The organism is Sphingomonas phyllosphaerae (genome assembly GCF_036946485.1).
Taxonomy (GTDB): domain Bacteria; phylum Pseudomonadota; class Alphaproteobacteria; order Sphingomonadales; family Sphingomonadaceae; genus Sphingomonas; species Sphingomonas phyllosphaerae_E.
This window is the reverse complement of record NZ_JAQIJA010000002.1, coordinates 175,001-290,343: the sequence shown is the minus strand read 5'-3', so window position 1 is coordinate 290,343 and position 115,343 is coordinate 175,001. Positions and strand designations below refer to the sequence as shown.

Here is a 115,343-nt window from a genome sequence, read left to right as displayed (position 1 = left end):
GCCGCCTGACCCTTCTCAACTTTCTGTGTGCGTAGCCATCGAACCACGGAGACCGACCATGCCCTTCATCACCACCGCCGACGGCACCGAGATCTTCTACAAGGACTGGGGTCCGCGCGACGCTCAGGTCATCCACTTCCATCACGGCTGGCCGCTCAGCGCAGACGACTGGGATGCGCAGATGATGTTCTTCCTCGACAAGGGCTATCGCGTGGTGGCGCACGACCGGCGCGGACATGGTCGCTCGTCGCAGTCGGCGACCGGGCACGACATGGACAGCTATGTCGCCGACGTGATCGCGCTGACCGATGCGCTCGATCATCGCGACGCGATCCATGTCGGTCACTCCACCGGCGGCGGCGAGGTCGCCCGTTATGTCGGAGGCGCCGCGCCTGGGCGCGTCGCCAAGGCGGTGCTGGTCAGCGCGGTCGCGCCGATCATGGTCCGCACCGACTCCAACCCCGACGGCGTGCCGATCGAGGTGTTCGACGACGTCCGCCATCAGACCGCGACCAACCGCGCGCAATTCTTCTACGACTTCACCCTCCCCTTCTTCGGCTACAGCCGCGACGGCGCCGAGGTGAAGGAAGGCGTGCGCCGCAACTGGTGGCGACAGGGGATGCAGGGCAGCGTGCTCGCGCACACGCTGGGCATCAAGGCGTTCTCGGAGACCGACTTCACCGACGATCTGAAGGCAATTACCGTCCCGACTTTGGTCATGCACGGTGAGGACGATCAGGTCGTGCCGTTCGCGACGACCGGCAAGCTGTCCGCCGACATCGTCGCAGGCGCGGTGCTGAAATCCTACCCCGGCTATCCGCACGGGATGCCGACCACGAACGCCGATCAGATCAACGCCGATCTGCTCGCCTTCATTCAGGGTTGAGCGACGATCCGGGCGGGCCGATGGTCCGCCCGTTTCTACAGGGAAGTGGGCGATGGCCGACCGTATTTTGATCCTTTATGGCTCCTACCGCTCGGACCGGCAGGGCATCCGTCTCGCCGACTATCTGGTGCGGGCGTTCGCGGAGCGCGGCGCGGCGCCCGAACTGATCGACGCGAAGGCGATCGGGCTGCCGATGCTGGACCGCATGTACAAGGAATATCCGGCGGGGACGGCACCGGCCGCGCTGGAGGCGCTTGCGGGCAAGATCCGCGCCGCCGATGCCTTCGTCTTCGTCACCGGTGAATATAATTGGGGCCAGCAGCCCGGCCTCAAGAACCTGACCGATCACCTTTTGGAGGAATGGTTCTGGCGACCCGCGGCGATCGCCAGCTATTCGGCCGGTCGGCTTGCGGGCGCGCACGCCAGCGTCGCGTGGCACGGCACGCTGACCGAAATGGGGATGGTCGTGGTCTCCAGCACGCTGACCGTCGGCAGCATCGGCCACACACTCGACGCGGACGGCGATCCGATCGGGGACGGTGGTGCGTCGCTGACGCGCAGCTTCCCGCGCTTCGCCGACAACCTCGCCTGGTGGACCGAGGCCGCGCGGGCGCAGCGCGCACGCGTAACGCCGCCTTATTGAAGAGGCGTCCCCGATAGCCGCAGCACCTTCAGTTCAACACGGGGCTATGCAGGACTATTTCTCCGCAGCGTAAGATTAGCGAACCGCTAAATACGCGAAGTCTTGTAGCCCTAAGGATTGCCGCGCCAACACGGATAGATGATCCCCAAGAGTGGCCGAGGCCTCCTCGATCCGAACTTCTATCCCGCCGCAGCGTCGGAACGCGCACCCAGTTTCGCGCGGGCCACCTTGCCGATGCGTCGCAGGTGCTGAAAGTGATGATGAGTCGTCACCGTTGAGCGGGTACGGGAGCGGCTGGTGAGGTCGGCGTTCCGCCACCTCGGGCGAAGAGATGCGGACCGCTCTTGTCGTAACGGCGTTGGCTCGCCTGGACACAACAAAACCCGCGAAGTCTTGCGACTTGGCGGGCTTTTTGTTGGTTGCGGGGACGTGCCGCCACTTTGATTTGCTTAGCCGATGGCGGTGCTGATTAACGCTTTTATGTTTTGTCAGGCGACCCTACCATGATGGACTCGTTGCATGGAACGACCCATTTACAGTGCACATTGCTTTAGCACCTCAGCAACGCTGCAACCCGGCTCCAGATTATCACTGATGACGTCGGGCTTAGCGAGCACCCGTGGCGCGCATGAAGACGGCGCCGTGCGGCGGGACATCGAACGTGAGCGCAGACGGCTCGACGTCAACATGGCGCCATATATCACGGAGCGTCCCTATTCGCTGCAAACCGGTATCCGCCGGTGTCAGCGCCATGGTTACCAACCGCTCGCCCCGATTGAACAGCGCGATTGCGGCCCCGCCATCGGCAAGCCGCTTCAACCAGACTTCCTGCTGCCCTGAAACACGCACTGCCTTGCCCTGCATGCCGGCAGGATCCTGATCGATCGCGATTGCCTCGCGGTTCACAAGCAGCGCACGTGCCGCAGGGCTCGTTTCGCGCAGGTCGTGCCCCATCATCAGCGGTGCTGCCGACATGGCCCACAGCGTCATATGGGTGCGATATTCGTCCTCGCTCATCCCGCCGTTGCCGATCTCCAGCATGTCTGGATCGTTCCAGCCGCCCGGACCGGCATAGCCGAAGCGCGGATTGCGCTCGAAGCCGATCTCGCTCATCTTCGCATAATCGTCGGTAATATCGCCGGTCGTGCGCCACAGATGCCCGCCGACGGATCGGCCCCACGCCGCGACATCGAACCGCCCGTACTCGCACAGCGAGTAGACGATCGGACGGCCGGTCGCCTTCAGCGCCGCTCCCATCTGATGGTAGGCACGCCGCACCGTGTCGGCTTCGGCATACTGCCACTCGCCCGAACAGAGATCGTACTTCAGATAGTCGACGCCCCAGCGCGCGAAGGTACGCGCATCCTGTTCAACGTGGCCGTAGCTGCCCTCGTAGCCGGCGCAGGTTCTTAAACCCGGCGAACTGTAGATGCCCAGCTTCAGCCCGCGCGCATGGACGTAATCGGCCAACGCCTTCATGTCCGGGAACTTGGCGTTCGGGCGCAGTTCGCCGTCACTGCCCCGATCTCCCTGCCAGCCGTCATCGATGTTGACGTAACGGTAGCCGGCGTCGCGCAGCCCGCTCGAGACCAGCGCGTCGGCCATCGCGCGGATCGTTCGATCGTCAATCTTGTCGGCGAACCTGTTCCAGCTGCTCCACCCCATCGGCGGCGTCGCCGCCAGTCCGTCGGGTGCGACCGTGCCGAGCGGCGGCAGCGGCACCTCGCGGTGCGCCAGTGCGGCCGCCTGCGCGGCGGTCGCCCGTCGTCCGGTCTGGCGAACGTCCTGGTCCCAGATCCCACCCGCCAGAACGATGCCTGCGGGCGTGACTGTCGCAGACCAGCGTCGGACGGGAACGCCCGGCGTGTTGATGTTGCGGATGTCGAAGCTGATCGTCCCGCCGGATCGCACGATGCGGCTCATCGGCATCGTGCCGTACCAGTCGGAGGTCAGCTGCCCGCGCCAACCGGTCCGGGTGCGGGCCAGCTCGAGCAGCCGCACGCCGGGACGCGGCTCCCGATGGTCAAAGGCGACTCGGAGCGTGCCGCCCTCCGCGACCGGGAGGATCGGTGACGTCCGCGCCTCGACCTCCAGTGGTCCAAGGCCGATCATTGCTAGGACGAGCGCAGCGGTGAAGCGATGGTTCATGCTCATCACTCCGGCCAGCGGTAAGCGGGAGGAGCGGTAACCTCGGGAACGGGCGCGCGCAGGTCGGCGCCGTGCTTCGGATCGGCCACAACGCCGGGATCGACGAAGCCATAGAAGACCCCGCGCGCCGCCGATGCGCCGCGCTGCTCGACGTCACCGATGTTCTGCGCCGTTCCCGAGAGGACGATGCCGCGCTCGAAGTCGCCGAGCGCCTGGAAGGTCGTGGCGACGCGCGCGTCGTCCCGGACGACCGTGTCGGCGCGGATCACCGACAGGGCGCCGACGCGGGCGTTGCCGAGCAACTGCCCGCCGTCGAGCACCGCATGATCCTCCAGCCGTGCCGCTCCGCGCATCGTGCCGGCAAGGACGCGCGCGTACGGACCGACGTAGGCGCCCGCCTCCACCGTCGCGCCCTCGGCCACCCAACCGCCACCGTTCGGATGTCGCCGCCCGCCCGCGCTGGGTGGGGGAGCGTCCGGCTGGTAGCGTTCGGGCATCGCTCCGCTGAACTGCGCCATCCATGGATAGCGGTAGATCGAGTAATAGGGCTGGTCCCAGCGGATGTGTTGAAAGGCCTCGGGCGCGCCGGCCACGATCATGTAAAGCGCCGCGTCGCCCGGCTGGAGCGCGAGCGTCGCGGTCGATCGCGCGCCGCGGCCCAGCACCGAATAGCGGCTGCGCCCATCGGCGCCCACCGCGACCAGCCCCCAGCGCCAGCCGCTCGACGGCGCGGGAACGGCGCCCGGTTCGTCCGCCAGTCCGGGCAGCGTCGTGGTGGCGGCCGCCGACTGCACGACGCCGCGGAAGTCGACGGTGACGCTGGCCGCACCGGCATCGGGATGCAGGCGGACGATGTTGTAGCCCCAGCGCTGCGGCGCCCAGGCGGCGGGCACCGCGAAGCGGCGGCGCGCTACATCGACCGGATCCAGCACCGTGCTGCGCAGCAGGCGGTCTCCGGTCTGCTGCGTGTAATCGCCATACGCACGGCGGTAGACAGCCCCCTGATCACTGCCGTCGGGATTGGTGTAGTCCCAGTTGGCGTTATGCATCGCCCACTCGCCGAAGGCATCGTTGAGCTGCGTCAACGTCCAGCCCTGGTTGCGCATCAGCACCTCGACCGGATCGGCGGTCGCCGCAGCGGGATCCCCCTTGCGCGGCGAGCGCGCCCAAAGGTCGTTCACCGCCTGGTAGCCGTAGCGATCCTTGATGAACTCGAGGAACTGCCAGTTGCAGTAACGGACGCGCGTCGACCCGTAGTAGAGATGCGGGAAGTTGACCGACAGCACCGAGCAGTGCGTCTCGCCGCGGAATTCCGGCAGCTGGTGCGTCATCCAGTTGGCGTGGCTCTCGAACAGCCATCCCGAGAAGGGCGAGTCCTGGAGCCCTCCCGAGCCGACCTGCAGGGCGTGCGTCAGCTCGTGCGCGAGCCCGAAGCGATCGCGGATGCCGCCCGGCCCGATCCACATGCCGAGCTGCCCGATCCCGTCGGCACCACCGGTCAGCCCGTAGTCGGCACCGATGAACACGTTGACCTTTCGCTTGGCCGCGATGCCGCAGTCAGGCTCGGGGAAGCCGATCCGACCGACGAACTGCTGCCAGACGTATTCGAGATGCCTTCCCGCCGCCTCGGCGTCCGCCTGCGAGACAAGGTCACCGATCCAGTGGAACGCGACGTGCTCGGTCTCGTAGCGCAACGGCATCGATGCATTCGCGCGGTCCTTCGGATCAGTCGCGACCGCGCGCCACGTACCGCTTAGGCAGGGCGTCGCACCGCCCCCGGCACCTGAGTTCGGAGATGGTGACGTGGCGATCGGCGGCGACCCGCCCGCAGGCGCGGAACCTCCGGTTGCCGCGCCCCCCTCGCCGCAGCCGAGCAGAACCAAGGTGGCCGTCAAGCATCCGAACATGCGCCGGATTGGACCGCGACGTCGCGTCATGAACTCTCTCCTACGCAACGCTAGATTGCATCAATCTGCATATCGTATACTTATTGTATGTCCGAGTAATACGGAACGATCAAGAGGAGGATTCGATGGCGGCCTTGTCCCGTCGCGCGCTGATGACCGGAACCACCTCAATGGCGTTCGCCCTCGCGATGCCGAACGCGCTTCACGCCGCTGCAAAGGGCCGCCTACCCGTCCGCGCCGTGCCGCTGCCACTTTCGGACGTCCGGCTGGCACCCTCCGACTTCGCGACCGCGGTCGAGGCAGACCGCAGCTATCTGCTCGCACTCAGCGCCGACCGGCTACTGCATAACTTCCGAAAGTACGCCGGGCTGGAGCCGAAGGGCGAGATCTACGGCGGCTGGGAAAGCGATTCGCTCGCCGGCCACACGCTCGGCCATTATCTGACCGCGCTGGTGCTGATGCACCAGCAGACCGGTGACACCGAATGCCGCACTCGCGCCGACTATATCGTCGCCGAACTCGCCGAAGCTCAGGCGAAGCGCGGCACCGGCTACGTCGGTGCGCTTGGCCGCAAGCGGAAGGGCGAGAGCGCGATCGTCGATGGCGAGGAGATCTTCCCCGAGCTGATGCGCGGCGAGATCCGATCGGGCGGCTTCGACCTCAACGGCTCGTGGTCGCCACTCTATACCGTGCACAAGCTGTTCGCCGGACTGCTGGACGTCCATGCCGGCTGGGGCAATGCGCAGGCGCTGGCGGTTCTGATAGAGCTCGCAACCTACTTCGAGCGCGTGTTCGCCGCCCTGGATGATGCGCAGATGCAGGAGGTGCTGAGCTGCGAGTACGGCGGGCTGAACGAAAGCTATGCCGAACTCCATGCGCGCACCAAGGACCCGCGCTGGTTGGCGGTAGCGCGACGCATCTACGATCGCCGTGTTCTCGATCCGCTGGCGAACCAGGAGGACAAGCTAGCCGGCTTCCACGCCAACACTCAGGTGCCCAAGCTGGTGGGATTGGCGCGGCTCTACGAGCTGACCGGCGACCAGCGTTATCGCACCGCCGCGCAATTCTTCTGGGATCGGGTGACGAAGCACCACAGCTACGTCATCGGGGGCAATGCCGATCGCGAATATTTCTTCGGACCGGACCGCATCGCACGCAATCTGAGCGAGGCGACCTGCGAGCATTGCAACACCTACAACATGCTCAAACTGTCGCGGCAATTGTTCGCCCAAACGCCCGATGGCGCCTATTTCGACTATTACGAGCGCGCGCACCTCAACCACACGCTGTCGCAGATCGACCCGCGCGTGCGTGGCTTCACCTATTTCACCCCGATGCTGTCGGGTGCGGCACGCGACCATGCGCCGGCCGGTCAGGAAGGTTTTGTCTGCTGCGGCGGCAGCGGGATGGAGGCGCACGCCAAGCACGGCGACTCGATCTTCTGGGAGGGCGACGGCATGTTGCTGGTCAACCTCTACATCCCCGCGCAGGCGCAATGGCGCGCGCGCGCCGCGACGCTGACGCTGGCGACCGGCTACCCCTATGAGCCCGAGGCGCGGCTGACCTTCGCGACGCTCGGCAAGCGCGGGCGCTTCCCGGTCGCGTTGCGCGTCCCCGCATGGGCGGCGGGGGCCGAGCGCGTGACCGTCAACGGCGAACCGGTCACTACCGAACATGCCGGCGGCTATGCCATCGTGGAGCGCCGCTGGAAGGCGGGCGATACGCTGGCCATCACGCTGCCGCTCGAGCTGCGCACCGAGGTAGCGCAGGGCGGTGGGCCGGTTGCGATCCTGCGCGGCCCGTTGGTGCTCGCCGCCGACATGGGCCCGGCGGAGACGCCGTGGCAAGGGGCGGAGCCGGCGCTGGTTGGCGACAACGTCCTCGCCGCCTTCACGCCGGCCGCGGGTGCAGCAGGAACCTTTACCACGAAAGGCGTGGGTCGCCCCGGCGATCTGACCTTCGTGCCTTTCTATCGCCAATACGAACGGCGCAGCGCGGTTTACTTCCGACAGTTCAGTGAGGGCGAGTGGCGCAAGGAGAAAGCCGCCTTCCGTGCCGAGCAGGCCCGCCAGCAGGATGTCGCGGCGCGCTCAATCGACGTCATGCACTTCGGCGAGATGCAGCCGGAGCGCGACCACAATCTCGAAAGCGAGCTATCGTGGCCGGTCAGCTATCGCGGCCGCAACGGTCGCGACGTTCGTTCCGGCGGCTACATGGCGTTCACGCTGAAGGCACGACCCGGCCCGCTGATCCTCCAAGCGACCTACTGGGGCGAGGACGGCAAGCGGGGCTTCGACATCCTCGTCGACGACGTGAAGGTCGCCAGCGAGATGCTGAAGGGCGACGCACCGGGCCGGTTCGTCGACGTCGACTATCCTCTGCCGCAGGCTCTGACTCGCGGCAAGTCGTCGGTGCGCATCCGCGTGGTGCCGCACGAGGGGCAGACGGCGGGACCGATGTTCGGCGCGCGGCTGCTCGCCGCGAAGGAAGAGGTAAAGTGAACCGTATCGTGATGGCGCTCTCGCTTGCCGGGCTGCCCGCCGCCCTGCTCGCGCAGGAGAGCGTGCCGGTCAGCGCGCCGGGCAATCCGATCCTCGCGGACGGCCGCTATTACTCGACCGACCCCGCACCGGTAGTCGATGGCGACACGCTGTGGATCCTCGCGGGCCGCGACGAGGCACCGCCGAACGTCAACGACTTCATCATGAACGAATGGCAGTTGCTGTCGACGTCCGATCCGACCTCGGGCAAGTGGCGGCACTATCCCGCGATCCTGCGGCCCGAGGCGGTGTTCGCCTGGGCAGAGCCCGGCCGTGCCTATGCCGGGCAGATCGTCAAGGGCACCGACGACCGCTTCTATCTCTACGCGCCGGTGCTCCAGCGCGACGGCGACGCCGCGGACCGGTTCGCGATCGGCGTCGCGGTCGCTGATCGCGTCACCGGCCCGTGGCGCGATGCGCACCCGAGCGGGCCGATCGTGTCGCAGCGCGTGCCGGTGCACAACGACATCCAGAACATCGACCCGACCGTGCTCGTCGACGACGATGGCCGCGTCTATATGTATTGGGGCACGTTCGGGCAGTTGCGCGGCATTGAGCTCGCGCGCGACATGCTGACGCCGGTCGGCACGCCGATCGCCGTCCGCTCGCTTACCGGCTTCTTCGAGGCACCGTGGCTGATGAAGCGCAACGGCACCTATTACATGCTTTATGCCGGCAACAACGCCGGGCCGGACTCGCCATGCACGCCGGCGGTCTATCACGCCTGCATCGCCTACGGCACCGCGCCCTCCCCGCTCGGGCCGTGGACTTGGCGCGGGACGGTGCTGAAACCGGTCAGTTCCACCACCAGCCATCCGGGCGCGGTGGCGTTCAAGGGGCAATGGTATCTCGCCTATCACACCGCCGATGCGGCGGGCGGCGGGCATTTCCGGCGCAGCGTGGCGATCGACCGGCTTGAGTGGGACGACAGCGTCACCCCCGCCGCGATCCGCCCCGTTGTTCCGACGCGCCGGGCGCAACCACCCGCCGCGCCGACGCGCAACGTCGCCCTCGCGGCGCAGGGCGCCGCCTCGAACGAGCCGGTCCCGGTGCAATATTGGCTCAAGGCGCTCAACGACGGCGTCGTGAAGGACGCGCCTTTGCCTCCCGATATGTGGGGGAGTTGGTCGCCGAGGAACCCGCCCCGGCAATGGATCGAATATCGCTGGCCACGGCCGGTGACGCTGAACGCCAGCCGCATTCGCTTCTGGGCGGACCATCCCGCCGGCGCCAACGAGGGCGTGGCGCCGCCGCGCGCCTGGCATCTGGAATATTGGGATCGCGGGTGGAGGCCAGCGCCGGGGGCGAGCAGCTATGGCACCGCGCCGGATGTCTGGCAGACGGTGCGCTTCCCGGCGATCACCACGCGCTGCCTGCGCGCGGTGTTCGACGCGTCGGGAAGCGCCGGCCGTTTCTCCGGGCTTGCAGTGCAGGAATGGGAGGCGCTGGCGCCGCATGCCGCTCTTCCGGCGACGTCCACACCCCCTGTCACAACGCCATGTGAGCAACCGGCCAAGTAAGACGGAGAAACATCGTTGTGAGCGTAGCGAAGCATCCGGAGCCGAATCACGACGTTCCGAATCGCCTCGCTACACTCGGAACGAAATCTCTCTTATCAACACACTTCGGCGGTCGACACCGGCGGCGGACCGGGCGGGACACGCGCCGGATGCATGTAGAACACGTCACCCGGCAAGCGGTGCCGTTCGCCGTAGACTTCCGACAGCACGTTGAAGAGCGCGACATCGTAACCCGACAAATCCACGTCGTTCAGGATCCGTCGCCCGTCCACCACCGCCAACCGATTGGAATTGAACCAAGTCTGCGTACCCTCTGCCCAATATTCGTCGACAGTGGTCGCGCCATATTCACCCTTCCACATGCCTCGCGCCATCGCCCAGGCATAAGCCCGCTCGACCCGGGCGTAGAGCGCCGGATCGGCGGTGCGGACGGCCTCCAGGATGCCGTGCGAAAATTCATGGACGAAGATGTTTTCGCCGTAATAGCGCGTATCTGGCACACCCAGCAGATTCTCGGTCGCGGCACTGGTCAGGTCGCCGCCCATGCCGCGCGCACGTTCATTCCAATATTGTGCATCGCTCAGCCGCCCGATCCGCTGGTCGTACAGCTTGCGCTCGCACACCGTTAGACGTGGATCGTCGCGCGCTGGTTTCTTCCAGTCGCGCTGTTCGGGCAGGTCGACCGTCCCCTCCTTCTCCGCCATGATCGCGACACGAAAGCCGCGCGCGATCATCGCATGGCGCAGGTCGGGACGGTCGGCCAGCATCGCGAGCGCGCTGTCACGCGCCGCCAGCAACGCCGCATCCGGCACCGCCGCCGAGGAGACGATCGGCAAACCCGCCGCATCCACGTACCGCTTGTAGAATGCGTCGAGCTTCAATGCCGCCGGGGGCGCGCCGATTACCTGTGCGGCGTAGCGATCACCAGTCGCCGGCGCGGCGGCAAGCATGCACGGCGCCAGCGCCAGCGCCAAGGCGCGAAGCACCCGCTGCGTCGGGCGACGCATCCGTCCGTCAGCCCGTCGCCGTGGCGTCGCGGGCGATCCAAACCCGCGATACGGGTCCTCGACCGTTGCGCGGCACCACTGCCACCGTCTGCTGTTCACCGCCCGCCGTCACGCTACCCGGCGCATATTCGACCGCTGATCGGCCGGGGAACTCATGGATAGGCCCACCGATCCGGTTCATCCTGGCGAAGTTCGGCACCGCCGTAAGCGTCGACCCGTCCGCCCAGCGACCACGGATCGCGACCACCCCACCGAGCAGGTCACCGCGCCACTCCGGCACCAGCGCGTCGCTGCCGATCGCCAGATCGATTCGGCGCTGGTCCGCGCGCTCGACATTATAGACCAGCGGACCGTAGCGGAGCGCGACCTTGCCGCGCGTCGCCTCGACCCGTTCGTCGGCCGTCACGCGCTGCACCGCCATCGGCAGTTCGAGCTCGACCTTGTCGCCCTTGCGCCATTCGCGTGTGATGACCGCATAGCCCTTCTCGATCCGCGGCGTCACCGCTTCGCCGTTGATCGCCAGCCGCACCAGCCCTTCGACCGCCGGCTCGGCGCGATAGAGCGCGCTGGTCGTGCGGTTCGGCACGCGCACGCGCAGCGCAAAGCGGCGTGGCGCCTGCGGGTTGACGGTGATCGCGACCGCCCCCTTCCAGGGATAATCGGTCTCCTGCACCATCTCGACGCGCGTGCCGGCAACCTCTCCCACGTCGATGCGACTGCCGACGAACAGGTTGACGTACAGCCCGTCGTCGCCCTTCACATAGGCCCATGTCGGCATCATCAGCAGCGTGCGCGGGATGTTGCCGACGCAACATGGGCAGGTGTGCCATTTCGCCCGCTCGGTATCGACCAGCGGGTTGGTGTAGCAGAAGCTGGTGCCGGCCAGATCGGTCGCGCCGAGCAGCGCATTGTACATCGTCTCTTCGTAGAGATCGGCGTATTTCGCGTCGTGATAAGACAGGTTCATTTTATATTGAAAGAAGATCAGCCCGCAGCTCGAACACGATTCGCAATAGGAATCGTTGCGTAGCGCGTAATTGCCGCCGAAGCCTTCGGACGTGTCGCCGCTGCCGACGCCGCCGGTGACGTAGTATTTGCGATTGACCATGTTGTCCCACAGCGACATGACCGCGCTCTGGTAATCGCGGTCGCCGGTTTCCGCCGCGATGTCGGCCATCCCCGAATAGAAATAGACCGCGCGCACGGCATGGCCGACCGCCTCATATTGCTGCTCGGGCGGCAGGTGGCTCTGGTCGTACTCCGCCCCGCCCTCACGCGAGTCCAACAGGAAGCGTGCGAGACGGATGTACGGGTCGCCGCGGCCCTGCCCCTCCATGTCGTTGACGAAGCGCCCGAAGCGCACCAGCGCCTGCTCCATCTCCTGGTGCCCGTCAAACCACGCCTTCTTGCCGGGGCCGATATGCGCGACCCAGCAATCGGCCAGCTTCTTGGCGGCATCGTACAGCCGCAGGTCGCGCCCGCCGGTCAGCGTGTGATGGTTGATCGCGGATTCGATGAAATAGCCCGCGACATAACCTTCGTGATCGGCGCGATGCTCGGGCGACCAGCGCGCGGGCCAGTTGCGGCGATCGGCCAGCGTGTAGGCGGTGTGCAGGTATCCATCGCGCTCCTGCGCGGCCAGGATGATCGGAATCCAGCGCTCCAGCGTCGTGCGCATCTTCGCCTGTGCCTGCGCGATCTCGGCATCGCCCTGCGGATCGACCATCAGCGCGATGCACATCGATTCCACGGTCTGGTGCACCCAGGCATTGGAGAAGACATAGCCCTTGTGCGGAGCATGCGCCTCGCCGCGCAGCGCCTTGCCCGCCTCGACGAAATTGTCGATCCCGCCCTGCCCGTCGGTCAGGTCGGTGCGCTCGCAATAGGCGATGCAATGCGGGATCCAGTTGACGATCAACGCCTTGGCACGCGCGTTCCACAATGGACTGTGGATCGCGTAGGGGGTGGTGTAGACGACGTCGAGCCGCTTGGCGGGCGGCGGCGCCTTGGCGCGCAATGCCAGCGTTGATACGGCCTGCTTCCCCTGCCCGGTCGCCACCAGCCGCAGCACGTAATCGCCCGGCTGCGTGACCATCGCGCGGGTCGTCGGCTCACCGGCGTCCGCGAATACGACCTTGCCTGGCCCGCTCACTTGCGACCAGCGGACGGTGTCGCCCGGCTGCCGCTGGAGCCAGTCGGCCTTACCGGCAAGGAACGTCTGCCCGCCCACCACCACGGACCGGTCGATCCCCGCGCCGACCACCGGCGCAAAGGCGGGTAACGGGCCAGCGTTGTAGACCTTCCATTGCAGGATGCCGACCGACTTGCTGCCGTCCCCGACAAATTCCAGCTTCAGCCGGTTGGTCGTAACGCGGTCGAAGACGGTGCGGTTGTAGCGATCGCCTGCGACGCCCCCGCCGCGTGCGTTGCGGACCGGGACATAGGCCCCGCCGTCCCAATAGGACAATTGCGCGGCCACCGGCAGCGCGATTCCCTGCCCGTCCTGCCACCAATAGACGTCGATGCTGTCGGTCGACACCGGCTGGCTCCACCCATATTCCACCCATTGGCGGTCCGTGCGGGGCCAGGTGCCATAGGCACCACGCGCGGTGTCGGACGAGGCGGTCGGCTCGGCGCCATTGTTCAGCGCGGCGAAGCTCGTGTCACCGGACACGAACCCACCATTTGGTCGCGCCACCTTCGCCAGATTGACCGGCGCGCGCGTTGCCGCCACCGCAGCCGGCAGGCCCTGTGTCAGCGGCAGCCCAAGACTACCCGCCAGCCCAAACAGAACATGGCGGCGCTCGACCGAGTCGCGCATGCGGCGCTCGCCCAAGGCACTATCGCCACAAACACGTTTTAGGACGTTCTTCATACTCTTCTTTCAAGCAACTTTGGAAAACGTGATTTATGCTCGCAGCATCGAGCCAGCCGAACAGACACTATTCCGGGATTTGCACCGTCACGGACAACGCCCCACTATTTCCAGAAAACTCCGTATCGTTAAAGCCCAAGGATAATCCCGCGGCCCCCTCGGGAATCGTTACACGCACTCCCGTGCCAACCATGAAGGGCCGTCCGACAACTACGCCCTTACCATCCACAAAGATCGCAGCTAGCGCGTGACGGTTCGCCGGGTAGAGAATTTTTGCCGTATAAAAACTCGGAAAGCGAGACTTGCCCGGCCCCAGTGTATCATCAACGGCATCGTCGTCGACACCAAGCGGACCGATCCCCGTCTTGTCGGGAGTTGCTGTCGTGCCTTCGCCGAACACACCAATCTTGCCCCCTCCGAGATCAAAGGGCACGATCGTCGGTGGCGCAGAGTCGCCCCGTCCAAACCGCATCTTCTCAGCATTTGGAGCAAGCGGCCATGGTCCCGACCGTGCATTAACTTGCACCACCACATCGCGCGCGCTCACAACGGCCGGCATCGCAGTGGCGACAAGGGCGAAAACTAGGAAACGGGTTCGCAACATCTCGGCTACTCCACAATGACCTTGGCTTCAGGAATGACGATCGTCACCGTCAACGATCCCGAATTGTCTGAATACCGATCGTCATTGATCCCCAAGGATAGACCTGCGGCGCCATCCGGCACCGGTACGTTCGCCGCCGACCCGATCAAGAACGGCTTACCTACAACCTTGCCGTCAGCGTCAACGAACGCACCAACTAGCTCGTTTAAATGCGCAACGCGGCCCTTCGCCTCGATATAGTAGCTCGGAAAGAGGGCCATACCGCGATCGGCAATCCAGTCGCTCTGCCCCTCGGGGCCATAGGACCCGCCGCCTGTCACCGTCGTCGTCAAACCTGTGGCTGTGACATGCAACGTTATTCCGGGTAGTAGTGCTGTATCGACCAGCAAAGCCGGCGATCTCGCATCCGCGAGCCCGAATGCCAGCTTAGGGTTGCTGCCAGTTCTCCAAGGCGCAGCCTGTGCATCGACCCGGAGGGTAACCGTTTTTGCCTCCGCCGTCGCGGCAAGAAATGCCATAGCAATGATTGGCAGAATGTACCGCTTCATGGTCATGCACTCCCATCGTTTTCGCGAAAACGGACCTTTTTTAAGAAAGACTCGCCCTTTCCTACATCCGAAAGCGTGCACTCAGTTGAATTGTCCGGCCCATCTGGCGAAAGCCCTGCTGAAGGTCAGGGAAGATCGTGTAATAATAGGTGTCCGTCTTGTTGGTCAGGTTGGTACCCTCGACGCTAAGCGTGATAAACGGCACCGGAGTGATATTGAGCGCAGCGTCGAGACGCGAATTACCAGGGGAACTTGTGATGTATGTCCTGTCGACCGCGTCCACACCGGTCACGAAGCGTGACCTCCAATTATATGCGACGCGCGCGCTGAACTTCGAGGTCTCGTAATAGCCGATCAGGTTGTAGCTCAGCTTCGACGTATAGGGCGCGAACTGCTTCACCAGCGAGATCACGCCCGGGTTGTTTTCGGCGTCAGCCTCGAAAGGAAGGCTAAGGCTTGCGTCCGGGATCCACGTGCCGTTCACTGTAGCACCAAAATTTCTTAACGCTCCCGGGAGGAATGAGAAGAAGCTCGTCGCCTGGAACTCGACGCCCTTCGTCTCGCCCGGTCCGGCGTTGCGCGGTTTTCGCACGTAGCGCAGCGTGTTGCCCAGTTCCGGAACCGGCTCAAGCTGACGCGTTTCGTATATAAAACCCTTTTGTTTCTTCAGGAACCCGGTGACCGAGATGATGCCGCCGCGCCCGAAGTAATGTTCGAGCGAAATATTGAAGTCGTTCGACGTGGTGGGCTTCAGATCGGGGTTGCCGCCGTAAATCGTTCCAAACGGGTTATTGGCCTCGAGTAGCTGGCGATAGGCGCGAAGCGCCTGCAACGGTGGACGCTGGACGTTGTGATTGTAGCTTGCGCGCAACTGCAATTGCGACGTGAAATGCACGATCCCGAACACGCTGGGCAGCAGGTCGACGTAATTGGCCCGCGCGTTATCGCGAATGACGGTGTTCGGCAGGAACGACCCCGGGTTTGCCGGATCGGCGGCACCCAGTCTCAGGCTGTTGCCGCCGAAGGAGCCGAACGTATTCACGTAGCGAAGGCCTGCCTGACCATCGATCGGGAAGCCGGCCTTGAACGCATAGTTTAGCGTACCATAGGCTGAAAACACGTTCTCCTTGACTGACCCGGTATAGGTAGGGTCTGCGGCCGACGGTCGCGCCGTTGCGAACAGGCTCGCAACGCCCTCGTCACGCCCCGGCCCATCAAGGAAGCCGGGGTTGTTGGCGACGATGAACTGGGTCACCGCCGGCCAATTGTTGTACAGGTCGGCCGAATTCAGCTGTATCCAATTGATTGCCTGTGCGCCGTTGACGCCCGGCGTCACGGTGCGAAGTCCCACGCCCGGCAACGCGGTCAGCAATGGGCGCGTCTCGGGATCGCCCCAGTTCGCATAGCGATAACTCGACTGGTCCTGATTGGACGACTGACGATATCGCGTGCCGATCTGGATGTTGCGCAGCAGGCCCGTCGGGGAAACATCGAGTGACATGTCGGCCTGCGCTGCGAATTGCGAGCTTTTGGACGACCCGATATTGTCGCTTAGCGAAAAGATGCGTTGCGACTCGGCCTTGGTGATGTCGGTGCCGCTGAAATCGAACGCCGCGCCGGACGTTAGATCTACACCAACCCGGCTGAGTCCGTTCAATTGCCCTTCATAGCCGACCGAGAAGAACCTGGAATTGCTCCAGTCATATTGTGCCGATGCATCGATCCGGACACCGGGTGCGTTCCAGTGCGTCTCGAAGTTGGTGTGGTACGTGTCCTCGCGATATTTATTCTGACCGCCGACGATGCCGACAAAATTCGCGACGGGATTGTCATTTACGACAGTGACCGTCTTCAGGGCTCCCGACGGGCTGAAGACAGGATTCTCGTACGTGAAACCATCTTCACGCATTTTGACATAGAGCGCGTTGTACTGGTTGGTCGAACGATTCCCTAGATACGACCCTTCGAGAACGAAATTCAGCCGATCGCTTGGTTTCCATTGCAGCACGCCATTGAGCGACGGCAGTTTGCGACGGCCTTCGTCGAGACCATAAGTCGCGCGATACGGCGCGACTGCCGTGTCACGCACTGCGGCTGGCAGGCTGTTGTACAGACGGCTGCGGAACGTGTCCTGCGAATTGTTCCTATTGTAGAAGTAGAAGGGCGACTCGCTCGTGATATAGGGCTCGTTATAGGCGACGTTCTGATACCCGCCGTTCACCAGGAAGCCGATCTCACCGATCCCGGTGTCAAAACGTTCGCCGACCAGTACGCTGGCAAACGGGCTCCACGTCGAACCCTGCGAATTATAGGATTCGCGAAAGCTGCCTGCGAGTGTCAGACCCTTTTTAAGGTCGAGCGGACGGCGCAGTTCAACGTTGACGGTTCCCCCGATGCCGCCTTCGACCTGATCTGCGGTCCGCGTCTTGTACACGTCAATCGACTTCACAAGCTCCGCCGGAATGTCCGATAGGGACAGAGTACGCGATCCGGCAGATCCGACTTCCGCGCCATTTACCGTCGTCTGTACACCGTCGAGGCCACGGATCGTGAGACCATTGCCACCACCTTGGGCACGGGTGATATTGACGCCGGTGACGCGCGCCAATGCTTCGACGACGTTGTTGTCGGGCAGTTTGCCGGCATCTTCCGAAACAACCGAGTCGACGATCTGCTTCGCTTTTTTCTTTTTTTTGGTTGCCGTTTCTACTGCCCCCCTGATGCCGACGACTACGACGTCCTTATCACTTGCAACCCCGGTTGAACTTTCCGAAGCAGTGCTCGACATGGCTTGTGCGGACGATTGTGCGGCATGCGCCAGTCCGATCGCGGTGGCTGTTGCCAAAGAAAGAACCCGACGCATCTCCTATACCTCCCAGCTTCTTATATCGTATACACTACGCCGCGGCTCTTCGCTTTTGTCAAACAAATTTTTAGCGGCCGCCAGAGTTCGAAGATTGGCGTAGATAGTTGCCAGCGTTGGGCACCCGTCCTGTCTCTCCTTTCGCACGATAGGGATGTAGAAAAAAACAGGCCAAGCTGGGACAGCTAGGTACCGCAGCTGGCTCGGCGACAAACGAAAAAATTGATGTTTTCCGCACCTCATTTTTTAAATCAGATTGCGGAATAGCAACCTGATCGTTCGCTCGTTCATCAACGGATAGCGGAGTCGATCATGTGACTGTGATCTCTGAACTGGCAGCATCATCACAAATGCAATCACGTCATTTTTTTACTTGACCTCTCAAGCGCATTGCATAACGTATACGGAGTTGCTGGAGCAGCCCGATACCAGTCAAATGTTAGGGCATGTCACCTTTGGAGCAGCGATGCGTAAGTCTCGCCGGAGCCTGATACTGCCGAGCGTGTGCCGATGATGCGTCTTTAATCGTCGAGTGTCGACGTTAGCCAAAGTACTTTACTGCTAAGCCATTTATGATCGCGAATGAAAATCTAGTTTGATTGCGTGAATCGGGCTGATCCAAAGAAGATCGCAGGCACCAACTTGGAGATGCAGCGCTATCACTGGAAGGGCTTTTGCGAAGGTCTACAGCTTGCCCAAACTCCCAACGGACTGATCCGGCCAATTGTCAGACTAAAGCTTGCTAGGACGACGCTTGCGGAGTCGCACTCGAGTGAGACCCGCATAAGCAAACCTACCCGCAGCCTCTATTTTACAAGGAGAGTTAAACATGAAGGCGCTGACACTTTCGAGCGTAACGGTGTTGCTCGCATCGCTGACCGGCTGCGGTGAGGGCGGCAACGACGCCCGAGCGAGCAGCGCAACGGCCGACCTACCATCCTATACACGGGCGCCCACGCAATCGGCTATGCTTAGTTGCCAAAGCCGCTCCGCGCGCAATCCGTGGGGGCGTGCCGACCTGCGCACCTGGACGCCCCGCGCCACGCAGGAGGCGGAGCGGCCACTCGAGACGCCCGGCACGGTCACCGGAGCGCCCTTCTCGGCACGGCTGGTACAGGCATACGGCGAGGATTACGGCGAGGCGCGACAAACGGTTATCCTGGAGTTGGCAGATGGCTGCCGCCGTCAGTTCCGCGCCGAATCTTTCATCGATGCCGATCGCGCGCTCATCAACGCCGAACAGGCGCGTCGGCCGTCTGCGTCGGACGCCGCGAATTACGACATCAAGTACCGCAATGGCGAGACCTCACCAGAGCTGATCAGCGCCGGCACCCTGGCGGTCCACACCACGCAACATTTCGCGATCTGGTACGGCAAGAAAACGGAGGGGGAATTCTACCGGACCATCGCACAGCAGGGCCGCTCGATCGACCAGGTGGTACGCGAAACAGGTGAATGGCTTGAGAAACAATGGCTCATCAATCGTGACATAGTGGAAGCGCCGCTGCCGTATGCGGCGTCCTCGACGCGTCACAAGCTCGACGTCTTCCTGTGCGGTACGGGACGGCCCATCACCGGCTACGACGATCTTGAAGGGTGCGGGGCGAGCGCTGCTGAGACCATGGGCGTATCGGCGTGGGCAGTGGCCAAGGGATCGAACGTCTTGACGCACGAATTCGGCCACATGATCCAATTCTACACGGGCGGCTTCCGTGACAAGGGCGACGCCGGGATGATCTGGGAAACCGGCGCCGAGTGGAATGCATTCACGGTAAACCCGGCGTTCAATGCGTCTTCGGCGGATTACCTGAACCAGTTGGAGAACGGTTTCCTTTTCTCACCCGCGCGCTACGGGGCCACACCGATCATGACCTACCTATACGAGAAGGACGCCACGCGCTCGCTTGTGCTCGGTACCTGGCAGCGCAACCTACGGAACGCAGCCGGCGCGACACAAGAAGATTACCTGCCGGCGTTCGTCCGGCTCGCGAAGGCTGCCGGCATCTATCCGAACGGTTTTGCTTCGTTTGCCGATGATGCAGGCTGGTATGGAGCGCGCCTCGTCGCAATGGACTTCTTCAACCAGCGCGCCATGCTCGACCAGTTGCGCGCGACGCGTACCACTACATGGCTCCCCCACTTCTACACGCCGCTTGCCCCCGTCGCGACAAGCACCGATCCGACGATCTTTGCGCCACCTGCCCAGAGGCCGCTGCTGCAATGGGGCACGCACATCGTTCCGCTGACCCCGTCCGGTCAGCAGGTAAAGGTGACCCTTACCGGCGGCACCATCACCAATCAGGCCGCATGGCGCTTCACGCTCGTCGGCGTCGACGCGAATGGCACGCCGAGCTACGCGCCACTAACCGCGGTCGTCGGCAAGACCAGCGCAACTGTCACGATGCTGCCGCCCGCTGGATCGAAGCTGTACCTCGCCGTAACGGCGACACCTTATATCTATGAAACGCTTGGCTGGCAGGAGAACAATCAACCAGTACGCGGAACGCGCTATCCATATCGGGTCAAGATCGAGGGCGCGACACCACGCACCGGATCTGCCGAAGCCTGCGATCCGTCGAGCCAGCCCGGTGCATGGACCACCAACTTCACGCTTGCCGGTAACAAGGACAGCGGTCGCCCGTGCGCTTGAAGCACCTTCGCGCCCACCCTCATCCCTTCATCGACAGGACAACTCGTATGCCCCGCATCACAATGCTGGTCGCCACGCTGACCGCGCTTCTCTCGTTCTGCACACCTGCTGCGGCAGCCGTCGTCAATCTGAGTATAGTCGGCGATTTCGACGGCAGCTTTGATGGCCGGTCATTTACCAATCGAACTCTTACATTTACCGGCACTTCGGAAAGCGATACGCCTGACGAGGTATTCGACGAGTATCACTACCGTCTAACCTCGTTGTCGGTGACCTTGGACGGTACGGAGCATCAGGTGACCGAAGCAGCGACATTCTTCGTCGCGCCGCTGTCACATCTTGCCGGCATCGTTGACCCCGATGCGACGAAGGGTCTCGTGCGCTTCGACTACAGCATCGACAACCGTTTCTATACTGACGCGCAGACACAGCCGTTTTCGACGTCTGGTGGATTGCTGCTGCTTGGCGCAGGGACGAACATTGCACTATCTGGCGTCTCAATCGCGGCGGTCCCCGAACCGGGCACTTGGGCCATGATGATTGTGGGCTTCGCGTTGATCGGCGTTGCCAGGCGAAACCGGAGGCATCCGTTGCGGGCACGTGATCGCTCACGCTTCTTCGTCACCGACGCAATGAAACCGTATCTGGCGGCGGCGTGATCGCCACTGCCCGGCGGACAGCAAGTCGTCCGGTTCCGCCCGGCGCACGAATACTCGAGGTCCGAAAAGCCATGCGCTTTGCATCACCCAATTCGGTGCTACGGGGCCACCTGTCGGCCGGCGGACAGCCTGCACACAGATAGCATGATACTGCATCTTGGTGCGCGTCGAGGGCACAGGGACCAAGCCTTCCATATAGATATTCGATTGTGCCGTGGAAGGTTGCGGGAATATCACCCTCGAAAACGTTTATACTCGTAACGATTTTACTATTCCCTACACTTCAAAAGTGACCCCCTTACCCGCAACCACAATATAAGGGCAACTGCCAAGAGGGACATGGAAAGCGGAACAATTAGGTGAGATGCGGCATACCTGTCGCATTTCACCACCTTATTAGAAGGCACCGTAAAGAACGGAGACCCTGCTAAGCCTTGAAGCAAAACTAGCTGGCCATTTTCAAGTGCTAATATCGAGGCAAAATGACCAGTTTGCACTATTATTTTGCCAGACTTGAACACCGTTAAGCAGTTTCTGATAAAGTTGGCAGCGCCTTCGGCTCGCACGATAAGTGGTGGGAAGGGAAATCATGAATGTCTTGATGAACGGGGTTGGCGGTGCGGCGTTGACGCGGCGCGCGATCCTGCTTTCTGGTGGTGCCATGGGGGCAGCCTCACTCGCTGCCCAGCCGGTAACGATTGCCTCACCAACGCCGCGCCGCATCTCCATGGCGCCAGCCGCCGCGGGTTCGCCGTTCCTACTGGGTGCGACGGCCGACGGCATCACCAGTGTGCGCCGTCGCGATGACGTCCACGACACCGACTATGTCAGGGCAGGCGTCGCACTGGGCGCGGTACGCGCGCGAGTGCGACGAGACGCGACCGCCTGGCAGGAAATCAACACCGAGGGGACCGGAAAGCCGCTGGGCCATGACGGTATCCGCATGCTTGCACGAGAAGACGGCATCGTCATCGAATCAAGACTATTGCTGGACGGCGATACCCTTCGCTGGGACATTAGCGTTCGCAACGAGGGCAATAATGGGGCGGAGGTCGGCGACCTGTTGCTACCGATGCCAATGAACACTGATTTTACCGCCGGACAACCACTAACGGCGTCGGTGCTGAAGCACGGCTTCGTATCCGGCCACGGATCGCACGTCTTCTGGATGCGCGGCAACAGCGCCGGTCCCTACCTGATGCTGTTACCAGATACAGGCACCTCGCTCGAATATTGGGATATCGACCGGCGCGTGCCGCAGCGCCGGGGAACCTGGTGCGCCTATATCCATGCCGCCGCAACATCCGCTGAAACCGCCGCGGCCGGCACGAGCTGGCGCCAGCCGGTTAGCGCGCTACACCTTCGGCCCAGTGAGCAACGCGATTACGCCTTTCGTTTTCTGTGGGTGGACGACTATGCCGCTGCCCGCGGCGCGATTACGGCTGCGGGCCTGATCGACGTCGAAGTGACGCCGGGGATGACGGTGCCAAGTGACCTCCATGTCGATGTGGCACTGGCGTCATCTATTCCGGTCGAACGGATCGAGGCGGAGTTCCCCAATGAAACCGAGGTCCACCGGCTGCCCGACCGCGCCCGCCGTCAACTGTGGCGAGTGCGCTTCGCCCGGCCGGGCGAGAACCGACTGACCCTGCACCAGCCAAGCGGCCGACGCACCCATCTGGAATTCTTTGCGACCGAACCGGTTGAGACGATGATGAAAAAGCGTGCTGCCTTTATCGTGCGGCGTCAGCATCGCGACCCGTCGAAATGGTATGACGGCTTGTTCGGCGAATGGAACATGGCGACTGGGACGCTGCTGGGACCAGACAATTACGACAACATCCGTGGCTGGCGGATCTACGCTGTGACATGCGATGATCCGGGGCTCAGCAAACCAGCCTATCTCGCGACCAAGAATGCCGAACATCCCGATCCGGTCGAGATTGCCGCGCTAGACCACTATATCGATTCGTTCGTCTGGGGCGGATTGCAACAGACCACCGAGGAGGCGCATCCCTACGGCATATACGGCATCCTCGACTGGAAACGTAATCGCGAGAGCACCGATCCGGGGCCAAAGGGCCGGCTCCACATTTGGCGACCCTACGACTATCCGCACATCTTCGCGATGTACCTCGCAATGCATCGCATCGCGCGCGACCATCCCGGCGTTCCGACACGGCGGTCCGCGCGCGACTATCTCGAACGCGCCTACGGCACCGCGCTGGCAATGTTCACGGTGCCGATGCGAGTAACGGGCTGGTCTGCCTACAACACCGGCTTCTACAACGAATGCGTTATTCCCGAGATGGTCGCGGCGTTGCGGGTCGCCGGTATGGCGCGTGAAGCGGCGACGCTGGAATCGCACTGGGCACGTAAGGTACGCGCCTTCGTCGATCCAAAAGCGGACCTGTTCGGATCGGAATATCCTTTCGATTCGACTGGATTTGAATCGACCCAGGCGCTCGCGCGCTCGGCCCTGGACGCGCCGTCGGTGATGGGGGTGTCGACGGGTAGCGCGCGTGCCTTCGCCGATCGGCAGATCGCCGCAAACCTGTTCTGTCGCGGCTGGCTGGAACCAGCCTATTATTATCTCGGCAGCGACTATCGTGGTACGGCGGGCGATGCTTATACGCTTACCTACATGGCGCAGATGGGCGGCGGAGCGTTGCTTGACCATGCGCTGAACGACATCGACGATCCTCATCCGCTCTTGCGGCTAGGCTATGCATCGCTGCTCAGCGCCTGGGCGCTGCTTAACAGCGGGCAAGCCTCGAGCGGCCATGGCTATTGGTATCCGGGCGAAGCTCATGACGGCGCCGCAGGCGGTGGATTCGAGCCGGCGCCAGCGGGCACGACATGGCTAGACCAACCTCACCATCGCGGCTCATGGTATTATTCCTGCGAGATCGACCTTGGTTTCGCCGGCGCGGTGCGAACAGCGGCGACCATCGTTGCCGACGATCCCGTCTTTGGTCTGATCTGCCATGGCGGCGCGGTTCGCGAGGGGCCTGACGGTCTACACGTCTCGGTTAGGGATGGGGTAAGACGGCGGCTGCACGTCCGACGCGATAGCACCAGCTTCGACCTCATCTTACAAGACGCACGCTTCGATGCCGAGAACGCGATACTCGTTGATGCCGCCGGACGCTGGGTCAGCTTCGCGCCTCAGTGCTTCGCACCCTCCGCCACCAGCGTGAGATTAGCTTTAAGGCACAGTCGCGAAAGATGGAAAAGCCACACCATACAGATCAGAGACGGACGCGTGGTCGTCGACGTTTACTCTGCCTAAGACGCTGGTTGCCAGCAGTTCCGGCTTTGTCTGCGATTGCCGATGGTCAGATCAAGATCATCGAAGGCCCGACGACGATTGCGCCAGCCTTCTTGGCCCCAAATAGGCCCGTAGCGGCCAGTACGGGCGAGGAACATTGTCACCGCTTCGATGTAGGAACTGTCATTTGCGGCCCCTTCGAGTATCTTGCCCGTGCCAGTCCGATGTGCCCGCGACCGCCGCTTGGTATGCAGGTCGGGATCTTTCAGGATAGCTGATCGCAGAGAGTCGACGATAGCGCGGGTCCTGCCTTTCCAGCCGGCACGTAAGTCGTCGGGGTAAAAGTCCGGCACGTAGAAAACGGACGCACACTGACGGCGGCGTCCATCCTTGATCGCGCGGCGGATCTGAACCTCCAGTAGCTGCTCCATCTGGGCAAGTCGCATCGCAACAAGCCCGACCGCCTCCAATGGTGACAACCCTGCGTACCAAAGCTGGCAGGCTTGCTGACGCCCGAGGGCAGCTTCGGTTTGGTTCTGTTGCGCCTGACGTACGAGGGCGTCAGCCGTGCTCCCCCAACGCTCCCGGACAGCCCGGACGATGTCGTCGAGTGCGAACTTGCCCTCACGCCGTTCCAGATCGTCTGCGATCGCGCCCGCGCGCTTGCGGATATCGATGACATCGGTCTGCCGCGACTTGAACCCGGGTGTGCTCCGTTCATCCGGAGCCGTCTTGTAGGCGGCCAGGAATTTGCCCGTCAGCGCGGCGATGGGGCGCAGCACCGCAAGCAGCGTCGCGGCTTTGATGCGCTGCCCTTGGCCGCGGATCAGCCACCCAAGCGGCCGCGTCATCGACCGCCGCACCCGCGCTGTCGTCGCCTGACAATCGAAGCCTGCCCAAATCAGCGACATGCGGGTGAGCAGCCAGATTACTCTCTCCTCACCCAGGCCGGCCACGTCGCCATCGCTGATGGAGAGCAACGCCTTGTGAAGCCGCCCGGTCACCACGGCCTCGAAGAAGTCCCGGTGATGCTGGCGCGTCGCCCACATCCGGTCGACGAACTCCTTCAAGGCGTCGTGCGGCGTTGCGCCCCCTGCCCAGCCTCGCACGAACGTGTCGCACAACGCCGTGTCGCCGCTACGTGACATCAACCAGCGGCACAAAGCTGCTAGCTCGTCTGCGCTTTGTGGCAGGCGTTCGTCGGCCAGCGGCAGATATCGCGCGTCGAGCACCGCGAGCGGCAGATCGTCGAGGCTGCCCTCGCCGAACAGCAACGCCCGCTTTTCGGCTTGCGTCAGGTGGTCGCCGCGCGCGTCGGCGTGCAGCCGGCTGATCAACCGGTCGAGATCGGCCGCCGAGCGCGGGAAGTCGGCAAGCACCTCCCTGGCGAGCCGCACGACGTTGACGGAGAGATGGCGCGCGAGGTTCTTGTCAGCTCTCACGGCACCCTCGCTTCATGCCGATCAGATCTACCCGTGCCCTTATTACCAATTCGCCAACCGGGGCGTGGAAGGTGCCATCACAGATCGGCGAGCGCCGCCTCGATCCTGGCTCGCGCGACCTCGGCAAGCTTGCGGTACTCGTTCTCGATCATGCGCGCCTTGCTATACGCGCCATAGCCGGTGCGCCCGGCCTCCAGTTCCTGCTCGACCTGCGCAACCGCATTTTCCAGAATGCCGCGCCTGGCCTCTACCAGCACCAGCAGTTCGTCGAGATCGTCCGGGATGGTCATCAGTCGCTCCAGCTGTCCGGATGGGGCGGCGGCGCCCAGTAGGTCGGATTGCCGCCATGTTCCTTGATCCACTCGTACGCGGCACCGCGGTCGACGAGCGTCGGGATAGGTTTGCCGAGCAGGGTGCACAGCGTCTCGATCAGGTCCGCCTGATCGTCGGTCACGTCGCGCTGGCGCCAGGGTTCGTCCGGGCCGGCGCGACCGGATGCCTCGAAGCTCGTGACGCTGGCATCATAGAGCGCCTTGCGGTGCGACCATTCGATGATCGCGCCCCAGCGCCTGCACCAGTCGGCCTTGCGCTGGTCGGCAAGCACCGCCCGGAGCAGGCTCCCGAACGGTTGGTGCCCATGCGCCAGTCGCTCTTCGGCCATCCACCTGAGCATCATGTCGGTCTGCGCGAACAGCCCGAGCAAGGTAGTGGCGTCGACCTCACCGGCGAGCAGCACGATCGCGCCGCCGATCGCGTATTTGCGACTGTCGGCGGAACCCGGTCCGCCGCGCCGAACGGGGGCGGGCCTTTGCCTGTCGGCGGAGCTCGTTGACCTTGGCGGCCGCGACATGCTGCGCGGACGTGAGCCCGACATCCAGGTCAGCGAGCCGCGCCAGCAGCGCGTCGACAGGTTGTGAGGGCTCGGCGTCCATACCGCCAAGTTGGCGTGGGTAGCGCCGTCACTCCTCCAACCTACCCACACCCTTGAGGCCGGAGGGGATGCGCCAGCCACCGCGGAGAAGTAGAACAAGATGAAGAGTGAGAGGGGGTGGTGCGCGATAAAGAGTTTTTCGGGGCCCCAGGCGACCCGACAAACCCATACTGCCACCCCCTCTCACCGCAGCAGGGCAAGGTCATGAAAGCGACGCTTGGGCAGGTCAGGGACGGCGTAAGCGCAATCGCGATGGCGATGGCGGCGGCGCGCAGCGCCCGCAACCAGACGACGCGTGCGGCGCGGGTGGAGGCTGTCGAGAGCCGTCGTTCGGCCCAGCGCTACAAGCAGGCACGGGCGCGCGAGGACCGCGAACGCGAGCGTGCGATGAACCGCCGCTTCCGCGTCCACGTGCCCGAGTACCAACGCCCCCGCTCGCGCGGGGCAACCCCGCGCAAGCTGTTCTACCGCGTGGCTGGCCGGGCGATCGGCACCCGGGTCACGGACGGCGGCAGCAGTCGCGCAGGTGTGCGCTCAATTCACTTCGCGGTGACCGCGCGCGGCTTCGCGTCGACCAAGGGGCGCCGCTGGCGCAACGGTGAGGGCGAGCGCGCCGCGCAGTACATCACCCGCGAAGAGGCGCTCGAGGGTGGCGAGCATGGCTGGTGGTCGAACATCGCCGCCGACCGCAACGAGCTTGTTGCTTTCTTCCGGACGAGCGAAGCGGTGGAGCGGCATGACCGCGTCAACGCCAACGTCTATATCAGCGAAATACTGTCCCTGCCCGCGGCGCTGACCGCACAAGGGCGTCGCGAGGCGGTGGAGGAGTATTGCCGCTACTTCGAGGAGCGCGGCCTGCCGTACGTGGCCGCACTGCACCTGCCCGACCCGGGCGGTGACCAGCGCAACTTCCACTGTCACATCGTCTATTCGACCCGGCCGGCCGAGCGCCTCGCGCCGTATGACTGGAGCTTTGCGGTTTCCAAGCTGGCCGACGTCAACACGCCTGGTGCGATCCTGGCGCGGCGTAAGCTGGCCGTCGACGTAATCAACGCTGCCTTGAGCGCTGCGGGCAGCGCGCTGCGCTACACGCACCTCTCCAATCGTGCGCGCGGGGCTGGTGCACCATCGGCCAAGCAGGGGCAGAAAGGTACCTGGGTGCTCCGCCGCCTGGCGGCGGCCGAGCACCGTGCCGGGCAGCTCGCCCGATTAGGTGCGATGGTGACACCGCTGCGGGAGGGCCTGATGTTATCCCGGCGGGTCGAAGCGCTCGGCAAGTTGGTGGCAGCGCGGCTTGCCGCGGCGAAGACGATAACGGTCTACAGCGACCAGCAGCTTGCGCAGCAGCGGTCGGCGGCGCACGCTGGCGTCGGCACGAAGTTGCGCGCTACCCTCACCTCACCATTGCCGCTTCCGGATCGTCTCGATGTGCTCCGCACAATGGTTGATGAGCGTCGCCATCGACAAGAACGGCTGGTTGGCGCGCGGGCGCGTCTGTCCCGAGCACTGCCCGATCACGGCGCCGTCAGGTCGACGCTTGCGCTGCGCCTCGCCGAGGCCTGGTCACACGCGTACATGACGACAACGTCGGTCGGTGAGCGATGGAAGAGCGTGCGCGGCCGTTTCGCAAACAACCTGCCTGCAGCGAAGCCGTCGATCGATACCGGGCTGGTCGCCCGCCTCGCGACCGCCGGCGAAAGGATGGTGGAGCGGCAAAGACTGGAGTTGCTGCGGGACACGCTTGAGCAGGGACATGCAACTGGGCCGGAGACAGTCGGTCTGCGTGACCTTGTACGGGAGCGACTGGCAGCACGCCTGACCGTCATCGCTCACGGTATGGCGACGACCAGCGACAGGGTGCGGATGGTCATGCCCCGTATGATCGCGAAGGCAGACAGCGTCGAGCGGAAACGGCACCTCACCGCGACAGAAATCGACGCGGAGACCAAGACCGCCGCTGTGACGCCGATCATCCCGGCCGCGCCTGACCATGCGGCGCGTCACGCAGCCGCGCTTGAGAGCCAGCGCATGAAGGACGAGAAAGCGCGCGACGCCAGGCGGCGCGCAGCGTTGCGGGCAAACGCCCTTGCCCGGCTCGAAGCTGACGACGTCACGATCACGCTAACCGTAGCAGGAGAATACCGGCTGTCGGCACGCTCACTGACTGACGAAGAGAAAGAGGCGCTCCGTGACCCAGCGCACCTCGATGACACGGCTATGCACATCAAGCAGATGTACGAAGCGCGACAGGCACGCGCAGGCGCGAAGGTTGAAGCCGAACTGTCGACGGCAACGTCGAGCATGCCGGCCGACATCGACGAAGACCTGAGCGACCTGGTTCGGTTCCAGACGGAGTCTGACTGGCGCGGCACCAGCCGCAAGTAGCGCAGGCGACCCTGCGCGGGAGGGAGCGGGAGGGAAGAGCGTCTCCGAAGAGCCGGATGAAAAAGGCTCGGGGCGGGACGCCCCTCCAGCAAGGTAATGCTCAAATGCCCGACAAGAACCTGACCGCCGCGACCATCCGCTGGCTCGCGCCCGAACTGCTGCGCGAAACCCGCGCAGCGCACGCCAGCCTGCTGCACCAGCAGCAGGCTGGCGAGACGACAATCAACCTCTACACAGTCGTGAAGCAGCTCGGTCGCGTCCAGTTCGCGATCTCGACCGACTTCATCAGCGTCGACGACAAAGCGGTGCGCCAGGTGCTGCGCTCGGGCCACGGCCATGCGCTGGTCGCCTCCAGCATGGCCGGTGGATGGCTGCCGCGCCCGGTGTTCGAGATCGTCACACGCAGCGGCGATGCCGTGAAGCGCCGCGCCGGTTACCGGCTGTGGATGGGTCAGGATGGCGACAGCGCGCTGCTGGCCGACCAGCCCGGGCGTCCGGCATGGCGGATCGAGGGCAACCGGCTGGTGCGCCACCGCAGCGCGCACCTCGACGAAGGTCAGCGTCGCGCGGGCTTCGCGCGCGCCGACCGCATGATCCGTCGCCTCGCCTGGGCGGCCTGAACCATGGCGCGGAAACCTGTCACCGCGACGACCGCGACCTCGCTGCCGGTCACCACGTCCGCACCGACTCCCGCAGTTGAGGTCGAAGCCACGCCCCCTTCCCCGCGCGACTATGCCAGCCAGGGTCCCTTCGTCGGAGATGCCGACGGCAGCTTCGGGATCATCCCGTGCATCTTCAAAGATCGCCCCAACACGATGGTCGACGTCGTCCATCGCCGGCTGGTGCAGTTCGGGCGGCCGATGACCGATCCATGGCAGCCGACCTGTTCGCGCTGGGACGTGCTGTTGCCGACGCACGCGCCCGATGCCTGCCACGACCCGCATACGCTGGCACGCCTGATCGACGCCCAGCGACTGCCCGAGCAGCAGGATCTCGCGATCCTCATTACGCTGCGGTTCGCGCACCATGCGCTGCTGCACCGCGGATGGGAGCTTGCCCGCGGCTTCGCGCTCCAGCGACTGGCGCGCGACCGCGACGTGCCAGTGGTCGCCGCCCTCCACGTGCCGCAAATGGCGGCGCGCAAGCACAAGCCGCACGTCCACCTCGTCGCGTCGAGCCGGCGTATCCTCGGCTCCAACTGCGCCGACTTCGTCGACGACCTGCTTGGCCCCGACGCCAAGGCGACTGCGGCCATGCTGTGGAATGACTGGGTCGCCGCACACAGCTGAGCCCCAGCGCTCCTGACGGCAACGCAGTCAGCGTCACCGCAACCATCATGTCCATCACCCCCTGGCGAGGCACGTGCCTCGCCGGGCACGCTCCCGGATACCATCATGATCGCCCTGATCGAACTCCTCCATATCGGCTCGCCTGTTGTGCGCGTTATGCTCGGGCTGTTGCCGCACCTGCCGGCCCCCGCCATCTTCAAGCCGGCGCGCTCCTCGAATGTGCCTGCCGGCTGCGTGCAGGTCCCCGCCGCCAACCTCATCATCGCCGGCGCCGCCGGTCCGATCGGCCAGGCTGTGCTGAACGCCGACGCCATCGCAAGGGAAGCGCAAAGCGACCTGATCCTCGTCTCGCTGCGTGAGCCCGGTCACCCGCATGCGATCCGCTTCGATGCGATCCTGCACCTTGATGATCGTACCGAGCATGCCAGCGACTTGCTGCTATGGCGCTGCAAGAACCGGGCGGCGGCGCTGGTGCCGGTTGCCCGCCATGGTCAGTCGATCGTGATGGGACGCAGCGGGCTCATCCCGAGCGATCCGACACCCTATGCCAACCCGGTCGAACGATTGCAGGGGCTCGCCATGGCCAGCGCCGAGTTGCGTCGCACCCTGTGGGACGAGCAATGATGGAGCGCCTGCAAGTCGATGGCTTCCGCAGGTTTTCCGCCCGATAGCACGATGGCGCCGCCGGCGTTGCTTCCCGGTCGGCTGCAACAGTTTCCGAACACCCAGGCATTTTCGGGTGTCAGCCGGACCAGGCGCGATCGGCCACCACTGTGACCGAGCAACGGCAACAAACTATGCGAAGATGCCAACCGCGTGGGCGGTCGGAACGTGCCCATAGCGTGAAGCACTGCCGAGGCGGGGAGAAGCCCCGCCTCGGCCAGATGCCGGGTTTGCTCCCGCCGGCACCATCAACCTTCCCGCTGCAGTGACAGCGCGTCAGCCCGCGCACCTTAACAGAATATGGTTAATCTGGTTCCATACCCTAGGTTATCAGATTGGGCCAGCAGGTGTATCCTGCTGGCCAGATCTGTAGCGACGATGCTCGGGCCAAACGCGCGCCGTCATGCGAGGTTCGCCCGAGATGCCGGGCAGCCGGGAGGTCAACGCGCGATCGGCGTCTCGCAGGATCAGAACGATGATTTCGCCGCCGTTCCGCCTCCCGCAGCGCGCTGGACGCTGGCTTGCCAGCTCCGCTCGGCATCGCCGCCCTCCAGCAGAGCGAGTTTGGCCTTGTGGTACACATCCTCTTCGGCATGGAGTGCCAGCTTGGTAGTCCCATATACCGAACGGCACGGTTCGCCACCGCTGCACCAGGTCATGTCGAGCGGCGCTGACGGGGGAGAAGCACGGGTTGGCGTACCATAACGCTGGGTCAGTTGCGTACGGAATTGCGCACCGGTGCGGCCGGCCATCGGCGCTTCGTATTTGACGAGCTTTACCACTGCGCCCCACGGCACCGGCTTGAACTCGACGATCAACTGCTCATCACCCTTCTTCGCCTGGATCGTGGCAATGCCGTTCCGCGGCAGATCGAACGATGATTCGCCGCGCTGACGCCGCTTTTCCTCCTCGACGGTCACTGCCCAGTCGCGCCCCGAGGAAGTCTCGACCTTCCACCCGTCACGGGTGAGCGCCGTTTGCACATCGGCGGCGGTCATCCCGATCCGCACGCCCGCGACATCGAGCGGCTTAGCCCCGGCTCGGGTCTGCGCCGCTGCGTCCTGTTCGGCAACGGACGCCGAGCCACAGGCGGCGAGAAGAGCCAAAGCGGCGCTGGCGGTGATCCTCGTCATCATGATCTATCCTTGGGATTGTCCGGTCGCACGTCGTCGTTCGCCGAGATGCATTCCGGCGGTGCGGGTCCGATGGTGGTGGTCGTTCTATGGTTGGGTTGACGCAGTCACAGGCGGCGCGCGCGCGCGCACGATCCCGATCATCGCAGCACCAGCGCGACGAAGCCGGCGGTGTCCTGTACGCCCGAAACGTGTCCGGCATCGAAGGCGTGCGCGAGCCCGAGCCGCAGCGACGAGGCCGGTGACAAGTCAGCCGACCAGCCGAGCTCGACATCCATCTCCCGTGCGGTCGGCGTCAGGTCGACGGTTGCCATCCGCGTAGCGAGCGCGCCGGTCATTAAATCGTACGTCACCGGCGCTTCAACGACCGCGCACGCCCGCTCCAGCCGCAGCGGCGACGACAGCCCCAGCGTCACGGTGCCTCGCCCGAGACGATGCGCAGCGTCGATGGCGAAGGCGCTCCCGGTCATCGGGCCGGTAAAGCGCAGCAGGTCCGATCCGCCCGAGACCCGGGTCGTCGACGCGGTTGCACGGGCCGACAGCAATAGGCCGGCAATGCTGCGGCTGGCTGTGAGCGTCGCCAGTGTCGTGCGACCGCCGATCAGAGCAAGGTCAACAGCTCCGCGCAGCCCGAGCACCTGACCGCGCTCGGCAAGGTCGGACAGCTCGACGCCTAGCCCAAGCGGCGTCATGAGCGAGACGCTGCGCAACGCTGCTCGGTCGCTCCGAGAGGCGCCCGAGGCAAAACCTGCCGACCAGCCATTTGCCGTCCATGATGAGGACGTGCCAACCGGCGTGGCGAAGACGCCGCGCAGCGCTGAGCCGGCGATACCGCTGCCCTGCCCGACCGCAACGTTCGCGCTGAGTGTCACCATCTGTCCGGCCGACGGCGAAAAGGCGATCGTCGCCGGCCTGTTCGACCGGACGCCGCCCCATGGCCCGATCGTCGTCGACGTATAGCCCAATCTGCCATCACCGGACCCGGCAGCCAGCCATGCCGGATTGACGGCGCCGAGCATCGTGCCTGCCAGCAATCCCGCGCTGCGGTGGCGCGGGCCATTGGTGCCGGTCATCGTGAAATCACGCCCGTATCGGTCGAACACGGTCATGCGCCCAACCTGGTCCGACAGCTGCCTGCCGCTGCCAAACGGCCCCGACAGCGTCAGCGACGAATAGCGCGCCAGCACCGTGTCGGCTGCCGCGAACGCACTAGCCGGCGCCTGCACTTTCATCGCCGCTTCGACGTTGAGCAGCCCTGCGCCGAAGAGCTGGTCGGCACCCTTGTCGCCGAGGTCGGTGGCGGTATCGAGCAGGATGCGCGAGATTGCCTTGCCGCCGAGTTGCGGCCAGTACTGCTTGAGCAGTGCCGCCGCCCCGGCGATCGCAGGTGCCGCGAAACTGTTGCCGGTCACCGTGACCAACTGCCCGTCGATGCCGGTGACCTGCACGTCGGTCGCGACGACCGCCAACGTACGGTCGGCGAGTTCGCCGGGCAGGCCGTTGCCGGTGGGCGCACGCAGACTGGCATCGACACGGATACCGAAGAGGAAGTTCGCCTTGTTCTCGAACTGGTCGCCGACGAGGTCGCGCGTAATGGTGCCCGGAGCCGCACTTTGGTCATCGACGAAGTTGGAAACCGACTGCACGAGGATGCGGTCGTTCCTAACGACATGATCCATCGCCGCACGCTGGTCGGCGACGATCGTACCGCCGGCCACGCCGTTAAGGCTCATCGAGACGACGAGGGCGCCCTTGTCGACGGCATAGGTGATGGCAGGCGCGATGTTCATGGCGTTCGCGCCGTCGCCCTCCTTGATCACCGAGGTAGCGGTGACATTCTCGAGATCAGGCGCCGCGATCTTGAGCGCGAGCAGCGTTGCATCATAGGCCATGCCGTGCACGCCGCTGCCGTTTCTGGCGCCAAGCGCGACCGATGCGACCTGGGTGCCATGACCTTTCACATCGTCGAGTGGAAAGGTCACCATCTCGGGAGCGCAAGTGGCACAGCGCGCGATCTTGGCCTCGAACGCCTTGCTGTCGGGTGAGATGCGGCCCGTGAATTCGGGATTGTTGGTCGCGATGCCAGTGTCGATGACCGCGATCGTCACGCCCTTGCCGGTGATGCCGCGATCATAGGCATAGGCGGCCTTTGCGCCGACGATCGCGCGTGAGGCCTTGTACTCGGCGCTATCGGCCGCGCTGGGCGGTGGAGCCGGTGTCGGGGGCGGCGTGGGCGTCGGTGCGGGTGTGCCCACCGGGGTCGAGCCCGACGAGTTGACGCCGCCGCCACCGCCGCAGGCGGCAACTAGCAACGCGCCCGAGATCATCGACGTCGTTTGAAGAGCATTCCGCCACCGCCGGCTCAATCCCGCAACCATGTGCATCCCCCATATCGGGCGAGGCCTGGCTTCCCCAGCCGGCGGCATCGCCCCGTAGAAACAAGGCGATGCCGGCCCGTGAGCCGGAGATTGGAAACCTGCGATAAGACAGGCGCGAGCGTCTTTAGGCTTGCGCCCTGGACATACACGCCCGCTCCCCGGCCGAAACTGGTTCGGGCCGGGCATTCGGCTACTTATCGACGAGGTTTCCACGCCTCGGTCCGCCTGCTGGCGAACCGGGCTTGTGTAGGCCGGACCGGTTAACGAACCAAGTCCTGCCGTGCCGTAATCGCGCTCGATCTGCCGCAACATGCGGCAACGCAAACGTGCCACGTCTGCGAAATCACCGACTTTTCAACAAGCTTATCGACGCCAGCATCGACAATCCGCTGGAGGAAAGAAAATGAAGCGACGCGCACAGCCGCAGGTATTCCGCATCGCCGCGGCTTTGCTGCTCACCGCGGCAATCGCCGGACAATGGTGGCAGCGCCAGCCTGCCGGCGTGATCGCCGGCTGGGTGCCGGCCATGGCCAAGGCACATTGTCCTGCGGCGGTTCGTGGTGCCAGCACCATCGCGGACAGCGCCCGCACGCTTGATCGCTGGAGCTATGCGGTGATCGGCAACCTCGTGTTCCGTGACGGCCGCGACCGCTGTCAGGCGGGTGAGATCAACAGGCGGGGCTGAAGCGAAGCCCCGAGGATAGATGAAAATCGAAGGGGCCTGATCCGGACCGGCCGGTCCGGGGATCACGCTAATCGCAGGCGCCCTCCCCTATGCACCCTACCCTCCACGATACGCTGCCGACCGCGTCGGTCGCGCTCCTGAACTATCTCCTCGCTGAACTCGGCCCCGACGATCCGTACACCTTCGCCGGCAACACCGGCTTGCCGGCCGGGGTGGAATGCCTCGAGCACAACCTCATCGTCATTGCGACGCCGATCTCCGAGCGGCTCTTCGATGACGCGCTGATGCGCTGTGCCAAGGCCCGCAAGCGCGACATCGTCCTCGTCAGGCACGGATTCCACCCCGAGGTGCTCGAGCCCGTGCGCGCCGACGTCGCGCTGCACTCGGTGACGGGACCGATCCTCGTGCCCGACCTCGCCTTCTACCGTGACGCGGCCTCTGGCCTGCACTTGGTGCCCGCACACGCCGACCTCTTCGTCCAGGTCCGTACCCGCGGTCTCGAAGTGTCGATCCCCGCGCCCTGGAACAGCGTCGGTGAGCGAATGGCCGGGCTCGAGCGCGCCGCCGCCGAGATCGTCAGCGCCTGCCGCCGGTCCGAGCAGGGTTGAGAACAGCGAATACGAGAATGCGCCCCCGACACGGGGGATGAAACAAGGAGATACGATGATGACCACCACGACCTTCGAAGCCGCCGTCACCCGCGCCGTCGTCAAGCTGCTGCTCGGCACCCGCAAGCTGAAGCTCGGCGTCGCCATCACCGCTGGGGACGCGCTCGGTATCGAAGACCAGATCAAGATGGGTCGCCACGCTGTGGAGACCAACGCCGACGTGCTGCACCTTGGTTTTCGCACCGGCCCTGCCCCGGCACTGACCGACGTCGCCGTGTTCCTGCCGCGCGACGGCCTCTGCCACATCCAGACCGGCTGCAGCTTGTGGCTGTCCAAGGCCGGCAACCGTGGACGCGTGATGCCGCAGCCGCATGTCCGCGGGCACTTTCGGCTGGCGCCCAGCGAGATCCTCCACATCGACGGCAAGCCCGCCGACGATCTGAGCGAAGGCATGGAGCGGGCCAGCGCCTGGCTGGCGCGGCAGGTCATGTGCCCTGATGCCGTCTATGACGCTGCGCAATGCCACATCTGGTCGCAAGCCGCCTGATGATACCATTTCGCTCACAACGCGTAGCCGGAACCTAGTCGCGAGTTGATCGAAGACGAAATCTACTGGCCATACCTCATCCGCATAGACGCCGCGCAGGCAAGCGTCTCGTCCCATGATCGACGAAGACCATGACGCTTCCGCAGGTCTGTGCGCTTCGCAAGGTACCGACATCTCAGTCTCGGCCTCGGGTTCGGCCCGAGGCAAGAAACTGGAAATAAATAGACCCTACCACTCGGTGGTTCGAGCGAACCGACGAAAATAGTGCGCCGACCGGCGCCAAGGAGGATCAAGACATGAAGAACACGCTTGACCAGCACGACGTCAACCACATGCTGATGTCCATCGCGCGCGAGATGGCCAAGGACACCGGCAAGAAAACCGCCGATGCCGACACGATCTTCATGGGCGGTACAACGCCGACTGAAGCCGATCAGAAGTCACTGGCGGACTTTGCGCTAGCCAAAAACTACAACATCCTTTTCTCAGCCTTTGATCCGGATCTAATCGGGGATGGCCCCGTCACGATGCTCGCTGTCATCACAGATGGTGAGGCGAAGGCGGCGGTCCTCCCCGACGGGCGCCTCTGGAAAAAGGATCGGCGAAGCTCTGCGATCCTCGTCTTTGCGGAACTGAACGCGGTGGTGCGCATGAGCACCAAGGGCCGACTGCTCGTTCGCGAGATGACGGGTTCTTACCATGAGGAAGGCTACGCAATCGCCATGGACGCGGTCCGCGCCGCCGCCGAGCGCAAGCCCGCTCATGCGCCGATCGTTTCGACGATCGGAGATCTGATGATCATCATGGATGTCGAGACGATGATGATGACGACGCTTCAGGCCGCCTGAGGCGGTCCGGAATCCCACGGCGTGGCAACCGTGGGACTTCAAGCTCTCACAAGCTTGGCAGTACGATCTCGGGAGCTGAAGCGGAAAACGGCCTACGCCGATGCCCATCATTTGCCCTTTTGACCCCGGATTTGTTGCGTTAGCGGCGGGCTTGGTCATCCCAGCTGGGTGTCTGAGGGTGGTGGTAAGCGGCCTGACCGCTTTTCGGCGGAGCGCGCGGCAACCGTTCTTTCGTTCATGCGCCCGGGAATGCCCGGAATGCCGAGGCTTTGGACTCTGGCCCTCGGCTGATCCGCCACAGCTCACGCATCCGCGTCGCGTTTGATTAGCCGACGAGCTCGAGAAGAAGATCAATTTTGTCGTCTGCTATCGCCACGAAATCGCAGCCAATCTCTCCGGCGATCCGCTCGGCCGCACTGCAAGCGATCCGTTGATGCTCGGCCAGCGTCACCGCATCGCGAGCCGGACGGGCCCGACCAACATCCATCTGACGACGCTCGGCGATCCATTCAGGATTGGCAGAGAGATAGCAGATCACGTTCAGATCGAGCGCCCTGAAGACAGATGTTGGTATCTCGACCAGTCCATCGCGCCCGTCGATCACGTTGTGCCCATCGAAGATGATAGGCAACGTAGTGACCTGGGCTTCGCGTTTGTAGGCGGCAATCATCAGGTCTTGATTGTCCATGACGGCACCGAGACGCAGCGCTTCGGAGCTATCTGCATGCTGAGCCCGATAGGCCTGCTCAGCCTTGATCAGGGCGCTAGCTTGGAGGTGGAGGATTTGAACGCTTTGACGCAGACGTCCGATGAGCGTCGACTTGCCGACCCCCGAGAGGCCGAGAAGGGCAATGCGCATGCTCAAACGGTGAAGCCCAGTGAGCCTTGGTTGAGCACCGACATCTGTTGCGCGGCGACCAAGGTCTTGATCGACTGCGGCGGACCTCCCGCAAAGACCTTGCTAGCAAGCAAATTGGCCAATGGGACGGGTGGTTCGAGATGAGCCGCGAGCAGGAAGTTGATTACCTTCACGGGCCGCGCCTCGGTAGCGGCGAGCTGCCGGAGCTGCATGTCGCTATAGACCGAGCGACCGCCGGCGAGGCGACGCAAATCTTCATAAGACCGCGCCAGCTTCATCTCTTCGAACACCCCAACCGTGGTGATGGCCTGAGATGGTTGAGCCCCGGACTTGCCTTTGTAGAAGAACAGCAGCGCGCCGGGCTGCGAGATGCGGGCTGGTGCTCTGCACAAGTAGACCTTTCGAATCGTATTTCCCGGCCTGAGGAAGCCAGTGTCGCTGAATAGGCTTAGCTGCGACCTCTGGGCCAGTTCGGGGAAAAGGATCTCATGAAATTCCTCTTGAATCGGGATTGCGTAGGCACAGACGCCAATACCGGTCGCGAACCGGGGATAGTTCTCGCGCGCCAGATCAAATAGCGATATGTTCTTCTTGGGACGCAGATGGCTGCGCTTGAGCTGCTTTTCGAAAACTAGCTCTCCGTTCGCATTGTCATGCGTATGGCGAAAGCCGTAATACTCAAGCAGCGACATGAGTGTCTTCTGCTCGGGGAAGGTTGTCAGATATACAACGTCGTGCTTGTTCGACTGAGCGTACCAGAGAACCTGCTTCAGTAACAACTCGCCCAGCTTCACACCCCTGTTCTCGGCACGAACCTTGAAGGTGCAGATCTTGAGGATTTTGTTTCCAGAAAGCGTCGCATCGGTGTCGCCCGGCTTTTCGTCCTTGCGAACAACGAGGCCTGCCACGCTGTCGTCGTCCATCACGACCCAGCACTTCCTCATCGGTCTGACACACTTCTCGCGCCACCATATGTCGAAGCCGGGATAGTCCCCGCGCAGGCTGGCGAAGATTGGGTCGTTCTGCGAGATGGTGTTCGCCTCCATCTCGACGATGGCCGGGAAGACCACGGCGACTGCTTCGTACGTGGTGCGCAGGAAGGCGACCGCGTCTGCGACGTAGAGCACCCGTGCACCGAACGTTGGAGAGATTCTTTCCGCACGTGCGTGCAGCCCCTGATCCTCGGTGACGAGAAAGTCGGCTACTCCGATCTCGAGAGCATGAAGCAGAGTGGCATCCACGAGATCGTTGGGGCGGCCGATCGTGCCAAATTTCGCTTCTAGCATTGCCTTGTCGATGCCGGCCATCTTCTTGATGACCGGGAATTTTTTTATTTTGCTCAGCGCGACGCGTCGGCGAGCATCGTCCTTATCCCGCTTGATGTCGTCGATCGCGGCTTCATGCACGAATATCTCAACGCCATGCCGCGCCGCCAGCTGCTGCAGGGCGGCGAAGTTAGGTGATACCTCGGCGTGGTCTTCCAGGCCGATGAAGACGTTCGTGTCAATAAGGTACCTGGGAGAACTCATACAGGAGGGCTTCTCGCAGCTTAGGAGTCGCGTAAAGAAACGATTGTGGCGGTTCGAAGCTAAATCGCTCACGAAGTTCGCTGAGTTCAAGCGCTCTAGGCAGGCGACGTCCGTGCTTCAGCTCGATTGCATATGCGCGATCGACACCAGCGAAATAGACGTCAAAGTCCTTGCGAGTAATGCAGGCCTGTTCACCGAAGTTCTTCCAAATGTCCTGAGGCTCGCGACGATGTACTTCGCCAATCTCTGCGATCCCAGCGAGCGCGCGCGTCGGGCTGGTCTCGTAGATCAGCGCCGTCGTCCCGACGGGGACCGACATTGGGAATCGCCGCCGCAGTTCGATTGTCTTCTCACCGGTCGTGATCTTGCGACTATATTCCGGCTTGATGCTGAAGACGACGTCACGGTGCGGCGGAAGCCGATCCTCGCCGACAATCGGAAGCAAAAGCTGATTCTCATCAATCTGCTCGAAGCGGTAATCAGCCTCTCGAAGGCTGTTGATCATGTCAGCGGCATTGTGGAAATGGGCATTGATCCGAAGGCTAGCCCCCATAGCGCCGAGATAGTCTCGTAGCGTCGAGATGCGCAGATCCCTGCGCCCCTCCATTCGCGTTACCGACGATTGGCCAATCTGTAGACGCTCAGCGATCTGAGCCTGGGTCAAGCCGGCAAGCTGACGAAGCTCCCGCAGACGATGACCGATATGATGGTCAGCGACTTCCGAACTGTCCGTTTGTGGCTCGAATACCCTGCCGACGACCTTCATTTCATTCCCATACACATCAAAACACCTGATCACTCAAATATGACGTAAAAGGCATATTTAGCAACGCATTTGTCCGAGGTGGTTTGCCCCGCCGCGGGGGCAAGGCGAATTAGGGTGCATGTTGACAGCACATTACCGGTGCCAGCCATTTTGCCGGTACGCGGAAGGCACTGACTGCGTATCATGGGCCGTGCTATTGGGAACCTGTCGGCGGCAGGCGACCAGGTATTGCCGTTCACATGAGTGGGTCCGAACGTCCGGATTCGCCGGAAGCCGCCGCCTGATCGCCGCTAAGCCGCCAGACAGTAAGCGCCGCTCAGATTGTCGTTCAATCAGCCACCCCCGCTCCCGACATCGGGCGCGTGGGGTTTGTGTGCTCGTTCCAATTCTCCATCGCCGATCCGCAATTTCGGGAAAACACAATCGGGAACAGGTCTCGGAAGAGCCAAGCCTGTCGCCGGGTGCCTGCGCATGCAGTCACCCGCTAACCCGGCATCACGTTCCCAATCAGAAAAAGCGCAACTCACCACTCGCACCATAAGCCGAGAGCGTTTCAGCCTTTAAAGACGACCGTCTTCTTGCCATTCCGAATAACCCTGTGCGCCACATGCCAGGCAACGGCCTGTCCCAGAACCTGATTTTCAATCTCGCGCCCTTTGCGAACGAGATCATCGGGGGAGTCCTCATGGGTCACGCTTTCGACGCCCTGATGGATGATCGGTCCTTCATCCAGATCGGCGGTGACGTAATGCGCGGTCGCGCCGATCATCTTCACGCCGTGGGCGTGAGCCTGGTGATAGGGTTTCGCGCCCTTGAAGCTGGGCAGGAAGCTGTGATGGATGTTGATGCAGCGGCCCGACAGATGGGCGGCCAGGTCATCGGACAGGATCTGCATGTAGCGTGCGAGCACGACCAACTCGGCACCGCTGTCTTGCACCAACGCCTTGATGCCGGCTTCCTGCTGCGCCTTGGTATCGCGCGTAACAGGCAAATGGTGGAAGGGAATGTTTCGAAGATCGGTTGCGGTCAGCGCGGTGGCCGGATGGTTTGACGCGATTCCGACGATCTCGATGGGAATCTCTCCGATCCGCACCTTGTAGAGCAAATGCGCCAGGCAGTGATCGAACTTCGACACCAGGATCAGGACTTTGACGGGCTGGTTTGTCGGCACCAGCTTCCAATCCATGTCGAACCCCTCGCCGAGGGTCGCGACCGCATCTGCCAGGACGGCTTGGTCGCACCCGCTTTCGAAGACGACGCGGAGGAAGAAGCGGCCTGTCTCACGATCTTCGAACTGCCGTGATTCAAGGATGTTGCCATCATTCTCGAAGATGATCCTGCTGACGCTGTAAACGATGCCGGGGCGGTCCGGACAGTCGACAACCAGCGTGTAGGATCGTGACATTCGCTATTCTCCGAAAGCGTGGCTGGCGGCGGAAGGGATGCGCTCGCTTACGGTGTCACCCTATCTCCGTCCATCGCTCCTGCCTCGCCGGCGCAGGGCCTGGATCATGGCAGTGCCGATGATCGCAGGCGCGAACATGGAAAACGCGGCCCATTGAGGCTAGGTGAGAGCGCGGTGTCAGCCGGCCACCCTCTGCATACAGAAGACGATGAACCCGCCGCTCATTCAACCAGCCTCACCCCATGGCCGCCCCTGCATCACAGATGACTATTCGCTGGAAGTGACGGTCAGGGATGTCTCTGGGCTGGTACAGGTGGCGAAAGCGCTCCCGCCTTCGACGCAGATAGCGATCCCGTTCCTGCCCACTGACGACAAGGCAGCGCGTGTCGCAGCGATACGGACCGTTCGTCGGCTCGGGTTCGAGCCGATGCCGCATTTCGCCGCCAGACGGATCACTTCGGCCAGCGCGTTTGACGGCTTCATGACCGAGACGGTTGCTGGCGGCGGCATCACGCGCTGTTTCGTCGTTGCCGGCGACCCGCCCCATCCACTCGGGCCGTTCCCCGACAGCGCCTCCCTGATCGCGACGGGCGCTTTCGAACGGTGTGGGGTCAATACGATCGGCATCGGGGGGCATCCCGAAGGCCATCCGGTCATGAGCGAGGCGGAATGCTGGGCCGTGCTCGAATCGAAGTGTCGAAGCATTGAGGAGCGCGGCATGTCGCCGATGATCGTCACCCAATTCGCCTTCGACGCGGACATCGTCCTGCGTTGGCTGGAAGGTCTTCGCGAACGCGGATTGAATCATCCGGTGCGGATCGGTGTTCCCGGTCCGGCGGGCGTAGCGACGTTGATGCGGTTCGCCGCTCAGTGCGGCGTGGGTGCGTCGACCGCCATCCTGGCAAAATATGGCATCTCCGCCACCAAGCTATTGGGAACGTCCGGACCGGAGAAGTTCGTGGATCGTCTCGCTGCCGGTCTGACGATCGGACATGGTGCGGTGCGACTTCACTTCTATCCATTCGGTAATATCGGCAAGACGGCGGACTGGATCAGCCACTATGCTTCAACCCGATAGAACGACCCTGCGCTTCCGCTTGCTCGAAGCCGCCTGCAACACCTGAGAAAATATCATGACGCCGATCGATCGACCCACGCTAGTACCACCGGGCGGCCAGACCAAGGTTCTGCTGCATAGCTGCTGCGCGCCGTGTTCGGGTGAAGTGATGGAAGCGATGACCGCCAGCGGTATCGATTACACCATCTTCTTCTACAACCCGAACATCCATCCCAAGGAGGAATACCTCCTGCGGAAGGACGAGAACATCCGCTTCGCCAAGGACCACGGCGTGCCGTTCGTCGATGCCGACTATGACACGGTGAACTGGTTCAAGCGGGCCAAGGGCATGGAATGGGCGCCGGAGCGCGGCGAGCGCTGCACGATGTGTTTCGACATGCGGTTCGAACGCACCGCGCTCTACGCGCACGAGAACGGCTTTCCCATCATCACCTCGTCGCTCGGCATCTCGCGCTGGAAGGACATGAACCAGATCAACGGCTCGGGTGAGCGCGCGGCGTCGCACTATCCCGGTATCGACTATTGGACGTTCAACTGGCGCAAGGGCGGCGGGGCCGCGCGCATGATCGACATCTCCAAGCGCGAGCAGTTCTATCAGCAGGAATATTGCGGTTGTGTCTACTCGCTGCGCGACACCAACGCCCACCGTGTAAGCCAGGGTCGACCGGAAATCGAGATCGGCAAGCTCTACTATGGCGAAGTCGAGGGCGGGGACACGCTGGCTTAGGCTTGCTCCGCCACCTCAATCCCGCCTGCGCCTGCGCCTGCGCCTGCGGCGCTGATGCTGCAATGGCGCGAATCCGCTGGTCAGTGTCACGACGTCAAACCATCATATAAAGATATCTTTATATCGTTGTTGACAGCTTCGGACCGATGGTGTTGAACGACCACGTCGAGGTTCCCCATCCCAGGCATGGCGATGGGGCTAAGACGGGAAGCCGGTGGTGTCTTTCGGGGCAGAATCCGGCGCTGCCCCCGCAACTGTAAGCGGCGAGCGGCGGCTCCATTTCGTGTCACTGGGTTCCCGCAAGGAGCCTGGGAAGGCCGGAGCCACCGCGTTGACCCGTGAGCCAGGAGACCTGCCTTCGACGCGATAACGTTCCTCGGACGGGGGTTCCTCCGGTGGATCGCGCTTGATGCGACGGTCCATGGCTTGCCGCCATCCGGGCCTGTTCACGCCTTGCGCGCTTTCGCCTGACCTCCCGCCCGCAAAGCCAGGGTTGAGTCATGACGAATAGCGGCTTCACATTCTCGATCAGCAGCTTGCCCTTCGACGAGGATTATCGTCCGGCCGATAACACGCGGATCACCACCAATTTCGCCAATCTTGCGCGCGGGGACAGCCGGCAGGAGAATTTGCGTAACACGCTGGTGATGATCGACCATCGCTTCAACGCGCTGATGCACTGGGACAATCCCAAGGGTGATCGCTACACGCTGGAGCTGAAGATCGTCTCGGCCGCGCTCACGCTCGGCGACGGCGCGGACGACGAAGCGTTTCCGCTGATCGAGATCCTCCACACCACCGTCACCGACCGGATCAGCGGCGAGCGCAGCGACGGCATGATCGGCAACAACTTTTCATCCTATGTCCGCGATTACGACTTCAGTGTCGTTCTGCCCGATCACCTGAAGGCCGGGGGTGGCGGCGCGCCGGAGGACTTCGGCGATCTGCACGGCAACCTGTTCAAGCATTTCCTCGCATCGAGCGCTTACCGCGACAACTTCCGCAAGCCCCCGGTCATCTGCCTCAGCGTGTCGAGCAAGGAGGTGTATCACCGGACGGCCAACGTGCATCCGATCCTCGGCGTCGAGTATCGCAACGACAAATTCTCGCCCACCGATCAGTATTTCGCGAAGATGGGCATGAAGGTGCGCTATTTCATGCCGCCGCACAGCGTCGCGCCGTTCGCCTTCTACCACACCGGCGATCTGGTCAGCGACTATACGAACCTCGAACTGGCCAGCACCATCGCGACGATGGAGACGTTCCAGAAGATCTATCGCCCGGAAATCTATAACGCGAACTCGGTCGCGGCAGAGCATTATCAGCCGAGCCTGCGGTATCAGGACTATTCGCTGACCCGTATCGTTTACGATCGCGAGGAGCGCAGCCGCCTCGCCGTCGAGCAGGGCAAATTCGCCGAAGAGCATTTCATCAAGCCGCATCGGGCCGCGCTCCAGCGCTGGTCCGCGACCTGCGGCCTCTGATTCCCACTCACACAACAGGTATTTGCATCATGACGACATTGTTGCCGACGACGACCGCGGGCAGCCTGCCCAAGCCTTCCTGGCTGGCCCAGCCCGAAACCCTTTGGTCGCCGTGGAAGCTGGAGGGCGAGGAGCTGGTCGCGGGCAAGCAGGACGCGCTGCGCCTCGCGGTCGACGATCAGCGGCAGGCGGGGATCGATATCCTTGGTGACGGCGAGCAGACCCGCCAGCACTTCGTCACGACGTTCATCGAACATCTGGACGGCGTCGATTTCGAGAAGCGTGAGACGGTGCGCATCCGCAACCGCTATGATGCCAGCGTGCCGACGGTCGTCGGCGCCGTCTCGCGGCCTACGTCGGTGTTCGTTGACGACGCCCGTTTCCTGCGCGCCCAAACCGATCAGCCGATCAAGTGGACGCTCCCGGGGCCGATGACGATGATCGATACCCTGTACGACGCGCATTACCGGAGCCGCGAGAAGCTGGCGTGGGAGTTCGCCCGCATCCTCAACGAGGAAGCGCGCGAGCTGGAGGCCGCCGGGGTCGACATCATCCAGTTCGACGAACCCGCCTTCAACGTGTTCTTCGACGAGGCGAACGACTGGGGCATCGCCACGCTGGAGCGCGCGGCCGAGGGGCTGAAGGCCGAAACCGCCGTCCACATCTGCTACGGCTATGGCATCAAGGCCAATACCGACTGGAAAAAGACGCTCGGCTCCGAATGGCGCCAGTATGAGGAAACCTTCCCCAACCTCCAGAAGTCGAAGATCGATATCATCTCGCTCGAATGCCAGAACTCGCGCGTGCCCATGGACCTGATCGAACTGATCCGCGGAAAGAAGGTGATGGTCGGTGCGATCGACGTCGCGACCGACACGATCGAAACACCGGAACAGGTCGCCGACACGCTGCGCAACGCGCTGCGCTTCGTCGATGCCGACAAGCTCCTGCCCGCCACCAACTGCGGGATGGCGCCGCTGTCGCGCGATATCGCCCGGAGCAAGCTGAAGGCGCTGGGTGCCGGTGCCGAGATCATTCGCAAGGAACTGGCGGCCTGAACGACCGCCGCCATCGTCTGGCCTTTCCGCCGCGGACGATGACGTGCCTGACCTGAAGGTTTCCCCGGTGCCGTTGATCCCGCCCATCCATGACGAGGCGGACACGGTGCCGGGGAAGTCGATGCACAAGCGGTTCGCATGCGCCTGCGCGTCACGGCGAACCGCAAGACCGGATTATCGTCTATGAAGGCCATGCTGAGCCGGCTGCGGATCGACGCCTACATCCTTGCGATTGTGGCAATGGTGGTGATCGCCGCGATCCTGCCCGCCCGGGGCGCGGGCAAAGACGTGCTCGACATCGTGGTGCACGCCGCCATCGCGCTCCTCTTCTTCATCTACGGCGCGCGGATTTCCCGGCAGGCGATCTGGACGGGTATCCTGCATTGGCGGCTGCAATCGCTGGTGTTCGCAACGACGTTCGTGGTGTTTCCGCTGCTGGGCTTCGGGATTGCGAGACTCGCTGACGGGCATCTCGACAGCGGCCTCGTCACCGGGCTGATGTTCGTCGCGCTCTTACCCTCGACGGTGCAGTCGTCGATCGCCTTCACGTCGATCGCGCGCGGCAACGTACCCGCCGCCCTGTGCTGCGCATCCCTGTCGAACCTGGCGGGTGTCGTCATCACGCCGCTGCTGGCGACGATGGTCCTCAGCGCCGGGACGGGCGGCATGTCGCTCGATGCGGTAGGCGATATCGCGCTCCAGATCCTGTTGCCGTTCGTGGTCGGTCAGTTCGCACGACCGCTGATCGGCGAATGGCTGAACCGGCAGAAGACGCTGACGATGCTCGTCGATCGTGGCTCGATCCTGCTGGTCGTCTATTCCGCATTCAGCGCAGGCGTCGTGGCCGGTATCTGGAGCAGGGTCACGCCGCAGAGCCTCGGGCTCGTCATCGTCCTCGACCTCGTCATGCTGGCGATCGTGCTGGTCACAACCACGGCGGCAAGCCGCTTCCTGCGCTTCACGACCGAAGACGAGATCGCCATCGTGTTCTGCGGATCGAAGAAGAGCATGGCGAGCGGCCTGCCGATGGCCAACATCATCTTCCCCGCCAGCGCGGTCGGGCTGATCGTCCTGCCGCTGATGCTGTTCCACCAGATGCAGTTGATGGTCTGCGCGGCATTAGCCCGGCGCTACGCGAGGCGTGCCTAAACCGTCATTCCGATCGTCCCTGCGCGGACATGATCCCATTGCCGATGCCGATGCGTCCGGCGCTCCAGGACCGAAACCGATGAACCTGTTGACCCCTATCGACGAAGAGACAGACCTGCGCCGCGTGTTCAGCCGGTTCCCGACCGGCGTCACCGCGCTCTGTGCGATGGATCGGGACGCGCCTGTCGGCATGACGGCGAGCGCGTTCGTCGCCATCTCGATCACGCCGCCTCTCGTCTCGGTCTGCATCAAGCATGGCTCGGCGACCTGGCGGCAATTGCGCAGTTTCGGGCGCATCGGCATCTCGTTCCTAGGAGCGAGCCACGCCGCGACCGCGCGTCAATTGGCACAGAAGGGCGGCGACCGCTTCCAAGGGCTTGGATACGACACGACCCCGGACGGCGCGGTGTTCCTGACCGATGCCGGCGCCTGGCTGGATTGTTCGGTCGAGCAGGAGATCGCGGCGGGCGATCACGACATCATCCTGTTCCGGCTCCACCGGGCCGCAACCGCGGAGGGGATCATGCCGCTGGTCTTTCACTCCAGCGTTTTTCACACGCTGACGCCGATTGACCTGGAAAATTGACAATCCGGGAATATATAAATTTCTCGCACCCGTTGTCATGCGGTCCGATTCCTTACTTATACAAGATGAGGCTATGAATATTCATCTTTGATGATGCCATAACTTTGCAGATTGGACGAACCTTCAATGCTTTGGCGCTATAGTCACTCAGATAAAATTCCAACCTGCAAATCCAACATGCCACCTCTCTCACGCATCTCTGCTTATTCTGAAAGCGCGCTGTGTATAGCCATTTGTATTCCGAGTAGCAGTAGGAAGACTAGGAAGAGTCGTCGGAACAGTTGGGGGCTGATCCGCGTGCGGATCACCTGCCCGGCCGCCATGCCGAGCAGCGCGGGAATGACGGCCAGCGTCGAGGTCAGGACATTTCCGACCGGAGCTGCGCCATGCCAGAACAAGCCGATCGCGAGCGCGATCGTTGATACGGTGAAGGACAGGCCCAGTGCCTGCACCAGATCGTCGCGTTCCAGATCGAGCGACTGAATATATGGGACGGCGGGAATAACGAATACGCCCGTCGCGCCCGTCACCAGTCCGGTGACGAAGCCGATCACCGGCGACAGCCACGGTTCCCATCGCGGCGAGACATGGAGCGGTTTGGCGAGCAGCGTGTATGCTGCGTAGATGACGAGGGCGACACCGAGACCAATCGTCGTGAGTTCGGTGCGCCCGCCGGTCAGCAGCATCGATCCGAACACGGTGCCAAGCACGATCGTAAGCATCATCGGCCACAGGCGGCGGATCAGCATCCCGAACCGAGGCCCGGCCAGAAGCTGCCAGACGTTGGTTACGAACGACGGCACCAGCAGGAGCGCAGCGGCAGCGAGGGGTGATAGCAGCGATCCCAGCACGCCCATCGCCACCGTGGGCAGGCCCATGCCCGTTACGCCCTTCACAACGCCCGCCGCAAAGAAGGTGGCGACGATCGCTGCAATGAGGGGGAGCGAATAATCGAGCATGCCGCAGGCCTAACCGTCACACCCGCGCCCACAATGCGGAAGGTCCGAGCGCTGGCTTCGGTTGTGCCGAAGGCACGGGATGCACTAGATTGCTCCGATGCGGTTTGACCTCACAGACCTTCGGCTGTTCCTGGCGGTGGTCGATGCCGGCAGCATCACCCACGGCGCGGCCGACGTGGGCCTGTCACTACCGGCAGCCAGCGAACGTCTTCGCGATATGGAAGCCACCGGGGAAGTGACCTTGCTGAACAGGGGGCGTCGTGGCATCGCGCCGACCGAAGCCGGGGAGATGCTGGCACACCACGCCCGCACGATCCTGCACCACATGGCGCAGATGCGGGGCGATATCGGTCAGTACGCGAAGGGGTTGCGCGCTTCGGTGCGCATCTTCGCGAACACCGCCGCCATCACCGAGTTTCTGCCCGGGCGGCTTGGCCTCTGGATGGCTGCACACCCTCAGATCGACGTCGACCTGAAGGAGCGTGAGAGCGGCGAAGTCGCCAGGAACGTCAGCGCGGGCTTTGCCGAGATCGGCGTGCTGTCGAGCGCGGTCGCGATGGATAATCTGACGACGCGGCCCTTTGCGATTGACCGCCTCGTTGTCGTCGCAACCAGAAAGCATCCACTGGCGGGAAACGGTCAGGTGCGGTTCGCTGACCTTCTCGGCGATCCCTTTATCGGCATGGCCGGCGGGGCCTTGCAGGATCATATCGAGGGCCACGCATCCCGCGTCGGTACGAAAATGAAGATGCGTGTTCGTCTTCGCAGCTTCCAGGGCATCTGCCGGATGGCCGGCGCTGGTGCGGGCGTCGGCATCATTCCTGAGTCCGCTGCAAAACGGTGCCAGCGATCGACCCAGATAGCGATCATCCGGTTGCGCGATGAATGGGCGACCCGCCGCCTGTCGTTGTGTGTACGCGATGAAAGCGACCTTACACCGCCCGCCAAGGCGCTGTTCGATCACCTCTCAGAGGCAGTCGAGTAGGGATTAGAAACACGTTGTTTTCGAGAACCACCCTTCCGGTTTTAAGGCTCAAACGTACGGTGTTGCGAGACGTTCTCATTACGAGCTACAATCGTCCGATGTCGACCAACGCTGTTACTCTCTCGTGCCTCCTGTTGAGCGAGCGTTCGACGTGGCTCCGCGTAGTGGAACGTATCCTGCGCGACCGGTCGGCAGCGGAGGACGTCACCCAGAGGTTGTGGTTCAACGTACAGGTCGTGCGGGACGATCCGCCGATAGGCAATCCGCATGCCTACCTGCGTCGCATGGCGATCAACGCCGCGACCGACGAGCTTCGTGCCACGTCGCGCCGGATGGCGGATACGCAGGGAGAGATCGAGCATCTCTTGTGGATCGAGGACGATCGTCCAGGGCAGGACCGGATCGTCTTGGGCCGCGACATGGTCGAACGTATCGACGCGGCCGTGGAGGCGCTTCCCGAACCGACCCGCGGCATTTTCCGTCTGAACCGCGTCCACGGCACGACGCAACGCGAAATCGCCGCACGCTACGGCATCTCAACAACGGTCGTGGAACGCCACATCCGCCGGGCGCTCCATATACTGTCGAACGTAAGAAGGGCGGAGTGACTTTATTTTCGCCCACCCTGTTAGGAACAGCCTTTACCCAAACGTCAAACCTTATAGCGGACCGTCCGGGGCCGGCTGTCGGGGTGCGAAATGACTGAAAGCATTCGCGATCGAGAGGAACGCGCGGCCGAAGAGGCGCGGCGCTGGATCGCACGGATGGCTTCGGGCGATATGAGTCCTGACGAACTCGAGAAGTTCAGGGCGTGGCGCGTCGGCGAACCGCTCCATGATCGTGCCTTTGGGGAAGCGCGGGCGGTCTGGCGGGCGGCGGGCGGAGGGCCGGATGGCAGGGCCTTGCCGTCGGCGGACCATCGCCCCCGCCCCCATCTGCCATCGTTCTTCGGGCAACCCATCCGCCGGATTGCCGTCACCGGCGCGGCCCTCGCGGTCGTCGCCGGCCTAGTCTGGGGCGACGAGCTTTCCGTGCTGCTGCGCGCCGACCATCGCACCGGGACGCTTGTGGAGAGTATCACGCTCGCGGATGGAAGTCGGGCGATGCTCGATGCCGGCACGGCAATCACCATCTCCTATGATGGAAAGGAGCGCCGGATCGAGCTGCTGCGCGGCGACGCCTGGTTCGATGTCGCACACGGCGACCAGCGGCCCTTCCGCGTCGCTGCGCTCGGCGGCGAGACACAGGATGTCGGCACCGCCTTCGAGGTCCGTCGCGAAGATGGCGCCGTTTCAGTTGCGGTGTCTCAAGGGGCCGTCGAGATACGCTCCCCTTCGGACGGGCGGGGGCTGCTGCTGCGCACTTCTGAGCGGGCACGCTATGCCCAGGGTGCCCCCCCAATCCGGATAGGCCATGCTGCGCCGGATACGATCGCGGCATGGCGGCAGGGCGAGATCCTGTTCGACCGTACTGACGCTCGAGCCGCCATTTCGCGGATCGGCCGCTATCGCGCCGGACCGGTGTTCATTCTCGGCGCACTCGCGCACTCGCGGCGTGTCAGCGGCGCCTTTCGCGTCGACCGGCCCGATGAAGCGATAGACGCCATCGCCGGGATGAGTGGCCTGTCCGTATCCAGGATCGGCGGCATCGCTGTGCTTCGACCGGTAGACTAAAATTATTTTTGCTGGGTGTTAGGAATCGCCTTCGCGCCACCGTCAAACAAAGGGGGTGGCGCTTGCTATTGCAGCGCACTCTCATATTGGGGCGCGGTCATCCCGTGTCCGAGCATGGGAAGATATGATGATCCGCAATTCCGCCCGACGGCCCATGAGCGCCGCGGCACGTTTCCCGCTGATGGTGTCCGGCGCAATGCTGGCACCGCTTATTGCCTTCGCCGCCGCCACGCCCGCGCAGGCGCAATCGGCTTCGAGCCGGGGAACGCGGACCTACGATATCCCGGCTCAATCGCTGGCAAGCGGACTACGCGAATATATGCGCCAGTCTGGCGTCCAGGTCGGGTATCCGAGCGAGATTGGCGACAAAGTCACGACCTCGCCAGTCCGCGGATCGCTCAGTGCGGCGGAGGCGCTTTCCCGCCTGCTTACCGGCACGGGCCTGTCCTTCCGTTTCACCGGCACCAATACCGCGACCCTGGAACGTGCACCCCAGGCGGCCGGCGGTGCGATCCAGCTTGGACCGGTGCGGGTCGAAGGCGATGCCGGCGGGAATAACCCATCCGCGGCGAGCGCATCCGACAACCGGGACATTACCGAGGGAACCCGGTCTTATGCCGCCTCGCGGGTATCGCTTGGCAAGGGCCAGGATATCCGAGAGACGCCGCAATCCATCACTGTCATCACGCGCCAGCGCATCGAGGATCAGGGATTGATGTCGGTCGGCGACGTGATGGCGCAGACGGCCGGCGTTACCACTGACTATGCGGGAGCCGGCGGACTGGGGGGCACGGCCAATAGCTTCTATGCCCGCGGCTTCCAGATGACCAACATGCAGATCGACGGCGCCTCCGTCGACATGTTCAGTCAGCAGACGTTCGATCCCAATATGGCCATGTACGACAGCGTCCAGGTCGTTCGCGGCGCAGATGGACTGTACAGCGCCAACGGTGAGCCCGGCGGTACTATCAACCTCGTGCGCAAGCGCCCACTGGACCATCTACAATTGCTTGCCACGGGCGTCCTCGGTAGTTGGAATCGGCGTCAGGCCGAATTGGACGTGGCGGGACCGCTGGCGCTTGACGGTAAAGTTCGCGGCCGCATGGTCGTTTCACACATTGCGCGCGACTTCTTCTACGACGCCGCTGACACGCGAAGCACGCTTGTATACGCCATATTGGAGGCCGACCTTACGCCCTCCACCCTGCTCACCTTTGGCGGCAGCTACGAGGATGCGGCGGGAACCCCGTGGCGGAACGGGCTTCCCCGCGCACCCGACGGTTCCGACCTCCATCTGCCGCGCAGTACCGCGCTACTGGCCAGTTGGAACCATTTCGACAGGGATACGCGCGAGGTGTTCGCCCAGCTCGAGCAGCAATTGGGCGGTGACTGGCGTCTCAAGGTGCACGCGAACCATATCAGGCTAAGCAGCGACAGCCGCCTGACTAACGGGGAGGGCGCGGTCGATCCGGCGACGGGGCTCGGCTCCGAGCTCAGCGGATTCTCCAACGACTTCGCCTCAAGAAAATGGGCGTTCGATGCGAATGTCTCCGGATCCTTCCAGATGTTCGGGCGCCAGCAGAAGCTGCTGTTCGGCGGCGACTGGACCAAGATCCGCGATGTGCAGGATACCTATTTCTCCCAGGTCGATCTTTCTTCACCGGGGCTGAATGTCCGCGGCTTCGACCCTAACCGGGTACCCTTGCCCTCCCTGGTCTGGCGGACACGCAGCTTTCCGGATTACGGCGCGATCCAGAAGGGCCTGTATGGGAGGTTGGCCGTTAGTCCGGTCGCCGGGCTCACGGCGATCGCGGGCGCCCGCTATTCCTCCTATGAATATCAGTCACCCTATGTCCGCTACGACAGGGCAGGCAATGTCACCAGCAGTAGCATGTCAGCGTACAGGCAGTCGGGGATCTTCACGCCGTACGGCGGTGTCCTTTACGACCTCGACCGTCGATGGACGGCCTATGTCAGCGTTGCGGAAATCTACAAGTCGCAGGCCAACAATCTGGCTGGACCGCTGCCCGGCGAGCCGCTGGATGCCATCACCGGCCGCAATTACGAAGCTGGCATCAAAGGCGAACTGGCGCAAGGCCGCCTCACTACGTCACTAGCGGTCTATCGCATCGAGCGGAACGGAGAGGCGGTCCGCGATCCGAACTATCCCGACAGCGACGTGGGCAATCTCGGCCTCAACTGCTGCTGGCTGCGACAGGGCCGGGTCAGGAGCGAGGGATTCGAAGCCGAAGTGAACGGTGAAGTCGTGCCGGGTCTTCAGTTGGCGGCAGGATACACCTTCAACAACAACAGCAATCTTCGTGAAAACGCCAAGTACAGCACGATCACGCCACGGCACCTGTTGAAGATATGGACGACCTATGATTTCCAGGGCCCTCTCGAAGGATTGAAGGTCGGCGCCGGCGTGGTTGCGCAAACCGCGCAATATGTACGCGGCAGCGTCGACCGTTACGACAGGGCCACCGATCCCTGGACGGTGATCGGCGCCGTACCGTTCGAATTTACGCAAAAAGGCTATTCGGTCTGGAATACCTCTGTGGAGTATCGTCTCAGTGATCGATTGTCGGCAACGGCCAACCTAAACAATATCTTCGACAAGACCTACTATAAGACGGTCGGCAACAGCAGCGCAAACAACTGGTATGGCGACCCTCGCAACGTTATGCTGATTATCCGCGCCAAATATTAATGCAGGTGCACAGGTCAATCCCGATGGACCGCAGTTTTCGTCAAACAATGGCCGCGTTGCACACCCGGTCCGGCCTGCTGCCGGGCTGGCTGCTCTATGCAATCTTCCTGTTCGGAACGACGGCGTTCTTCCAGTCTGAAATCAGCGCATGGATGACGCCGGAAGTCCGCGACGCTCCGGTGACGCGGAAGGCGCTCGACCGGGCCTGGGCCTTCCTGAATGAAAAGGCGCCAGATGCCGAGCGGTGGATGATTTCCCTACCGGGCGGAATGCGCCCCGAACTCTTTTCAGTGTCGTGGATACCGCGAGAGGATGCATCCGCCCGCCACGGCGAAGTAGTGCTGGACATGGTCACCGGGCATGAGGTGACGGTTCGGGAGACGCGGGGCGGCAATTTCCTGTACCGTTTTCATTTCGATCTTCATTACATCCCCGTGGCGTGGTCCCGGCTAATCGTGAGCATTGCCGCACTCGCGATGCTGGTCGGCATCCTCTCGGGCGTAATCATCCACAAAAAGATCTTCGGAGATTTTTTCTTGCTACGCTTTGGAAAGGCGCAGCGAAGCTGGCTTGACGCCCATAATGTCACTGCCGTCCTCGCCCTGCCTTTCCATCTCATGATCACCTATACCGGACTGGTCACACTGCTTTTCACGCTGATGCCTTGGGCGATCAGCGCCAATTACCCGAGTGTGGACGCCTTTTACGAGGCTTTGCATGAGACCGGTCCCCGGCAGGAGGCGACGGGCAAGCATGCCGCACTGCTGCCGCTGCCAATCCTTATTGATCGCGCAGCGCGCATCTATGGCGATGCCCGCCCAAGCTCGATCACAATCGACAACCCCGGGGACGCGAGTGCCACCGTAGTGACGTGGCCACGGGACGACACGATCTTTCGGGGACACGGCGCCATTTCCTTCAGTGGTGTGTCTGGTCGACTGCTGTACGAAGCCCGGCAAACGGCTGCTGCGTCCGCGACGAAGGGTGTGATGATCGGCCTGCACGCCGGACGCTATTCCGGACCGGTGCTACGGTGGCTCTACTTCCTGTCCGGCCTTGCCGCCACGATGATGATCGCTACGGGCTTGGTGCTCTGGACGGTGAAGCGACGGTTGAAGCTGCCCGATCCGGCGCGACCGCATCTAGGTTTCCGGCTCGTCGAACGGCTCAACATCGGCGCGATTGTCGGCGCGCCCGCAGGGATAGCGGCGTATTTTCTGGCCAACCGGTTGTTGCCGCCGAGCATGGCGCATCGCGGCGATTGGGAGATCAACAGCCTCTTCGTCGCCTGGGGAGGCCTGTTCGTCTGGACGCTGGCGAGACCCGCCAAGCGTGCCTGGGTCGAGGCGCTGGCCGCATGTGGTGCACTCTATGCGCTAGTGCCGCTCGCAAACGCCGCCACGACGGCGCGTGGCTTGATCCCCAGCCTGATCACACGCGACTGGGTATTTGCCGGATTCGACCTCGTGATGCTGGCGATGACCGCAATATGTACCTTCACGGCATGGCGAGTCGTCCACCACGTGCCCAAGGCCGCTCCCCGGCGTAAAGCGCGCGCACCTTTGGCGGCTACGTCGTGATCCACCTCTCCATCTTCCTGCTCGTGCTGTCGGGTTTTGTCCTCATCCTGTTGTCGATGGCGCGTCACCGGCAGGATTGGCTGCGCAGCCGGCCTTGTCCGGCATCGAGCTTCGCTCTGCGCATCATCGGGTTCGGGGCGTTGACATCCGCCTTCGCGGTGGCCGGAGCCGCCCTTGGCTGGGCCTATGGTGCTGTGACCTGGTTCGGATGGCTGACTATGGCCGCCTTCCTGGTCGTCACCCTGAACACGAACCGAGAGCGCATCTTGCGAAAGGGACGGAGATGAACGCGGCGGCCGAAGCGGCTCGTATCGGGTCGATTGTATCGAGGGTTCTGGCAGGCACGGTGGGCGCCTATGCCTTGACCTCGCTGGTGACAGCTCTCGTGTCCCTGCTGCTCGCGGGCATCGGACTGGACAGGGCCGAAGCCGTCACCGCCGCCACGCTGCCGAGCTTCGCCATCTTCGCGATCATCGCCATGACGGCCTTTCGCGTCCGCCGCGCGGCGCGCGCATGGGGCTGGCTGATCGCGCTCGCAGTGCCCATGGTCATCCTGCTGCTCTTGCTCCACCAGGGGATAAAAGGGTGAACGTAGCCGCTACGAGCAAATCCGGTACCGATGACCAACAGGCAACGCCGACGCTTTCACCCCGGGCGGAACAAAACATGCTGACGGACCGGCGGCCATCGACGCGCTATTGCGATGGGCCCGTGAGCGCTGGAACCCGCCTTTTTGGCATCGGCGTGGTGTCCTGCATCGTCCTGCTGATCGCGGGCGTCACCCTGTTCACCTGGACCCAATATCAGGCGGTCACGCCACCCTCGACGCTGAGCGTCTTCGACGTGGCACCTCCCGCAGCACCGCCCGAGCCGGTACGCGAAGTGCCGCCCGGCCCGGAGAAAGATCATAAGGAGAGGCAGACGCCCGTTCCAGATGTTGCGAGGATCGAGCCCCCGCTAGTGCATGTGCCCGGCATCAAGCCGCCGCAGGTGGTTGTGGCGGAGCCGGTGCCCGATCCCGGACCGCCGGTGAAGGAGACGACCGCGCCGGAAATCAAGCCCGCCCCGCCCGCGCCACAGGTCTCGATTAGCAAGCCAACCTGGGAGGGGCTGGTCTTGGGAGCGCTCAACAGGGTGAAGCGCTACCCGCGCGATGCCTCGTTCCGGCGGCAGCAGGGCATGCCCTACATCCGCTTCGTCATGGACCGCGACGGGAGGATAGTGTCCTCCCGCCTCGAAAGCTCCTCCGGTATCCGCTCGCTGGACAACGAGGCCGTCAGCCTTCCCAAGCGTGCTCAACCATTGCCGAAACCGCCAGCAGAACTCACGGGTGACAGGATCGAGTTGGTTGTACCAGTCGAATTCTTCATGCGATGACGCTGAATGCTCGAGACACCTGCACTGAAACGAGGCTCGTCGCGATCCCCAATCTATCACGCCTGCGGCATGGCTTCGGGAACGATCGTCTTCACGATCGAGGCGTCCAGCGCCTCGTAATCGTGCAGCCCGATCACGTCGTACAGTTCGGCCCGCGTCTGCATCCGCTCGACCATGTTATGCGTGCCGCCATCGCGCTGGATCGCGGCGTACAGCTCGGCCTGCGCCTTGTTGGCGACGCGTAAGGACGACACTGGCCAGATCACCATCTTGTAGCCCATCGCTTCGAATTCCTGCGCCGTGAAGAACGGGGTCTTGCCGAACTCGGTCATGTTGGCGAGCAACGGCACGCCCGGCATCGCGACGGCGAAAGCCTCGAACATCTCGCGACTGGTCAGCCCTTCCGGGAAGATCGCGTCCGCACCTGCCTCGACATAGGCCCGGGCGCGCTCGACCGCGGCGTCGAAGCCATCGACCCCGACCGCATCGGTGCGGGCGACGATCACGAGATCGCGCGCCGCCTTTCTGGCAGCCGCGACCTTGGCCGCCATGTCGACGGTCGGAACCAGGCTCTTGCCGTTCAGGTGCCCGCATTTCTTGGGCAGGATCTGGTCTTCGAGATGGACCGCACCGGCTCCGGCATCCTCGAACGTCCGCACCATGTGCATGACGTTCAGCGCCTCACCATAGCCGGTGTCGCCATCGACCAGCAGCGGCAGCGCGGCCGAGCGCGCAATCTGGCGGATGAAGAATGCGACTTCATCGATGGTGATGATGCCGAGATCAGGGAGGCCCATCGACGCGGTCATTGCCGCCCCCGACAGGTAAAGCCCCTCAAACCCGGCATCGCGGGCCTGGATCGCGGACTGGCCATTGTGGGCGCCCGGGAGACGGTAGATGCCCGGGCGCAACAGCGCGGCGCGGAAGCGCTTGCCCGCGGATTCGGTGGGAAGTTCGGCGGCAACGAGATACGGCAAAGCGGGATACTCCTTCAGGCAGCGAGATGGTCGCCGCGAGCGGCGAGCGGCACCCAGGCGAGGTCTTCGGGGCCGGTGTAATTGGCGGACGGGCGAATGATCTTGTTGTCCTGGCGCTGCTCGATGACATGCGCCGCCCAACCGGTGGTGCGCGCGATGACGAACAGCGGCGTGAACATCGCGGTCGGCACGCCCATCAGGTTGTAGGAAACGGCCGAGAACCAGTCGAGGTTCGGGAACATGGCCTTCGCGTCCCACATCACCTCCTCGATGCGGGCGGCGACGGCGAACTGGCGCTGGGCACCCGCCTCGTCGGCGAGCGCCTTGGCGACGCGCTTGATGACGACGTTGCGGGGATCGGCCACGGTATAGACAGGGTGGCCGAAGCCGATCACGACCTCCTTGGCCTCGACGCGGCGACGGATGTCGGCTTCCGCCTCGTCGGGGGTCGCGTACCGCTTCTGGATTTCGTAGGCGACCTCGTTCGCGCCACCATGCTTGGGACCGCGCAGGGCGCCGATCGCGCCGGCGACCGCTGAATACATGTCCGAGCCGGTGCCGGCGATCACGCGGGCGGTGAAGGTCGAGGCGTTGAACTCGTGCTCGGCATAGAGAATGAGCGAGGTGTGCATCGCGCGCACGGAGCTCTCGGACGGCGCCTCACCATGCAGGAGGTGGAGGAAATGCCCGCCGATGCTGTCGTCGTCGGTCTCCACCTCGATCCGGCGACCATGATGCGCGAAATGATACCAGTAGAGCAGGATCGATCCGAGCGAGGCCATCAGCCGGTCGGCGATATCTCGCGCATCGGCGACGTTGTGATCGTGGGTTTCCGGCAGGACGCACCCGAGCGCCGACACGCCCGAGCGCATGACGTCCATCGGGTGTGCCGCGGCCGGGATCGCCTCCAGCGCGTCCTTTACCGAGCGCGGCAGGCCACGCAGCGTCCGTAGCTTCTTCTTGTACGACGCGAGCTGTGCCGCGGTCGGCAGGGTGGCGTGGACCAGCAGATGGGCGATTTCCTCGAACTCGCTCGTCTCGGCGAAGTCGAGAATGTCATAGCCGCGATAATGAAGGTCGTTGCCGGTGCGCCCGACGGTGCACAGCGCGGTGTTGCCGGCGGTCACGCCCGAGAGCGCGACCGATTTCTTCGGCTTGAAGGTGGGGACGTCGTTCATCGGTCTGGCTTTCCTCTCAGAAACTGTCGGCGGGGACGTGGACATGACCGTCCATCAGCACCCGCGCGCTGCGGCTCATGACCGCCTTGGTGATGATCCATTGGCCGTTCGCCTGATGCGCCTCGGCACCGACGCTGAGCGCACCGGAGGGATGGCCGAAGCGGATGGATGTCCGCTCGCCCCCGCCGGCGGCCTTGTTGACCAGCGTGCCCGGCACCGCCGCTGCAGCGGCAATGGCGACGGAGGCGGTGCCCATCATCGCGTGGTGCAGCTTGCCCATCGAGAGCGCCCGGACGAGCAGGTCGATCTCGCAGGCCACCACCTCCCGGCCGCTCGATGTACGGTGATCGATGGGCGAGGCGACGAAGGCGATGGCCGGGGCGCGCGTCGTCTTAACGATGCCCATCGCCTCCGCGCCCGCAGTGCGCAGCGCCTCGAAGCGGGCGAGCGCATCGACGTCACCGTTGATGGCGTCGCGAAGCTCGGCACCGGTATATCCCAGATCCTCCGCCTCGACGAAGACGGTCGGTACGCCGGCATTGATGAGGGTCGCGAGGATCATACCGCCCGACACGACGGCGTCGTCGACCTTCAGCGTGTCGACCGGATGACCGGTCGGAAACAGCGCGTCGGACGTATCGGCGGGGTCCACGAACTCCAGTACGATCTCGGCGGCCGGGAAGGCGACGCCATCCAGCTCTAAATCACCCGTCTCGACGACTTGCCCATCGGCGACCGGCACATGGGCGATGATCGTCTTGCCGATATTGGCCTGCCAGATGCGGATCGTGCAGACGCCGTCGACCGCACAGGCGGCATCAACATAGCCGGCCGCAATAGCGAAGGCCCCGACCGCGGTCGACAGGTTCCCGCAGTTGCTCGACCAGTCGAGCGCACCGCTGTCGATCGCGATCTGCCCATATAGGTAATCGACGTCATGGTCCGCCCGCGTTGCCGGGGAGACGATCACGCATTTGGACGTGCTGGACGTCGCACCACCCATGCCGTCGATGTGTGCGGCATAGGGGTCGGGGCTGCCGATGACGCGGGCGAACAGCCGGTCGCGCGCCTCGCCCGGCGTCTGCGCGCGTTCGGGCAGGTCTTCGAGACGGAAGAACACGCCCTTGCTGGTGCCGCCACGCATATAGGTGGCCGGGATGCGAACCTGCGGCGTCATGCTGCCGCACTCGACGCGAGGAAGTCCTGCGCGAAGCGTTGCAGCACGCCGCCCGCCTCGTAGATCGACACCTCTTCGGCGGTGTCGAGACGGCACAGCACCGGCACCTCTTCGGTTGATCCATCACGCCGCTGGATCACCAGCAGCAATTGTGCGCCAGCATCCGGGACACCAGACACGTCGAACGTCTCGGTCCCGTCGAGCTTCAGCCCCAGGCGGGTGGTGCCGTGCGTGAACTCCAGCGGCAGCACGCCCATGCCGATGAGGTTGGTGCGATGGATGCGCTCGAACCCCTCGGCGACGATCGCCTCGACGCCTGCAAGCCGGACCCCCTTTGCCGCCCAGTCGCGCGACGATCCCTGCCCGTAATCGGCTCCGGCGATGATGATGAGCGGTTGCCGGCGACCGAGATAGGTTTCGATCGCCTCCCACATACGAACGACGGTGCCGTCCGGCTCGATCCGGGCGAGGCTGCCCTTCTTCACTGCGCCATCGACCACCGCCATCTCGTTGACTAGCTGCGGGTTGGCGAAGGTCGCGCGCATCGCCGTCAGGTGATCGCCGCGGTGGGTCGCGTAGGAGTTATAGTCCTCCTCGGGCACCCCCATCGCGGTCAGATACTCGCCCGCCGCGCTGGTCGGCAGGATCGCGTTCGACGGCGACAGATGGTCGGTGGTGATATTGTCGGGCAGGATCGCCAGTGGGCGCATCCCCTTGAGGGTGCGCGGACTGGCAGCGAGTGCGCCCAGGCCGGCGGTGTCCCAATAGGGCGGCCGGCGGATGTAGGTCGATTGCGGACGCCAGTCGTAGAGCGGGCTGACGGGCGCGCTGCCGTCGCCCGAGCGCGCGAACATCGGCTCGTAGACGTCGCGGAACTGCTCGGGCTTCACATGGTCGCGCACGATCGCATCGATCTCGGCATCGCTCGGCCACAGATCGGCAAGCCGGACCTCGCGGCCATCGGGCGCGATCCCCAGCACATCCTTCTCGATATCGAGCCGGATCGTGCCGGCGATGGCATAGGCGACGACCAGTGGCGGTGAGGCGAGGAACGCTTGTTTGGCATAGGGGTGGATGCGCCCGTCGAAGTTGCGGTTCCCCGACAGGACGGCGGTCGTGTAAAGGTCGCGCTCGACGATCTCGCGCTGGATGACCGGATCGAGCGCGCCCGACATGCCATTGCATGTCGTGCAGGCGAAGCCGACGATGCCGAAGCCAAGCTGCTCCAGCTCGCGCAGTAGATCGGCCTCTTCCAGATAAAGCGCGGGCACTCGCGAGCCGGGTGCGAAGCTGGTCTTGACCCACGGCTTGCGCGTCAGGCCGAGCGCATTGGCCTTTTGCGCCACCAGCCCGGCTGCGACGACGTTGCGCGGGTTCGAAGTGTTGGTGCAGCTCGTGATCGCCGCGATGATGACCGCGCCGTCCGGCATCAGTCCTTCGCGTTCCTGCGCGATGGCGCCTTCGAGATCCTTCGCCACACCGCGGTCGTGCAGCGCGGCGGTCGGCAGGCGCCGGTGCGGGTTCGAGGGGCCGGCAAGGTTGCGCTCGACGCTGCCCAGGTCGAAGGTCAGCACCCGCTCATAGTGCGCGGTCGCCAGCGCATCGCCCCACAGGCCCGTCGCCTTGGCGTAGGTCTCGACCAGCGCGACCTGTTTGGGCGTGCGATTAGTGAGCAGCAGATAGTCGAGCGTCTGGCGATCGATGTAGAACATCGCTGCCGTGGCCCCATATTCCGGGCACATGTTGGAGATGGTCGCGCGGTCGCCGATCGACAGGCTGTCGGCACCGGGACCGAAGAACTCCAGCCAGGCCCCGACGACGCGCTCCTTGCGCAGGAACTCGGTCAGCGCGAGGACGATGTCGGTCGCGGTGATGCCCTCCGGCCGCCGCCCCGTCAGCTCCACGCCGACGATATCGGGCAGCCGCATCATCGACGGGCGGCCGAGCATGACCGTCTCCGCCTCGAGGCCACCGACACCCACCGCGATCACGCCCAGCGCGTCGACATGCGGCGTGTGGCTGTCCGTGCCGACGCAGGTATCCGGGAAGGCCACGCCGCCCTGCACCTGGATCACCGGCGACATCTTCTCCAGATTGATCTGGTGCATGATGCCGTTGCCCGCCGGCACCACATCGACATTGTCGAACGCACGCTTCGTCCACTCGATGAAGTCGAAGCGGTCTTCGTTACGCCGGTCCTCGATCGCGCGGTTCTTGGCGAAGGCTTGCGCGTCGAAACCACCATGCTCGACCGCCAGGCTGTGGTCGACGATGAGCTGGGTCGGCACGACCGGATTGACCTTGGCGGGGTCGCCGCCCTGATCCGCGATGGCGTCGCGCAGGCCCGCGAGGTCGACCAGCGCGGTCTGCCCGAGGATGTCATGGCAGACGACGCGGGCGGGATACCAGGGAAAATCGAGATCGCGCCGGCGATCTGCGATCTGGATCAGCGCGTCGTTCAACAACGCCGGATCGCAGCGGCGAACCAGTTGCTCGGCCAGCACGCGCGACACATAGGGAAGCGTGTCATAGGCGCCGGGGCGGACCGCCTCGATCGCGGCACGCGCATCGAAATAGGTGAGCGTGGTGCCGCCGAGCGGTTTCTGATAAGCAGTGTTCATCGGGTTCCCGGGTTCCATTGGGCGAGCCGCGTGGCGATCGACGCGCTCGGTCGGGTGAAGGTCGAGAAGGTGAAGCGGCCGGCGGCAACCATGCAGTCGCATCCCGCCGCATCGCGCCCGCTGGCGAAGACGGCGACGACGAGACCATCGTCGCTGCGGCTGACGCACGATGCCTCGAACACGATATCATCCAGCTCGGCACGCAGTTCGACGTCGTGGCAGCGATGGAGCGAAACGCTTCCACCCAGTACGCCCCGTGCGCGTGCCGTCGCTGCCCCGAGGATACGTTCTAGAAGGTCGGCACCTTGCGGTTGGGCGGTAGCAAGCATATTCGCATAATCCGCAAACGGGCACGCTTTTACAGAGCTGAAAGCGTGAAATCCTGCGAAGGTCGACCAGCAAATCTGCAAAGGTTGCGAAGTTATGGTGGCGCGCAAGGCATTCATGGGGGTTCGGCTTCGGCGCTTGCGCGAGGAGCGCAAGCTGAAGCAGGTCGAGCTTGCCCATGCGCTCGGCATCTCGCCCAGCTACCTCAACCAGCTCGAACAAAACCAGCGTCCGCTGACCGTACCGATCCTCCTGAAGCTCAACGCGGCGTTCGGCGTCGACGTGCAAATCTTCTCGGAGGACGAGGAGGCCCGCCTGATGACCGACATCCGCGACGCGATCGCCGACGTCGAGGAGGCGGTGTCCGTTGCCGAACTGCGCGAGCTGGCGACGAACATGCCCGCGGTCGGCCGAACGCTGGTCGCGCTGCATCGGCGGTATCGCGATGCGGTCGAGCGCGGCGATGCGATGGCGGCCGAGCTGGGTGACGAATGGAGCATCGGGGACCGCGCCCGCCAACCCTTCGAGCAGGTCCGCGACTTCTTCTACGCCCGCCACAACCATGTCGAGGTGCTGGATGAAGCGGCCGAACGCCTCTATCGCGAAGCGGGCCTCTCCCCGCGCACGATCCACGACGGCCTGACCGCATGGCTGAAAGCGCGCCATGGGATCGCGGTGCTGACCGACGTCACCACCTCGCCACGCCGCTTCGATCCCGCGGCTCAAGCGCTCACGCTGTCCGCCTCGCTGACACCCGGTCAGCGCGTATTCCAGATGGCGACCCAGCTCGCCTTTCTCGAATTGGGCGACGTGATCGACGACCTCGCGGACGATACGGTCCTCGCCGATGCGGAGGCGCGCCGCCTGGGGCGGATCGGCCTCGCCAACTATTTCGCGGGCGCACTGGTCCTCCCCTATGCCGACTTCCTCGCCGCAGCCGAAGCCGAGCGGTACGACATCGAGCGTCTTGGGCGGCGCTTCGGGGTCGGGTTCGAGACGGTCTGCCACCGCCTGTCGACACTCCAGCGGGCGGGTGCGCGCGGCGTGCCCTTCTTCTTCGTCCGCGTCGACCGGGCAGGCAATATCTCGAAGCGGCAGTCGGCGACCGACTTCCACTTCTCGCGCGTCGGCGGCACCTGCCCGCTGTGGAACGTCTATGAGGCGTTTGCGCAGCCGGGACGCGTGCTGCGCCAGGTCGCGCAGATGCCCGACGGACGCAGCTATCTATGGATCGCGCGAACTGTGGCGAGCGGGTCCGCCGGGTTCGGTGAGTCGGAGAAGGTGTTCGCGATCGGGCTCGGCTGCGATCTGCGTCATGCGGGCCAGCTCGTCTATTCGCGCGGCCTCGATCTCGCCGATCCATCCTTCGCGACGCCGATCGGCGCCGGGTGCAAGGTGTGCGAGCGCCCTACCTGCCCACAGCGTGCGTTTCCGCCGATCGGGCGGGCGCTCACCATCGACGAGAACACCGCCGCCCCGGTGCCCTATCCTGTTGCCTGACGTTCGGCGCTGGCATCAGCGTGCCGCCATGCGGCGATGATCGAAGGATCGGCGACCAGTCTGGCGACAGCCTCGACGCCGTAGGTGCCGACAGATACAGGATGCGCAGCGCGGATCGTGACCGATCCCGAGCGCGGCAATCGGCCATCCTTCGTCCAGCGGAGCCGCTCCTTGTTCGTGATCGGCAGGGCGGCCATGAGCAAGCGTGGTGTCAGTGGTCGGCGGGCTGGTCCGACCAGCGCGGCCGCGCACCGCAAAATGATCGACCGCAGCGACAGATCCGGGTGCGTTGTTTCGACCAGCAGATGATCCGCACCATCGATCCATTCACGTTTCACCACCCCGCGAAGTGCCGCCGAGATCTGACGACGCGCCTCGTCCCATCGCAGGGCAAGGCCGAGATGATGACGCCTGATCGACGTGAAGTTCAACCGTGCCCATTCCGGCGTCGAGGCGGTCACGCTGACCATGTCGGCAAGCCGGTGCGCATCGCCCGATCTTCTCCCGTCAAAGCGTTCCGACGACTCGTAATTCCGTACCACATCCTGTCCTCACGCTCGGGTGCAGGCGCACACCGCCAATGCGGTACGCGTAGGAATCCGACGCGCGCGCCTGCGCAATCCATCGCCGTTCGGACAGTCGTCCGCGCCTCTGCCATCCCCTGGACGCAAGGCATCAGCGAACCGCTCCGGCAGGTCTCCTGGCTCGCGGGTCGTCGCTTCGGATGCACCTTCCCAGGCTCGCGCCCAGTGGCCGGCAGATCGCGTATCGGCGCCTGCCCAGCATCCTCGCTCGCCGCCTACAGTTGCAGGGACAGCCGTGGACTGAAGGTCGCCCTCCGTCCCACATTCCCGTTTTAATCCCCTCGCGGGGAACCGGAGCGATGTTCTCTCCCGGCATGCCGGGCACCCGCGCATACCACCGAGCTTATGGTGGCGTAAGGTGCAAGATTTTGGAAAAGCCAAGCGGAACGTCATTTGAGGAACCGCGTTGTCCAAAAATACCGTCCTTTTCGCAGCACTCGTGAATGGCAGATCTCGGCTCAACCCGCCGTTCGGCGAGGCCGCTGCGAACGGCAGATTTGTCCCGAACCAAGCCGTCTCACCCCCCGCTCCTGCGACATGAACCAACGGCCGAAGTTGGGAAGGCGGAAAGAGCCCGCGAATGTCCGGAACTGGGTCTTCGCCGCTGTCGCATCAGCTGACGGACACTGCGTCAGCCGGTCGCCGTTGCTCCGTGCTCTCCTGGACAGGAGGATGGCGGTTGCGCCCAGGTCAGAGCGGCTCCCGACAAGATCGCGAGCGCGGCGAACAACGCTGCAACGGCGTTCAGAAGCTCTGGGCTGCCGCTACCCATGACTTTTCCGTTCAACACGGCAGCTGCGAAATTAGGCTGCCTGCCTTCACGCTTTGCTCGTAGCCTCTCCCTGCGTTTGAACCGATCGTAAGATAGTCCCGCATAGCCCGCATAGCCCCACAGAGCGGCGGAGCAGAGGCCGAAAACGGTCGATGCGATCTGAAGTAGCGTGGCGATGGTCATCAGGCCTCTGTAAATGGGCAGACGACATCGTCACGAGCACCGCTTCAATCATTAGCAGGAGTAATCGTGAACGAATGGACGATTTTGGGGAATGCGAGAGACGGCCTGCGTGGCCAAAACTGGGTCATCTCGCCGTGGCCCTTAAGGTATGCTTCAGAAGACCGATGCTACTGGTCCTGCCATAGGTGGCCAAAACAGGACCGTGCAGGCATGGCAGGCGCCGCTGGTTCACGGTTTAGCGTAGCTCGCGCTTCCATCCCCACCTTTCGCCGCGATCCCTTTCAGCACTTCGGTCCTTATCGCCATTAGGTCGTCGCGCGTGGCTCCATCGCGCGCCTGGATAGCCATGCCTTGCTGGACGGCCAACAGATAGGCGGAGAGGCGATCGGCGGCCGGACGATCAAGCCAATGGCTCAACCCCACTGCGATCTTCCCGCGCAGGGCAAGACGGCGTTCACGCAACTCGCGGCTTAGCTCCTCGTGAGTCGCGCCGCCTTCAACGAGACCCGTCGAGATCATACATCCGCGCTCTTCCTCAACAACGGCGTCGATTGCTGCCCCGAGCAGACCCAATACCGCCTGCTCCAACGTCTCGGCGTTGGCCATACCGTCCAGCGCGCCAGGGAGGGCAGTGAAGCGATCTAGCGCCTCTCGATAGAGGCCTGCCTTGCTGCCAAAGGCCGCGTAGAGGCTTGGCGGCGCGATCCCGATAGCGTCCGTCAGGTCTGCGACCGAGACCCCTTCATAACCGTGCCGCCGAAACAGCCGCATCGCCGTGTCCACCGCCTGTTCGCGGTCAAAGGTGCGGGGTCCGGAAGAACGGCGCGGGCGGGGCTTGTCCATAGCGATCACTAAACACTGCTTGACGCAGAGATGCAACGAGCTATCCTTTAGCGATCACTAAACAAGGGCAAGCCTCAATGAGCGAAATCGAGCTCCCAAGCCGACGCGGCATTCTCGGACTTGGCGCAGTTGGCGTGATCGCCGCAGCAGCTGGGCCTTCGTTTGCGGACGCCGCGCGTTCGGTGCCGGCGCCGCTCAAGACGTTCGAGGCCCGATCGAGCGATGGCACGGTTCTTCATGGCGAGAGCGTCGGAGACGACGGAGCGCCCGAGATCCTCTTCGTCCACGGGCTTCGGCAGAGCCGACTGAGCTGGAGCCGGCAGTATGACGATCCGGGGCTAGCGGGCTTTCGGAAGGTGCGCTTTGACCTTCGTGGTCACGGCGACTCAGACAAGCCTTCCGACCCGGCGAGCTATGCGGACATGACCCGATGGGCCGACGACATCGCTGTGGTGATGGAGGCAGCGAAGCTCCGACGGCCAGTCCTCGTTGGCTGGTCGCTGGGTGGCTTTGTGACCGGCGCCTACCTTGGCAAATATGGCGACGCGAAGGTTGCCGGTATCAATCTGGTCGATGCGGTGACCAAGCTCTCGCCCGATCTGCTTACACCATTGGCGGGGCGCTATGCCGCCTCGACGAGCTCGCATGATCTTGGCGAACGTACGGCGGAGACGGCGTCCTTCCTTTTGGCCTGTTTCCATCAGCCCCCGGCCGGGGCCGACCTACAGCAGATGCTTGTCGTGAACGGCATGACGGCGCGCGCGGTCAATGAAGGGTTCACGCGCACGGCCACGCCGGACATGGAACCCGTGTTCGCGCGCTATCGCAAGCCCTTGCTGGTCACCCACGGGATCCACGATCGCCTCGTGCGCCTTGCCATGTCGGAGCGCATCCAAGCCCAGCGGCACGATGTCAGGCTGTCGATCTTCGACATTAGCGGCCACAGCCCATTCTACGAGGAGTCTAGGCGCTTCAATAGGGAGCTCGCCGCTTTCGTCACTTCCGCTGCGCGGGGCTAACCACGGTGGTAGATCGACGCTCAGTAATTGGAAGCGCCGCGGCACGGGCTATTGCGCCAGCTACGTCAGCGCTCGAGGAAGAAGGTGCGCCCTTCTTTTCTGGTTTTCGGCCCTTGGTCATCGAAGCAGGGGGCGTGCGATTCTCGGGCGTGATTGGCGGATCGGGACCGGCCGTACTGCTGCTTCATGGTTATCCCGAAAGCCACATCGCATGGCGTAAGGTGGCGGGCGAGCTCGCCCGTGCTTTCACCGTCGTTGCGGTCGATCTGCCGGGTTACGGCGCGAGCCGATTATTGTCAGATGATGTCCGATGGACGAAGCGGCGTGTCGCTCAAGCGCTGGTGAGCCTTATGCAGACACTGAGACACCGTCGCTTCGCTGTTGTTGGCCACGACAGAGGTGCACGCGCTGGCTATCGTCTAGTGCTAGACCATCCGGGCGTCGTCGTGGCTTTTGCGGCGTTGGCGGTGGTTCCAACGCTGGATGCGCTCGAAGGCGCTGATTACCGCTTCGCGTACAAGAACTATCACTGGTTTATGCTCTCCCAGCCGAACGGTCTGCCGGAACGGCTTCTTGCTACAACGCCTGACGCGGTGCTTGATCGGGAATTTGAGTTGGTCGGTGCCACCACTGACAACGTCATCGAGCCCGCCGCTCGCCAAGCGTATCGAGCTGCCTTTCGCGACCCCTCGGTTCAGCATGCCATGTGCGATGATTATCGGGCTGCGCTGAACGAGGACCTTGAGCACGACCGTGCCGATCGAGCGTCCGGTCGCAAGCTGGATTGCCCCGTTCTGGCGTTATCGCCTGCCCGGTCAATAGGAGCGGCGCCGCCGCCCGACGTTGTCTGGCGGCGGTGGGCTGACGACGTCGTTGGCGCAACCACGTCAGGCGACCACCTTCAGCCCGAGGATCGTCCGGCTGAGGTGCTAGCAGCTTTGATGCCCTTCCTTCGGCAAAACGCGAGCTAGCCTTTCGGGGCCAGGTGAGCTGCTCTTTGAGTGGCCAAGTGCGCGGCGTCGCCGCGTCCTGGGTGTGCTCTGTCTCGGCCGGCTTGATCAACAAGATCAAGCGGTCGTCGTACGCAGCCGGGCTATGCCGCACGCCCATCGGCACGGTGAGGAGATCGCCCTCGTTCAGCCATGCACGGATATAGCTCATGTCAAGCGCGCGGACCGACGACGTTCCCATCCGCAAGGCTCTGCCTGAACCAACGTCCGGTGTTGGGATGCAAACAGGGACGGCTGAATGACTGATTGTGGATCATTGCATCAGCGGGGTTTGATTCATAGGTGTCACAACCGTTCGGTTCTGACACTCGCGGGGTCTTGCGCTTTCTGCTGGATCGCGAGTCTTAAACAGTCGACACAAATCTGGATGGGAAATTGATCTCGCTCAGTTGCCGGACCTCGCCTTTGCCGATGTTCCCTTTTGCCAACCAATCGCCTTACGGAGAACGCGTGACAGCTGTTCGACCGAGTAGGGTTTGTGCAGCAATTCGAAGCCGTGTTTGCCATTCCTCGCCAACACGTGACTGTATCCGCTTGTGAGAACGATCGGAACATCGGGATACGACCTGCGGATCTCGTTTCCGAGATCGATTCCGTTCATGCCCGGCATAACCACATCGGAGAACACGATGTGAAATCGGTCGCAGCCTCTCTCCAACTCGATAAGCGCCTTTTCCGCATCTGTCGCCAGGATGCTGTCATAGCCCAGTTCCTTGAGCGCCTGCGTCGCAAACTCACCGACTTGCGGATTGTCCTCTACGATCAGGATGCAATAGCCCTCTCCGCTAATCGCGACCTCATCCTTCGCCTGATCCTCAATCCCTGCTTCGTCACTGTAGGCGCGGGGCAGATAGAGGGTGAAGGTCGTGCCTCGGCCGACGACGCTCTCGACGTTGATGTCCCCGCCCGACTGCTTGGCGAAGCCGATGACCTGCGAAAGGCCAAGGCCGGTTCCCTCGCCTACACCCTTGGTTGTGAAGAAGGGTTCGTAAATGCGGTCGATCTGTGCGGGGTCGATGCCTGTCCCGGTGTCGGTCACGGTGACCGCGATGAAATCGCCGACGATCGGCTCATGAGACCGGATAGAGGGAATGCCTGATACAGCACCTGCCGCGATCGTCAGCGTCCCCTCACCTTCCATAGCGTCTCGCGCGTTTACCGCGAGGTTGACGATCACGTTTTCGAACTGCGCCCGATCGGCCACAGCATGAATGGTCTGGTCGGGGATGTGCGTCTCCAAGACGATGCGCGATCCGGTGAGCGTGCCGATCATGTCGGACACGTTGTCGATGCTGGCGCCGAGATCGAACAGCTCGGGTTTCAGCGCCTGTCGGCGTGAGAAGGCGAGGAGCTGGCCAGTCAGCTTGGTGGCGCGATCGGCGGTGTCACCGATTGCGTCGATGTAGCGTGCGCGCTTGTCGTCGGCGATATTAGGCCTGCGCAATAGATCGACGGATCCACGGATGACAGTCAGCAGATTGTTGAAGTCGTGCGCGACCCCCGCCGGTCAGTCGTCCGATCGCTTCGAGCTTCTGCGCCTGTCGCAGCTGCTCCTCCGCACGCGCCAATTCCTCGCGCCGCTCGATGACTTCAGCGACCAAGGTTTGGTTACGCTCCTCCATCTGGACTCGGTTGGTCTGCTCATTGGTGACGCAGAACAGACCTGCTACCTGCCCTGCATCGTCATATGCTGGGGAATAGGTGAAGGTCCACCAGCTCTGTTCGGGCACCCCCTCGCGACTCAGGTCCAAGGGCATGTCTGTCATCTTGCTGCTCTCGCCGGCAAGGGTTGTCATGACCAGCGGCTCGATATCGCTCCAGATGCTTGCCCACACCACCTTGAAGGGCGTGCCCAACGCTGTGGCGAGACGGTAGCCGAGAATCGGGCGGTAAGCGTCGTTGTAGAAGCACAGGAGATCGTCGCCCCACGCCAGAAACATCGGCGTCGGACAGGCGAGCATCATTGCCAGCGTCGTCTTTAGCGAGGGGGGCCATGTATCGACCGGCCCGAGCGACGTGCCCGTCCAGTCTTTAGAGAGGATTTCCCCGCCTGTGATGCTCGCTGCGCTGACGTGAGAGTCGATCGACGGAACGGCGTTCGGCATAAATCTCGCTTGTAGCACGGCAGCCGTCATGAACGGCCGCGCCGGCACCACCCTAGCCAGTTCCACTGTGAGGTGACAGCCTCGCTTTGCCAAGCAGGCGTGTCCCAAGCATTTAGGCAAGAAGAGACGCTGAGGGTATCCCGACGATCATGCGTCTGCGTTCCGTCATTATGAGTACGAGTTGCGGCCCTTCGTCGAGCTGATTCAGGAGCGGGCGGCTAGCGACGGCATGTCGACCATGTGTCCGGCGGACGAGCATGAGCTTGTCGAGCGTAACCGAGAGATCGCCGCAGGCGATATGGGTTGGTAGCCTGCTCGCCAGGCGGCGTTGTTGCGGCCTTATCAATCGCGCGCGTGACTGGCTCGAATCCTTCATCGACCACGAGCGAGCCGAGCGACGCTGATCATATTTTCACAATGGATGAACGGCCGGAGTCGGCGAGCCGCCAATAGGCTGGGAATGACCACATCTGGGTCTACAAGCCTGCTAGGTCGGTCACGCAGGGCGTGACACCCGGAATCCAACTGTGGGCAATTAGGACACCTTGCTGCGGGGCAGCGCTAGCCGTTTGTAGCCGTAGGCGGCTTAGCGGGATAGAATAAGGAGCAACCCACCCGAGAGGCAAGAATGAAGCTCAGCGCCCGCAATCAGATTTCCGGCACGATCGTCTCGATCACGCCGGGTGCTGTCAATGGCTCGATCAAAGTCGACATCGGGGGTGGCAACATCGTCACTGTCAGCATCACCGAGGAGGCGATCGCGGATCTCGGCCTGGCGGAAGGCGAAACCGTCACGGTCATCGTCAAAGCCAGCGACGTGATGATCGGCAAATAACATGAAGCTCGGCCCCCTCTGGCTCAAGATTCAGATCGCCTGCGGCGATGCGCTGGCGATGGGGCCGGGCAAGGCCGACCTGCTGGAGGCCATCATCACCGAAGGTTCGATCAGCGGCGCCGGTCGAGCCCTCGGTATGAGCTATCGCCGCGCCTGGCTGCTGGTCGACGAGATGAACCGCTGCTTCGACCCCGTGCTCGTCGAGACCCTGAAGGGCGGTGGCCGGGAGCGGGGCGCCAAGGTCAGCGCCACCGGTCTCGAGGTGCTCGAGGCCTATCGCGAAATGGAGCGGGACGCCATCAAGGTCGCCGATCGCGCGGGCTATGCACGTCTCAGCGCGCATCTGCGTGCGGTACCGCTGACGGACGCCTGACACCGCGATTCTCAACCAATCTCTATATACGACTGAATATACCGTCGATATACGACCGAACATAGAGCGGTGACAGGGCCGTCAATCGGGGTATCGTCGATGTCGAAGCGGTTCGCAGTCCTTCTGTGCGCAACAGTCATGCCCGCGATCAGCGTGCCAGCCTCGGCGCAGACCGCCGCGATCCCGAGCCGCGACGATGATCGTGATCAAGACGTGAAGGATGGTTTGCCCGACGTCATCGTGACTGCGCGCCGTCGCGCTGAGGATGCGCAGCGCGTTCCCGGGGCATTGTCGGTAGTGGGCGGCGCACTCATCGACCAGAGCTACACGGTCAACACGCAAGGGCTGACCACGCTGATCCCGACGCTGAATTACAGTTCGGCCAATCCGCGGAACACCGCCTTCACGATCCGCGGGCTGGGGTCGAGCGTCGTCGCGGTCAGCCAGGCGAACGACGGTCTGGAGCCGGGTGTCGGCTTCTATGTCGATCAGGTCTACCACGCCCGGCCGGCCACCGCTGCCTTCGACTTCGCCGACATCGAGCAGGTCGAGGAGCTGCGCGGACCTCAGGGGACGCTGTTCGGCAAGAACACCACGGCGGGCGCGCTCAACATCACCACCCGCGCGCCGAGCTTCACCCGCGAGGGGTTCGCCGAGCTGTCCTACGGCGACTATAATTTCGTGCAGGCTCGCGGCTGGGCGTCAGGTCCGATCACCGACACGATCGCCTACCGCATCTCGGGTGTCTCGACGCGGCGCGATGGCGTGCTCGACAACGTGCGCACCGGGCGCGCCGCCAATACGATCGGGACGCAGGCGGTGCGTGGGCAGCTGCTGTTCAAGCCTGACGACACGATCCAGATGCGCGTCATCGCCGACTTCACCAACTTCCAGGCCTATTGCTGCGGGCAGGTGTATCTGCGCACCGGCACGTCGCTGCGCGCCGCCAACCGCCAATTCGGCGGGCCGAATGGTCTGGCCGCGCAATTCGGTTACGCGCCGCCCAGCACCAACGTCTACGATCGCAAGACGGACATCGACGGACCGCTCGGCGTCGACACCAACGAAGGCGGCGTCAGCGCGATTACCGACTGGCATCTCGGCCCTGTGACGCTGACGTCGGTGACGGCGTGGCGGTTCTGGAATTGGGACGCGGAAAACGACCGTGATTACACCGGCATCCCGGTCCAGCTATCGCAGCACATCCCATCCCGTCAGGATCAATACAGTCAGGAGCTTCGACTCGCGTCAAACGGCACCGGGCCACTGTCGTATGTCGTCGGCCTCTATGGCTTCCGCCAGCGGCTGACCGGGCGGCCGATCAGCATCTATGGTCCGGCCGCGGCGCGGTATCTGATCGGCACGGTGACCGGCACGAACAACACGCCGGTCCCGTCCAGTCTGCTCGACGGCTATGGGCAGGACGGGCGCACCGACTTCCACAGCCTGAGCTATGCCGCGTTCGGTGAGGTTAATTACCGCTTCTTCGATCGCCTGACCGCGACGGTGGGTCTGCGCTACACGCAGGAGGACAAGGACGGCTATTACACCACCACCGTCTCCGGCGGCCCGGCGACGACCAACGCCGCACTGACCAGCGCGCGCCTTGGCGTGCTCCGCCCGCAAAGCTACGAAGCGCACGACAGCGATGGCAGCCTGTCGGGACGTGGGAACCTGGCGTGGCAGGTGACCGATCAGACGATGGCCTATGCCAGCTACGCGCGCGGCTTCAAATCAGGCGGGATCAACATGTCGGGCTTGCCGCTCGACAGCAACAACCGCCCGGTGCTGGCGACCGCCGTGGTGCGGCCCGAACGCAACGAAACCTATGAGATCGGCCTGAAGAACACGCTGCTCGACAACCGGCTGATCTTCAACATCGACGGCTTCTACACAAAGGTCCGCGACTTCCAGGCAACAGTGGTGGAAAACTCGCTGACGCAGACGGTGCAGCTGCGCGGCTACCTGTCCAACATCCCCGAGGTGACGGTGAAGGGGATCGAGGCCGACGTGACCGCGCTGATCCTGCCCGGCCTCAGTGCACGCACCAGCTTCGCCTATTCAGATGGCGAGTACACCAACTATCCCGCCGGTCCGTGCCCGCTGGAGGTGCAGACCGCCGCGACCACCCGGTGTAGCCTGACCGGGCGCCGTCTTGCCTCGTTGCCGCGCTTCGCGGTCACGGCCGGGCTCGATTACGAGAGGCCGGCGGGTGACGGGTCGGTCTTCGCCCATGTCGACACCGCTTCGCGCAGCGGGTTCAACGGCGATCCTAGCCTGTCGCGCTTCACCTACATCCGCGGTTACAACCTGACCAACGCCAACATCGGCTACCGCTTCCGTGACGGGCTCGAGCTGATCGTCTGGGCACGCAACCTGTTTGATGCCGACTACATTCAGAACCTGACCATCCAGGCGGGCAATTCAGGTTTGATCGTGGGGACGCCGAGCGATCCGCGCACCATCGGCGGGACGCTTCGCTTCCGCATATGATCTTTGTCCGGGAAGATGAACGAACCGCGGAAGTGGAGATGCCGAGACTAGGTCGGGAACGTCTGAATGTGGGTCGGATTAGCCGCTAGCAACCCGGTCATTCCTTCTTGGCGGCCAGGTGACGACTAAGATGCTTGTTCATCTCGAACATGCTCGCCGACTTCTTTCCAAACACCTTCTCGAGGTTCTCGTCAGCGTTAATCTGGCGCCGGTCCTTGGCGTCCTGCAGGTCGTGCTTCTTGATGTACTCCCAGACCTTGCTGACGACCTCGCTGCGAGGCAGGTCCTTGGTCCCGACGATCTCGGCCAGCTCCGGGGACGGCGTCACCGGCGCCGTGATGCCGCCACGCGCCCCGCCCGCAGGCTTGCCGGTCTTCTCGACCTTCTTCTCGGCCGCCTTGGTCTCGTCCTTGCCGCCCTTCGTCGCCGTACGTGCCATCTGCCGATCTCCCTCGATCTCGGAGCCGCCGTAGCGGCCAACTTCCTCGCAACAGGTGAACTGCAGTGTTCAACGTTGTCAATCCGAACCGAGGGCGTCGGCGGTGACATGAGGCAACGTTGGCGCTCCCCAATGCTGCTTTCAAGGAAACAGCGGGAGGGCGGCACGTTCTGGGGTTATGGCAGGAGCGGAACGATCGATGGCTGACGATGCAGGCGAGAACATCATCGACGCGCGTGACGCGGCGGAGAGCGCGGGACTGATCTACATCGACGACCAGGGCTCTGGCATCACCCGTCGCAAAAGCGGCAAGGGCTGGAGCTACCGGGACGCAGGCGGCGTGAAAATCAGCGACAAGGCAGTGATCGAGCGTATCAACAGGATCGGCATTCCGCCGGCCTATACCGACGTGTGGATCTGCTCCGACCACCGCGGCCACATCCAGGCGACCGGCCGCGATGCCAAGGGTCGCAAGCAGTACCGCTATCACGAACGTTTCCGGGAGGTGCGCGACAGCACGAAGTACGAGCACATGCTGACCTTCGCCGAGGTGCTCCCGGGCATTCGCGAGCGCATCGACGCCGACATGCGCCGTCGTGGCCTGCCGCGCGAGAAAGTGCTCGCGACGGTCGTCCGCCTGCTCGAGACGACGATGATCCGCGTCGGCAACGCCGATTACGCTAAGCAGAACCAGAGCTATGGCCTCACCACGCTTAACGACCGCCACGTCAAGGTGGAGGGCGGCGGGCTGCGCTTCCGCTTTAAAGGCAAGAGCGGCAAGCAGTGGAACCTGAAGTTGGCGGACCGGCGTGTCGCCAAGATCGTCAAGCAAAGCCAGGACCTGCCCGGCCAGCACCTCTTTCAGTACCTCGACGAGGAGGGTGAGCAGCGCGAGGTCGCTTCAAACGACGTCAACGCCTACCTGGGCGAGATCAGTGGCAGCGACATCACCGCCAAGGACTTCCGCACCTGGACCGGCACGGTGCTCGCAGCGCTCGCACTAGCCGAGTTCGAGAAATTCGACAGCGAGGCGGCCGCCAAGAAGAACGTCCGTGCCGCCATCGAGAAGGTGTCGGCGAGGCTTGGCAACACGCCCGCGGTCTGCCGCCGCTGCTATGTGCACCCGGAGGTGATCGACAGCTACATGTCGGAGTCGCTGGTGCTGGAGATCGAGCAGCAGGTCGAGCGTGAGTTGCGCGACAACGTTGCCGGGTTGCGGCCTGAAGAAGCACTGGTGCTCGCCTTCCTGCAGCGGCGGCTGTCGGAGAAGCTGGCCGCCTGAGCCGGTCCGCTCATGGCTCTCCCGCGCACGCTGATCGACCCTAAGCTCATCTACCTGGAGCCGGCTGTCCGCGAGTATGTGCGAGGGCGGGAGGTACTCGCGCGCTTCCCCGACGCCGAGCTCGTCGAGGTGGCAAGCCATCGGAATATCGCGCAGCTGGCAGACCCTGCGCTCGCCGGGGACTGGCTGAAGGTGAAGCGTGACACGCTGGTGCTTGGCGTGAAGAAGGGTATGGCCATGCGACCGAACGGGCGCTCGGCCGACTTCATTGCGCCCTCGTCCTCAAACGGATGCGCGATGGCGTATGCCTACTGCTATGTCGGCCGGCGCAAAGGGTACGCTAACCCGATCAGCGTCTTCGTCAACATTGACGACATCACCCGGGCGCTGGTGCGACACGCGGCCAAGCCAGGATCCAAGCCGGAGCCGAACACCATCGATCCGATCGACTGGGTCTACGACCTGGGCGAAAACGGCGACCTGTCGATCGACGCGTCGCTATCCGACAACGTCCGCGATCTGGTCGCCGCGTTTCGCTCGATCCCCAGGGCCAAGGGCTCGTTCGCCACCAAGTACGTCAATCGCGACCTGCTCGACTACGATCCGCAAGGGCGCACCCGGATCCGCTTCTCGCTCATGCCCGAGACGATCGCCCGGATCGTCGACGTGCGCACCTCGCCGATGAGCGAGCGGATCGCCGCCATCAATGACTTTGTCGCGGCCGGCTACGAGGTGCACGCCAACTTCTCGCCTGTCATCGTTTACGAGAGCTGGGAGCCGGAGTGGAAGGCGCTTTTCGCCGAGATCGACGCGGCGCTGTCGCCCGCCGCCAAGGCGCAACTCAAGTGCGAGGTGATCTTCCTGACCCACAACGAGGGGCTGCACGACCTCAACCTCCAATGGCATCCCCGCGCCGAGGAGTGGCTGTGGCGGCCGGACATTCAGCAGCGCAAATGGAGCCAGTCGGGCATGCAGAACCTGCGCTACAAGGCGTCTTGGAAGCGACAGTGGCTAGATCGCTTTCTCGGCTGGCTCGATGAAGCGCTGCCCTATTGCGAGGTGCGCTATGCCTTTTGAGCGGGGCCCCACAATCCTGCCGATTGGCTACTCGAGCCGCTCGGCAACCAGCGTTCGCCGGGAGCGCAACGTTCAAGGGGACGATCATGGATGAGTTCGCACGGATGATGAGCATGGAGGGCGTGCGCCCTCTCGATCAACCGAAGCAAGGACCCCGTCGCCCAAGGGAACAGCCGCGTGCGACATCCGAGCAAGGCATCGCCATATCGCCCGCGCTGGCGCCTGCTGGTCATATGTGGGCTACAGGTGCCCGGGCGCGCATTGCGTTGGAAACAGCACTCGCGCGACTTGCGACCAAATTCGCAACAGACGGCATGGCTGGGCAACCGGCATCCGTCAGAATGGCACCACGGTCACGTTGCCTGCTTAATCAGGGGCGGCAGCGCTACTCTGCATCGCGGATCGCCAAGCACTGTGTCTGATGCTCGTCGGTGGCGACGGCTGGACGTTCGTCATGCACCCGCTGATGGGCGTTGCCACGCTAGATGAAGATCCTACCGACCCCGCATTAACAAGCGTCCGAAGCTCAGAAGCCGATCCTGCGGGCTCAACGACCGCTGTGGGTCGCCGCGGCAGTAGGGAGGAGCGGCCGCTTCCCGACCAATTTAAGTCGTTGGCAAGCAACGTCCGAATGGCTGCTTCAGCCGAAAGCGGTCAGACTCGGGCTTCCCCCGGTGGCATCGCGGTTGACCGTTCTTCGTACCACGATCTACGACCAGCAAGAATGATAACGACTTGCAATATCCTATCTAGCTAGCTAGGCGGCGCGAAAAAGGGGGCTTATTCGTGCTTGAACTCATCGCCATTTTTGCAGCCGCCGCGAGCGGGGACGTCGACCAGGTAAAATCGGTACAACAGCGGGACGAGGACATCGTCGTTACAGGCCAGCGCACGGAAGGCAGCGACGACTACGGCGTCTCGGAGCAACGCACCGCCACTCGCCTGCCACTCAGTCAGAAGGAGACGCCGCAATCGGTCAGCGTCGTCACCCGCGCGCAAATCCAGGATTTCCAGCTGAACAGCGTCAACGAGGTGCTGGCGACCGTCCCGGGCGTTAGCGTCCTGGCCGCGGAGACCGACCGCTTCTACTACTCCGCCCGCGGGTTCGAGATCACGACGTTCCAGATTGACGGGATTGGCCAGCCCTTCGCGTTCGGCATCCAGACGGGATCGCTAGATACCAGCTTCTTCGACCGCATTGAGGTGGTGCGCGGCGCTCCAGGTCTGTTGTCCTTCACGGGTAATCCCTCGGCGGTCGTGAACTACGTGCGCAAACGACCCTATCGGGAGTTCCACACGACCGCGAGCGCGCAGTACGGATCATTCAACAACCTGCGCCTAGATTCCGACGTCAGCGTGCCGCTCACCGCCGACGGCTCCGTCCGCGCGCGCGCCGTCGGATCGGTGCTCGACACCGATAGCCATCTCGACCGCTACCACCTGACGCGATGGACGGGATACGGCATCGTGGAGGCCGATCTCGGCCCCAATACCATCGTCAGCGCTGGTTACGGCCATCAGGACCACGATACCGACAACGCGCAATGGGGCGCCGTGCCGCTGCTCTACGGGGACGGAACGCGGTTCGACTTCGCCCGCAACAGCAACACGGGACAGCCATGGTCCGGATGGGGCGTCATCGACCGCCAGATCTTCGGCGACCTGACGCACCAGTTCGGCAACGGCTGGAGCGCCAAGGTTTCGGTGCTCCGCCGGGCGATCGACGAGGACAACGAGCTATTCTACGTCTACGGCAATCCTTCGCGCACCGCACCCGAGGGCATCAACGCCGCGACCGGCGAGGGGGTGTTTAGCTACCCCGGCAAATTCGTCGGACCCACGCGCAACCTGACGATCGACGCGTACGTGAACGGCAAGGTCAGTCTGGGAGGCCGGTCGCACGACGTGATGTTCGGCATTCAGCGCGGAGCGGAACGCTACCGACAGGACGCGGCATACGACTTCGGGCAAATCGGCGTGGCGATCCCGCTCTCGCAGCTCTTCGCCGGCACATTCCCCCGCCCGCCTTTCCGGCGCTCGACGGCGTGTACGAGCTCGACCGCACCACGAGGCGGCTGTCCGTGTACGGTCTGACCCGTCTGGATCTCGCCGATCCGCTCAAGGTGATGCTGGGCGGAAGCTGGACCCATGCCGAAAGCGAGGGCACGTCCTACGGCACGCCGCAGAACTACGACCGCAAGAAGTTCGTGCCTTTCGTCGGGGCGACGCTAGCGCTCACACCCGCCGTCAACGCCTACGCAAGCTACGCGAAGATCTTCAATCCGCAGACCATTGCGGACGCACGTAACGTCCTGTTCCCACCGATCGAGGGCGACAATCTCGAGGCCGGGCTGAAGGGCGAATGGTTCGGCGGCCGTCTCTACGCCAGCGCTGCGCTGTTCCGCGTGAACCAGGACAACAATGCGGTCCAGACAGGGCTGAACCCCACCACCTTCCAGGCGGTCTACGTACTGCAGGACGCGAAGTCCGAAGGCGTCGAATTCGAGTTCGGCGGATCTCCGCTGCCCGGTCTGCAGGCGACCGGCGGCCTGACCCTACTGCGACTGAAGCTGCGTGACGGCAGCGGCGGCGAAGCGCGCACCTTCGTGCCGCGCAACGTCGGTCGCCTGAACGTCACCTATTCGCCGCCGTCGCTGCCGGAGCTGAAGATGGGCACCTCCATGCAGTACCAAAGCCGCATCTACTACGACACCGCGGACTATTACGGGGCGGCGACCGTGACGGGCGCCAACGGGCGGATCGAGCAGGGCGGCTATGCGCTAGTCGACCTGTTCGGGGCCTACGATCTGACCGAGCAGGTGCGGCTCGGCGTCAACGTGCGCAACATCACCAACGAGAAGTATCTCAACTCGCTGACCTTCTCACAGAGCTACTATGGCGCGCCGCGTACCGTACTCGGAACCGTGACGGTGCGATACTGATGCGGTGGGGCGCGCAGGTCGATTGACGTGAGCATAATCGCGCTGGTGCTGATCGTGGCGTCGATCGTGCTCGTCAGGGCCGGTTGGGCCGGCAGGCGCATTTTCGCGGGTGTCGGCTGGACCGGTGTCCTAATTGGTCTGACGGTGCTCGTCCGGGAAGCTGGCGCCTGGGGGCTGGCAATCGGCACGACCGCCGGCATCGGCGCGGGGCTCGCCATCGTGCTGTGGGGCGGATGGACAGCCCCCGCCAGAGCAGGTCGGACGCCGCGCGAGACGGCCACGGTTCACGTACAATGGCGACCATCCGACCTCGCACGCCGGTGCTGCGTCTTCGCACTCACCGTGCCGGTCGGATTCGTCGCCGCGCAGTGGCTCGCCTTCGGGATCCACGCAGCGGTCCGTCGGGCGGGCGTCGGGGCCACCGACGCTGACGTGACGATGCTGTTTCTTCAACCGCTACTCTGGACCATCCTGATGTCCTGGCAATTGACCCGCTCCCGGCTGATGGACATGGCGGCGCCGCCGATCCTGGCGGGAGTGATCGGAACCGCCCTTTGGGGTGCAACATGACGACGATCAGGGCGAAGGAGCGCACGCTGGTGCAGCGCGCGCTCGGCGGTCATGCCGCCATCGGGCTGCTCGCCTGTGCGCTCATCTACATCATATCGCTCACCGGCACGATCATCGTCATCCACGACCGCTGGCAACGGTGGGAGCAGCCCGCGGTGGCCGAGATGGCGACGCTCACGCCCAGGGCGGCTCAGGCCGCCATGACGTCCGTCGCAGCGCTCGATCGGCATGGCCCGAAAACCTCGCATCTATACATCCGCATGCCGACCAACGCCTTGCCGCGTGCCGTCGTCACCACCGACGGCGGTGGCTGGTACGTCGACGAAGGCGGCCGCCCGGTCGCGCGCGAACACAATCAATGGATCGAGTTCGTCATCGGGCTGCACGAGTACCTGCATCTTCCGAGCACCTTCGGCATGATCCTGGTCGGCGCAATCGGCGTCGCTCTGGCGGCGCTTTTGGTCACAGGTGTTCTGGCGCATCCGCGCATCGTCCGCGACGCCTTCCGTCTGCGATCGAGACAGCATCCCCAGATCGCTCGTGTCGACTGGCACAACCGGCTGGGCGTATGGACGTTGCCATTCGTGCTGGCGGTCGCGCTGACCGGCGCCTTCATCGGCCTCGGCAACGTCGGCTTCACCGTGCTCGCGCGGGCTTATGCCGGCGGCGACATCCTGCGCGCCTACACTAGCGTCTACGGCGAAGAGCCGGCCGCCGACGCAGGGCCCGCACAGCTTCCCGACATCTCCACTGCGTTGACGACGCTCGCTGCGCGGGTGCCTTCGTCAACGCCGACCTACGTCATTGTCCACGACCCGGGCACGCGCGGCCAACACGTTCAGATCATCGCGACGCATCCACGCCGCCTGATCTATGGTGAGACGTACCGGTTCGACGCGGCCGGTGCTTGGGGCGGGGCCGTTGGCATGGCGGACGGTCCGCTGGGGCGGCAGGCCGCCGCGTCGACCTACAACCTGCATTTCGGCAACTTCGGGGGTCTCGCGATCGAGATCGCCTACACGCTCTTCGGGCTCTGCCTATGCGTGGTCACGGCCGCCGGTACGACCCTATGGCTCGACAAGCGGCGCAGGCGTGGCCGGGAGAGCGTCCGCCTGCGGACGGGATGGGCCGTGATCGTCTGGGGCACACCCCTGATGATCTTGGTCGCTTACTGGTTCAAAGTTGTGGCGGGTCCGACGGCGTCCCTTCCCACCGTGTTCTGGTCGGGCGTCGCTGCGCTGCTGATCCTCGCGATCACCCGCCCCGTCGTCAGCGTCGACCACCATCTTAGCCGTCTGCTCGCGTTCTCCCTGATCCTGACGGCGATCGCGCATTTCCTCGTCGGCGGACTGGCGGACCCGGCATCGATCGGCATCGATCTCATCCTGATCGTCGGTTCGGCGGCAACGGTGTTGGCGACAAAACGGAGGAAGGTCGAGCGGTGGAATCCCGACATCGATCGGGCGGTCGCATCGGCTGACTGATGGATACTGCAATGCTTAGATACCGCCTCAGAGTGCTCCTTTTTTCTGCGGGCAACAACTATCAACAGCTGAACGACCAATATCTTGCGCCCTATAATTAGAAGCCGCCAATCTGCCACCGGCCCACTTTCAGTGAACTTGCAACGCAGATCTGGCGAACGTTGAAAGTCGGCTTTTGACCAGAGCCGCCTTTCGACGTGCCGCAAGCCAACGACGGCTAAGTCCCACTTCGCGCCATTTTCGCTATTGCAGGTCGAGACGTCGGGCGAAAATGAATGGAAGTCCGAAGTTAGCAAGCGCGAAGTGATCGCCAATTGCCGTTATGTGGGTCCGTGCCACCACCGAGTGGACGCGACGCAATAAATGCATTTGTCGCGACGGGATCTTAGTGGGCCAGGCTCGCCGAGATAGCCGACACGAGCCGATCTGTCCGCGTTGCATCTACGAGGCCGCCGGCGAGAGCTCGGGCCGAGGCGTCGCTTCCAGATCGGGTTAAGCGCCAGAGGGCAACCAGGATCGCTTCACTCTCACCAACCGTGTCGTGGCAGGGGCGCAGGATGAGAAGGTCGCCGCTCGATCCTTCGTCAATCAACCGCATCGCCTTGCCAAACGGATCATCTGAAAAGGCGGCAGTCGGCGCCATCGAATGAGAGAAGGCATGAACCCAACGCCTCAGCCGCATGAGCGTGCGATGCTCGAAGGCAGGCAGGTCCTTTACGGGATGATCGATGAGATCGTACACACCACCCTCTACTGCGACTAAATTGCAGGTAGAGCATGCCGTGTGTATGGTCAATTATTATAAAGTAAGAAAAACTGGCAGGACGTTTAGCCCTGCCAGCCTCGTTGCCGCACGTTGTTGATGTGGATACGCTTCGATCAGGCGGCGACAGCCGGCTCAAAGTGGCCGCACCAGTCGCGGGCTTCAACCTTGGGCCACACACCGGCGGTGTCGCCCGATGGCTGGCTGATCGGCGGATTATAACGGCACAACCCCAGTTCGGCCGAGCTGTTTGCATCGAAGAAGGTGCACTTGGCGCAGGCGGCGTTCTCGGTGGTGAAAGGCATGACGGTTGCTCCTTTTGAAGGCAATGGCTTAGATGTCGTTGGATGGACGCGCTACAACAGCAAAGGTTTCAGGCAATCAAGTAAAAAGCAATAAATGAGAGACGTTCTTAAAATCCATTCTATTGCAGCGCGTGGCTGCGACTGCGATCGACTATCATGTGCATGCCATCTTGCTCTTCACATTGAACGGTGCAGCGCGGTTCGGGCAGCAGCGACCGTAATTGCGCGAACGTTACTATGCGCATGACCCAGCTTGCCAAGGGTCATTGTGCCCAGATGGTGCGGTGAGCAGCAGCTTGTTAAAGGTTCTTTGAAGGAGGGCGTGTAGAGAGGGGGAGTTCACTGTCGGCCGAGGAAGCAGCCCGGCCAGTTGGTAGAGAGTATCTCGGGCTCTGCCCTACCCTTTGGCGACCGCATCCTTGCCGAGACGAGCATCGGTCGGCCGTGAATGTCATGAGCCATCACGGACTAAGCGGCGCATCCCCGCCGCCTCGCCTAGTGGCCTTTCAACCAGGCAATCGCTTCCGCTGCGACATCGAAGACGGCGTCACCCCGTGCTGATGCCAAACGGCGTACCTGCATCTTGGCGGCTGCCCCTCCGTGGACGAATGCCATGTGCCGCGGCTCGATAGTGGGATCCGTCCGCAAGCCGTCAAGCGCGGAGGCGACGGCGCTGTCCTGAATCTTGCTGCCTGAGATGTCGACCAGCAAGCCGTACCCGCGCGCTCGCCAGCCAACCGTTTCGATTGCGGAGCTCTGAGCGTCACGAAGCCTTCGGACATCCTCGATCGACAGGCTGCCTTCTATCCTCACGGATAAGATGCGCTGTGACACGAGTGGCACAACCGTAAAATCACCCACTTAGACTTTCCTCTCAAGCTCTCGCCCGCATCGCAGAATCGAGCTGTTACAAAAGCTTATGCCAAAGCCGCACCCGCTTCGACGGTGTTTTACGACCCCGCCGGTGTTCAAGAGATGAAAGTCTTTCGAGGCTCCTGTGGCGGATAGGCCTGCTCCATCGCAGGATGGACATCAGCTATCGGCATCGCGACCTGCCTCTGCTAGCGAGCGCTGATGCTCAAAACCCGGATGAAGCGGCTTGCCGCCAGAGATGCGCGTGCTGTCAAGATGCTCGCTGAGATTGAATGCTCGATCATCAATCTCGATGACGAGGACCTGCTGGATATAGCCGACATCTTCAGGGGCGAGCACCGTGGCCCGATTGGTGAGCTGGCAAGCCGTGAGATGGCCAAGCGTAACATCAGCCTTTAAGGCGACAGAGATTGCCGCGGCCAGCGAGATTACCCTCGCGAGCGTCGCAGCACGCAGTGAATGAAAGGTGATGAAATGACCCAGCAGTCCAATGCCATTGAGCTTGCAACGGAGCTGGCCGTGGCATGGCTGAGCAATCCTAACACCCGCACCACAGCCGAAGACGTGCCTGCATTTCTACGCACTGTTCACCATGCGGTATGCAAGCTGACGACACCGGATCCCGTGCAGGAGCAGCAAGCTCCAGAACCCGAGCAATTCACGCCTGCGGTGTCGGTGCGCAAGTCGCTCTCGTCGCCAGATCACATCATTTCGCTGATAGATGGAAAACCCTACCGTACACTTCGTCGCCACCTGTCGACGAACGGCCTGACTCCCGACGAGTACCGGCAGCGCTATGGGCTGAAGGCTGACTACCCGATGGTGGCGCCCACCTACAGCGAGCACCGTCGCACAATGGCAAAGAAACTGGGCCTTGGCCGTAAGAAGGCTCAGGTCGAAGGCTTGCCGGGCGAAGCCTCTACAGATTGAAGCAGCGGTGAGGTAAAGGTTCAGCGCGTCGGCATCATCGCCGACCCTGACTTTCCGGATAACTGACCCCTTGTTTGATCGCTGCCGAATGGCTTTAGCGATTTTTGACTAGCTGCGCAGTAGAGGTGTCGCCCTATCTAGCCGTGGCGAAATTGATCGGTGTGGATGGACTTGGGAAGGGCAACAATGGGTTGGACGACGCGCAGGTCGATTTGCGGGGCTGCCGGTTGGCTGTAGATGGTAGGCGTCTAACAAGATGATAAACGGAAGTGACCATGCTCTCGCACTATGGTTGAAGAGGCTCATGCTCCGCTCGCCATTGAGCGAGGTCGATCGTAATATTGTTCGATCTTTCCCCGGCACCGTTAGAGCAATCGAAGGATCCCGCGACATCGTCAGGCTTGGCGAGCGAACCGAGCACATCTCCCTGATCGTCGAAGGGGTAGTTGCCCGTTTCGGCCAGATGGCAGACGGGAATCGGCAGTTCACCGCATTTTTCATTTCGGGCGACATGGCTGATCTGCACGCTGCGGTGATGCCGGTGGTCAGCTCGCCTCTTCAAACCACGTGCCCGACGACCCTCTACCAGATCGATCGCGCGGTGATCCGCGATGCTGCGGAGCGATCTCCTTCGCTGGCACAGGCGTTCTGGTGCGATTGCGTGACGGAAGGCCAGATCAGTGCTGAGTGGCTTCTCACCATTGGTCGCGGAACGGCGCTTGCCCGCGTAGCTCACCTGTTCTGCGAACTCGCCTGTCGGTACGAGGCCATCTCCGACGAGAGCGGCCGCTTTCCGCTCCTCCTTACCCAGGCACATATTGGCGACGCCCTTGGTCTCACCGCCGTCCATGTCAATCGTATGGTCCGCCAGTTGCGTGAAAGCGGAAGCATTCTAACGGAAAACGAGTACGTGACGATCCTGGACTGGACCCTTCTTCGCCGACAGGGTGCCTTCACCGGCAGTTACCTGCATCTCAACGATCCCAGCCGGAACGGCAGCTAACCACCATCTAACGGCCTCCGAAGACGCAAAGTGAGTGACCGAAAGGGGACGTAGTCCGGAGATGAACGAATGGCCGGAGTTAAGTAGCGGGAAAGGGGCGCTGAACGTCTTCTTCGCGCTGACAAGCTCCGCCGACGTATGCTTCAAATTCATGCTTCGTCCGGCAGCCGCAATCTCTTCATGCACAAGGAGAGGTGCCTGCATCTGCTCCAGGACACGCAGTCACCAACGATTGTGCGGGTTCTTGAGCGTCCTTGCGATCCACAAAGCGCGGGCGATCGCGATGAGCGGCAGGGCAAGTCCCACCCACGAGACAACGTCGAAGCCATCGTCGCCGAGCAGCCCGGTGATCAGCGCGACCAAACTAGCTACCGCCAGTGCGACCGGCATGCCGAAGGTTCTCCCAGGTCGCGTCATGCGGCGGCTCGCCGACGGTTCAGCCATAGGTAGACACCGCTTCCGAGCACCACGATCGCGACCAGGTCCAGGAGTGCCCACATCACCTTCATCGGCAGCGCGCCGTAATCGCCGAAGTGAAGTGGTTGCGAGAGGCGCAATGCCAGCATGTACCAGGGCATCGAACGCATGGCGGTGAGTTCGCCGGTCCGCGCATCGACCAGCGCAGGCGTAAGGAGTTGCCCCGTGGCGGGCGTGGCGCCCTTCAACCATACGGCATAATGGTGTTCGCTGCTGAACCGTGTGCCGGGAAACGCGATGAACTGCGGATCGGTACCCGGCGCCGCCTGCCGTGCCGTCCGCATCGCCCCTTCCACCGATCCCCAGGTGGCGATCGCGAGTGGGGGTTGGCCTTGATAGGGTTTGGTCAATGCGACCAGTTGATCAGCGCGCCAGATGGCGGTCAGCGTCTCCGACAGCGTGTTGACGACACCGGTCAGTCCGACCACGCCGACCCACATCGCGGTGGCGATGCCGAGCAGGTTGTGCAGGTCGAGCCAGCGGACGCGGCGACTGGGCCGAGTGCGGATCTCGCCGAAGGCCAATTTGCGCATGAACGGCGCGTAGACGACGATCCCCGACACGATCGACACGCAGAACATCAGCCCCATGAAGCCCAGGAAGAGCTTGCCCGGCAGTCCGGCGAACATGTCGACGTGAAGGCGCAGGATGATCGCCATGATCCCGCCCTCCTCATCCAGGGCGCCGACGGGGCGGGCGGTGCGGCGATCGATCGCAGTGATGTGGAGGTTGCCTCGTCCCGGCTGTGCGACCTTTGCGGTGGTGACGTTCGCGACCGGACGGTCGTCGTCAAAGCTCATGAACAGCGGCCGTTCTTCGGGGTACATGGCGGTGGCGGTGCGAACATAGGCGTCGAGCGGGAGCATCGGCGCGTTCGCCGGGACCGCGGGGAGCGGTCGCCGCGCGTCGAAAACGGCGTCGATCTCGTCATGGAAGATCAGCGGCAGGCCGGTCAGGCACAGCATCAACAGGAAGGACGTGCAGACGAGGCTCGACCAGGTGTGAAGCCAGCACCATGTCCTGACGGTCGCGGTTCGCATCAATATTCGACCGTCAGCGACGCCTTGACGGTACGCGGCTGCCCTTGCAGCAGATAGCCGCCAAAGGCCGAGGTCCAATAACGTCGATTGTCGATATTCTCCGCGCTGACCCGCAGCGTGACCGGATGCTCGTCCGCGACTAGGATGTAACGCACGCCGAGGTCGAAGCGCGTCCAGTCGTCGAGCCGCTGGCGGTTGGTGGCATCCAGATATTGGTGTCCCGTCTGCACGACACGCCCGGTCAGGGTCGCCGCACGGAGGAACGGCGGCACCACTTCAAGCCCGAGGTTGATCTGATAATCGGGCACGCCGATCGCATCGTTGCCGTCGGTCAGTCCGCCCGCGGTCCGTCGGAGCTTGGCATCGTTGATCGTGCCGCCTCCGATGACGCGCAGCCAGCCGGTCGGCTCGCCGTTGAAGCCGAGCTCGATACCCTGATTGCGCTGCCGGCCGTCCACCACGAAGGTCGTCGCGGCCGGTTGCGCCGCGGTGGGCGTACCGAGGCTGTAGCCGTTGGGCTGTTCGGTGCGGAACAGCGACAGCGTCGCGGTCATGCGGCGGATTTCCCATTTGGCGCCGACCTCATATTGCGTGGTGCGATAGGGCGCAAAGATCTCGCCGGGATTGAGGATCGTGCCGTTGGTCGGGGCGGTCGGTCCCTGGACCAGTCCCTCGATCCGGTTGCCGTAGAGCGAGACCGACGCGGTCGGCCGGACGACGACACCGACGACGGGGGTCGTCGCCGACCGATCGTAACGGCTGGCCCGCGCCAGCGTCGTGCGGCTGAAGCTCTCCACGACCAGCTTCTGCTGGCGGACGCCGCCGGTGATCAGCACGCGGTCGTCGAACAGCCCGATCGTGTCCGACGCGAAGATGCTGCCGAACTCGGTATAGGTGGCGCGTGGCGGATTGGTCAGGTCGCCGCCGGTGCCCGGCAGGTTGACCGGGCGCAGTACCGCGACGGGCGCATACAGGTTGGTCGGCGTCGTCGTGGCGAACGCGCCGTTGGCGGTGCGATAGCCACCGGAGGCGAAGGCGTTGCGGTTCTCGGCCAGGACCAGGGTGCCGCCGAGGCTGATCGCATGGGAGGTGCCGGCGAGCGTGAACTTGCCGCGTACCCCGAGCTGACCGCTTTCATTGTTGTCCTCGCGCGGCACGAACAGCCGGGCCTGCGTCGCGGCTCCGGTCGTGGAGTTGGTGACTGTGGGCGTCGCATAGTCGCCGTCCTCACGCCCGTCGCGCATCCCGCCTGCCAGGTAGACGGTCCAGTCCGGCGCCACATCAACCTCAGCGCGCGCTAGGACGTAGATATCCCGCAGTTTGGTGAACGCCCATGGCTGCGCGTAATTGGCGTCCGCACCGGGTACGCGAGGGATTGCGAGGTTGGTGTTCGCCAGCCGCACCTGCGGCCGCGGCTGATGGACACGCTGATCCTCATAACCGAAATCGAGGAAGAAGCGTCCGGGTCCCGAGCGGAAGTCGAGGTCGGCGCCGCCGACGCGGACGCTGCGTCGCTCGTCGTCCACGGCGGTGTTCCCGTCGCGATAGACGCCGTTAACCCGGAAGCCGAAGGCATCGTCCGCGCCGAAGCGCGTGCCGGCGTCGATCGCGCCTCCCCACAACCCATCGCCGGCATAGCTGGCGGTGGCGCGATACAGCGGCTTCTCCGCCCGCTTGGGGATGAGGTTGATGCCGCCGCCAAGACCGCTACCTCCCGGCGCCGCGCCGAAGAGGAATGCGCTGGAGCCGTTCAGCACCTGCACCCGGTCGTAGAGCTCGGGCGAGACGAGCTGGCGCGGGGTGATGCCGTAGAGACCGTCCAGCGCAACGTCATCGCCCGCCAAGGGAAAGCCGCGGATCACGAAGAGTTCGGACTGGTTGCCGAAGCCTTGGGTGACCCTGACCGACGGGTCGTTCTCCAGAACCTCGCCCAGCGTCTCCGATTGCTGATCGAGGATCAGCTGCGCGGTGTAGTTGCGGACATTGAACGGTGTCTCCAGCGCCGACCGCTAACCGAGCGCGCCAAGCGAGCCCTCGCTGGTCACCTGCGCACGCTGCTGCTGCGCCGTGACGACGATCTCCTGATCGGTGTCGGCCGCACGTGCCTGCTCTTGTGCCTGTGCCTGCGCCGCAAGGACAACGGACATGGCGATTGTGGCACATGCCGTTCGCATTGATAGTTTCATAGTCGCACCCCTTATAGCGCGACCGCCCTATAGGCTATTGCGTTGCGTTCGCAACATTGGTTGGTTATTGGGACTTTGCTGACGTGCAGGGATGGCAAGACAACGAGAAATGCTCACGAAACGGACGCTTGCCATCGGGATCAGCTTTGCCGAGATCTGTGGTCCATGGACCAATGACGCCATCTCGCTTGGAAGCCAGACGGAACGTCAGCCTTTCAGGACGGATGGAACAACGAGCTGCAATCACCGCGGCTCCTGGCCGACACGTCCGCTAGAACCGTCGATAGGAGAAACGCCGTGATGACGACGGACGATCAAATCAGCAGGGGTGACAGGACCAGTTCAGTCGGCTGCGCGTAGAGGCACCTCCACGCTGATCGTCAGCGTATCACAGGAGTCTACGATGAAGGTCTTGATCGCCACCGCAATGGTACTGAGCGCGTCAGCTGCCAATGCACAGGCGTCGGCACAGGCATATCCAAGTTGCGATCTGAAGGCGCAGCGCGCGCTCAAAGGCGAGGTCGGCGGATTGATCAAGGACCCGAGACAGGCCCATGTATCCGTGAGGGCCAACATCCTCGAAGCGGACCTGAGCACGGCCCGGAAGGCGCGTCGTCTGACCCAGGCGGCCACGGACCAGCTCTACCGTCGGGTCGAAGCGGTAAGGACCGGTACGAACCGCTACACCAAGGCCCAGGGATTTCTCAGCGCCGGCGAGCTCGCGTCGTTCGACCGCGAACTCGACGCGATCGCAATGGACGTGTGTCGCCGCGCCGCCCCCCAGCCACAGGCCGCCAACGAGAGCGACAGCGACTATCTCCAGCATCGGGCCGCTTCGTTGAACAAGCGCATCGACGCTGCGATCAAGGGGCGTCATGCAACCCGCCAGGAAGCGGCGAAGATGCATCTTGCCGTTGGTCAGGTGCAGACCGAGGCGGGTCATCTTCAGGCCGTGAACGGCACCATCGACCGCGCGGACGCCGATCGGATGAACCAGCGACTTACCGACGTCGAACGCGCTCTGACGCACCAGCCCTAAGCCTCATGACGGGCGGATGCGTCGGTTCGGCGGATCGAGGCGGGGGAAGTCCGACGGTCTTGCCTTCGGATGGTTTCTGGCAGCAGACGCCCCCGCCTGTGGGCGTGGTGGCCGGTACCGTCCATCGCGTCGACCTACCCGGACGCTCGCGGACTATGTTCGCGAACGCCCGAGGCTCGGTCAGGGCGATTGACGGTATCGCATCGGCCACCAGTTACTGCATCGGGCGGCGGCGATCGAATACGCCTCCGCTCGATGACGACGAGAGTGATCGCACGGCGGTCAAACCCGCGCGATCCCTGCGCATCGAACGGGGTCGTCAATCTTCCAAGTCCGGATCTCGTATGGGAAGCCCACCGAAGAGCTCGACTACGCTCTTGGGAGCATCGGAGCCGAAGAAGCGTACGAGATTGTCCGCGGAGAGCTGAGCAACGGCCGCCGCGCGAGGGAAGAGTTCGTCTTCGTAGGAGGCCAGAGCCGCCTCGAGGTCATGAGGGAAGCGGATGATCGCCTCCGCCAGCCTGGCACCGTCCTCCATCGCGAGGTTGGCGCCTTCGCCGGCGAACGGCGACATGAGGTGGGCGGCGTCCCCGAGGAGCGTCACGCCCGGCCTCCGCAACCACGACATGCCGACGGGAAGAGTGAAGATTGGCCGTGGAACCGGATCGGTCCGGCTGTCGCGGATGAATGCGGTCAAAGCCGGCGCCCACCCGTCGAACTCGTCGGCGATCCGGGCGAGCCCCACTGCCGGGTCGGTGAAGTCGATGGTGCCGATCCACTCTTCCGGCCTGTTGAGCGCCGCATAGCCACGCGCGGTCCCGTCCGGGTAGCGATGGACCATGATCCCCATGCCCGGCGCGACAGCCATCAGGGTGCCGCTGCCAATCGCGGCGATCGACGCCGCGTTCCTCACGGCATCGGTCAACGCGATCTCGATGAAGCAGGTGCCCGAATAGATCGGTCTCTCGGTGGACAGGAGGGGCCGCACCCGGGACCAGGCGCCATCGGCCCCCACCAGCAGATCGACCGTCGCGCCAGTACCGTCGGCGAATGCGATCTCGTGCCGCCCCTCGCCGATTGCGGTCAGCGCGGTCGCCTTGCAGCCCCAGCGGATCGCTCCGTCCGGCAGCGATCCGATCAGCATCGCGCGAATGGCACCGCGATCGACCTCGGGGCGCGGCGACGAGGGGTCGGCCGCCTTGTCGAATAGAAGCCTGCCGTCCTTGTCGACGACGCGCTTTGCATCCTCCCCCGGGCGCGCGAGGCGCAGGAAGGCCTCGTGGAGGCCAGCCGCCGCGAGCGCTCGTTGGCCGCCGTGCTCATGTATGTCGAGGAGGCTACCCTGAGCCCGAGAGGAGGGGGACGCCTCGCCCTCGAATATCGTGGCGTGTATCCCATGCCGGTGGAGGACGGACGCGAGCGTCAGGCCGCCGAGGCCCGCACCGATGATGCCGATGGTGTGATTCATGTTCGCGCTCCTGTCTACGCGCCGGTCCTCCCGGCGCGCATGATGGTTGGAGACGCTGGTCGGCAATGCCTCGACATCGCCGGCGTATGCGCGACAGACGTTGGTCTGGTTGACCCGCGCCGTCGTTTTTCGCGACGATCGACAGCTACCCGTCGCCGTGCCGGGTCGCAAGGGACGGAATCACATCAGTCGAACCCAGATTTGCCCGGCGCCCAATACGCCTTGGTCATGGTTCGACCGGATGGGACGCCGAGCAGCTTCAGCCCATCCTTGAGCCGCTGGATGGTCTGCGCCCTTCCGGTCAGGACGAAGGTCGCGCCGTCTTCGACCAGCGCGGGGAGTGCGGTGATCCATGCGTCGAGGTGGACGTCAGCGGGCATACGGGCCACGACGTCGACACGGTGCAGCCCCCATTCCGCAAAGAGGTGTCGGATCACCGCGGCATTGCCGGCCTCCAGATGGCAGGAGCAGCGCGCATCACGCGAAACCGCGTAGGCGAGGCCCAGCGAAGTCTCGTCACCGAAGAAGGCGATCCGGCCCTGCGGTCTGCGCAGATCGAGCGAATGGCGGGGGCCGAGGACGTCGCAGGTGTCGCCGGTCCGGGCGTCGCGAAGCCACGCGCATCCCGGCCCTGGCCCCTGCAGGAACCCGATGATCCGGGTCCGTCCCCGTTCCGCGTCCCAACCAATCGGCGTGTAGGTCCGTGTGTCGAAGACGGATCCCATCGCCACCTGGATCTTCGCGCCCGGCGTCCAGGCCGCGCCGCGGAATCCGGGCGCTTCCAGGGTGATCGCGATGAACCCGTCCGCCAGTCGCTCGATCGCGACGACCGTGGCGCGCCTGGCGACCATGCGCGCGACTGCACGGCTCAATGCCCCTCGTGATCCGGTCATGTTCTCACCCTTGCAACCGTCGAGCGTCGTGCGGGCTGGACGCTGGTCCGTTCCCGGTCAGCCGGAGCCAGTTGCCGTTGGCGAAGGCTGCGCTGTCCGCCTCGTTCAACCCACACTCGGCGAGGAAGCGACGCGCATCGCCGTCGGGGCGGTACTGGTAGGGATAGTCGGTCGAGAACAGCAGCCGGTCCGCCCCGACGATCGCAACCGCCCTCTCGAGATACGCAGGCAGGAACATGCCGCTGGCGGTGACGTGGAGGTTGTGCCGGAGATAGTGTGCGATCGGGTGTCTGAGACCCGCGAAGCGGTCCATCACCGCCAGGCGTTCGGCATAGAACAGCACCAGCTCGCCCCAATGGCCGAGGATCACCTGGAGGTCCGGCAACCGGTCGAACGTGCCGGACAGGAGCAGCCGCAGGAACTGGATGCCCGCATCGTAGGGCCAGCCGAGACCTGCCGTCGCGAACGCGGCGTCGAGCACCGGCGACAGGCCGGAGTAATATGCGTCGCGCACCGCCGGCGGCGGCGTGCGCGGGTGCAGCAGCACCGGCATGCCGAGCCGAGCGGCGCAGTCGAGCACCGGCGCGAACGAAGGATCATCGAGGTTGCGCGTACTGACCCGCCCGCACAGCATCGTGCCCTTGAAACCGAGCTTGGAGACGCAGCGCTTCAGTTCCAAGGCCGCCTCATCGGGCATCGCCACTGGCAGGGTCGCGAGCGCCTGGAAGCGGGCCGGATGCCTCGCCACCGCTTCCGCCAGGACGTCGTTCGTGCGCCGCGCCAGGTCCACGCTGTCCCGTCCTAGATCATGCAGGCCGGGCGTCGTCAGCGACAGAACCTGCACGTCGAGACCGGTCTCATCCATCAGTGCGATCCGTTCGTCGGCCAGATTGCACAGCCGTCGACCGATCGAACCGGCATGGTAGCCGACGCTGGGATCGGTCGCGTCGAGACCGATCGAATGCCAGGCGGCCTCCACCTCCGGCGTCAGGAAATGCTCCTCGATCCCGATCAGCGTCATGGACCGGTCGTTCACCACGGCACGGTATTCCCGTCGCGATCGACGAAGGCGAGTCCCGGCTTGCCCCGCCGGCCGAGCAGGACGTCGACGAGCATCGGCACGCTCTCCTCGACGCCGAACGGCGCGCCGGGACCCCCGAGCCGCGTCCTGATCCAGCCGGGTGCCAGCAGCACCAGCGCGCGTGCATCGACGGAATGACGCGCGGCGTAGCTGCGCACGAGCTGGTTCAGTGCCGACTTGCTGCTCCGATAGACCTCGTGCAGTCCGTTGCCGTTGTTGGCGATGCTACCTTGACCCGACGACATGACACCGATCAGGCCATCGGGAAGGACGAGGTCCTGGAACGCCTCGATCACCCGCATCGGGCCGAGCGCGTTCGTCACCAGCACGCGGGCATATTCCTCGCTCGCGATCTCACCGGCGATCTCGTCCTTCATGTTCGCGGTGCCGGCGTTGACGAACAATGCTTCGAACGTGCGGGATGCCATCCGATCGCGGAGCGCGGCGACCTGTTCGGGCAAGTCGATATCGACCGTCTCGACCTCGATCCGGTCTGGATGCGCGTCGGCCAAGGCGTGCAAGTCGGCTCCGGCGGTCCCGCGCCAGGTGGCGATCACGTGCAAGCCGCGTCTGACGAATTCGCCGACCATGCCGAGGCCGATGCCGCGCGATGCGCCGATGAGGAGGATCGTGCCGCCCGCCGGATTTGGAGAGGATTGGATCATGGGGGAAGCTCCGATGATGTTGTCCCATCGATATGTCCGCCCTGCTTGGCACGCGCCAGACGCATTGGACGCATTCTATCCTTGCGTCTGACGCCTGTGTTCCGATCGCGCTTTCGGGCATTGTCAAAGGATGTCGGACCTCGATCTAAACCTCCTCACCGCGCTGGACATGCTGCTCGCCGAATGCAGCGTCTCCGCCGCGGCGCGAAGGCTCGGGCTCAGTCCTTCGGCCATGAGCTGCACGCTGACCCGTCTTCGGGATGCGACCGGCGATCCGCTGCTCGTTCGCGCCGGGCGTGGCCTGGTGCCGACGCCGCGGGCGCTGGCGATGCGCGATCCGGTCCACGACCTCGTACGTGATGCCCGCATCGTCCTCGGTCCGCAGGCCGGGGACATCGACCTCGCCTCGATCGAGCGCACGTTCGTCATCCGCGCCAGCGAGGGCTTCGTGGAGATGTTCGCGGCACCGCTTGTGGCGGCCCTCACGCTCGCTGCACCGCGGGCGCGCCTGCGCTTCGCGCCAAAGCCCGACAAGGATGCAGGACCGCTGCGCGAGGGCGAGATCGATCTGGAGGTGGGCGTCGTCGGAACCTCAGCGCCCGAGGTGTGCCTCAAGCTCCTCTTCCGCGACCAGTTCGTCGGCGCCGCGCGCTCGGACCACCCGTTGCTGTCGGAGGCGATAACCGCGGTGCGCTATGCGGCGTGCCGGCATGTCACGGCATCCCGGCGTGGCGTGTTCTCCGGCCCAGTCGACGCGGCGCTCGCCGAGGTCGGGCTGTCACGACGGACGATGGTGGTGGTGCCGAGCTTCTCCGATGCGCTTCGGATCGCACGAGCGACGGACCTGATCGCGCTCGTACCGGGCTTGAGCTTTCAGAGCGACAACCCCGCTCTTCGTGACTTGATTGCCTTTCCCCTTCCCGTGCCGACGCCGGAGATCGCCATCTCGGCGATGTGGCATCCGCGCATGTATGTTGATCCTGTACACCGATGGTTCCGCGGGATCGTCATCGACACGTGCCGCGGTACGTAAGGCAGAACGAGAAGCAGGACGCTGGCTTCAGCGTCCGCGATGTACGATTCAGTGCTCTGGGAGCGGAGCATGGACATAGAGCCATGGCCGTCTGGTGAGCTAACCGATGGTCGAGATCGGGGCGCCTAGAATGCACTGCGAACGGGCGGATCGAGGTGACGGCGGCCTGCTGACGTCACCGTCCGGCAAGTTTCAGGTTGGGATGCTCACGGATGATGTCGAGGATCGTGTCGAAGTAGGTCGATCCGTCGCGTCCCTCCAGTCGATCCAGCTGCTGCTGAATGACGGCCACGCTGTACCGCTCGGGCTGCCGCAGCTTCCCCAGAAGGTGCGCGCGGGTCGTGTCGATGCCGAGCGCGACCCTGCTCGCTTCGATGTCCTCCCAGACGAGCTCGACAGGCTCTGGTCCCGCGATCGCACCATAGCCGCCGAACAAAAGGTCGTTGAAGGCGTCGAGGCTCTCGCCCAGCTTCCAGTCCTCGCCCGCCATGAAGACGCGGTTGATCTCGGCGTAGAACGAGGGGATGTCGCGGATGGAGCGCCCCCTGATCGTCAGTGTCTTCATCGGACTGCCTCAGTTCGCAGGCATGCCTTCGACGGCCCGCAGTGGAGGCTGCTCGAACGTGACACGCTGGCCGCGCTCTCCATAGAGGGTGGCGGTCATCCGCGTCGTGAGCGTCCCCGTCCCGATCCCAACCCGCAACTTGGTGGCCCGAACGCTCTGACTCTGGTCGAAGACGGGGCCGGCGACCCAGCGGATGGCGGTCGTCGCACGGTGGCCGGCGGCAAGCCGGATCGGGACGATAACGGGACCAGGGTGCATTCCGCGAGGCGAATGACGGACTGCTGGCAACGGCCGGTTCCGCGCATCGAGAATCTGCACGTTCGGCAGAGCGTCCAGGATGCAGTCCGGTCCGGTATTCCTGATCGAGAGCTCCGTACCGGAATGCGACATGCCGTTGAATTCACCGTCCCGGCCATCGAGCGTCAAGCGGAGGCGTTCCGCTCGACAGGGTGGCAGCAACGGCGAAGGTGCGGCGAGAAGCATGGCGAGGATCAGCATAGTTCGTCTCCAACTAGCGACTGGCTTTCATGCGTACGGAATGAACGAGCGATGACGCCGTCTGGCGGCAGGCCTGCGACAATCGCGCATCCTCTCAATCTGTACTGAGACGGAAGGATCACCGCCTCGCTTGTGGACCCATGCCGACCATCGGCGTAGCGTCGACGCACAACCGATGGATGCAGACTGCATGACTCTTGGAAACCCTGATCCGGCTCTCGATCCGGTGGCTCTAGCCGACCGTATCCGTCAGCGGCAGGTCTGGCTCACCGTGGCCATCGTCGGGCTGTCGATATGGGTGGCTTTGGAGTTCCTGACCCCGATCGCCTGGGCGGCCGTGCTCGCCATCGCGGAGTGGCCGTTGTTCCGACGCGCGCTCCGCCGATATCCGGACAAGGCCGGCTGGTTAGCCTTCAGCTTCACCATCGCGACCGCGCTCCTCGTGATCCTGCCGCTCTCGCTTGCGGCGGTGTCCCTCGCACAGGAGAGCGATACCGCGCTGGCCTGGCTGAACCATGCTCAGCAAAACGGCATCCAGATGCCGTCCTGGTTGCCAGGGCTGCCGCTGATCGGCGGTCGCGTCGCCACGTATTGGCAGCAGCATGTCGGCGATGCGAAGGCTGCGCACTCGCTTCTCGGTACGATCAGTGCGACCTCCGTGATCGCCTGGATCCGATCGATCGGCGGCGAGGTCGCGCGCGAGTCGGCTCTGTTCCTGGTGACGCTCCTCGCCTTGGTGTCGCTGCTCGCCCGAGGTGCGCAGATTGCCGAGAAGGCGAAGCTGATCGCCGTCGGCATGTTCGGCGAATTCGGTGGCGAGTTCGTCGAGCGCATCACCGGCGCCGTCCGGGCGACGGTGAACGGCACCATCCTGGTGTCCGTCCTCGAAGGGTCGATCATCGGCGTCGGCTATGCTGTCGCCGGCGTGCCCCAGCCGCTGCTCTTCGCGACGTTCACGATCATCCTCGCGCTCGTCCCGTTCGGTGCCTGGGCGGCGTTCGGTCTTGCGAGCCTCATCCTGATGGGTACCGACCACATCCTCGCCGGCGGGCTGCTGTTCGGCTTCGCCGCCTTCGTCATGACGATCGGCGACAACGTCGTGCAGCCGAGCGTGATCGGCAGCGCCGTCGAACTGCCGTTCCTCATGGCGCTGATCGGCGCGTTCGGCGGTCTCGCCGAGATGGGTCTCGTCGGATTGTTCGTCGGCCCCGTGATCATGGCCGCCCTGCTGCTGATCACGAAGGAATGGCTGGAGCGAACGCCGCCCGGGCGGTTTGGCGACGGTGGTGTCGGGCAATCTTGATCTATGCCGATGCTACCGCTTCGCCATGAGGGACGGATTTCACCTCGCACGGCTCAACCGCCGGTGGTTGTCCGCCACCTTCCGCTGATAATGCCGTACGATCCCCTGAGATCCGCTAAGCGGTGTCGAGCCGAGCGCCCCGGTCATGAGTTTGCGTTGAAGTTCCATGGCGGCGCTTACCTTTTCGGCCACCATCAGCTCGGCCTCCGCTGCTCCCATCAGCCCGCCGCCCGCGATGCGCTGCATCCGCAGCGTCATCACCGTAGCGGCCTCTGATCCCAGCCTCCAGCAGTCGAGGTAGAGGCCCAGCCATGCTTTCGACAGGTCGCTCATGCGGCGGGGTCGTATCGATGTCGGTTCCGCCGATCTGCGGTAGCAACCAGATGGGCCAGCATTGCCACGGCTTCACGTCGATCCCGGTAGACAACATCGATCCAGCGTTGTTTCCCGTCCGACCACAGGCTCCAGCACTTGGAGCCGCCAAGGTCGGTCCGCTCTGCAACCCGATACTCGTCTATCGGCATGGCGTCGCCTCCAGGCTCGCAGCATCGTTGACGTGAGCCAAACGCGAATTAGCACGTCCCCGGCAGCGATGCGATATACAGCCGGAGCAGCGCTGCCGAGCATCCCGCCATGGCCGAAGCCGGTCGAGCCGCACCCTTGTGGATCATAGTCGGCAACGATCCTGATGTGCGAATGGTAGGCGTGTCGGCCTTTTACGCGCCGACGACGGCCGGGGGAAGCATTGGAGAATACTATACTGCTGCTGGTGATCGGCATCGCCGTAGCTGGCGTCTTCGGACAGTGGCTCGGCTGGAGGCTTCGACTGCCCGCCATCATTCCGCTTCTGGCGATCGGTGCGCTGCTGGGTCCGATCGGTGGCCTGATCCATCCATCGGCAGCACTCGGAGAAGTGATGCGACCAGCGATCGGAATGGCGGTCGCAATCATTGTCTTCGAGGGTGGCCTGAACCTCAACCTGCGTGAACTCCGCTCGGCCGGATCGGGCATCGTGCGCCTGGTGTCCGTTGCGCTGCCTCTCAACTGGCTCCTTGGCACGTTGGCGGGACATTGGGTCGCAGGCCTGTCCTGGCCCGTCGCAATCCTGGTTGGCGCCATCCTGGTGACCCATATATTTCAACGAATCGTGTTGGGGAAGGTGCCCCGATGGAAACGCTTTAAAGGTAGAGCGGTATTGGCGCTGCGTATCGGATCATCCCTCATCTCGACTGCCCTGGCACTGCTCGCCACTCCGACGAACGCGACCGCTGCTCCGATCTACGATGCTGTTTCACTGCAAGCAGACCTTCGCTTCGCGCTCGACACCATCGAACATCAGCATCCCAACGTTCGCCATTCGGTCACGACGGCGAAGCTGGAGCACGAAGGCGAGAAGGTGAGGCGGCAGCTCGACCATCCCATGAACCAGGCTGAAGCCTGGACCACACTGGCGCAGCTTAACCCCGTGCTGGCAGACGGCCATTTGTTCATCGGTCTGCCCGACTGGCGAGGGCAGAGTGCGGAGTTGATCCGGCAAGGCACAGGCTTCTTCCCGTTCGAGGTCAGGCTCGATGCAGAGGGCTTTCCGGTCATCACTGCTACACTGGGCGGAGCGGCCACACCCTTGGCGGGTCGCCGCATTGTGCGCATCGACGGGCGCGATGCGCGTGCGATAGCCCGCGCTCTACTAAGAAGGGTACACGGAGACACGCCGGCCTTCCGCAAGGCACTGCTAGCGCAGCGCTGGTGGTTGTTCTTCGCCAAGCTGTACGGAACGCCGGGCGCGTATGATCTGGTCCTGAGCGGGCCTGGTAAGCAGCACGTCGTGGCCGGGCACGCACTTCCGGCGATCCTCCAGCGAGATGCCGATTTCGACCAACTGTTCGCGTGCCGCATTGATGCGGATGGAACGGCGCAGCTGACGGTTGCGTCGTTCGTCTGGGAGGACAAGGCGCGCTACCTTAGGTTCACGCACGATTGTTTTAGCCGGGTGAAGGCTGTTGGCGCGAGCCGCCTTGTCATAGATGTCAGCGCCAACGGTGGTGGCGACGACGACATGTGGAAGGACGGTATCCTCCGATACATCGCGACACGGCCGTACAAGCAGGGCTCGACCTATTTAAAGCGTGAACGGACCGGATCGGTGACTGCTGGTTCGATTGAGACACCCACCCAGCCGGTTGCCGACGACCAGCTCCACTTCAAGGGCAAGGTCACGGTTTTGATCGGGCCGCTGACCTACTCGTCCGCCGTGCTCTTCAGCAACGTGGTCCGTGATTACGGCTTCGGCTCGCTGGCAGGAACTGGCGGTGCGGCTCGAACCCGACAGTCTGGCGGGGTACAAAGCGTGAAGTTGCCGAACACAGGCTTGGTTCTCTCGTACCCGCGCTTCGTGCTCGATCCGCCGTCCGGGTCGCGCGGGCCGACTTACCTGCAACCTGATCATCCACCGCAGTAGATGCAGCTTAATTCACAAGAACACGAAGCTGAACGGACGTCCGAAGTCTGGAACCGTGAAGGGCGGGCTGAACGTCGCATTGTGGGTCTGTCGTCTGCTTCTCTTTCAAGAAGTCATTTTCTGTTGTTAGCCGCCGCCCTGCTCAACAAAGCATTAAAAGGTCGTGTCGATGCTTATACGGATGGTTCGCGGTCGAAGCGGGGTGACCTGATCGCGCCCGGTGACGAAGGGCGTGCCGAGCGCAAAGCGATTGCCGCGAAGATCCAGCAGGTTGGTTACTCCGGCCGTCAATCCAACCGCACCAAAGCCGATACGTGCGGTGGCACCACTGTCGAAATAATCGCCCTGTGCCTGGCCAAGGAGCGGCCCGATGCCAAGCCGCGAACGGCCCACGTAGCGGAGCCAGCCATCGACCTTTACCGGGCGCTTGCTGCCAAGGCGCCCCACGTAGCTGGCACCGATCCGGCTGGTGACACGCGCGATATTCGGGATCTGCCGCAAGCGCGCCAGTATCTGGGCGCGGGCGGCGGCATAATCGGCCGATGCGTCGGCGGACAGCGCAAGCACCAGTGTTTGGGAGGGTTCGTCGATGATGCTGTCGTTGAACGTCCCGCTCGCCTCAAGGCGCAGTGCCGTGTTCAGTGACACGCCGGCAGTCGCCTCGACGGTCCACAAACGCCCATTGCCGATATTGGCAGTGGTCGGCAGCCCGGATGGGTCGATGAAATCGGCCTGGATGTCGCGCCAGGCCGTGTGGGCGACGGTGATCGCCACGTCGCCGTGGTCGCGCCCCGGCCGGCCCGCCCGTACTCCGGCCTCGATGGTGGCGACACGATCGTTGCGGAATTGACGAACAAGGTCGCCATCGATCGCGATACCGCCCGGGCGGAAACCTTGCTGGTAACGGAGGAAGAGGTTCGTGCCGGGCGTCAGGTCGATCAGCGCCGAAGCCGCGGGCAGCACGATCGTTTGACTGCGACTGGCGGACATCCCGCGTACGGTCGCGGGTGACACCGTCGCTGCGATGTCCTCGCCCCCTCCCTCAAGTCTGGTTCGGGTGACGCGCAGCCCGGCGGACGTGAGCAGCCCCGGCAGTAACCGGATGCTGCCTTCTCCGTACAAGGTTGTCTCAGCTATGCGATTGCTGACGCCCGTGGTGGGGCGCAGGGCGTCCGGCGCACCGAACAGGCGCCGCAATCTCGTGTCGTTGCGCACGTAGCTGAACCCCGTCAGCCAACCCGAGCCGTCAGGGGCTGACTGCCACAGTCGGGTCTCGTTGGCGGCCATCCGCGTGCGATTGTCTTGACTAAACAATTGCGGGCTGCCGCCTTCCGGCGTGGCGTCGTAGCGTTCGGAAAGATCGTGTACGGTGACGCCGGTGGTGGAGCGGAGCCGCACGGTGCCAAGCTGGCCCGACAGCACAAACTGCCCCTGCACGAAGTCGGCGCCGAAGCCTTCCGTGACGGCTGCATTCCGGGTCAGGGATGGAGCGTCACGATCGGCATACTGGCTGTCTTCGCCGCGGATGCGCTGGCCAACCCCGATCAGTTCGGCCGTCCAACCATCACCCAGACGCAGCAATGCGGCGGCGCGACCGCCGTGGATGCGGGTGCGGTTCACATCGGTGCGGGACAGCAGCGGCTTGTCGATATAGCCGCCCTCGCTCGCGGCGGTGCCGACCAATCGTATGCCCAACCGGTCACCAACCAGCGGCAGGTTTAGCATCGCCTCGGCGTCGGCGCTGGCGGCGCCGTGCCCGGTCAGCGCACCACCGAGCGTTGCCGCACCATAACTGCCGGACAGATCGGGCGCGTTGGGCACCAGCCGGATCACACCGCCGAGGGAACCGGCACCGTATAGCGTGCCCTGCGGCCCCTCCAGCACCTCGACGGCGGCAAGATCGGCGAGACGCAGGTCGGGATCTGGCGCATTGTAGCTCAGCCGCAGGTCACCGAGGTACTGCCCGACCGTCGCCTGTGTCGGTCCGGTGAAGCTTGAGTCGGCGATGCCGCGGATGAACAGCTTGTTGCGCCCGGCGCCCAGATACGTCGATGCGACGCTTGCCAGCCGTGAGGTCAGCCGCTCGGTCCCGCCTGAACCGCCGAGTTCGAGATCAGCGCCCCCGATCCGCTGTGTGTCGCCAGCGAAGCGGCTGCGAAGCGTGTCGCGCTTACTGGCCGTGACGATCACATCGTCGGTGGCGACCGTTGGGGCGGGCGGGGGCAGATCGGCGGGCCGCACACGTGACGCGGTGCTGTGGCCATGTGACACGAGACGCCAGCTTCCGAGCCCGAGCGGTTCGACGCGGCCGCCGCCAGCGCGTGCGATGCTTGCAAGGGCAGCGGCGGCGTCATAGCGGCCGTGCAGCGCCGGCACCCTGCGCCGCCACAACGACCGATCGGGCACCACGACGCTGATCCGCGCCAACCGCCCGAGCGCCATCACCTGCTGTGCCAGCGGGCCCGCCGGCAGGTCGATGGCGAACGTCTGGGAGGCGGCAGGCGCGGCGGCGAGCAACGCCGCCACGCCCGTGACGCGACATGCCGCGCCAAACAGTGTCATTCGAGCGGCTCCAGGGTCCACCCGGCCGCATCGCTGCGAACGCGCACGTCCAGCAGCATGCCCAGCGTCACTGGGTCGTCGCGCAATCGTGCCAGCGCCAGCGTCCCCCGGAACGGCCGGGCCGCGATCGCCGGCACGACCTTGACCGGACGCCGCAGCTCTCGCGACAGGTCGGCCGCAACCTCGGTGAGGCTCGCGGCGTCATAGGCCAGCCGCCCGTCGCGCCACGCGCCGACATCGGCGACCTCGGTCGCGCTGCGGGTCAGGCGGTCGCCCGTGGCGCTGACCGCCTGACCCGGATCGAGGCGGAGCGCCGCACCGTCCGGGTCGACGAGTACCGCCCCCTCCGCCACCGCGACACGCGTCAGCGCGCTAGCGCGCTTCACGTCGAAGACGGTCCCAAGATCGGTCAGCGCGAGATCGCCGGCCATGACACGGAACGGATGCGCCGTGTCGTGGCGGATGCGAAACAGCGCCTCGCCACGTTCCACACCCGCACGCCGCGGGTCGGCGCGATCGAGCGTGACGCGCGTGCCGCCGGCCAGGACGATGCTGCTGCCGTCGCCCAGCGCTACCAGCCGCCGCTCGCCCGCGGCGGTCTCCACCGCATAGGGTTGCGCCCGATCCTGCCATGCATGAAGTCCGATCACACCGGCCAGCGCCGCAGCGACCGCCGCGCCGGCCCAGCGCAGCGGACGTCGCGAGCGCGCCGGCGCGGGGCGCACGGCCGCGGCGATTGGGGCGGGCGGCAGCCGTGCGACGTGCGCCTCGACCGCGGCCAGCGCCGCGACCTCGGCATCGTAGCGGGCCGCATGCGCCGGATCCGCCTCCAGCCAGCGCGTGAAACCATCCCAATCGGTGAAGTCGCGGTCGGCGACACGTACCGCCCAGTCCATGGCGTCTTCCACCGCCCCGTCATGCTGCGATCCGGTCATGCTTCATCCTTCAATGCGGCAAGCGCGCGGCAGGCGACGCGCAGGTCGGCCTCCACCGTGCTGATGCTGATGCCGAGCTCGGCGGCAACCTGCCGCTGCGGCACTTCGTCGATCCGTACGCGGCGGAATATCGCCTCCCGCCGCGGCCCGAGTGACGCGAGCGTTCGCGCCACCCGCGCCATCTCCTGCCGCGCATCGACCACGCGCTCGCCAGCTATGGTCTCGTCGTTGCCCGATTCCATCCACGCGATGTCGCGCGCCTGCGCGGCGGTGCGGGCGCGGTGGCGATCGATCATCAGCATGTCGGCGGCGCGGAAGAGATAGGACAGCGGATTGTCGATCGGTCCGGTCGGTCGCCCCGATACCTTGATCCACAAATCGTGCACCAGATCTTCTGCGGCGTCCCCGGCGCCACGCGCCGCGAGGAAGCGGACCAATCGGTCACGATGCGCAAGATAGACGGCTTCGAGCCCGGTCGGGGACATAGGCTTCACTGATGATGGTCGCGGGAACAGGGCATCCCTAGCCGCCGCGACGCCAAGAGAGAAGGAGCTCCACCCATTGGGGGACGGGTGGAGCTCCCCTGGTCCGCACATGACGGGGGGCATCATGTGCGTTTCGCCTAGAAGGCGAACTGGAGGGCGGCGCGTGCGGATAGCGCCACGTCGCTGAAACGGCGCTCGGCGGCGACCTCGCCACTCAGCCGAACCTCGGTGGTACCGGTTATCGCACGCGCCTTGGCGACCCAGCCGCCGTCACGTGCCTCGGGGTCGAGCGTGAACGGCGTGCCGCCCGCGAAGCTGGCGGTGGTGGCGCCGACCGCACCGGCGACCCGCTCGCGCCAGCCGCTCTCGACTTCCAGGCGGGTCCACTGATCATAACGGTTGGAGCCGCCGATATTAAGCCCGGCCGCGAGGCTGGCGGTGAGCGCCAGTTCGTCGCTCGTCCGCTCACGCACCGTCAGGTCCATCGCGCGACCACCGCCTTGCTCGCGGTAGGCATCCTCATTGAGTCGGTAATAATCCAGCGCCAGCGTCGGGCGCAGACTGAGACGGGCGATCATCCGCTCGTAGGACAGGGTGGCGGCACCGGAATAGAGCTGGCCGTTCCAGTCAGCGGTGGCGCTGCGGCTGATCGCCTCATTGCCCACCTTCCCGTCGAAGCGGCGGACGCCGTCGAACGAGATCCATGCGGCCGATGCGCGTGCGCTGGCGGCGACACCGCCCCAATGCCCCCGCCAATGGCCGGCCATCTCATATTGCCGGTGATCGATACGGTTCAGGGCCACACCTTCGCTGTTACGACCCGAGAGATAGGCCAGCGACACGCCGATGTTGCCGATGTCGGTCTTGCGCTCCAACCCGCTGCTGACGCCCCAGCCGTTGACGTCGTAGGCCAGCGTGCTGCGCGTCGCTTTGGACGAATCCCACCCGAGCGGCGTAAGCCAGAAGCCCCAGCGGCCCTCTTCGGTGAACGCGCCGGCCGGTTCTGCCAGTTGGCGCGCGGCGACGCGCGAGCCGAGCGTCACGCCCTCGAACACACCGCCGGCATAGTTGGGCAGCATCTGGTCAACCGCACCGCGGAAGGCGTTGCCGTCATAGATGCCGCGGATCGCCGCGGCAACCTTCACGTCGCTGCCGAGCGCCACGTCGATCGCGTCGAAGGCGCGCGCCTGCGCCCGGTTGAAACCGAGTTCGCCGGTCGCCTTGCGCGCGACGTCGACGGCGATCTGGTTGGGAAGCGTCGTTAGCAGCGTGCCTTTGTAGAGGAACGGCACGTTCTCGGTCGTCAGCGACAGGTTGCCGATACCGCTCAACGACCCCGATTGCAGCACCACGTAGCGGCCCACGACATCCGCGCCGCCGGTGACGCGAAGCGCCAGCTTGCTGTCGGCACCGATCGCGGTCGAACCGGTCACCTGGATCAGGTTGGCCGCTGGGTTGGCGCGGTCCAAACCGACACTCAACGTCGATTGTGCGCCGAGATCGAGCGAAGCGATTGTCGTCGCACCCGCCGGCGCGAAGGTGCCGCCGCCCGCTGCAACCGTGACCGCGGCGTTCGTAGCCCCCAGCAGCCGTCCGGCGAACACGCCCTTGCCGGTGATCGCCAGCCGGTCCGCCCCGCCGCCGAGATCGGCGGTCCCGACGAAGCGCGCCGTGTCGCCGATCGCCAGCGTGTCGGCACCATTTCCGGCGGTGAGGGTGCCGTTGTACGCGCTGGTGCCCGTCATCGTCATGCGGTTGCTGCCGACGCCGAAGGCGATGTCCCCCGCGATCGTTCCGGCGGCCACCTCCAGCACGTCGTTGCCGGCGCCGAAGCGGATCGCGCCGGTCATCGTTGGTGCCGCTGCCCCGCTCGCGCCGGCGACCTGGCGCACGATCGCGCCGCCGGTGTTGGCCGACAGGTCGATGGCGACGTTGCTGGTGCCACCGCTGGCCAGGATCGCGCCGCTGTTCTCGACCAGCGCCAGCGTGCCCGACCGATCTAGGATCGCTAAGGCGGTATCGCCGGCACCGGCGCGGATCGTTCCGCTGTTGCGGATCGCCGGGAGCGTCGCGCCGCGGTCCACCAGGATCGCGTTCGCCGGCGTGCCCGCCCCGGTCGCGACGGCGGAGATCGTGCCGGTGTTGCGCAGTTCGGGCGTGCTCACCCCTGACCCCAGGCGGATCGCGGTCGCACCGGCGCCGCCTGCCGCAGCCTGCACCGTCCCCCCGACCGCAATGCCGCCCTGGATCGTGACCGTGCCGCCGCGACCGCCGATCGCCAAGGCGTTGCCGGCCACGCCGCCGTAAAGGCCGTTGCCGGTCACCTTGCCGTCGATCGCCAGGCCGGCCGCGGGGGTCCGGCCGGCGACCGCACCGATCGTCACGGCACGATCGACGGCCCCGATCTGGAAGGCGGGCGCGGCGCCGAGGCTCACCACGTCGGCGACCTTGCCGGTGGCGTTGCCGAGCACGATCCCACCGCCGACGTTGCCCGCCACCATCAGGGCCGATCCACCTTGCAGCAGGTCGTCGGCATCGAGCCTCGCGGTGTTGGGAGGCGGGGTGGTGTAGCGATAGCCGCTCGCGCCGATCGCGCCCTGAACGGTCAGCGCCCCACCGACGTCGCCGTCCAGGCGCGCGCCGACCGCGTCCTTGCCGATCGCGGCGATCGTGCCACCCAGCGTTACGTTGCCGGTGACCGCGTCCAGCCGGATGCCCGTTGCGCGATCGCCCGTGACCGTGGTCTTGCCGTCGTGAGTGACGTTGCCGGAGGTCGCGCCGCCCAGGAAGATGCCGGCGGAATCGTTGCCCTTCACCGTGATCTCGCCGCTGTTGGCGATGTTGCCGTTGAAGCGGCCGGCGGTGCGGATGCCGAAGCGGCGCGCGCCTTGCGCGAATGGCCCGTCGAGGTCACCGTCCTTGTCGGTATCGGCCGGCACATATGTTTCGTCGACGATCAACTTGCCGCTGTTGGCGATGTCGCTGCGGACATTGTCCTGCGCGAGGATGGCGGTGGCGTCGTTGGCGCCGGTGACCTGCAGCGTGCCAGCGTTGGCGACCGTGTTGTCGCTGTCGATCGTCACCGCGACCCCGCCCGTCGGGACGACCGATCCGCTGGCACCGATCCTGATGCTGTCGCGCGCGCCCGCCTTGATGGTGGAGGTGCGTACGGGGGCGGCCTGCCGCGTGTCAATCGTCGTTTGTGCCACCGCGGTACTCGCAACGAGCATTGCACCGAGGCTGGTGGAGGCAAGCAGTCGACGCACGTGAATCCCTTTTCGCTATGTCGTTTGCTGCCAGGACGGAGCCGTCTGGTCGGACCCTTGCCCGTCATCGCGAATTTTCGCGTCAAAAAGACAAAGCGGGCCAAGGCCGTCATCCTTTGGCTCCGTCTATCGTCCGGCGGTTTCCCGGCCTCGGGTGATCACGCCGTCTTCGTCGACAAAGGAGTATTCTATGATTGCCAGGTTTCTGACCGTCTTGACCGCCGCGGCACTTGTCGCATCGCCATCGCTGGCTGCGGTCTCCCATCCTGCCGCGGCCCTGTCGGTGGCCAAGTCGGTACGGGCGAGCACCTCATCGCAGAAGAAGAACGAGCTTGCGGGCGGCGGGCTTGCGATCGCGGTGGCTGCTGCTGCCGTCATTGCTGGAATCGTCATCATCGCCGATGATGACGATTCCGACAGCAACTAAACCGCAGGGGTGGTCAGTCGCAGCATGCTTGCGGCTGACTACTTAAATCGGCGGGGAAAATGAACGAGCAAAGGCAATCGGCCGCGCGATATGCAGAGTTTTAAAATTCAAATCGCTTGGAGCGAAAAGGGACGTCGTCTGGCACCATGTACACTGCTGGCATGAATGAACGACTGAAGTTGGGGATTGGGAAACAGGGCTGGAATAGCCGGAATTGGGTCCAATTGCGCGAAAAGTGCTGCTCGATGGCCCTGTCTGGCGTGGCGTCAGCCGCTATGGCGGAGAAGTGCTAGCTTCCATTGAATACCTGCGCCACGAAGGGCGAAGTCGACAACGTAAGCGAAGGAGCCACCATGCCAAGATCCAGATTAGCCATGCCGTGCCTTCTGGATGGGCTTACTGGTCGATAGCTGCCGGCGTTCCCGCGTTCGGCGTGGTAGAAGATGCGAGCGGCGACTGCCTCGTGTCAATCAAGTTCCGGGTGCCTTCGATCGCTAGCCACGTGAGCCGTTAGTTCATCCTTTTTGGCTTTCGTACTGCTCAACTATGATGGCTATAAACTCGCCGAACTTTGCTTCGAGTTCAGCAAGATCCAGAAGCAAGCATTGAGCTCGAACGGAGAGGTCTATCGATTCCTTGAGATGGCGGTCGGCAGCAGATTCGTCGGTGATGCGACGGTCGAAGTTGCTCATCATGTTGCCTTAAAACGCTGACCATTCATCTTGAGCGGCAGCAGTGCTCGCCCTCTTGCTTCGAGAGTTCGCTGCGATCCTGATCCCGGCCCGTGCCGCGCGCTCCTGCAACTGATGCACGGGAGAGGCCGAAGCGCTCGAACTTGGACGCTCCGAAAGCCGGAAGCGGCTTACCTGCCGCGACATATTTTCGGTTTCCTCAGCGAGACTGCGTGCTGCAGCGGTGGCTTCCTCGACCATCGCAGCGTTCTGCTGGGTCACGCCATCCATCTCACCGACAGCCGTGTTGACCTGCTGAAGACCGGTCGACTGCTGTTCAGCTGCTGCGGCGATGTCTGAGACCAGGCCGCTAATTTCACCAATCCGGCCCGTGATTCTGGTTAGCGCATCGCCAGCTTGTCCGACGAGTTCAACGCCTGCATCAACCTGCTCTGTAGATGCGCTAATTTTGCTTTTTACGTCCTTGGCGGCGTCGGCAGATCGCTGTGCAAGCGCTCGCACCTCCGAGGCAACGACCGCAAAGCCCTTGCCGGCGTCGCCCGCGCGCGCCGCCTCAACGCCGGCATTGAGCGCCAGCAGGTTGGTCTGGAACGCGATACCGTCGATGACCGCGATGATCTCGCTGATCTCGCTAGACGACCGCTCAATGCCGTTCATGGCTTCCACTGCACGTCGGACTACGTCGGCAGATTGCTCTGCATCAGTCCGGGCCACACGGACCACGTCGTTCGCGCGGTTCGCGTTAGCGGCGGTCTCTCGAACTGTCTCCGTGATCTCGTGCATCGCCGCGGCGGTCTCCTCCAGCGAGGCGGCTTGTTGCTCGGTGCGCTGCGACAGGTCGTCTGACGCTTGCCGTATGTCGCTTGCCCCATTGGATATACCTGCCGCGCTCGCGTTCACCGCAGTGAGCGTTCCTGCGACCGCGGTCATTGCGTTGTTAAAATCGTCCTTAAGCTTGGCGAACGGACCGGTGAGATCGGTTTCAATCCGAACGGTAAGATCGCCATGGGCGAGAGCATCAAGCCCGCTACCAACGCTACCGACAATGAGGTTGACCTGCTCTTGCTTTGAGCGTTCTGCTGCTGACAATTGATCGCGGAAAGTCACCATCGCGTCAGCGAGATCACCCACTTCGTCACGCCGTTTATCGACAGGAACGGCCGCTTCTAAGTTACCTGAAGCTAGGTGACCAAGCGCGGTCGTCATAGCTGCGAGTGGCCGAGCGATGCCCCGAATAAGGGATATGAGCAAAGCTATGGCCAGCGCGATAACCACTGCGGCTAGAACGAGCGAGATATTGCGTGAAATCGTGTAAGTGACATTGGCATCTGCCATGTCACCGTCCATCAGGCTAACTTGTATCGATTTAAGTTTGCTGGCGTCGGCACTCGCTTGGCTGAATTCCTGCTTGCTGGCCCGAAAGCTCGCAAGCGCTTCCTCGTTGTGGTTAACGTGGGAAAGTTGCAGAGTTCTTTGAGACTGAAGAAGGTACGCCCTCCAATCACCTTGAAATTTAGCGAAGGTTGCCCGTGCACTAGGGTTCTTGAGTACACGATCGAGAAAGGCTTCGTTCTTGACGATGCTGGCAGCTTGCGCGGAGGCGTCAAGCTCCGACTCGGAAATCTCAGCAGCCTCTTGCGACAAAATGCTGGTTGCCTCGGCATTGCGATAGTCGGATGTCGCCGTGTCGAGCGCTGCAACTGCTACCAGCTTGTCTCTCCGGTCATGGCCTAGCAATTCCGCCTTCTCATTCAGCGCCCGCTGGCTGAAGATCGAGGTGGCGGTCATGATCAGTAGCGATCCCAGTAGGATGCCAAAGACGACCATCAGTTTGGAGCTGATCCTGAGGTTCTTCACGGCTGTCTGCCCTTGCTATTCCGGGGCAACATAAAGAAACATCGGTAAATAAATTGCGATAGCTCCCGGCCGGTTCCTTGGTGCGGCTGGATGCCTTTAACGGGCACCGCCAAACTGAATGCACCTGCCGGAAACCCGGGAAGGGTAGGACATAGCTGTCCGCCCATGACGAGCGAACCTGCGGGGTCGTCGACAGCGCTGCACCTTGCTACAGGCTACAAGATCGGGACGGCGCCTGAAATGAAGGCTCAAAGGCGTCGACTGCCTAGATTAACGAGCGTCCGAAGCTGGAAGGCCGGGATGACCCGCTGAGTGATCGCTTCTGGGTCGCTACGGCCTACAGAGGTAACTGGCTGCAGGGTGAATTTCTTGGCCAGGCGCTTTTCTTACGGCAACTCATCCGCAGCATATGAGCAGTCGGCGACCAATAGCGAGCTGAGAGAAGCTGCAACAATGTGGGCAGGTTGGAGACGCTGTGGCCTGGCGCTCTCCACGTGGCCTGTATGCCAGCCAAGCCGCCTTCCCCGCTGCACGAACACGCCATCGCGCTGGCGCGGCTGCTGGCGCGCGACGTCGCAAGGCAGCATCACGCCGAGCGCGTGGCGGCAGGCAAGAAGTCCGAGAAGTCGGACCAAACGTCGGAAGCGTGATCGAGATCGAAGGAGGAAAAACGATGCGCTGCGCGGTATATGCGCGCTTCTCGACGGACAAGCAGGACATGCTGTCGATCGAGACGCAGCTGATGATGTGCCGGCGCGAGATCGAGCGGCAGGGATGGAGCGAGGTGGCGTGCTTCACGGACGCCGCGGAGTCGGCTGCGACGCTGCACCGTCCCGGCATCCAGGCGCTGCTGGCGGCGGTCCGGGCGGGCGATATCGACATCGTCTACGCCGACGCGATGGACCGGCTGTCGCGCAGTCAGGCTGACATCGCCTCGCTGTTCGAACGGCTACGCTTCCGCGGCATCATCCTGGCGACGCGCAAGGAAGGCGTGGTCACTCCGCTGCACATCGGCATGATGGGCACGATCAACGCCGAGCAGCTGAGCGCGACGAGCGAGAAGACCCGCGACGCGCTGGTCCGACGCCATGCAATGGGCCGCAATCCGGGTGGCTCGGCCTACGGTTATGAAACTCGGGTCGCCTATGACGGAAATGGCGAGCGGATCCGCGGCCTCCAGCAGATCGTCCCCGCAGAAGCGGCCGTCGTGGTGCGGATCTACAAGGATTACGCCGCCGGTCTGTCCCCTGTCGCCATCGCCCGCCGCCTCAATGCCGAAGGCGTACCCTCCCCGCGCGGCGGACGCCCCAGCAAAGGCCGAATCAAACTTGCTGCATGGACGCCCAACACGCTGACCGGGAACGCCGCACGCGGCACCGGCATCCTCAACAACCAATTGTACATCGCCCAGCGGCCGTACGGGAAGCAGACCTACCGCAAGAACCCCGACAGCGGGAAGCGCCACGCCTTCATCAACGGCGCTGACGCCGCCAAGAGCCTTGTCCCCGCCCCAGACCTTCGCATCGTACCAGACGCGTTGTGGCAGGCCGTGAAGGCGCGGCAGGCAGCCCTTGCGCGTGGCCCCCGTATGGAACCGGCCGCTGCCGCCCGCCCCTATTTTGCTCAGCAGCGGCCGAAGTACCTGCTGACCGGCAAGATGACGTGCGGCGTATGCGGCGCAAGCTACGCCAAATCCGGTCAGCATCGCTTCGGCTGCCAGGGCGCGGCCAAGAAGGGTCCGACCTGGTGCGACAATCGCCTGACTATCAGGCAGGATGCGCTAGACGCGAGGGTGCTGAAAGGCCTGACCACCGCCATGCTGCGCAACGACGTGGTCGCGGCATTCCTCGAGGAATATGCAGCAGAGACCCGCCGGCTTGAAGAGGCCTGCATCACCACGCGACCCGAGCACGAGGCAGAACTCACCGAAGTCGACCAGCAGATCATGCACGCCAAGGCCGCAATCCTCAAAGGCGTGGATCCGGCGTTGTTCGTCGAAGAGCTGCAAAGGCTCGGCACGCGACGTACCGTGCTGATCGAGGCGCTCGCTGCCGCCGAGCCTCCGGACGCAGCCAAGTCGCTGCTCCATCCGGATCTCGGCCGCATCTATCGTGCAAAGGTCACCAAGCTCACCGCCGCCTACGAGGACGAGGCACTGCGCGCGCAGGCATTCGAGCGCATCCGCGCGCTCATTGAAGCAGTGGTCCTGACACCCGAGGGCGGAGACCTGACAATCGAATTGCGGGGCGAGTTGGCGTCGATGCTGGAGCTGACCGCGAGCGGAGATATACGAAACGCCCCGGGAGCGGTGGCTTCCGAGGCGTTGCAAATCAAGATGGTTGCGGGGACAGGATTTGAACCTGTGACCTTCAGGTTATGAGCCTGACGAGCTACCGGGCTGCTCCACCCCGCGCCGAGGTGTTGAGGGTTTGTGGATGGGTTCTTTGTGTGTGCGAGCTGCAATGCCTGGCGGCGACCTACTCTTCCATCGCTTGAGCGATAGTACCATTGGCGCAGAGGGGTTTCACGTCCGAGTTCGGGATGGGATCGGGTGGTTCACCGACGCTATGGCCACCAGGCAATGGAGCCTGCACATGTGTCCTGCCCGGCTTTGTGGCCGGGAGGATCTGGTTCAAATCGATGCACTTTCATGTCTGGTTGAGGTGTCATCACCTGCGTTCCAACGCTGTTGTTGGGGGTGTGTGCTCTCAAGCGCGAATAGGACGATTAGTATCGGTTAGCTTCACGCGTTACCGCGCTTCCACATCCGATCTATCAAGGTCGTGGTCTTCGACCGTCCTGAGAAATCTTATCTCGAGGGAGGCTTCCCGCTTAGATGCTTTCAGCGGTTATCCCGTCCGTACATAGCTACCCTGCTGCGCCGTTGGCACGACGACAGGTACACCAGAGGTACGTTCAACCCGGTCCTCTCGTACTAGGGTCAACTCCTCTCAAATTTCGACGCCCACGGCAGATAGGGACCAAACTGTCTCGCGACGTTCTGAACCCAGCTCACGTACCACTTTAATTGGCGAACAGCCAAACCCTTGGGACCTGCTCCAGCCCCAGGATGTGATGAGCCGACATCGAGGTGCCAAACAACCCCGTCGATATGAGCTCTTGGGGGTTATCAGCCTGTTATCCCCGGCGTACCTTTTATCCGTTGAGCGATGGCCCTTCCACGAGGGACCACCGGATCACTATGACCGACTTTCGTCTCTGCTCGACTTGTCAGTCTCGCAGTCAGGCGGGCTTATGCCATTGCACTCTAACAGCCGGTTTCCAACCGGCCTGAGCCCACCTTCGCGCGCCTCCGTTACTCTTTAGGAGGCGACCGCCCCAGTCAAACTACCCGCCACAGAGGGTCCCTGTACCGGTTTCACGGTACGAGGTTAGACAGTAGACAACAACAGGGTGGTATTTCACCTATGGCTCCACACCGGCTGGCGCCAATGCTTCAAAGCCTCCCACCTATGCTACACAGTTCTTGTCCACTGCCACTCTGAAGCTGCAGTAAAGGTGCACGGGGTCTTTCCGTCTAACCGCGGGTACTCCGCATCTTCACGGAGAATTCAATTTCGCTGAGCATGTCCTGGAGACAGTGGGGAAGTCGTTACGCCATTCGTGCAGGTCGGAACTTACCCGACAAGGAATTTCGCTACCTTAGGACCGTTATAGTTACGGCCGCCGTTTACCTGGGCTTCATTTCAGAGCTTGCACCCCTCCACTTAACCTTCAGGCACCGGGCAGGCGTCAGGCCCTATACGTCGTCTTGAAGCCGACTTAGCAGAGC

The 115,343-nt window shown here is 63.8% G+C and carries 100 protein-coding genes, 1 tRNA gene, 2 rRNA genes, 2 pseudogenes and 2 riboswitches (2 of these 107 running past the window's edge); of the genes and pseudogenes, 53 read left to right on the top strand and 52 right to left on the bottom strand.

All coding sequences use genetic code 11. The features are described 5' to 3' along the window. The 3 genes in view from PGN16_RS06815 to PGN16_RS06805 are tightly spaced (at most 52 nt apart) and all read left to right on the top strand, a layout consistent with a single transcriptional unit that may run on beyond the window. Positions 1-9: the 3' end of a pirin family protein gene (locus PGN16_RS06815; RefSeq protein ID WP_335308656.1), read on the top strand. 690 nt of this gene lie to the left of the window's left edge; 9 of the gene's 699 nt are visible here — the last part of the coding sequence; the start codon falls outside the window, past its left edge; the stop codon is at positions 7-9. Positions 10-58: 49 nt separating this feature from the next. Then, positions 59-886 carry an alpha/beta fold hydrolase gene (locus PGN16_RS06810; protein WP_335308655.1) on the top strand — a complete coding sequence of 276 codons (828 nt, stop codon included), beginning with the start codon at positions 59-61 and terminating at the stop codon, positions 884-886. 52 nt (positions 887-938) lie between these two features. After that, positions 939-1,529 carry an NADPH-dependent FMN reductase gene (locus tag PGN16_RS06805; protein WP_335308654.1) on the top strand — a complete coding sequence of 197 codons (591 nt, stop codon included), beginning with the start codon at positions 939-941 and terminating at the stop codon, positions 1,527-1,529. 606 nt (positions 1,530-2,135) lie between these two features. On the opposite strand, the gene PGN16_RS06800 is transcribed toward PGN16_RS06805, so the two are convergent. Both PGN16_RS06800 and PGN16_RS06795 read right to left on the bottom strand, forming a co-directional pair. Then, positions 2,136-3,677: a glycoside hydrolase family 27 protein gene (locus PGN16_RS06800; protein WP_335308653.1), complete on the bottom strand. Its 1,542-nt coding sequence runs from the start codon at positions 3,675-3,677 to the stop codon at positions 2,136-2,138. Positions 3,678-3,682: 5 nt separating this feature from the next. Further along, positions 3,683-5,584, bottom strand: coding sequence for an Svx/AvrXca family virulence/avirulence protein (locus PGN16_RS06795; RefSeq protein WP_335308652.1), 1,902 nt, complete (start codon positions 5,582-5,584; stop codon positions 3,683-3,685). A gap of 125 nt (positions 5,585-5,709) precedes the next feature. On the opposite strand from PGN16_RS06795, the gene PGN16_RS06790 reads away from it, so the two are divergent. Together PGN16_RS06790 and PGN16_RS06785 are read left to right on the top strand one after the other, a co-directional pair. Continuing rightward, positions 5,710-8,085 carry a glycoside hydrolase family 127 protein gene (locus PGN16_RS06790; protein WP_335308651.1) on the top strand — a complete coding sequence of 792 codons (2,376 nt, stop codon included), beginning with the start codon at positions 5,710-5,712 and terminating at the stop codon, positions 8,083-8,085. Then, positions 8,082-9,644, top strand: coding sequence for a family 43 glycosylhydrolase (locus PGN16_RS06785; protein WP_335308650.1), 1,563 nt, complete (start codon positions 8,082-8,084; stop codon positions 9,642-9,644). The genes PGN16_RS06790 and PGN16_RS06785 overlap by 4 nt, the downstream gene beginning before the upstream one ends. 95 nt (positions 9,645-9,739) lie before the next feature. On the opposite strand, the gene PGN16_RS06780 is transcribed toward PGN16_RS06785, so the two are convergent. From PGN16_RS06780 to PGN16_RS06760, 5 genes are all read right to left on the bottom strand, one after another. Then, positions 9,740-10,651 carry a glycoside hydrolase gene (locus PGN16_RS06780; protein WP_335308649.1) on the bottom strand — a complete coding sequence of 304 codons (912 nt, stop codon included), beginning with the start codon at positions 10,649-10,651 and terminating at the stop codon, positions 9,740-9,742. 7 nt (positions 10,652-10,658) lie between these two features. Continuing rightward, the gene (locus PGN16_RS06775) at positions 10,659-13,472 is read right to left on the bottom strand and encodes a glycoside hydrolase family 127 protein (RefSeq protein WP_335308648.1); all 2,814 of its coding nucleotides are present in this window, start codon (positions 13,470-13,472) and stop codon (positions 10,659-10,661) included. A gap of 121 nt (positions 13,473-13,593) precedes the next feature. Next, the gene (locus PGN16_RS06770; protein ID WP_335308647.1) at positions 13,594-14,130 is read right to left on the bottom strand and encodes a hypothetical protein; all 537 of its coding nucleotides are present in this window, start codon (positions 14,128-14,130) and stop codon (positions 13,594-13,596) included. Between the two features lie 5 nt (positions 14,131-14,135). Continuing rightward, positions 14,136-14,684, bottom strand: a complete 549-nt coding sequence (locus tag PGN16_RS06765; protein ID WP_335308646.1) for a hypothetical protein — start codon at positions 14,682-14,684, stop codon at positions 14,136-14,138. Positions 14,685-14,739: 55 nt separating this feature from the next. Beyond that, positions 14,740-17,541 (bottom strand): TonB-dependent receptor, encoded by a 2,802-nt coding sequence (locus PGN16_RS06760; RefSeq protein ID WP_335308645.1) that lies wholly within the window; start codon positions 17,539-17,541, stop codon positions 14,740-14,742. A gap of 829 nt (positions 17,542-18,370) precedes the next feature. Between PGN16_RS06760 and PGN16_RS06755 the strand changes: the two genes are divergently transcribed. From PGN16_RS06755 to PGN16_RS06745, 3 genes and pseudogenes are all read left to right on the top strand, one after another. Next, positions 18,371-20,191: a DUF6055 domain-containing protein gene (locus tag PGN16_RS06755; protein WP_335308644.1), complete on the top strand. Its 1,821-nt coding sequence runs from the start codon at positions 18,371-18,373 to the stop codon at positions 20,189-20,191. A 482-nt stretch (positions 20,192-20,673) separates the two neighbouring features. Further along, a pseudogene (locus tag PGN16_RS20200) lies at positions 20,674-20,850 on the top strand (PEPxxWA-CTERM sorting domain-containing protein); the annotation flags it as partial. Positions 20,851-21,439: 589 nt separating this feature from the next. After that, positions 21,440-24,142: a DUF5695 domain-containing protein gene (locus PGN16_RS06745; protein ID WP_335308642.1), complete on the top strand. Its 2,703-nt coding sequence runs from the start codon at positions 21,440-21,442 to the stop codon at positions 24,140-24,142. Here PGN16_RS06745 and PGN16_RS06740 read toward each other — a convergent pair. From PGN16_RS06740 to PGN16_RS06730, 3 genes are all read right to left on the bottom strand, one after another. Then, the gene (locus tag PGN16_RS06740) at positions 24,139-25,563 is read right to left on the bottom strand and encodes a hypothetical protein (RefSeq protein WP_335308640.1); all 1,425 of its coding nucleotides are present in this window, start codon (positions 25,561-25,563) and stop codon (positions 24,139-24,141) included. The two genes, PGN16_RS06745 and PGN16_RS06740, sit on opposite strands and share 4 nt — an antisense overlap. A gap of 77 nt (positions 25,564-25,640) precedes the next feature. Next, entirely contained in the window at positions 25,641-25,853 is a 213-nt protein-coding gene (locus tag PGN16_RS06735; protein ID WP_335308639.1) for a hypothetical protein, read from the bottom strand. After that, complete coding sequence (locus tag PGN16_RS06730) at positions 25,853-26,299, bottom strand: hypothetical protein (RefSeq protein ID WP_335308638.1); 447 nt, start codon at positions 26,297-26,299, stop codon at positions 25,853-25,855. The genes PGN16_RS06735 and PGN16_RS06730 overlap by 1 nt, the downstream gene beginning before the upstream one ends. Before the next feature lie 315 nt (positions 26,300-26,614). Here PGN16_RS06730 and PGN16_RS06725 point away from each other — a divergent pair, with 315 nt between their 5' ends. The 4 genes from PGN16_RS06725 to PGN16_RS06710 all read left to right on the top strand — a co-directional run bounded on the left by PGN16_RS06725 (position 26,615) and on the right by PGN16_RS06710 (position 30,792). Further along, complete coding sequence (locus PGN16_RS06725; protein ID WP_335308637.1) at positions 26,615-28,879, top strand: hypothetical protein; 2,265 nt, start codon at positions 26,615-26,617, stop codon at positions 28,877-28,879. 104 nt (positions 28,880-28,983) lie between these two features. After that, entirely contained in the window at positions 28,984-29,499 is a 516-nt protein-coding gene (locus tag PGN16_RS06720; RefSeq protein WP_335308636.1) for a hypothetical protein, read from the top strand. A gap of 3 nt (positions 29,500-29,502) precedes the next feature. Beyond that, the gene (locus tag PGN16_RS06715) at positions 29,503-30,168 is read left to right on the top strand and encodes a hypothetical protein (RefSeq protein ID WP_335308635.1); all 666 of its coding nucleotides are present in this window, start codon (positions 29,503-29,505) and stop codon (positions 30,166-30,168) included. A 105-nt stretch (positions 30,169-30,273) separates the two neighbouring features. Continuing rightward, a complete protein-coding gene (locus tag PGN16_RS06710; protein ID WP_335308634.1) occupies positions 30,274-30,792 on the top strand; it encodes a hypothetical protein in 519 nt (172 codons plus the stop codon). Positions 30,793-31,298: 506 nt separating this feature from the next. Here PGN16_RS06710 and PGN16_RS06705 read toward each other — a convergent pair. Together PGN16_RS06705 and PGN16_RS06700 are read right to left on the bottom strand one after the other, a co-directional pair. After that, positions 31,299-31,964, bottom strand: coding sequence for a hypothetical protein (locus tag PGN16_RS06705; RefSeq protein WP_335308633.1), 666 nt, complete (start codon positions 31,962-31,964; stop codon positions 31,299-31,301). Between the two features lie 140 nt (positions 31,965-32,104). Beyond that, positions 32,105-34,654 (bottom strand): S8 family serine peptidase, encoded by a 2,550-nt coding sequence (locus PGN16_RS06700; RefSeq protein ID WP_335308632.1) that lies wholly within the window; start codon positions 34,652-34,654, stop codon positions 32,105-32,107. Positions 34,655-34,745: 91 nt separating this feature from the next. On the opposite strand from PGN16_RS06700, the gene PGN16_RS06695 reads away from it, so the two are divergent. The 4 genes from PGN16_RS06695 (at position 34,746) to PGN16_RS06680 (ending at position 37,030) form a co-directional block, all read left to right on the top strand. Next, the gene (locus PGN16_RS06695; RefSeq protein WP_335308631.1) at positions 34,746-35,027 is read left to right on the top strand and encodes a hypothetical protein; all 282 of its coding nucleotides are present in this window, start codon (positions 34,746-34,748) and stop codon (positions 35,025-35,027) included. A gap of 89 nt (positions 35,028-35,116) precedes the next feature. Beyond that, a complete protein-coding gene (locus tag PGN16_RS06690) occupies positions 35,117-35,635 on the top strand; it encodes a hypothetical protein (RefSeq protein WP_335308630.1) in 519 nt (172 codons plus the stop codon). A 58-nt stretch (positions 35,636-35,693) separates the two neighbouring features. Further along, a complete protein-coding gene (locus PGN16_RS06685) occupies positions 35,694-36,182 on the top strand; it encodes a hypothetical protein (RefSeq protein ID WP_335308629.1) in 489 nt (162 codons plus the stop codon). Between the two features lie 296 nt (positions 36,183-36,478). Continuing rightward, positions 36,479-37,030: a hypothetical protein gene (locus PGN16_RS06680; protein ID WP_335308628.1), complete on the top strand. Its 552-nt coding sequence runs from the start codon at positions 36,479-36,481 to the stop codon at positions 37,028-37,030. A 325-nt stretch (positions 37,031-37,355) separates the two neighbouring features. Here the strand turns inward: PGN16_RS06680 and PGN16_RS06675 are convergent, their stop codons facing one another. From PGN16_RS06675 to purU, 4 genes are all read right to left on the bottom strand, one after another. Further along, positions 37,356-37,889, bottom strand: coding sequence for an ATP-binding protein (locus PGN16_RS06675; protein WP_335308627.1), 534 nt, complete (start codon positions 37,887-37,889; stop codon positions 37,356-37,358). A gap of 2 nt (positions 37,890-37,891) precedes the next feature. After that, positions 37,892-39,418: a GNAT family N-acetyltransferase gene (locus tag PGN16_RS06670; protein ID WP_335308626.1), complete on the bottom strand. Its 1,527-nt coding sequence runs from the start codon at positions 39,416-39,418 to the stop codon at positions 37,892-37,894. Next, on the bottom strand, positions 39,393-40,184 hold the full coding sequence (locus PGN16_RS06665; RefSeq protein ID WP_335308625.1) for a helix-turn-helix domain-containing protein: 792 nt from the start codon (positions 40,182-40,184) through the stop codon (positions 39,393-39,395). Before PGN16_RS06665 ends, PGN16_RS06670 begins: the two co-directional genes overlap by 26 nt. Before the next feature lie 553 nt (positions 40,185-40,737). After that, a complete protein-coding gene (purU, locus tag PGN16_RS06660) occupies positions 40,738-41,589 on the bottom strand; it encodes a formyltetrahydrofolate deformylase (protein WP_335308624.1) in 852 nt (283 codons plus the stop codon). 208 nt (positions 41,590-41,797) lie between these two features. On the opposite strand from purU, the gene PGN16_RS06655 reads away from it, so the two are divergent. The 6 genes from PGN16_RS06655 to PGN16_RS06630 all read left to right on the top strand — a co-directional run bounded on the left by PGN16_RS06655 (position 41,798) and on the right by PGN16_RS06630 (position 47,671). After that, positions 41,798-42,667 carry a methylenetetrahydrofolate reductase gene (locus PGN16_RS06655; protein WP_335308623.1) on the top strand — a complete coding sequence of 290 codons (870 nt, stop codon included), beginning with the start codon at positions 41,798-41,800 and terminating at the stop codon, positions 42,665-42,667. A 55-nt stretch (positions 42,668-42,722) separates the two neighbouring features. Next, the gene (locus PGN16_RS06650; RefSeq protein WP_335308622.1) at positions 42,723-43,394 is read left to right on the top strand and encodes an epoxyqueuosine reductase QueH; all 672 of its coding nucleotides are present in this window, start codon (positions 42,723-42,725) and stop codon (positions 43,392-43,394) included. A 152-nt stretch (positions 43,395-43,546) separates the two neighbouring features. Next, a riboswitch (cobalamin riboswitch) is annotated at positions 43,547-43,768 on the top strand. A 126-nt stretch (positions 43,769-43,894) separates the two neighbouring features. Continuing rightward, positions 43,895-44,878, top strand: coding sequence for a DUF1852 domain-containing protein (locus PGN16_RS06645; RefSeq protein ID WP_335308621.1), 984 nt, complete (start codon positions 43,895-43,897; stop codon positions 44,876-44,878). Between the two features lie 29 nt (positions 44,879-44,907). Further along, entirely contained in the window at positions 44,908-45,936 is a 1,029-nt protein-coding gene (locus tag PGN16_RS06640; protein WP_335308620.1) for a methionine synthase, read from the top strand. 183 nt (positions 45,937-46,119) lie between these two features. Then, a complete protein-coding gene (locus PGN16_RS06635; RefSeq protein ID WP_335308619.1) occupies positions 46,120-47,085 on the top strand; it encodes a bile acid:sodium symporter family protein in 966 nt (321 codons plus the stop codon). Between the two features lie 79 nt (positions 47,086-47,164). Continuing rightward, positions 47,165-47,671 carry a flavin reductase family protein gene (locus PGN16_RS06630; protein WP_335308618.1) on the top strand — a complete coding sequence of 169 codons (507 nt, stop codon included), beginning with the start codon at positions 47,165-47,167 and terminating at the stop codon, positions 47,669-47,671. Between the two features lie 203 nt (positions 47,672-47,874). Here the strand turns inward: PGN16_RS06630 and PGN16_RS06625 are convergent, their stop codons facing one another. Continuing rightward, entirely contained in the window at positions 47,875-48,630 is a 756-nt protein-coding gene (locus PGN16_RS06625; protein WP_335308617.1) for a sulfite exporter TauE/SafE family protein, read from the bottom strand. 97 nt (positions 48,631-48,727) lie between these two features. Here PGN16_RS06625 and PGN16_RS06620 point away from each other — a divergent pair, with 97 nt between their 5' ends. The 8 genes from PGN16_RS06620 to PGN16_RS06585 all read left to right on the top strand — a co-directional run bounded on the left by PGN16_RS06620 (position 48,728) and on the right by PGN16_RS06585 (position 56,955). Beyond that, complete coding sequence (locus tag PGN16_RS06620) at positions 48,728-49,615, top strand: LysR family transcriptional regulator (RefSeq protein WP_335308616.1); 888 nt, start codon at positions 48,728-48,730, stop codon at positions 49,613-49,615. 134 nt (positions 49,616-49,749) lie between these two features. Then, complete coding sequence (locus PGN16_RS06615) at positions 49,750-50,223, top strand: sigma-70 family RNA polymerase sigma factor (RefSeq protein ID WP_335308615.1); 474 nt, start codon at positions 49,750-49,752, stop codon at positions 50,221-50,223. Between the two features lie 90 nt (positions 50,224-50,313). Next, on the top strand, positions 50,314-51,288 hold the full coding sequence (locus PGN16_RS06610) for a FecR family protein (protein WP_335308614.1): 975 nt from the start codon (positions 50,314-50,316) through the stop codon (positions 51,286-51,288). Positions 51,289-51,415: 127 nt separating this feature from the next. Continuing rightward, positions 51,416-53,998 carry a TonB-dependent siderophore receptor gene (locus PGN16_RS06605; protein WP_335308613.1) on the top strand — a complete coding sequence of 861 codons (2,583 nt, stop codon included), beginning with the start codon at positions 51,416-51,418 and terminating at the stop codon, positions 53,996-53,998. Positions 53,999-54,021: 23 nt separating this feature from the next. Then, positions 54,022-55,578 (top strand): PepSY-associated TM helix domain-containing protein, encoded by a 1,557-nt coding sequence (locus tag PGN16_RS06600; RefSeq protein ID WP_335308612.1) that lies wholly within the window; start codon positions 54,022-54,024, stop codon positions 55,576-55,578. Continuing rightward, on the top strand, positions 55,575-55,865 hold the full coding sequence (locus PGN16_RS06595; RefSeq protein ID WP_335308611.1) for a DUF3325 domain-containing protein: 291 nt from the start codon (positions 55,575-55,577) through the stop codon (positions 55,863-55,865). The genes PGN16_RS06600 and PGN16_RS06595 overlap by 4 nt, the downstream gene beginning before the upstream one ends. Further along, positions 55,862-56,167, top strand: coding sequence for a hypothetical protein (locus PGN16_RS06590; protein ID WP_335308610.1), 306 nt, complete (start codon positions 55,862-55,864; stop codon positions 56,165-56,167). Before PGN16_RS06595 ends, PGN16_RS06590 begins: the two co-directional genes overlap by 4 nt. A 122-nt stretch (positions 56,168-56,289) precedes the next feature. After that, positions 56,290-56,955 carry an energy transducer TonB family protein gene (locus PGN16_RS06585; RefSeq protein ID WP_335308609.1) on the top strand — a complete coding sequence of 222 codons (666 nt, stop codon included), beginning with the start codon at positions 56,290-56,292 and terminating at the stop codon, positions 56,953-56,955. 56 nt (positions 56,956-57,011) lie between these two features. Here the strand turns inward: PGN16_RS06585 and prpB are convergent, their stop codons facing one another. Genes prpB through PGN16_RS06560 form a run of 5 tightly spaced genes read right to left on the bottom strand, consistent with a single transcriptional unit; the run spans position 57,012 to position 63,354 of the window. After that, positions 57,012-57,932 carry a methylisocitrate lyase gene (gene prpB / locus PGN16_RS06580; RefSeq protein WP_335308608.1) on the bottom strand — a complete coding sequence of 307 codons (921 nt, stop codon included), beginning with the start codon at positions 57,930-57,932 and terminating at the stop codon, positions 57,012-57,014. 14 nt (positions 57,933-57,946) lie between these two features. Further along, on the bottom strand, positions 57,947-59,110 hold the full coding sequence (gene prpC / locus PGN16_RS06575; protein ID WP_335308607.1) for a bifunctional 2-methylcitrate synthase/citrate synthase: 1,164 nt from the start codon (positions 59,108-59,110) through the stop codon (positions 57,947-57,949). Between the two features lie 16 nt (positions 59,111-59,126). Beyond that, complete coding sequence (gene prpF / locus PGN16_RS06570; protein WP_335308606.1) at positions 59,127-60,287, bottom strand: 2-methylaconitate cis-trans isomerase PrpF; 1,161 nt, start codon at positions 60,285-60,287, stop codon at positions 59,127-59,129. Beyond that, positions 60,284-62,908, bottom strand: coding sequence for a Fe/S-dependent 2-methylisocitrate dehydratase AcnD (gene acnD, locus PGN16_RS06565; protein WP_335308605.1), 2,625 nt, complete (start codon positions 62,906-62,908; stop codon positions 60,284-60,286). Before acnD ends, prpF begins: the two co-directional genes overlap by 4 nt. Beyond that, positions 62,905-63,354 carry a hypothetical protein gene (locus tag PGN16_RS06560; protein WP_335308604.1) on the bottom strand — a complete coding sequence of 150 codons (450 nt, stop codon included), beginning with the start codon at positions 63,352-63,354 and terminating at the stop codon, positions 62,905-62,907. Before PGN16_RS06560 ends, acnD begins: the two co-directional genes overlap by 4 nt. Between PGN16_RS06560 and PGN16_RS06555 the strand changes: the two genes are divergently transcribed. After that, the gene (locus tag PGN16_RS06555) at positions 63,353-64,735 is read left to right on the top strand and encodes a short-chain fatty acyl-CoA regulator family protein (protein ID WP_335308603.1); all 1,383 of its coding nucleotides are present in this window, start codon (positions 63,353-63,355) and stop codon (positions 64,733-64,735) included. The two genes, PGN16_RS06560 and PGN16_RS06555, sit on opposite strands and share 2 nt — an antisense overlap. Here the strand turns inward: PGN16_RS06555 and PGN16_RS06550 are convergent. The 3 genes from PGN16_RS06550 to PGN16_RS06540 all read right to left on the bottom strand — a co-directional run bounded on the left by PGN16_RS06550 (position 64,720) and on the right by PGN16_RS06540 (position 67,117). Further along, positions 64,720-65,205 (bottom strand): hypothetical protein, encoded by a 486-nt coding sequence (locus PGN16_RS06550; RefSeq protein WP_335308602.1) that lies wholly within the window; start codon positions 65,203-65,205, stop codon positions 64,720-64,722. The genes PGN16_RS06555 and PGN16_RS06550 overlap by 16 nt on opposite strands. A gap of 203 nt (positions 65,206-65,408) precedes the next feature. Next, positions 65,409-65,630: riboswitch (cobalamin riboswitch) on the bottom strand. 320 nt (positions 65,631-65,950) lie between these two features. Next, the gene (locus PGN16_RS06545) at positions 65,951-66,274 is read right to left on the bottom strand and encodes a hypothetical protein (RefSeq protein WP_335308601.1); all 324 of its coding nucleotides are present in this window, start codon (positions 66,272-66,274) and stop codon (positions 65,951-65,953) included. 228 nt (positions 66,275-66,502) lie between these two features. Then, on the bottom strand, positions 66,503-67,117 hold the full coding sequence (locus PGN16_RS06540) for a TetR/AcrR family transcriptional regulator (RefSeq protein ID WP_335308600.1): 615 nt from the start codon (positions 67,115-67,117) through the stop codon (positions 66,503-66,505). A gap of 77 nt (positions 67,118-67,194) precedes the next feature. Here PGN16_RS06540 and PGN16_RS06535 point away from each other — a divergent pair, with 77 nt between their 5' ends. Both PGN16_RS06535 and PGN16_RS06530 read left to right on the top strand, forming a co-directional pair. Further along, complete coding sequence (locus PGN16_RS06535) at positions 67,195-68,136, top strand: alpha/beta fold hydrolase (protein ID WP_335308599.1); 942 nt, start codon at positions 67,195-67,197, stop codon at positions 68,134-68,136. 113 nt (positions 68,137-68,249) lie between these two features. After that, positions 68,250-69,107 carry an alpha/beta fold hydrolase gene (locus PGN16_RS06530; protein ID WP_335308598.1) on the top strand — a complete coding sequence of 286 codons (858 nt, stop codon included), beginning with the start codon at positions 68,250-68,252 and terminating at the stop codon, positions 69,105-69,107. Positions 69,108-69,531: 424 nt separating this feature from the next. Here the strand turns inward: PGN16_RS06530 and PGN16_RS06525 are convergent, their stop codons facing one another. Together PGN16_RS06525 and PGN16_RS06520 are read right to left on the bottom strand one after the other, a co-directional pair. Then, on the bottom strand, positions 69,532-70,590 hold the full coding sequence (locus PGN16_RS06525; protein WP_335308597.1) for an ATP-binding protein: 1,059 nt from the start codon (positions 70,588-70,590) through the stop codon (positions 69,532-69,534). Continuing rightward, positions 70,577-71,281 (bottom strand): PAS domain-containing protein, encoded by a 705-nt coding sequence (locus tag PGN16_RS06520; RefSeq protein ID WP_335308596.1) that lies wholly within the window; start codon positions 71,279-71,281, stop codon positions 70,577-70,579. The genes PGN16_RS06525 and PGN16_RS06520 overlap by 14 nt, the downstream gene beginning before the upstream one ends. A gap of 598 nt (positions 71,282-71,879) precedes the next feature. On the opposite strand from PGN16_RS06520, the gene PGN16_RS06515 reads away from it, so the two are divergent. From PGN16_RS06515 to PGN16_RS06505, 3 genes are all read left to right on the top strand, one after another. Next, on the top strand, positions 71,880-72,086 hold the full coding sequence (locus PGN16_RS06515; RefSeq protein ID WP_335308595.1) for a TOBE domain-containing protein: 207 nt from the start codon (positions 71,880-71,882) through the stop codon (positions 72,084-72,086). A gap of 1 nt (position 72,087) precedes the next feature. Beyond that, positions 72,088-72,459 (top strand): winged helix-turn-helix domain-containing protein, encoded by a 372-nt coding sequence (locus tag PGN16_RS06510; RefSeq protein WP_335308594.1) that lies wholly within the window; start codon positions 72,088-72,090, stop codon positions 72,457-72,459. A gap of 99 nt (positions 72,460-72,558) precedes the next feature. Further along, a complete protein-coding gene (locus PGN16_RS06505; RefSeq protein WP_335308593.1) occupies positions 72,559-74,952 on the top strand; it encodes a TonB-dependent receptor in 2,394 nt (797 codons plus the stop codon). A gap of 97 nt (positions 74,953-75,049) precedes the next feature. Here the strand turns inward: PGN16_RS06505 and PGN16_RS06500 are convergent, their stop codons facing one another. Next, on the bottom strand, positions 75,050-75,391 hold the full coding sequence (locus PGN16_RS06500) for an SWIB/MDM2 domain-containing protein (protein WP_443019592.1): 342 nt from the start codon (positions 75,389-75,391) through the stop codon (positions 75,050-75,052). Between the two features lie 199 nt (positions 75,392-75,590). On the opposite strand from PGN16_RS06500, the gene PGN16_RS06495 reads away from it, so the two are divergent. The 6 genes from PGN16_RS06495 to PGN16_RS06470 all read left to right on the top strand — a co-directional run bounded on the left by PGN16_RS06495 (position 75,591) and on the right by PGN16_RS06470 (position 82,746). After that, entirely contained in the window at positions 75,591-76,673 is a 1,083-nt protein-coding gene (locus PGN16_RS06495; RefSeq protein ID WP_335308592.1) for a DNA topoisomerase IB, read from the top strand. Positions 76,674-76,685: 12 nt separating this feature from the next. After that, positions 76,686-77,750, top strand: a complete 1,065-nt coding sequence (locus tag PGN16_RS06490) for a spore photoproduct lyase family protein (protein WP_335308591.1) — start codon at positions 76,686-76,688, stop codon at positions 77,748-77,750. A 786-nt stretch (positions 77,751-78,536) separates the two neighbouring features. Further along, complete coding sequence (locus tag PGN16_RS06485) at positions 78,537-79,844, top strand: TonB-dependent siderophore receptor (protein ID WP_335308590.1); 1,308 nt, start codon at positions 78,537-78,539, stop codon at positions 79,842-79,844. After that, positions 79,796-80,692 (top strand): TonB-dependent siderophore receptor, encoded by an 897-nt coding sequence (locus PGN16_RS06480; RefSeq protein WP_335308589.1) that lies wholly within the window; start codon positions 79,796-79,798, stop codon positions 80,690-80,692. Before PGN16_RS06485 ends, PGN16_RS06480 begins: the two co-directional genes overlap by 49 nt. 45 nt (positions 80,693-80,737) lie before the next feature. After that, entirely contained in the window at positions 80,738-81,262 is a 525-nt protein-coding gene (locus tag PGN16_RS06475) for a hypothetical protein (protein WP_335308588.1), read from the top strand. Then, the gene (locus PGN16_RS06470; protein ID WP_335308587.1) at positions 81,259-82,746 is read left to right on the top strand and encodes a PepSY-associated TM helix domain-containing protein; all 1,488 of its coding nucleotides are present in this window, start codon (positions 81,259-81,261) and stop codon (positions 82,744-82,746) included. Before PGN16_RS06475 ends, PGN16_RS06470 begins: the two co-directional genes overlap by 4 nt. A gap of 385 nt (positions 82,747-83,131) precedes the next feature. Here PGN16_RS06470 and PGN16_RS06465 read toward each other — a convergent pair whose 3' ends face one another. The 3 genes from PGN16_RS06465 to PGN16_RS06455 all read right to left on the bottom strand — a co-directional run bounded on the left by PGN16_RS06465 (position 83,132) and on the right by PGN16_RS06455 (position 84,525). Next, on the bottom strand, positions 83,132-83,488 hold the full coding sequence (locus PGN16_RS06465) for a hypothetical protein (RefSeq protein ID WP_335308586.1): 357 nt from the start codon (positions 83,486-83,488) through the stop codon (positions 83,132-83,134). A 137-nt stretch (positions 83,489-83,625) separates the two neighbouring features. Then, entirely contained in the window at positions 83,626-83,814 is a 189-nt protein-coding gene (locus tag PGN16_RS06460; protein ID WP_335308585.1) for a hypothetical protein, read from the bottom strand. Positions 83,815-84,309: 495 nt separating this feature from the next. Further along, positions 84,310-84,525, bottom strand: a complete 216-nt coding sequence (locus PGN16_RS06455; RefSeq protein ID WP_335308584.1) for a hypothetical protein — start codon at positions 84,523-84,525, stop codon at positions 84,310-84,312. Between the two features lie 363 nt (positions 84,526-84,888). Between PGN16_RS06455 and PGN16_RS06450 the strand changes: the two genes are divergently transcribed. The 3 genes from PGN16_RS06450 to PGN16_RS06440 all read left to right on the top strand — a co-directional run bounded on the left by PGN16_RS06450 (position 84,889) and on the right by PGN16_RS06440 (position 86,620). Then, entirely contained in the window at positions 84,889-85,086 is a 198-nt protein-coding gene (locus PGN16_RS06450) for a hypothetical protein (protein ID WP_335308583.1), read from the top strand. Positions 85,087-85,161: 75 nt separating this feature from the next. Beyond that, positions 85,162-85,617: a MucR family transcriptional regulator gene (locus PGN16_RS06445; protein WP_335308582.1), complete on the top strand. Its 456-nt coding sequence runs from the start codon at positions 85,162-85,164 to the stop codon at positions 85,615-85,617. Between the two features lie 319 nt (positions 85,618-85,936). Next, positions 85,937-86,620 (top strand): Crp/Fnr family transcriptional regulator, encoded by a 684-nt coding sequence (locus tag PGN16_RS06440; RefSeq protein WP_335308581.1) that lies wholly within the window; start codon positions 85,937-85,939, stop codon positions 86,618-86,620. 222 nt (positions 86,621-86,842) lie between these two features. On the opposite strand, the gene PGN16_RS06435 is transcribed toward PGN16_RS06440, so the two are convergent. From PGN16_RS06435 to PGN16_RS06420, 4 genes are read right to left on the bottom strand one after another with little or no spacing between them, the layout of a single operon-like run. Continuing rightward, positions 86,843-87,010 carry a hypothetical protein gene (locus PGN16_RS06435; RefSeq protein ID WP_335308580.1) on the bottom strand — a complete coding sequence of 56 codons (168 nt, stop codon included), beginning with the start codon at positions 87,008-87,010 and terminating at the stop codon, positions 86,843-86,845. 23 nt (positions 87,011-87,033) lie between these two features. Further along, positions 87,034-88,137: a PepSY-associated TM helix domain-containing protein gene (locus PGN16_RS06430; RefSeq protein ID WP_335308579.1), complete on the bottom strand. Its 1,104-nt coding sequence runs from the start codon at positions 88,135-88,137 to the stop codon at positions 87,034-87,036. Beyond that, complete coding sequence (locus PGN16_RS06425; protein ID WP_335308759.1) at positions 88,137-90,137, bottom strand: TonB-dependent receptor; 2,001 nt, start codon at positions 90,135-90,137, stop codon at positions 88,137-88,139. Before PGN16_RS06425 ends, PGN16_RS06430 begins: the two co-directional genes overlap by 1 nt. Positions 90,138-90,146: 9 nt before the next feature. Next, positions 90,147-90,284 carry a hypothetical protein gene (locus PGN16_RS06420; RefSeq protein WP_335308578.1) on the bottom strand — a complete coding sequence of 46 codons (138 nt, stop codon included), beginning with the start codon at positions 90,282-90,284 and terminating at the stop codon, positions 90,147-90,149. A 442-nt stretch (positions 90,285-90,726) separates the two neighbouring features. On the opposite strand from PGN16_RS06420, the gene PGN16_RS06415 reads away from it, so the two are divergent. Continuing rightward, positions 90,727-91,362: a hypothetical protein gene (locus PGN16_RS06415; RefSeq protein ID WP_335308577.1), complete on the top strand. Its 636-nt coding sequence runs from the start codon at positions 90,727-90,729 to the stop codon at positions 91,360-91,362. 319 nt (positions 91,363-91,681) lie between these two features. On the opposite strand, the gene PGN16_RS06410 is transcribed toward PGN16_RS06415, so the two are convergent. From PGN16_RS06410 to PGN16_RS06395, 4 genes are all read right to left on the bottom strand, one after another. Continuing rightward, entirely contained in the window at positions 91,682-92,830 is a 1,149-nt protein-coding gene (locus tag PGN16_RS06410) for an FAD-dependent oxidoreductase (protein ID WP_335308576.1), read from the bottom strand. A 185-nt stretch (positions 92,831-93,015) separates the two neighbouring features. Beyond that, positions 93,016-93,702 carry a siderophore-interacting protein gene (locus PGN16_RS06405; RefSeq protein ID WP_335308575.1) on the bottom strand — a complete coding sequence of 229 codons (687 nt, stop codon included), beginning with the start codon at positions 93,700-93,702 and terminating at the stop codon, positions 93,016-93,018. 25 nt (positions 93,703-93,727) lie between these two features. Beyond that, on the bottom strand, positions 93,728-94,744 hold the full coding sequence (locus PGN16_RS06400; RefSeq protein ID WP_335308574.1) for an amidohydrolase family protein: 1,017 nt from the start codon (positions 94,742-94,744) through the stop codon (positions 93,728-93,730). Positions 94,745-94,755: 11 nt separating this feature from the next. Further along, the gene (locus tag PGN16_RS06395; protein ID WP_335308573.1) at positions 94,756-95,469 is read right to left on the bottom strand and encodes an SDR family oxidoreductase; all 714 of its coding nucleotides are present in this window, start codon (positions 95,467-95,469) and stop codon (positions 94,756-94,758) included. A 130-nt stretch (positions 95,470-95,599) separates the two neighbouring features. On the opposite strand from PGN16_RS06395, the gene PGN16_RS06390 reads away from it, so the two are divergent. Beyond that, positions 95,600-96,502 carry a LysR family transcriptional regulator gene (locus tag PGN16_RS06390; RefSeq protein ID WP_335308572.1) on the top strand — a complete coding sequence of 301 codons (903 nt, stop codon included), beginning with the start codon at positions 95,600-95,602 and terminating at the stop codon, positions 96,500-96,502. A gap of 175 nt (positions 96,503-96,677) precedes the next feature. Here PGN16_RS06390 and PGN16_RS06385 read toward each other — a convergent pair whose 3' ends face one another. Together PGN16_RS06385 and PGN16_RS06380 are read right to left on the bottom strand one after the other, a co-directional pair. Continuing rightward, positions 96,678-97,067, bottom strand: a complete 390-nt coding sequence (locus tag PGN16_RS06385) for a barstar family protein (RefSeq protein WP_335308571.1) — start codon at positions 97,065-97,067, stop codon at positions 96,678-96,680. A gap of 9 nt (positions 97,068-97,076) precedes the next feature. Further along, positions 97,077-97,565, bottom strand: a complete 489-nt coding sequence (locus tag PGN16_RS06380) for a DUF4232 domain-containing protein (RefSeq protein ID WP_335308570.1) — start codon at positions 97,563-97,565, stop codon at positions 97,077-97,079. A 130-nt stretch (positions 97,566-97,695) separates the two neighbouring features. On the opposite strand from PGN16_RS06380, the gene PGN16_RS06375 reads away from it, so the two are divergent. Then, entirely contained in the window at positions 97,696-98,868 is a 1,173-nt protein-coding gene (locus tag PGN16_RS06375) for an AI-2E family transporter (protein WP_335308569.1), read from the top strand. 39 nt (positions 98,869-98,907) lie between these two features. Here the strand turns inward: PGN16_RS06375 and PGN16_RS06370 are convergent, their stop codons facing one another. Then, positions 98,908-99,201, bottom strand: coding sequence for a hypothetical protein (locus tag PGN16_RS06370; RefSeq protein WP_335308568.1), 294 nt, complete (start codon positions 99,199-99,201; stop codon positions 98,908-98,910). Positions 99,202-99,218: 17 nt separating this feature from the next. Between PGN16_RS06370 and PGN16_RS06365 the strand changes: the two genes are divergently transcribed. Then, complete coding sequence (locus tag PGN16_RS06365; RefSeq protein WP_335308567.1) at positions 99,219-99,428, top strand: hypothetical protein; 210 nt, start codon at positions 99,219-99,221, stop codon at positions 99,426-99,428. A gap of 209 nt (positions 99,429-99,637) precedes the next feature. After that, positions 99,638-101,326 (top strand): S41 family peptidase, encoded by a 1,689-nt coding sequence (locus PGN16_RS06360; RefSeq protein WP_335308566.1) that lies wholly within the window; start codon positions 99,638-99,640, stop codon positions 101,324-101,326. 153 nt (positions 101,327-101,479) lie between these two features. Here the strand turns inward: PGN16_RS06360 and PGN16_RS06355 are convergent, their stop codons facing one another. The 4 genes from PGN16_RS06355 to PGN16_RS06340 form a co-directional block, all read right to left on the bottom strand. Further along, positions 101,480-103,888 (bottom strand): TonB-dependent receptor, encoded by a 2,409-nt coding sequence (locus tag PGN16_RS06355; RefSeq protein ID WP_335308565.1) that lies wholly within the window; start codon positions 103,886-103,888, stop codon positions 101,480-101,482. Beyond that, positions 103,885-104,823, bottom strand: a complete 939-nt coding sequence (locus PGN16_RS06350; RefSeq protein WP_335308564.1) for a FecR family protein — start codon at positions 104,821-104,823, stop codon at positions 103,885-103,887. The genes PGN16_RS06355 and PGN16_RS06350 overlap by 4 nt, the downstream gene beginning before the upstream one ends. Next, complete coding sequence (locus PGN16_RS06345) at positions 104,820-105,308, bottom strand: RNA polymerase sigma factor (RefSeq protein ID WP_335308758.1); 489 nt, start codon at positions 105,306-105,308, stop codon at positions 104,820-104,822. Before PGN16_RS06345 ends, PGN16_RS06350 begins: the two co-directional genes overlap by 4 nt. A 137-nt stretch (positions 105,309-105,445) precedes the next feature. Further along, positions 105,446-108,574 carry an autotransporter outer membrane beta-barrel domain-containing protein gene (locus PGN16_RS06340; protein ID WP_335308563.1) on the bottom strand — a complete coding sequence of 1,043 codons (3,129 nt, stop codon included), beginning with the start codon at positions 108,572-108,574 and terminating at the stop codon, positions 105,446-105,448. Positions 108,575-108,764: 190 nt separating this feature from the next. Between PGN16_RS06340 and PGN16_RS06335 the strand changes: the two genes are divergently transcribed. Next, complete coding sequence (locus PGN16_RS06335; protein ID WP_335308562.1) at positions 108,765-109,001, top strand: hypothetical protein; 237 nt, start codon at positions 108,765-108,767, stop codon at positions 108,999-109,001. A gap of 515 nt (positions 109,002-109,516) precedes the next feature. Here the strand turns inward: PGN16_RS06335 and PGN16_RS06330 are convergent. Next, positions 109,517-109,693 carry a hypothetical protein gene (locus tag PGN16_RS06330; RefSeq protein ID WP_335308561.1) on the bottom strand — a complete coding sequence of 59 codons (177 nt, stop codon included), beginning with the start codon at positions 109,691-109,693 and terminating at the stop codon, positions 109,517-109,519. A gap of 9 nt (positions 109,694-109,702) precedes the next feature. Then, positions 109,703-111,550, bottom strand: coding sequence for a methyl-accepting chemotaxis protein (locus PGN16_RS06325; protein ID WP_335308560.1), 1,848 nt, complete (start codon positions 111,548-111,550; stop codon positions 109,703-109,705). A gap of 494 nt (positions 111,551-112,044) precedes the next feature. Here PGN16_RS06325 and PGN16_RS06320 point away from each other — a divergent pair, with 494 nt between their 5' ends. Next, positions 112,045-112,200, top strand: a complete 156-nt coding sequence (locus PGN16_RS06320; RefSeq protein WP_335308559.1) for a hypothetical protein — start codon at positions 112,045-112,047, stop codon at positions 112,198-112,200. 23 nt (positions 112,201-112,223) lie between these two features. Next, positions 112,224-113,294, top strand: a pseudogene (locus PGN16_RS20195) (recombinase family protein); the annotation flags it as partial. 36 nt (positions 113,295-113,330) lie between these two features. Here PGN16_RS20195 and PGN16_RS06310 read toward each other — a convergent pair. The 4 genes from PGN16_RS06310 to PGN16_RS06295 all read right to left on the bottom strand — a co-directional run. Then, positions 113,331-113,639, bottom strand: a complete 309-nt coding sequence (locus tag PGN16_RS06310; RefSeq protein WP_335308557.1) for a hypothetical protein — start codon at positions 113,637-113,639, stop codon at positions 113,331-113,333. Between the two features lie 247 nt (positions 113,640-113,886). Beyond that, positions 113,887-113,963 (bottom strand) — tRNA-Met (locus PGN16_RS06305). 51 nt (positions 113,964-114,014) lie between these two features. Continuing rightward, positions 114,015-114,129: ribosomal RNA gene (rrf, locus tag PGN16_RS06300) — 5S ribosomal RNA — on the bottom strand. Between the two features lie 128 nt (positions 114,130-114,257). Next, a 23S ribosomal RNA gene (locus PGN16_RS06295) occupies positions 114,258-115,343 on the bottom strand; it runs 1,737 nt beyond the window's last position.

Excerpts from the sequence above, each read along its gene's own strand:
- PGN16_RS06810 (WP_335308655.1), top strand. The coding sequence starts at position 59 with ATGCCCTTCATCACCACCGCCGACGGCACCGAGATCTTCTACAAGGAC.
- PGN16_RS06805 (WP_335308654.1), top strand. The coding sequence starts at position 939 with ATGGCCGACCGTATTTTGATCCTTTATGGCTCCTACCGCTCGGACCGG.
- PGN16_RS06800 (WP_335308653.1), bottom strand. The coding sequence starts at position 3,677 with ATGAACCATCGCTTCACCGCTGCGCTCGTCCTAGCAATGATCGGCCTT.
- PGN16_RS06795 (WP_335308652.1), bottom strand. The coding sequence starts at position 5,584 with ATGTTCGGATGCTTGACGGCCACCTTGGTTCTGCTCGGCTGCGGCGAG.
- PGN16_RS06790 (WP_335308651.1), top strand. The coding sequence starts at position 5,710 with ATGGCGGCCTTGTCCCGTCGCGCGCTGATGACCGGAACCACCTCAATG.
- PGN16_RS06780 (WP_335308649.1), bottom strand. The coding sequence starts at position 10,651 with ATGCGTCGCCCGACGCAGCGGGTGCTTCGCGCCTTGGCGCTGGCGCTG.
- PGN16_RS06775 (WP_335308648.1), bottom strand. The coding sequence starts at position 13,472 with ATGCGCGACTCGGTCGAGCGCCGCCATGTTCTGTTTGGGCTGGCGGGT.
- PGN16_RS06770 (WP_335308647.1), bottom strand. The coding sequence starts at position 14,130 with ATGTTGCGAACCCGTTTCCTAGTTTTCGCCCTTGTCGCCACTGCGATG.
- PGN16_RS06765 (WP_335308646.1), bottom strand. The coding sequence starts at position 14,684 with ATGACCATGAAGCGGTACATTCTGCCAATCATTGCTATGGCATTTCTT.
- PGN16_RS06760 (WP_335308645.1), bottom strand. The coding sequence starts at position 17,541 with ATGCGTCGGGTTCTTTCTTTGGCAACAGCCACCGCGATCGGACTGGCG.
- PGN16_RS06755 (WP_335308644.1), top strand. The coding sequence starts at position 18,371 with ATGAAGGCGCTGACACTTTCGAGCGTAACGGTGTTGCTCGCATCGCTG.
- PGN16_RS06745 (WP_335308642.1), top strand. The coding sequence starts at position 21,440 with ATGAATGTCTTGATGAACGGGGTTGGCGGTGCGGCGTTGACGCGGCGC.
- PGN16_RS06735 (WP_335308639.1), bottom strand. The coding sequence starts at position 25,853 with ATGACCATCCCGGACGATCTCGACGAACTGCTGGTGCTGGTAGAGGCC.
- PGN16_RS06720 (WP_335308636.1), top strand. The coding sequence starts at position 28,984 with ATGCCCGACAAGAACCTGACCGCCGCGACCATCCGCTGGCTCGCGCCC.
- PGN16_RS06715 (WP_335308635.1), top strand. The coding sequence starts at position 29,503 with ATGGCGCGGAAACCTGTCACCGCGACGACCGCGACCTCGCTGCCGGTC.
- PGN16_RS06710 (WP_335308634.1), top strand. The coding sequence starts at position 30,274 with ATGATCGCCCTGATCGAACTCCTCCATATCGGCTCGCCTGTTGTGCGC.
- PGN16_RS06705 (WP_335308633.1), bottom strand. The coding sequence starts at position 31,964 with ATGACGAGGATCACCGCCAGCGCCGCTTTGGCTCTTCTCGCCGCCTGT.
- PGN16_RS06700 (WP_335308632.1), bottom strand. The coding sequence starts at position 34,654 with ATGTTGCGGCAGATCGAGCGCGATTACGGCACGGCAGGACTTGGTTCG.
- PGN16_RS06695 (WP_335308631.1), top strand. The coding sequence starts at position 34,746 with ATGAAGCGACGCGCACAGCCGCAGGTATTCCGCATCGCCGCGGCTTTG.
- PGN16_RS06690 (WP_335308630.1), top strand. The coding sequence starts at position 35,117 with ATGCACCCTACCCTCCACGATACGCTGCCGACCGCGTCGGTCGCGCTC.
- PGN16_RS06685 (WP_335308629.1), top strand. The coding sequence starts at position 35,694 with ATGACCACCACGACCTTCGAAGCCGCCGTCACCCGCGCCGTCGTCAAG.
- PGN16_RS06680 (WP_335308628.1), top strand. The coding sequence starts at position 36,479 with ATGAAGAACACGCTTGACCAGCACGACGTCAACCACATGCTGATGTCC.
- PGN16_RS06675 (WP_335308627.1), bottom strand. The coding sequence starts at position 37,889 with ATGCGCATTGCCCTTCTCGGCCTCTCGGGGGTCGGCAAGTCGACGCTC.
- PGN16_RS06670 (WP_335308626.1), bottom strand. The coding sequence starts at position 39,418 with ATGAGTTCTCCCAGGTACCTTATTGACACGAACGTCTTCATCGGCCTG.
- PGN16_RS06665 (WP_335308625.1), bottom strand. The coding sequence starts at position 40,184 with ATGAAGGTCGTCGGCAGGGTATTCGAGCCACAAACGGACAGTTCGGAA.
- purU (WP_335308624.1), bottom strand. The coding sequence starts at position 41,589 with ATGTCACGATCCTACACGCTGGTTGTCGACTGTCCGGACCGCCCCGGC.
- PGN16_RS06655 (WP_335308623.1), top strand. The coding sequence starts at position 41,798 with ATGAACCCGCCGCTCATTCAACCAGCCTCACCCCATGGCCGCCCCTGC.
- PGN16_RS06650 (WP_335308622.1), top strand. The coding sequence starts at position 42,723 with ATGACGCCGATCGATCGACCCACGCTAGTACCACCGGGCGGCCAGACC.
- PGN16_RS06645 (WP_335308621.1), top strand. The coding sequence starts at position 43,895 with ATGACGAATAGCGGCTTCACATTCTCGATCAGCAGCTTGCCCTTCGAC.
- PGN16_RS06640 (WP_335308620.1), top strand. The coding sequence starts at position 44,908 with ATGACGACATTGTTGCCGACGACGACCGCGGGCAGCCTGCCCAAGCCT.
- PGN16_RS06635 (WP_335308619.1), top strand. The coding sequence starts at position 46,120 with ATGAAGGCCATGCTGAGCCGGCTGCGGATCGACGCCTACATCCTTGCG.
- PGN16_RS06630 (WP_335308618.1), top strand. The coding sequence starts at position 47,165 with ATGAACCTGTTGACCCCTATCGACGAAGAGACAGACCTGCGCCGCGTG.
- PGN16_RS06625 (WP_335308617.1), bottom strand. The coding sequence starts at position 48,630 with ATGCTCGATTATTCGCTCCCCCTCATTGCAGCGATCGTCGCCACCTTC.
- PGN16_RS06620 (WP_335308616.1), top strand. The coding sequence starts at position 48,728 with ATGCGGTTTGACCTCACAGACCTTCGGCTGTTCCTGGCGGTGGTCGAT.
- PGN16_RS06610 (WP_335308614.1), top strand. The coding sequence starts at position 50,314 with ATGACTGAAAGCATTCGCGATCGAGAGGAACGCGCGGCCGAAGAGGCG.
- PGN16_RS06605 (WP_335308613.1), top strand. The coding sequence starts at position 51,416 with ATGATCCGCAATTCCGCCCGACGGCCCATGAGCGCCGCGGCACGTTTC.
- PGN16_RS06600 (WP_335308612.1), top strand. The coding sequence starts at position 54,022 with ATGGACCGCAGTTTTCGTCAAACAATGGCCGCGTTGCACACCCGGTCC.
- PGN16_RS06590 (WP_335308610.1), top strand. The coding sequence starts at position 55,862 with ATGAACGCGGCGGCCGAAGCGGCTCGTATCGGGTCGATTGTATCGAGG.
- prpC (WP_335308607.1), bottom strand. The coding sequence starts at position 59,110 with ATGAACGACGTCCCCACCTTCAAGCCGAAGAAATCGGTCGCGCTCTCG.
- prpF (WP_335308606.1), bottom strand. The coding sequence starts at position 60,287 with ATGACGCCGCAGGTTCGCATCCCGGCCACCTATATGCGTGGCGGCACC.
- acnD (WP_335308605.1), bottom strand. The coding sequence starts at position 62,908 with ATGAACACTGCTTATCAGAAACCGCTCGGCGGCACCACGCTCACCTAT.
- PGN16_RS06555 (WP_335308603.1), top strand. The coding sequence starts at position 63,353 with ATGGGGGTTCGGCTTCGGCGCTTGCGCGAGGAGCGCAAGCTGAAGCAG.
- PGN16_RS06560 (WP_335308604.1), bottom strand. The coding sequence starts at position 63,354 with ATGAATGCCTTGCGCGCCACCATAACTTCGCAACCTTTGCAGATTTGC.
- PGN16_RS06550 (WP_335308602.1), bottom strand. The coding sequence starts at position 65,205 with ATGGTCAGCGTGACCGCCTCGACGCCGGAATGGGCACGGTTGAACTTC.
- PGN16_RS06545 (WP_335308601.1), bottom strand. The coding sequence starts at position 66,274 with ATGACCATCGCCACGCTACTTCAGATCGCATCGACCGTTTTCGGCCTC.
- PGN16_RS06540 (WP_335308600.1), bottom strand. The coding sequence starts at position 67,117 with ATGGACAAGCCCCGCCCGCGCCGTTCTTCCGGACCCCGCACCTTTGAC.
- PGN16_RS06535 (WP_335308599.1), top strand. The coding sequence starts at position 67,195 with ATGAGCGAAATCGAGCTCCCAAGCCGACGCGGCATTCTCGGACTTGGC.
- PGN16_RS06520 (WP_335308596.1), bottom strand. The coding sequence starts at position 71,281 with ATGACGGCTGCCGTGCTACAAGCGAGATTTATGCCGAACGCCGTTCCG.
- PGN16_RS06515 (WP_335308595.1), top strand. The coding sequence starts at position 71,880 with ATGAAGCTCAGCGCCCGCAATCAGATTTCCGGCACGATCGTCTCGATC.
- PGN16_RS06510 (WP_335308594.1), top strand. The coding sequence starts at position 72,088 with ATGAAGCTCGGCCCCCTCTGGCTCAAGATTCAGATCGCCTGCGGCGAT.
- PGN16_RS06505 (WP_335308593.1), top strand. The coding sequence starts at position 72,559 with ATGTCGAAGCGGTTCGCAGTCCTTCTGTGCGCAACAGTCATGCCCGCG.
- PGN16_RS06500 (WP_443019592.1), bottom strand. The coding sequence starts at position 75,391 with ATGGCACGTACGGCGACGAAGGGCGGCAAGGACGAGACCAAGGCGGCC.
- PGN16_RS06495 (WP_335308592.1), top strand. The coding sequence starts at position 75,591 with ATGGCTGACGATGCAGGCGAGAACATCATCGACGCGCGTGACGCGGCG.
- PGN16_RS06490 (WP_335308591.1), top strand. The coding sequence starts at position 76,686 with ATGGCTCTCCCGCGCACGCTGATCGACCCTAAGCTCATCTACCTGGAG.
- PGN16_RS06470 (WP_335308587.1), top strand. The coding sequence starts at position 81,259 with ATGACGACGATCAGGGCGAAGGAGCGCACGCTGGTGCAGCGCGCGCTC.
- PGN16_RS06460 (WP_335308585.1), bottom strand. The coding sequence starts at position 83,814 with ATGCCTTTCACCACCGAGAACGCCGCCTGCGCCAAGTGCACCTTCTTC.
- PGN16_RS06450 (WP_335308583.1), top strand. The coding sequence starts at position 84,889 with ATGCTCAAAACCCGGATGAAGCGGCTTGCCGCCAGAGATGCGCGTGCT.
- PGN16_RS06445 (WP_335308582.1), top strand. The coding sequence starts at position 85,162 with ATGACCCAGCAGTCCAATGCCATTGAGCTTGCAACGGAGCTGGCCGTG.
- PGN16_RS06435 (WP_335308580.1), bottom strand. The coding sequence starts at position 87,010 with ATGCCGGTCGCACTGGCGGTAGCTAGTTTGGTCGCGCTGATCACCGGG.
- PGN16_RS06430 (WP_335308579.1), bottom strand. The coding sequence starts at position 88,137 with ATGCGAACCGCGACCGTCAGGACATGGTGCTGGCTTCACACCTGGTCG.
- PGN16_RS06420 (WP_335308578.1), bottom strand. The coding sequence starts at position 90,284 with ATGTCCGTTGTCCTTGCGGCGCAGGCACAGGCACAAGAGCAGGCACGT.
- PGN16_RS06415 (WP_335308577.1), top strand. The coding sequence starts at position 90,727 with ATGAAGGTCTTGATCGCCACCGCAATGGTACTGAGCGCGTCAGCTGCC.
- PGN16_RS06410 (WP_335308576.1), bottom strand. The coding sequence starts at position 92,830 with ATGAATCACACCATCGGCATCATCGGTGCGGGCCTCGGCGGCCTGACG.
- PGN16_RS06400 (WP_335308574.1), bottom strand. The coding sequence starts at position 94,744 with ATGACGCTGATCGGGATCGAGGAGCATTTCCTGACGCCGGAGGTGGAG.
- PGN16_RS06395 (WP_335308573.1), bottom strand. The coding sequence starts at position 95,469 with ATGATCCAATCCTCTCCAAATCCGGCGGGCGGCACGATCCTCCTCATC.
- PGN16_RS06390 (WP_335308572.1), top strand. The coding sequence starts at position 95,600 with ATGTCGGACCTCGATCTAAACCTCCTCACCGCGCTGGACATGCTGCTC.
- PGN16_RS06385 (WP_335308571.1), bottom strand. The coding sequence starts at position 97,067 with ATGAAGACACTGACGATCAGGGGGCGCTCCATCCGCGACATCCCCTCG.
- PGN16_RS06380 (WP_335308570.1), bottom strand. The coding sequence starts at position 97,565 with ATGCTGATCCTCGCCATGCTTCTCGCCGCACCTTCGCCGTTGCTGCCA.
- PGN16_RS06370 (WP_335308568.1), bottom strand. The coding sequence starts at position 99,201 with ATGAGCGACCTGTCGAAAGCATGGCTGGGCCTCTACCTCGACTGCTGG.
- PGN16_RS06365 (WP_335308567.1), top strand. The coding sequence starts at position 99,219 with ATGTCGGTTCCGCCGATCTGCGGTAGCAACCAGATGGGCCAGCATTGC.
- PGN16_RS06355 (WP_335308565.1), bottom strand. The coding sequence starts at position 103,888 with ATGACACTGTTTGGCGCGGCATGTCGCGTCACGGGCGTGGCGGCGTTG.
- PGN16_RS06350 (WP_335308564.1), bottom strand. The coding sequence starts at position 104,823 with ATGACCGGATCGCAGCATGACGGGGCGGTGGAAGACGCCATGGACTGG.
- PGN16_RS06345 (WP_335308758.1), bottom strand. The coding sequence starts at position 105,308 with ATGTCCCCGACCGGGCTCGAAGCCGTCTATCTTGCGCATCGTGACCGA.
- PGN16_RS06335 (WP_335308562.1), top strand. The coding sequence starts at position 108,765 with ATGATTGCCAGGTTTCTGACCGTCTTGACCGCCGCGGCACTTGTCGCA.
- PGN16_RS06330 (WP_335308561.1), bottom strand. The coding sequence starts at position 109,693 with ATGAGCAACTTCGACCGTCGCATCACCGACGAATCTGCTGCCGACCGC.
- PGN16_RS06310 (WP_335308557.1), bottom strand. The coding sequence starts at position 113,639 with ATGGAGCAGCGACTTGGCTGCGTCCGGAGGCTCGGCGGCAGCGAGCGC.